We start from the raw sequence: 115,343 nt of genomic DNA, 5'->3' as shown, positions 1-115,343 counted from the left end.
TACACAAATGACCCTGATAACCAAGGTCATTTGTGTACTCTGAAAGTACTATTTCTCTAATGTCTTACTCAGCCTTTGGCGGATTGGGCAAAAATGCAGTCAGTATGCCCAATAAGGGAAGAAAAGCACAAACATTATAGACGTAAGTCAAACTGGTAGCATCGGCCAGTCGTCCTAAAACGGCTGAGCCAATGCCTGCCATTCCAAATGAAAACCCAAAAAATAGCCCTGCTATCATTCCTACTTTTCCGGGAACGAGTTCCTGAGCGTAGACCAGAATTGCCGAAAATGCCGAGGAGAGCGTCAGGCCAATGCACACGGTGATAATACTGGTCCAGAATAGATTCACGTGCGGTAAGAGCAAGGTAAACGGGGCGGCTCCCAGGATGGAAATCCAGATCACATATCGACGTCCGATCCGGTCGCCAATTGGCCCCCCAATGAAGGTGCCGACGGCAACGGAAAACAAAAACACGAAGAGATATAGCTGCGACTCCCGGACAGATAAATGAAATTTTTCGATAAGATAGAACGTATAATAACTGCTCATACTGGCCATGTATACGTATTTGGAAAAGACCAGCACCAGCAGAATAGCAATCGATATAATCACCCGTTTCTGAGACAGGCCAGGTATCAGCTCTACCCCCTGGCCTTTAGCCTGACGTCGAACGCTATGTTTTTTATACCAATTCCCTAATAGCGCCAGAATGCCGATGGCCAGTAAGGGAATAGCAGCAAACCAGCTAACCGATGACTGCCCATGTTTAACAATTACCAGGGCAGCCAGTAAAGGGCCAAGAGCGCTCCCGGCATTACCTCCCACCTGAAATAACGATTGAGCCATACCCCGTTTTCCACCGGATGCCAGATAGGCCAATCGGGAAGCCTCCGGATGAAAAATAGCTGAACCCATACCAATCAGCGCTACTGAAATCAGCAACCACTGAAACGAATCTGCTACTGATAAACTCAGCAAACCAATCAGCGTAATGCTCATGCCCGTTGCCAGTGAATAAGGCATCGGTTTTCGATCGGTAAACAAGCCAACAAACGGCTGAAGAAGTGAAGCTGTTATCTGGAAAACAAGAGTAATCAGACCCACCTGCGTAAAATTAAGACGGAACGATTGCTTTATAACCGGATAGATTGCGGGTATAATTGCCTGAATGGTATCGTTCAAGAGATGCGAAAAACTAATCGCAAACAAGATCGGAAACACCGTTTTTTCAACGGTCAGAGTAGCCTGGGCAGATGCTGTTACTTGTCCCATAATAGATCAGATCATCTGATGTTTGAAAATAAATAAAAATCAATTAATGGCTGACAATCTTATCAGCCCAATACCAGGCAGCTTCGGCGTTCTGTTCAATAATGCTGGTGAGCAGTTGCTCATGCAATAGCTGGGTTGCTTTAAATGGGTCTGTAGTCCTAAACTTTTCCAGAAACGAACTGGTAAGCTGAGTGGCAAAGGCCTGGTACAAATCGGCCAGAATGGAGTTTCCCGATGCCTGAGCGATCCGGGTATGAAATTGAATGTCGGCAGCAATACAGGCCTTAGGTTGATTTTGCTCGGCATATTTCCGTCGTTCACTGAGAAAAAAGGTCATTCTCTCAATATCTTCCTCAGTACGATTGAGGGCGGCTTTACCCGCAATTTTGTGCTCAAGCATCAAGCGTACTTCTTCCAGATCCTGCGTATTGACCCGTTGTAATCGTTGACTTAGCGATTCCTGCTGCGGCTTGTTGGTTTCAACAAATGTTCCTGCGCCCTGCTGTACCCGAATCCAGCCCGTATTGGATAAAATGCGTACGGCTTCCCGAATTGTGGAGCGGCTAACACCAAAATAGCTCATCAGTTCTGGTTCGGTGGGCAATCGTTCGCCTGGCTCCCATTTGCCTAATGAAATCTGTTCCTGGAGTTTACGAGCTACTTCGTCGGGTAAGCTAAGCCGATTTATTTTAGCACTATTCATCGGATCATCTGATGTTTCAGCAAAAGTAAAAATTTTCTATAAAATTCTCCCCCGCTTTTTTATAAATGGGAATTTTTAGTGCTTTTCAGCACCTACATACACGACATCAATGTCTAAAATCTTGAAAAACACCAAGATTTTTTGGGTCAGGAAACCACACCTTTGCCTGACAAATAGCAAACAAGCCTAATGAAAAAGCAAGCAATTTTAAAACGTCTTTCGCAGGGATATATCCTTTTATCAGCAGTAGCCCTTTTATCGGTCAGTATCATGGCCTTTTCCAGTCCACAATCGGTCATGAACCTTGTTCACGTTCAACTGAACAATACGGATGCCTTTAGTTCAATTAGGGGCGTGTATGGCGGTGTGGGCCTAACGTTGTTTATCAGCCTCATTTACCTTATGATCAACGACATCCGAAAAGGGCTAGCCTTTTTGAGCTTACTTTGGGGATTTTATGCTTTATCGCGTATGGTTACCATCTTTACGGAAGGGTCTCTAGGGGATTTCGGTACGCAATGGCTAATCACTGAATCTGTGCTGTTCGTCATTGCACTGATTCTCTACCTGACCAATCCTCAATCGGCAAAGGCAAATGTGAAGCTACAATCGGTATAAAAAAAGTGGTGCAGGAGTTAGAAATCCTGCACCACTTACCAAATAGGCTATTTACTCAAGGTTAGGCTTCGTGATTACGTTCATCGCGACCTTTCCCGTTTGCCGAAACAGGTTGCGTTGCTGGCGTCATTGGCTCACTCGGCTTTTCACCATTTTTTGCGTTTGCTTTTAAGGCCGCCAGACCTTTTTTACCATAAGCCAGCCGCGTTATACCCACGTAAAGCACCGGTACGACGAAGATGGCCAGCGAGGTAGCGGCCAACATCCCACCAAGTACTGTCCGGCCGATCGTAGCCCGCGCAACACCGCCTGCACCACTGGCAATTGCCAGCGGAAATACGCCCAGAATGAATGCCAGCGAGGTCATCAGGATTGGGCGTAACCGCAAACGAACCGCTTCGATTGTCGATTCCAGCAGATCTTCGCCCCTATCCACGCGTTCTTTGGCAAATTCAACGATCAGAATGGCATTCTTGGCAGCCAGACCAATCAGCGTAATCAACCCAATCTGTGCGTACACATTATTGCTTAAATACGGAAACAGAATCAGCGCCAGAATAGCACCGAATGCGCCAATCGGTACCGACAGCAACACCGAGAACGGCACCGACCAGCTCTCATACAAAGCTGCCAGGAACAGAAATACAAATCCCACCGACAACATGAAAATATAAATCGAGCTGCTACCGGCGTTTATTTCTTCACGGCTCAGCCCTCCGAAATCGTAGGCATAACCCGCCGGAAGCACTTTAGCCGACACTTCACGCAGCGCATCATTGACCTGACTACTACTATATCCCTCCTTGGCAGAGCCATTTAGCTCAACCGACCGGAACAGATTGAAGTGCGAAATCAGGGGTGCATTTTCGATGACGGTGGTTTTGATAATGGTACTGATGGGAACGAGCTGCCCAGCCTGGTTTCGGACATAATATTGCCCCAGATTCTTGACATCGGCTCGATACATGGTATCGGCCTGGGCTACCACCCGGAATTTCCGACCGTAAATAATGAAGTCATTGACATACTGACTACCCAGAAACGTCTGCATGGTTCGGTACACATTACTGACCGAAATGCCTAGCTTTTTACATTTATCGCGGTCAACCTCAACCCGATAGGCGGGCGTTTTGGCCGTGAAGTACGTAAAAGCACGGCCAATTTCAGGCCGTTTGTTCAACTCGCCCAGAAAATTCTGCACCACATTATCAAAGGCCCGAACATCATCATTGGTTTCGCGCTGTTGAATTTCAAACGTGAAACCCGATGATTGCCCAAGGCCAGGAATAGCGGGCGGCTGCAAAACCTGAGGCCGGGCATCGTTCAACCCCGCCAATGCTTTCTGCAACTTCACCACCAGCGAGTCGGCCTGCATATTGCGCTCTTTACGCTCGTCCCAGGGTTTCAGTTTCATAAATACTGTTCCACTGTTTGACTTCGACGCGAAGGTAACCGCGTTCAGACCACCCAAAGCCGCAAAGTGATCGACATAAGGCTGGTCTTTAAGGATACCCATGATTTTGTTGAGTACCTCCAGACTGCGTGTCGTAGAAGCCGCTTCAGGTATTTCATAGGTCACAATCAGTCGCCCTTCGTCTTCGGTTGGAATAAACCCGGTCGGCTTCGACCGAAACATCATGCCCGTTCCGATGTATAAGACAATCAAACCCACAATAACGAGCGGTGTCGCTTTGATGAGCCGTTGTACCCCGTTTGAGTACGAATTCGTAACCCGCTCAAACCATTGGTTAAATTTGTAGAAAAACTTGTTTAAGCCGGTTGCCTTTTCGTCGATGTGCATCGGGCGAAGCAGCAGCGTACATAAGGCAGGGGTCAGCGACAGGGCCACAAAGGCCGAAATCAACACCGAAACGGCGATGGTGATCGCGAACTGTTGATACAATCGACCAACAATACCTGGAATAAAACCAACCGGCACGAACACAGCCGCCAGAATGAGGGCAATGGCAATTACCGGGGCCGAAATCTCACGCATCGCTTCTACCGTAGCTTCTTTCGGCGACATTCCCTTGTCAATATTTACCTGAACGGCTTCCACAACCACAATGGCGTCATCGACCACAATACCAATAGCGAGTACGAAGGCGAAGAGGGTCAATGTATTGATTGTGAACCCAAGCGGCACAAACAGGGCAAACGTACCGATAATAGAAACCGGAATAGCCAGCAACGTAATGAGCGTGGCCCGCCAGCTCTGCAAAAACAGAAATACGACCAGAATAACCAGTACCAGGGCTTCGAGCAGGGTCTCGACCACTTCCGAAATTGACACCTGAATGACCGACACAGACTCAAACGGCACCACGTATTCAATATCTTTGGGGAACGTCTTTTTCAGGTTGTCCATGGCTGCGTAGACACCCTCTGCCGTCTCCAGCGCGTTACTGCCTGGCAACTGGTAAACAAGCAGATATGCCGCTCGTTTGCCATCGACAAACGAATTACTGGCATACGAAAATTTACCCAACTGCACCCGTGCTACATCTTTCAGGTAGACTAACGAACCGCGCGATGGATCACTCCGAACAATAATATTGTTGAATTCGCTTTCTTTACTGAGTCGGCTATTTGTAAAAACGGTGTATTCAAAAGCCTGTGAACCGGGTTGTGGTGGAGCACCTACCGAGCCACCCGCCACTTGCAGATTTTGTTCCTGCAAAGCACCAACGACATCGTCAGGAGTCAGGCCAAGCTGTGCCAGCCGGTCGGGTTTGAGCCAGATCCGCATACTGAAATCATCGGCCCGGCTGAAAATATCGCCCACACCCGGCACCCGCAATAGCGCATCGCGGATGTAGATGTTTGTGTAGTTATCCAGAAACGACACATTGTGCGTGCCTTTGGGCGAATAAATCGCCACCAGCATAAACAGCGATGGGTTCCTTTTCCGGACCACCACACCCAGGCGGGTAACTTCTTCGGGCAATTGCGGCTGAGCAATACCAACGCGGTTTTGTACATCCAGCGCGGCAATGTTTACGTCGGTGCCCACGTCGAAGGTCACGTTCATGGTCATCCGGCCGTCGTTGGTGGCATTTGTCTGCACATAGCTCATGCCCGGCGTACCGTTCACCTGTGTCTCGATAGGCGTGGCAACCGTTTGTTCGACTGTCTGCGCATCAGCCCCAGTATAGGTACCCGTTACCTGCACAACGGGGGGCGTGATATCAGGGTACTGGCTGACCGGCAAGCTGAGCAGAGCAAGCACACCCAATGCCACAATAACGACGGATATAACAATGGCAGTTACCGGTCGGTTAATAAAATTTTCTGCAAACATAACTTTCTAAATTGTTGAGTGGACGGTCCCCGTCACGGTAACATTGGGGCTGATTAAAGTCTTTCAATCGGGCACCACGTCGATTACTCCATGCTATTTATTTTGCAGCCTGCTTACTACTCGATTCAGGCTTTGCATCACCCGGTCCAGCCGTTGTCTGCCCCGGAGACGTTATTTTCACAACTGCTCCTTCGCGAACCTTCTGCGTTCCTTCCGTCACAATTGTTTCGCCTTCGTTCAACCCATTTCGAACCACAACTTTATCATTGATACGTGGCCCAAGGGTTACCTTTTTCTGCGTTACTTTGCTGCTATCACCAACTACCCAGACGAAATATTCGCTCATTTGCTCGGTCACGGCCTGATAAGGAATCAGCAGTTGCGGCTTACCCGTGCTGTTTTTAACCCGCACATTGGCAGACAAACCAGCTTTAAGCTGTTTTTTGGGATTCGGGAAGGCAATCCGAATGCGAATGGTGCCCGTTTGCGGATCGATAGCGCGGTCGACAATACGAACCGAACCAGGATATGGGTAACGGCTACCATCGGGAAGCATCAGAATAAAGGTAGAGTCGCGGGCTACCGATTTCTGATTCTGGAGTTGCAGAAAGCGCGAAATCTCTGACTCATCAACCTGCACATCAGCCGCAATCGGATTATCCGACGAAATGGTATTCAAAGGTGTTGAGCCAGGGGCAACGGCCGCTCCTAACCGTACCTGAGAGATACCGATCGTGCCGTCAAGTGGCGCGAAAATCGTCGTGTATTTCAGGTTCGTGGCCACTTGCTGAATACTCGCCTGGGCAGCCTCAACCTGCATTTTAGCCGCTTCCAGGGTTGCGTTTGCATTATCGACCAGTTGCTTGGCAACAGCGTCCTGCTGAGCCAGGGTATTATACCGGTCAGCGTCTTTCTGAGCACGATTCATGTTCGCTTTCTGCACGTTCAGGTTCGCCACCGCCTGATCATAACCAGCCCGGTATTGTTGCGGATCGATCGTGTATAACTTCTGCCCTTTCCGGACAGGCTGCCCGTCCTGAAAGAAAATACCCGTGATGTTACCAGCTACCTGAGGCTGTATGTCAACAAGAACCAAAGCCGTAACCGTAGCCGGGAATTCATCATAATAAGTCGCGCTCCCCTTCGAAACTTCCATGGCCGTGACGGCCGTTGGTGGTGGTGGAGCTTGCTGCTGATTGTTTTTATTGCCCCCACAAGCAGTGAGAAATACAGCTATAACTGGAATAAGAAAGCGTTTGATCATAGTGGATTGTACGTTGTGTGCTGCCGGGCGAAACGGTTCTTACCAGCTCAAACCCAACATGTTATTATATATCAGGATGTCATTGACTAAACCACGACATCTCCTCCAAAAACTTAAAATCGAATGACACCTAACGCCCGCTGAACGTCCAGTTTGGTGATTAACACCTGATACAATGCATTAAACACGTTCAGGCGCGACGTACGTAGATCTGCCTCAGCAATAGTCACATCAAGGTATGTTTTTATACCGGATCGATATTGCAGGTTAATAATTCGGTAGACATCCTCGGCAAGCAATTGATTCTCGCGCAAAGCCAGATAGTTGGCCAGATTGCCTTTATACGTTGCTAACGCCTGGGCGTATTCCGCATCGACAGCACTCGTTAGGGAAGCCAGATCCCAATCCAGTCGCTGAACCTGTAGCTCGGCAATCTTCAGTTGCTGAATACGCCTGCCACCCTGAAAAATGGGTAGTGCAACCGACAAACCAATCAATGAGTTCGGAAATGTCTGCGTATACAACTGCCCAAAAGCGTTGTTCTGATAGAGAAGATTGTAGTTACCAAACGCCGATACAGTTGGCAGATAGGCCCAGCGGTTATACCGCACATTAGCGTTTAATAACCGTCCCTGCGTTTGTAAGAGCTGGTATTCGATGCGGGTTTGCGGATTAACCAGTTGCAGTGTATCCAGCGCCACTTCGTTTGCCAGTTGCAGCGTATCATAGGTAACGGTCAGCTGGGAGTTAGGCGGATAACCCATAAGTTGCTTTAGCGTCTGGTATTTTGACCCAATCAGATCGTTATACTGCTTTCGCTGAGCAATCGAATTGTTGAGCGCTATTTTCGCCCGCTGAGGGTCCGTTTTATCCACAATACCGCCCTGATACTGGTTCGTTGCATCCTGCAAACTCCGTTGCAGGCGTGTAATATCCTCGCTCAGAATATCAACCTGCCGCTGCGTCAGAATCAGATCGTAAAACGCTTTACTCACATTCACGACAACATTGATTTTGTTGTTCACCGTGGTCTGAGCAGCCTGAAGGCGGTAAGCATCAGCCGTTTGGCTGGCTAACAGCAAATCACGGCTAAAAATACTCTGAGACAGCGAAAATGAAACCGTCGAGGTGTTCTGGGCACCCAGCGCTGTTGGAATTCGCTCGCCATTAGCGTTGGGAATGAGCGTAACCGGGAGTTTTAGGTAGTGCTGTAAGTTATAGCCAGCAGCTATCTGCGGATACCAGGCGGCCAGGGAGCTTTGAACGGTTCGTTCGGCAACTTCCTGATCAATAACCGACTGACGAACAACGGGTTGATGGCTTAATGCATATTGTATGCAATCTGGAAGATAAGCCTGTTTTGCTAGAGAATCGTTGCTTTTCTGAGCCTGTATTCTGGCGGACAATAAACATCCAAGTACGAAGAGGAAGCTAATAAAACTATTTTTCATAACATCGTGAAGGGCAATTAAACCGCCCCTGGCAGATAGTCAACGGCGTGTACTATCTACAACTATTTACAAGTATCATTTTGTTCGCTTATACTCTAAAATATAAGATAGCTTTCCTCTATAATGCTGCTTTTCGTTTGCCAAACCCATTTGATCACTGTAATTTCGGGACTTTATCAGTACATATGCGCCATGGCGGAAGCAACGAAAGACTCTTTGGAGAACAGTACAGCTGACCGGTCTCTGAATTTTATTGAACAATTTGTAGAAGAAGATATTGCAGCCGGTAAAAACGGTGGTCGCGTTCATACGCGTTTTCCGCCCGAACCGAACGGCTACCTGCATATTGGCCACGCTAAATCGATTTGCCTCAATTTTGGCCTGGCCGATAAATATGGTGGGCAAACGAATCTCCGTTTCGACGATACAAACCCCGTTACGGAAGATACCGAGTACGTTGACTCGATCAAGAACGACGTACGCTGGCTGGGATTCGACTGGGAAAATGAGTTTTATGCGTCCGATTATTTCGATCAGCTTTATGCATTAGCCGAAACGCTGATCAGGAAAGGATTGGCCTACGTCGATGATTCGACAGCGGAAGAGATTGCTGCTCAGAAAGGTACGCCTACCGAGCCGGGACGTATGAGTAAATATCGCGACCGGAGTGTAGACGAAAACCTGGATCTGTTCCGTCGCATGAAAGCCGGTGAATATCCCGATGGTGCCAAAGTGTTGCGGTCCAAGGTTGATATGGCCTCACCGAACATGCAACTCCGCGACCCGATCATTTACCGGATCAAGCACGCGCATCACCACCGTACGGGCGATACGTGGTGCATCTACCCGATGTACGACTTCGCCCATGGTCAGTCAGACGCCATCGAGCACATCACGCATTCGCTCTGTACGCTGGAATTTGAAGTCCACCGGCCCTTATACGACTGGTTTATCGACAAGCTGGAATTATTTCCATCCCGTCAGATCGAGTTTGCGCGGCTCAACCTGACCTATACGGTCATGAGCAAACGGAAACTCAAGCAGTTGGTAGAAGAAGGCCATGTCAACGGCTGGGACGATCCCCGTATGCCAACGATTGCAGGTATCCGTCGTCGCGGCTACACGCCTGCCAGTATTCGTGAGTTTGCCGATCGCATCGGTATTGCCAAGCGCGACAACCTGATCGATGTGGGCCTGCTGGAGTTCTGCATCCGCGAGGAACTGAACAAGACGACTCACCGCGTAATGGCCGTGCTGGACGAGAAACCGCTGAAACTAGTCATTACGAACTACGAGGTTGGCCGGGAAGAGGTCATGCCCATTGAAAACAACCCCGAAGATCCTACAGCTGGCGAACGTAATGTGCCATTCAGCCGCGAGGTGTACATCGAGCGCGATGACTTCATGGAGAATCCTCCCAAGAAGTTCTTCCGGTTGTTTCCGGGTGGTATGGTGCGGTTGAAAGGTGCCTACATCATCAAGTGCGACGAAGTAGTAAAAGATAACGCCGGTGAAATCATCGAACTGCATTGCTCCTACATTCCCGAAAGCCGAAGTGGTTCCGATACATCGGGCATCAGTGTAAAAGGCACAATCCACTGGGTGTCGGTGCCACACGCCGTTGAAGCCGAAGTTCGGCTTTATGACCGCCTGTTCTCGGTTGAGAATCCAGCGGCCGATGAGCGTGAATTCCGGGAGTTACTGAATCCGGCTTCGCTGGAAGTCGTCCGCGCCTTTGTTGAACCGGCTTTGGTAGAAGCGGCCCGCTCTGGCGCACAGAGCAATTTCCAGTTCATGCGCAAAGGTTATTTCATTCTCGATCAGGACACTACTGACGAGCGGCCTGTCTTTAACCGTACCGTCACGCTGAAAGACAGTTGGGCGAAAGAGGTGAAGCGGGGGTAACTTTTTAAGTATCCCTACCAGTATAGATGGTCTTTATTTGCAACGAATGTCATCAGACAGGAATTTGCCAAATAAAGACCATTTTTGTATCCATGTTATAAGAACCTGAACCTAATGGCCAAAACCAAAAAGCATACTAATTTACCAAAGCTCAATGAGTTGTTCATCCCTGTTGTTCAGGCTTTGATTGCTACGTGAAAGTGGTTTTGTTCAGGTAGAGGTTACTGGCAAAACTGGAGATGGAGGTATTGACGGTAAAGGCATCGTTAGAATAAGTGGATTTCTAAGTTTTCATATTATCTTTCAATGCAAGCGTTACAAAGGACTGGTTTGATCAGTTTTAACTAGAGTTCCCCATGCCTCCCATCCGAAAATCCAGTAATCCCGACGACATCCACGCTTACGACAAAGAATATTGGTGGTCTAAAACGCCGGAAGAGCGTTTGGCGGCTGCACTGAAGCTAATTCGTAGAGCCAAAGCCATTTATTATGCAAATCCCAAAAATCCCCCTTTAGGCAATGGAGGACAAGTACTTAAATCTAATAAGCCTATTCAACGAAGAGGGCGTTGAGTACGTAGTTTTAGGGGGTCATGCCGTGATTGCCCATGGATATCTTCGTACGACTGGGGATATTGATATTTTCGTACGACCCAGCGACGCCAATGCACAACGACTCTTAAGAGCTTTATACCGATATGGTTATCAAAATGGCGAATTTGAACATTCAGATTTTACTCAAGTGCCCAATTATCTCTCCTTCAATCGGTATGATGAATGGATCGATTTAATGACATTTACCTTAGGTGTAACTTTTGATGAATGTTACAATAATAGAGTCGTCCTAACGATTGAAAATGTACCAACAAACGTAATTAGCCTTCCTGATCTAATCCGTAACAAGCGGGCAATCGGTCGTCCTCAGGATTTAATCGATCTGGAAAATCTGCCAAATCCTTAGAGCGAGAAGTACCCTTTACTTCCCACAATCTGCGCTCCCTGTACATCCTAAGCTGACAAACAGTTCGGAGCGAATCTTCCAGCCTGCGTCGGTTTTGCGCCACATTGCCAGGTAAACACCCGTCAATATTTGAATTCCATCGGGCCGCTGAAAACGACCCGTCCAGTGTCCGTTCTCAGCGGCCAGCACACGACTGGTACTGACCTGAATGCTGTCGGTATTGCGGAGATATCCCAGAAAGTTAGAATCTTTGAATTGTACCGAAACCGATGCCAGCACCGAATCGCGGCCCGATACATGAGGACCACTACCGCGTGTCACTTCAATATCAGGTAGCATTGTCTGGCCAAAAGCTGCCAGATCACGAGCCTGAATAGCCCGATTCGATTGCGCTCTCAATGCCCGAATGGCCGAAATATCTGGCACTTCGGTACGCTTCGTGGAGCCAGATTGTGCGTATAGCCAAAGCGGCATCAGCATAGAGATAAAAAAAGCAGGCAACGAACGGATCATAGTCAATAACAACTAAACCTATAAGGTCTTTGAGACCTTATAGGTTTTAATGAAGACCTTATAGGTTTGGGTTTTGAATTACTTCAGCCGATAAACAGGATAGCGGTTGTGCGTTTTTTCGTAGTAGGGCGTCTGCCGATAAATGTAGTCCAGTTGAGCATCGGCGCTTTCAGCAAACGCTTTGTCGGAAGCGCGTTTCTCATCTAACTGTTTGCGCAGGGCCGAATTGTTTTTCACTAAATCAGCAGCAGTATCTTCGAAAATATAATCAGAGAAATATTCTTTCTGATCGAGAATACTGTCGAAGAAATTCCAGGCAAAAAACGAATCGATGCCCTGCGGCTCCAGCGTTTCGACTATGAATCGATTCGTTGCCTGATCAGTCTTAACCAGATAATCACCTGTGTAAAATTGAATTTGTTGCTGCTCAGTCCTCAGTTTTACCCCAGAATGGATAAAATGACCCTCATAAGGGCGTTGTGGGCTTTTATAATCGGCAATGTAGTAAGCCGATACAGTAATCACCGTGTCTCTTGATAGCGTTTGCAGTTTTACGCCATTGCGTTTTAAGAGCGTTATTACTTCAGGCCAGGCCTGTGGGATAATGTAGGCACCCGGTTTGTCGACCTGTACGTCAGCGACAAATGTGTTCCGGTATGGAATACGCTTCGTAAATGGTTTTGTCCGGTCATAATAAAGTCGCTTCAGGCCCGACACATCGCTGGGTTTGTAGGCGGCTTCGTACCCTAAAAACGTAATGGAATCTACTTTACTACGGTCCCATTTGTAGCTGAGCGGAAAGGTCGTCTGCTGCTGGACAGCCTTATCGGCTCGCTGCTGATTCGCCAGAATCGTTTGCGCATCGCGTTCGCAGAGTCTCAGCACGGCCTCATCGAAAACATACGATGCCTTTACACGCGCTGGGTACGGCTTCCACATGTGCGTTTCCAGCGTGAAACCGAAACAGTTGAATAAGGCCGCGTAGCCCGTTGAATACCGGGGAGAATCATTGTAGCCCATCAGACCACTTTCGGGCGTATCGCCCATGTGATTCACGTAGGGCGCGGAGGGAAAGCCTTTAGCTGCCAGCATTTTATCTAACTCAGGCTGAAACGTATGCGTCATATAGCCCGACACGGCCTGATGGAGTTTGTCTTTCTGCGTCGAAAAATAGGTCAGTACATGCTGGTAGTCAGCCCCGTCGCTCGTATGATTATCAACCAATACCTGTGGTTTCAACGACTGATACATCAGTTGAAAGGAACGTGTATTTTCGGCTTCGGCTTTGATAAAATCGCGGTTCAGATTCAGGTTTCGGGCATTCCCCCGAAAACCGTAGGATACAGGACCATTCTGATTTACTCTCGATACGCTCCGATTCAGAGAACCATCGACATTGTAGACCGGAACGATTGCCAGTAGCACATTTTTGGGCAGCTTATTAGCCTTCAGCAGATCGCGGGCCAGCATCATACAGGCGTCGATACCCTCAGGTTCGCCGGGGTGTATGCCGTTGTTTATCAGCAGCGTAACACGATCGGGCCGGGCCGTAAACTGCTTGTCGGCCGCCAGCAGAAACAGATGAAGTGGCTTACCAATATCGGTTTTGCCAACTTCAACAAGTTTAGCCTGTTCATACTGCCTGTCTAATTGCTGATACCAACTGATAATCTGAGGATACGTGGCTGTCTGGTTCGTATCGCGCTCATAAGGGGTCAGCATCGAGACGTTAGACTGCGCAAAAAGCGAACCCGACAACAGGTGTATTACGAACCAACTCAGGCTCACTAGTCGAAGAAAATAGGGGTTAGATGACGAAGGGACAGGTTTCATGTAGCAAATTTAACGAAGCGCAATTACGCTCTTATTTTTCTTCTTCGGTAGCGGTGGTGTGCTCTCGGGCGGTCGCCGATGATGCGTAGCCTGTTCGTAGGCATAACACAATTTAATGAGTACTGGCTCACTATAAGGCCGTCCAAAAAACTGTAAACCAGCCGGTAAACCATCGTATGTAAAACCCATTGGTACCGAAAAAGCAGGAAAACCCGTCGGTGGCGACAGGGCATTATTATTCGTTCCTGAGGGTGTATTTAAATCGCCAATGAGCCGGGGTGGATAACTGAACGATGGATAAACCAATACATCGACCTGCGTCGAATCCATAGCCCGGAGTAACAGTTGACGCAGCCGGGCCCGTAAGGCCAGGTTCTTCGTCCAGCCCTTGTGCGCTTCGGGGGCCAGTGTATCGGCATTCGCATCCAGCAGCGTTTTTTCGAGATAGGGGTGAAATTGTTTCGATTTAATGATCGACGTCAGGCTCTTATGCGGTGCGTTAGGCCCCAGATTAGCGAGATACAGGTTAAAATCACGCCGTAGCTGTGGAATGGTATCAAACGATTTGTTGATCGTATCCAGTTCAGGCACTCGTACAGAGTCGATCACGATAGCTCCGGCGGCCCGCAGTTCATCCAGCGCTTTATTGAATAGTGCATAGACTTGCGGATCAGAATTTTTCGGCGTACACAGCTGACGGAACACACCAATCCGTGCTCCTTTCAGTCCATTTTTATCCAGAAACTGCCGATAGCTTGCCGGGATTTTACCCTCACTTTGACGAGTCACGGTATCGGCTTTGTCATAGCCCGCAATAACCTCCAGCACTCGTACGGCATCTTCAACGGTTCGGCAAATGGGACCGCCCGTGTCGTTGGTCATTGCCAGGGGTGCGATGCCGTCCCGGCTAACGAGTCCCAGCGTAGGCCGAAACCCAACCAGACTTTGGTGAGAAGCGGGTCCACGAATCGAGCTACCGGTGTCAGTTCCCAGGCCAATAGCGCCAAAATCAGCAGCTATGGCAGCAGCCGTACCACCACTGGAGCCCGCTGTTGTACGCTTCATATCATACGGATTCCGCGAATAACCGGGCAAGATAGAACTGACAGAAAACTGGCCAGATGAGGCAAATTCGGCCAGATTCGACTTTGCAATGATGATAGCTCCGGCGTCGCGAATCCTTTTTACGACAAATGCATCGTCGGGTGGTATTGACTTTTTCATCGCCAATGTACCGTTGGTGGTCGGCATGTCGAAGGTATCGTAGTTGTCTTTCACAATGACCGGAATACCATGCAAAGGGCCAACCATTTTGCCAGTCACTTTGTAGATCGAATCCAGCCGGTTGGCTTCAGCCAGTGCTTTTGGATTGACCATAATGATCGTGTTCAGGTAGGGCCCCTGTTTGTCATATGCGTCGATCCGATCCAGATACATCTGTACCAGTTGAACCGCCGTTAGTTTGCCATTCTGCATCGCTTCATGCAGGCTGCTTACGGTTGCCTCACGCAGTTGTGCCGGTTTAAATGATTGCCCGCGGGCTATCAGTGTCAGGAATAGAAAACAGGTTAATAGAGGCAGTACAAATTTCTTCATGAAAGAGCGAATCGTATAGGTTAACAGAGCAGTTTGGCAGGAGTCAACAGAATAAGCTATAACTTTACAGTTATTTCAGCAAAATTTTACTATAAATCTAAGCCTTGAAGCAGAACAATCAACAAGCTCCCACAAAAAGTACAAGTTCATATTCTTTTCAACACGTTTTCCATACAACCTCATTTATGTATCGACTACTCGCTCCGGCCGCCTTATCACTATTGCTGATCGGCTCTACTAGCCAGCTTCTCAAGGCCCAGCAGGCACTGGCTATTGACAAACGCTATGTGGACGAAATAAAAAAACTGGCCGATCAGCCCGCTGTGAAAACCGCTTTTCAGACATTCATTGATCTGGAACCGCAAACCAAACAGGACCTGATTAATTTAACAGAAACTCCATCTCCTCCCTTTAAAGAACAGGTAAGATCGAAAAAGTATGCGGCTATGATGAAAGAAGCTGGCGCTGATTCGGTCTGGATCGATGAGGTTAACAACGTGATCGCCAAACGGAAAGGAAAATCTGGCAAAAAAACGGTCATCGTTGAAGCGCATTTGGATACAGTCTTTCCCGAAGGAACCGATGTGAAGGTCAAGCAGAAAGGCGACACCCTCTACGCACCCGGCGTCGGGGATGATACGCGCGGATTGACCGCTGTTCTGGCCGTTCTGAAAGGCATGGAAAAAGCCGGTATTGAAACAGACGCTGACGTATTTTTTGTAGGCGCTGTTGGCGAAGAAGGTCTGGGCGATTTACGGGGAGTTAAGCATTTATTACGAAAAGATGGCGGTTTCAAACCCGATTCATACATTGCCGTCGATGGCGATGGTATTGGCTCCATCACGCACCGTGGCCTGGGTTCGCACCGCTACCGCGTTACATTTAAAGGCCCCGGTGGTCACTCATACGGGTCGTTTGGGATTGTCAACCCACACAGCGCGTTAGGGAAAGCCATTTATTACTTTACAGCCGACGCCGACAAGGCAACACGGCAGGGGGTCAAAACAACCTATAGTGTCAGCGTTATTGGTGGCGGAACGTCGGTAAACGCCATTCCTTACGAATCCTGGGCTGAAATTGATATGCGTTCAGAAAGTCCCGAGAAGCTCAATGAAGTCGATCAATTGTTGCAGGCAGCCGTCCAGAAAGCCCTGAAAGATGAAAATAGCATAAAACGCCAGGGCCCTGATCTAACCGTAGACGTAAAAAAAATCGGGGATCGGCCATCCGGAAAAACAGACGCTACAGCCTCTATTGTACAACGGGCCATGGCGGTTTCAAAATACCTGAACGCGGAGCCCAGTCTCGAAGTATCTTCAACAAACGCCAATACGCCAATCGCATTGGGTATACCCGCTGTGACAATCGGCAGTGGTGGTATAGGCGGTGGTGAACATGCCCTGAACGAGTGGTGGCTCAATGACAAAGGGTACCTGGGTATACAGCGGGTATTGCTCCTGCTGCTGGCCGAAGCGGGCCTGGATAAGGGCTCACCCATCGGGAAGAAATAATCCTATACGTCAACATACCACGACACGAAGCCGGTATAATTCACAATATTGATCCGTGAATTATACTGGCTTCGTGTCGCGGTATGTTATTCAATTACCCATCTCATTATTTTCCACGGCCGCTTCATCGGTCAGGCGCGTCAGTATTGATTCTGAGAGCCAGGTTTCGCTGGCTTTGCCGACGGTGCGTTGCTCACCAATTCCACCCGGTTCAGGCAGCAACGTATTAGCCCAGGCCAGGGTGTCAGTTATCAAACCCGGTGCAAAACCATGAATAGCAGCAGCTAGCCTGGCAGGAAGCGTAATAATCCGCTCTGCTTCTCCTTTACGGCAGGCATCTACAATCTGTCGGGCGCAGGTATCGGCGGCAATGGTGAACAACGGTATTGAGTCGCTAATCTTGAATACAGTATACTCTTTCTCGTTCTGCCCTTTAAAAAGCGCATTGCGCGGACTTCCGGTGCGGATCAGGCCGGGACAGATTGTTGTAACGAGAATATCGTCCTTCAGTAGTTCGGATCGAAGCCCTTCTGAATAGCCAACAAAGGCGAATTTGCTAACCGAATAGGGGGCCAGATGGGGTACAGCTACTTTCCCTCCGAACGAAGTAATATTGACAATTCGCCCTGATTTGCGTTCTCTCATCTTCGGCAACACAGCGTTGATCATGGTAAAAGCCGACCAGAAATTACTTTCCATCGCTTCCCGAAAATCGCCTTCTGTCATGTGCTCAACTGGCCCGACAATGATCGTTCCGGCATTATTGACCAGTATATCTACGGGGCCTAGTACCTGCCCGACAGCTGTAATAAACTGCTCTACCTGGGCTTTGTCGGTAAGATCGCAGGCATAGGTAAATACATCACTCCCGCGCATTCGTAAGTCCGCCTGAGCCCGGTCGAGTTCAGCCTGATCGCGGGCACAAATGGCCACATTAGCGCCTTCCTGAGTAAACTTTCGTGCCAGTTCAAGGCCTAATCCGCGTGAACCGCCAGTAATGACAACCGTTTTATCATGGAAGTCAATTGCTCGTTTTTTATTTAGAAAGGCTTTTGCTGCTACCACCGCTCCAACGCCTGCCAGCATCCACCAAAATCCGTTATTAGTCAAGGTGCTCATCGTCTGTTGTTGTTTTGTACGCACAGCTTATTCAACCATCACAGGAACTGATTGTTGGCAGCGTTGAGTGACTGGGGTCCATTCGACACCTGTTTGTGAAGCTTTCAGAGGAAGTTAAAATTGCTATTTCCCATAACTATACTATCTACACAGAGTTACTTTAAACATACAACAGGGCATTAAGCCAAGTCAACGATTATGGAAAACCAACAAAATCTGCAAGGGAAAAAAGTAGCGGCCATGATGACTGATGGGTTCGAACAGGTAGAAATGACTGAACCTTGGAAGGCGCTTCAGGCCGCTGGCGCAACAGTTCACATCATTGCTCCTAAAGGTGGTAGCGTAAAAGGATGGGACGAAACCGAGTGGGGAGAAACGTTTGATGTTGATTTGCCACTGGCAGGAGCAGATCCGGCTCAATACGATGCTTTGCTTTTGCCAGGGGGCGTTATGAATCCAGACAAACTCCGCCTGGAACCCCAGGCGGTTAAATTCATCAGGCATTTTTTTGATCAGCAAAAACCGGTTTCGGCTATTTGTCATGCACCAACGATGCTGATTGAAGCGGATGTGATTGATGGCCGAACACTAACCTCCTACCCTTCTATCCAGACTGATCTCAAAAATGCAGGCGCTAACTGGGTCGATCAGGAAGTGGTTGTCGATGGCAATCTGGTTACCAGCCGCAAACCTGACGATATACCTGCATTTAACCGGGAAACAATCAAATTGATCAGTGAAGGGGTGAAAGAAAAGCGAACAGCTTAGTCAATGGGCAACAGGCAGCGATCGTAAAATCATCGCTGCCTGTTGTTTTATCGATCATCCAACCAGTATCCGCTGCGCCAGCAACCCCGCAGGATACCCAACATCAACCAGATAAAGTCCATTGGCTGGAGCCGCCCGACCGGCAATGGTACGATCCTGAGCCACAATCAACTGCTCGAATTTTTCCAGACTCATTCGATTTTGTCCTATCTCAAGCATGGTTCCAACAATCGTGCGGACCATTCCCCATAAAAACCGATTGGCTTTAATATGAAACGTCAGCAGGTCGGCTTCACCACGCTCCCAGTAGGCAAAGTCGAGTCGACAGCGAAAATGATCTACATTAGCCCGCGCTTTGCTAAAGCTTTTAAAATCAGTGTATTTGAGTAATACCTGACAGGCTTCGTTCATCCGATCGACCTCCAGTTCCGGCCTGAAATGATACGTCAGATTATTTTCAAAGGCGTTTTTATACCGCGTAATGTGGTATTGATAATAGCGCGAAATGGCCGAGAATCGGGCATGATCATTCGGGCGTACGGGGAAGATCGTACGAATCGCAATGTCTTCCGGCAATATGCAGTTGATCGAATAAATTAATGCGTCTGACAACAGAATCGGCTCTTCGAGATCAAAATGAGCAAACTGTTGTCTGGCATGAACGCCCGCATCGGTACGACCACTCCCAACAACAAACACAGGTTTTCGAAGTCGTTTGGTCAATGCGGCTTCCAGCGTACTCTGTACACTACTGCCATTTGCCTGAGTTTGCCAGCCATGATAGGCTGTTCCCCGATACGATAATTCAATAAAATAACGCATATCGGACAAAAATACGCCCAAACCGCTCAAAACGACGAAGCCGCTTACCAATGGATGTGCGGCTTCGTCGAAAAAGTCAATTTGTATAGCTTAGCGTGGTCCACGACCACCGCCCTGAAATCCACCCCGGCCCTGTTGGCTGGGTTCAGATGAACGTGGCTGAAGTTGTGGCTGGGCTCCCCGATTTTCGGGCATCCGCTGAAATCCTCCTTCGCGACCATTCGGTGTCGGCTGACTTCCGCCAGAGGGGGTCTGAAAGTTAGGGCGCTCAAACGAACGGTTGGGATGTTGAGGAAAACTTCGCTGCGGAGCACTGTTACCGGTTTCGGCGGGCTGGTAGCCTCCCCGATTCGACTCAAACGACCGATTTGGCGCCGGATTATTGGTAGGGGCAGGTACATTCGGCGTCGGGTTCGCATATGAACCACGTCGATCAGGCGAAAAGTTACCGTTGTACTCCCGACTGCTGGGTGCGCCATTGCCATTATAATCCCGACTCGGTGTTACGTTCCCGTTGTAGGCACCCCGGTTAGGGACATTGTTTCCATTATAATCCCGATTGGGGGAATTATCGCCGTTATAAGACCCTCGACCTGGGGCATTATTTCCATTGTAATCGGGTCGGGGGGCATTATTGAACCGATCATTATGACCGTAATCCTGCCGATAATTGGGCGAATGATCAGGGCGGTAAAAGCCTACCGATCCATTCCCAACAACCGAACGACCGGGCCGATCCATGTTGTCGATTCGATAAACAGGCACGCTACGACGGGTAACACGCTCAATATCGCCACGTGGCGGCCCGTAAACATAAGCCCGGTTGTTGGTCCGGTAATAGTTATTGATAATTGTCGTATTCTGATAGATGTTGATCACCGTAGGTCGTGGCACACAATAACTGTATACGCGCGGGCTGGTGATATAAATCTGCGGAACGAAGGTCCAGTAAGGAGCCGGGATGTTAATATTTATGTTGATATTCATGCCTGGGCCAAGAGGTGCCCAACCATAATAACCACCGCCTGAACGCCATGAAACCCAGGCGGGTCCCCAGTCGGTACCCGGAACCCAGATCCAGCCACCATAGGCAGAATCGAAAATCCAGCGGCCGTAGTGGAAAGGTGCCCACCCCCAGGCATAATCAGAAACCCAGGTATTGCCATATTCCGTAACAACCCAATGGCCAGCACTGGCGTAGGGCTGAAAATCCGGACCTGCATTTGGAACCCACACGTTTCCGTAGCCTGGATACTGTATCCATTGCCCATAAGGAGCCAGTTCATCATAGAAAGACTCGACCGGAACGCTGACACCCGGCTGCGCCATCGTTTCCGGAGAGAAAGACGGACTTAAGGCCAGCATTGTTACCAGACCAAGCAGCTTTATCGTTTTCAGGATAGTCATGATTTAAATCGTTTGCGTGCTGAGTTTCAAAACTCATCGTTGGTTAGATTGCCCGGACACGTAAACGTTTAATCAGCTTTCCAAAAGATATTGTAATGAAGGTTTCTACGATTTTAGCCGTTTAAAAACAGCACCGGCTACCAGTCCACCGAACAAATACCAGCCAATCGTCATCATTGCAGTAGCGGTGGTACGATTTGTTGGCTTTTCACCCAATCCTATTGGTCCAGGGAGCGTAACGGCGCCTACTCCAGCTAATGTCCCAAGGGCAGCTCCAGTCAGCAGAGACTGTTTTTTATTAATGCCCACCAGACTATAATACAGCGAATTGGAAATCACGTCGCCGAGTATAGCCATGCCATAAAGTTTATTTTCTTTAGGAGGTTGTTCGCCAATGGCCTGAATAACTTTGGCAAGACTTCGCATTCCAAGAATATCAGCGCGAGGTGCATTGGGCACAAACTGACGAATCGTTTCGTGCAGCACGTTTAGAGCAACAGCTCCGGCAAAGCCACTGCCAAGTGATTTCGACAGGGTAGACGTATTATTAGCAGACATAGGCGTTGAGTATTCTGGTATCTAACTCAAGAACCCGTTAATTGGGTAGTTGTTTACTGAATTAGTCAGTATGTCTGTATGAAAATAAAAAAAGCCAGCTACTTAGGCTGGCCATAATCCACTAAATCGGCGGATTAGAATTAACACCAAAGCCGTCATCAGGATCAATCCGCAATCGATCAGAAAGGTTCGAAATCGCGGATTGATTCCTTTTGTAGGCAAAACAGCCAATGGATGTTGCAGTTTTAATAGACTATCCACTATTGTTTCTGCACCATCAATACGGCTAAAACCGGTTCTTTTCATAAAGTATGTACTAAACTGTTTCTTACTAATCCTCTCTTGAGCGAAACCACCCTGCTCTGACCGGCTGGACCATCAATGAGTTTGATTTGATTAGTGGTCGAAATGCCCGTTCAAGCAAATCACTCCAGTTCACAATTTCAATCATTCGAGAGAATCCCTTAGCGACCTGATTAACAACATTTTGCATAACTTGGGTTAGTTTTAAGAAGAATGTATTGCGCTGATATTCAGCAAAAGTCGAGAATCTAATCGGTGTATTAAGTCCTGCTGGACTACTATACAAGGTATACTTATTACAGGTATTGGCTAACAGACAGGAAAAGCGAGGAATCTACGTAGCGTAAATCAATCACGGCCGCTAGAACCGATGAAGGAGGAGCAGGTAGCTAGTTAACCCTTCAGCATCAGTTTATGTTACAGAAATTAATTATTTATTTCCAAACAAAGAAACTAATTCTAAATCAACGCCTTACTACTATTCATCTAGCCAGCCAATCCGGTGATCGAGTATATTCCATCCTGGATCGTTACATCCAGATTTTTACCCACCCATTGCTGAATGTCAACCCCTTCTGAATTGATCGAATTCAGGCGTACACCTTTATTTATTACCTCTTTGTTTAGAATACGCACCGGAACGCGACAAACGAAGCCGTCATCAGACTTTGTAAAGAGATAATTAAAAATAATTGTCATGGTTGACTTGATTTAACGGGTGAACGCCTTATCTGAGGATAGCAGGCCACTCTAGTCGGTATTGTTTATTTTCGTCCCTTTGAATCAGGTTTGGCTGGCGATAACTCAAGGGCCGAAGCCGTTTCACGCTGCTCATATTTAGGTACTTTCGGAGCTCCGTGGACTTTACCTGCTTTGGTAGCTACCTTTTTCATCGATTTCTGATTGTTAGCCATTCTGATAGTTGTTTTTTAACAGTGAACTGAGATAAGCTGACAAATCATTGGGAGTAATACGAAGCTGGAAGGCGTTTTCAACGCTTTTATTTTTCCAGGCTAGCTTTCGCAGCGATCTTACAATACTCCAAATAGGTACAGGTAGCGTAGCGTTTAAGTGGTAGTTCAAACGACGTTTTCCCTTTTGCCATCATTTTAAAAAGAGAGATTAGCCTTGTCGAAAAAAAGCAGACTGAGAGCGAAGAAGATAATGACAACCTGATTGTGGGGAGATCTGCTTACACAGAAGCACTCGCTTCCCTACTGCAACGGGGCAGTCGATCATAATAAACGGCATTTAATTGCCCGTAAGCATGCACACAACAAAGGCGCTACCAGCTAACACTATTTTCGGGGAACGCTTATTCATCGTTTTACTACGAATAAATACTTGTTCGGTTAACCAGACGTAGCCTAGTAAAGGTAGTTGTAACTATTGCTAATAACTAATTAATTAAGACGAACCAGCGTATTGGTATACGTAAGTGTTGTTTCACTCAGACCGGTTGTGCCCGTTAGGGGTGCCGCACTAGCCGGGTTAGAGGTACAGGCCAGTGGAATATGCCCTTCTGTGGCCAGCATGCCCGATGTTGCATCAAGGCCAATCCAGCCAGCACCAGGAATATACACTTCGGCCCAGGCGTGTAAGGCAAGCGAGTTTTCCTCCCGTTCCGAAGCATCAGCAGAGGTCTTTTCATCCGGAAATACCTGGGCCAGATAGCCAGAAACAAAGCGAGCGGCTAAACCAAATTGACGCAGGATCTGCACAAGCAGCCATGCCGAATCGCGACAGGATCCGATTGCCGTTACCAATGTTTCTTCGGGTGTTTGTACACCAGGCTGCAAGCGGATATTATAGGCAACTTTCTCATTAACCTTTTTATTGAGGTTAATGAGAAAGTCAATAGTACCTTGTTTGGTTTGATCGACCTGCTCCGCTATCCATTGTTTTAGATAAGTCTCTTCCTCCGCAATTTCCAGGTAGGGGGCGAGGTCTTTCTGGAGTTGGTCATCGTACCGAAATGGAAAAGATTCCGCATACGTATCCAGAAAGAAATCGAATGGATTAACAGGTACTAGTTCTGCCACGATGTCGACTTTCATCGACATCGTCTGCATCGCTTCTGCAAAATCGATACGGGCTATAAAATTACCGAATGGGTCCTGTTGCCAGTGTATAAGATGATTGGCCGGTTCAATGGTCAGCGAATACGATTCTATCAACGCAGTACAGTGAGCGGCTGGCTTGAGCCGAATCAAATGAGGAGACAGAAAAACCATCCGATCGTATTCGTAATGCGTTTGATGAAGAATAGCGATGCGGATAGACATAGGCAGCAATGAAGATGATTTACGTTTAAGATTACACTTTTTCGAACACTAATCGGTAGTGTTCCATTGTTTCCTGCTGGAAACACACCCGGTTTGGACTAACCCTAAATACGGCGATCAAGTCCTGGAATGCTTTATTTGTCAATAGCTTTGGCAGCAGCGACGCGTAGAGAAAATACTTTTTAAGGTTGAACGCCCGGAATCGCTTACGCCACTCCCCGATGGTTTCGATGTAGTCGAGCCGCCCGGAGCTTTGGGAGATAAGTTTGAAATGGGGCTGTGCATTTCGTATTACCTGCTCCGGCCCATAGGGCAGCCAGGAACCCGGAAACTGCGCAATCATCAGGGCCAGCGCATAGGATGGTGAATCTTTGGGTGCATCCACACTGATTTCCTCAAATGGAATCATGTTTTTGCCAAACACCATTGTCTGCATGTAGAACCGGCCACCCACCGGCAACAAATCGTTAAGCATGGCAAAAAAATCGGAGTAGACCTGATCCTGCTGCCCTGCCTGGTATTGTTCAACCGAACAGAAATGCTCCATACCCCCAATGCAGCTAACGCCATCGAAGGTGCCGTAATCGGCTGGAGTAATGTGTCGGCAATCCTTGATATCTACTTCAAGACCGTTGGCCCGGCACGCTTCTGCCTGCCCCCGCGAGAGGGTTACACCACGTCCAATAGCACCACGCCCTTTAATGTAGGTTAGGAATGGCCCCCAACCACAACCCATATCAAGTACTCGTGAGCCCTTACCCACTCGTAGGCTGTCGGCAATGAATTTGTGTTTCTGTTCCTGCGCCTGTTCAAGAGTTAACGAAAAATCGCCGTTATACATAGCACCGCTGTAGTCGCCGGTTTGCCCCATGCTAAGGCGAAAAATTTTATCAATGGTAGTGTACGTGAAATCGAGGTCCTGTTGTGATGCCATTGCCTAAAAGAGGAATTTATAAACTACCAGTTGAAGTGAACCCATGCACGACCGAACCAGTCTCTACAGCCGTGATGCTTACTTTTTGGGCAGAATCGACCTGCACGGGTCGGCCCAGTCTCTCTAAAAGTCGAAAGTGCGAATAAAGCGCTGAGCCAAAGCTTCTGTTCTCCAGATAAGGCAGGTCAAACTCATGGGCTGTCTGTCTGACAATGTTGGTAATGGCTGGATAATGAATATGGCAGACTTTAGGAAACAGATGATGCTCGATCTGACGATTCAAGCCTCCGCAAAGAAAGGCCGCCATGGCACTCTGGGGAGCAAAATTCGCCGTTGTTTGCATCTGATGAATAGCCCAGGCATTTTGTATATCGCCCTGTTCGTCTGGAAGCGGAAAAGCGGTTCCTTCAACAGCATGTGCCAATTGAAAAACAAGGCCCAGTACCAACCCCTCTGCCAGATGCATCAACACAAACCCAATGATCAGTTGCCACCAGGTAATATCAAGCACCAGAAAGGGCAGGATAAGAAAAAAGATATAATAGAGCCCTTTGGAAACGAATAGCTTGACACACTCCTTCCGTGGATGCGATGAGGTATCATAATGGCCGATCTGGCTCTTGAAAAACTTTACGTAGTCTTTACGAAAAACCCAGGATAGCGAAGCCAGTGAATAGAGCGGAAACGTATACCACTGCTGGAAGCGATGCCAGGGCTGAAGCTTGTCGCCAGAGTCGAGCCGGACCAGACCAGGAGCTAACTCAATATCTTCGTCATGGCCTGGTATATTGGTATAGGTATGGTGAACAATGTTGTGCGATATTTTCCACACATACGGGTTCGCACCAAGCAGATAGAAACTGCTCCCTAATAGTCGATTCACCCAACTGTGTGCCGAAAACGCGCCATGAAGCGCATCATGCGATACGTTGAAGCCAATAAAAGCCGCAAACATACCCAGCACAACAGCCAGCCCCAGCATTGCCCAGAGGCCAAATTGATTTGACATGATCAGGCCATACAATGACGCATAGCCTACCAGAAAAAATAGTGCTTTCGCCCACATAGCACCATTGGCATGGGGAGAAATAGCCTGCTCACTAAAATAAGTGTCGACCCGTTTTCGGACCGTAACAAAGAACTGTGAGCGGTTTGTATTTTTAAATTTCACTTGAGTTAACACCTATAAAATCAGTTAAAGATTTGGCCGATTTCCTGAATTTTCCTTAGAATCGGTAGGGCCAATTGGCCTTTTCTCGTTAAAGAGTATTCCACGCGTGGTGGAATTTCGGCATACGCCGTTCGCTTCATAACCCCTAACGCCACAAGAGATTTTAGCTCACTGGCCAGTACTTTCTCGCTTACACCGGGCAGCATCTCACTGAGTTGACGATACCGAAGCGTTTGATCACCCAAGAGCAGAATAATGTAGAGCCTCCATTTCCCGGAAATCACTCCTAATGCTTTAGTAATCAACAGAAATTCTGGATCAGAAGACAACTCGCTTCGGTTACTTTTACTCATGATAGGTAGTAATAAACTGCACCGAACCAGCGAGATCAACTAAATTAAGACAGTCCTAAAGCCGGGAAATCTGCTCACGCATGAGACTCCCTGTGTCGATAGCTCAAAAAGGCTAATTGACAATCCTGCTTATGGCGTTAAAATCAGAAAAACCTTAAACGTGCTCGATAGAATTAGCGAATTAAAAAAGTGACGTAATACTCAATTGGAAGAGAGAAAGACGGGTTATCCACAGATTCACGAAAAACCCAACCTGATAAATTTGTGTATCTGCAGCTTATGCATCGTTGTGGTGACCAAAGCTGACACAAATGAAGTACTAACTGAGGAAAGCGATTAGAAGGTGAGTGCCACTATATAATTGGTAACTATCTTACGTTGCAGTAAGCTTCTTACCCACAATGAAGCAAAGATAATCAGATAACCATAGTAATGGCTATATAGCCAGATAATTATTTTAATCTAACTCTCAGTTATATACGGTAATCTTTGCGATATAGATTACTTCTGCACCAGCAATTGCTCATACCGGTTGTCATCTTTACGGTCTGCTTTGTTTAGGGCTTTATGGAAATTTGTGAGATTTTTCATTCGTAAATTATCACTGAAGAATGAGAATTTCGGCTATCAACACATCCAGAAACTTAAATACGTCGATAGCGATTAGTCAGATAGGGATTGATGAGCGGAATCAGAACCCAGTGTAATTCCGGCAACTTTTGATAAGTAATGACAAAAGACAACCGGATAGATTGGATGAATGGGGCCCCTTCGACTCCTTCCGAATTTATTCCCAATTGACTTTTTATCGCATTTACACGCTCATGTTTACGCTTAAAATTATTATTGCCAGCACCCGCCCAGGTCGCAAAGGCCCCGCTATGGCTGCCTGGATTCAGGAATTAGCCAGTCAGCGGTCGGAGTTTACGGTTGAACTGCTTGATTTAGCCCAGATAAACCTCCCTTTTATGGATGAGCCCAATCATCCTCGTTTACAGCGATATGAACACCAGCATACGAAGAACTGGAGCACCACAATTAATGCTGCCGATGCCTTCATTTTCGTCACTCCCGAGTACAATCATGGGTTTCCGGCCCCACTAAAGAACGCACTGGATTACCTGGTTAAAGAGTGGGCTTATAAACCCGTGGCCTTTGTCAGCTACGGCGGTATAGCGGGTGGTACGCGGGCCGTACAACTGCTAAAACCCATACTCACCAGTCTGAAAATGACTCCTCTTATAGAAGCGGTCAATATTCCTTTCTTTGCTAAATACCTTGATGACCAGGATGGATTTCAGGCGGACGAAACGCTGACCAAAACGGCTGAAGATATGCTAAACGAGCTAGCCAGGTGGACGGCTACACTGAGAAATATGCGGCCGGCCTAGGCGGAACGTAGCATCCGTTTATTACCTATTCCTCATTTTACCTCTACGATCTCTGTATACTAAGTAAATTCAGTCTACTTTTGCTTTATATCAACTGTTCAACTTTAACACTAAAAATTGACGTATGAAAGTAGGCGTAATTGGTTCAGGAACTGTTGGGCAGTCTCTGGCAAAAGCATTTGTATCAGAAGGTCATGACGTAACTTTAGGTACCCGCAATCCAGAAAAAGAAGATATTCTGGCCCTTAAAAATGAAAACCCTTCACTGACCATTGACACGCCAACTCAGGCGGCTGCTTCCGGCGAATTGATCGTATTGGCCGTTCCGGGATTGGCTGCGCTGGAAAGCATCAAGCAGGCTGGTGTATCCAATTTCGAGGGCAAGATTTTAATCGACGTCACTAATCCTATCGCTGGCGAAGCACCCGTTAATGGTGTTCCTAAATTGTTTACTACCGCCGACGAATCATTACTGGAGAGCATTCAGAAATTGCTGCCATCCACCAAAGTAGTCAAGGCACTGAACAGTGTAGGAGCGTTCCTGATGTACAAACCTGCGCTTCAGGGTGGGAAAGGTACCATATTCATTGCCGGCAATGACGAGGACGCGAAAGCCACGGTTACTGAAATTCTGGAAAGTTTTGGCTGGGATGCCGAAAATGTTGGCAAAGCCGAAGCAGCCCGTGCGATCGAACCTTTGGGCCAGTTGTATGTAGCACGCGGAATGCTGAATAATGACTGGGCTGTAGCATTAAAGCTGGTCAGACTCTAACACTGGATTTCTCGCTTATCCATTTTAGAGAACTCCCAGGCAGAGGTGTAGGAAATTTATGTAAACCCGCTCCATGAACAGAATAAAGAAAGCCCGATACAAGATCTGTACCGGGCTTCTTTTTTTACCATAAGGATTTTCACCCTGATCTATGCCACGACTCTTTTCTACCTATTGGAAAGCATAGCGCATAGCACCTCTTCGGGCGAAAGTGTGTGTCAGGAAGGTTATTCTTCGTTTGTAATAAACATTTTTGGTTTGGGAGCCTCAATGCCATCTTTGGCAAATTGCCGGGCAATGCTTTCCAGCATATAATAATAGGTATCCCAGTAGGTCTCGCTATTTGTCCATACCCGCACATCATAGTCACGCGAGTTGGCATTAAGCTTGGCAATCAGGATATCGTGCGTCCGATCTTTAAGGGCATAGGGACAGCTATCCACAGCCTTCTGAATTGATGCTTTCGTCGCATCCAGATCATTCTGGCTACCAACGGTATACACCTGATCGACCCGAATTGTCCCTCTCGTGCTGATATTGGTAATGGATGCTGTCGATAACGGACCATTTGGCAGAATGATGGTTTTGTTATCCAGCGTGATAAGGATGGTATCAAAAATTCGGATAGCCTCCACATTGCCCGTAAAGCCCTGCGCCGAAATAAGATCACCTACGCGATAAGGTTTGAATGTCAGAATCAGGACACCCCCGGCAAAGTTGGCTAAACTACCCTGCAAAGCCAGCCCAACGGCTAACCCGGCTGCGCCAATAATGGCAACAAACGATGTTGTTTCAACCCCCAGTGTACTAGCTATACTCAATAACAGAAGTACACGCAGCACAGCATTGACCAATGACAGAAGGAACGGCTGAACATCGCGGTCAACATGTCGTTTCGCCATCACTGAAGATAACAATTTGGTTATCCAGCCAATCACCCAGAGGCCAATAATGAGTGTCAGAATTGCCAGCAGGATGCGGCCACCGTAGAGCGTAGCAAAAGTTAGCACCTGGTCGTAGATGCGTTGGGCATTAGTCTGCGCTTGTTCCATGAGCAATAAATGGGGATTAGTTTGAAACTCTGACGTGAATAAACGTAAAAGTAACTGGCCAAAAGGTTAGTTGTATATTACGTTTTCTCGTTCCCTGCTTATTAGAGCCAGTTTTTTCGCCGAAATATCCATACGGTCAGTGCCGACGAGAAAACCATCATTGCCAGCGCAAGGATGTAGCCGTATTTCCAGTGGATTTCGGGCATTTCATCGAAGTTCATACCCCATATACTAGCCAGCAATGTTGGTGGCAGAAATACCAGTGAGACGACCGTAAAGATTTTAACGACCCGGTTTTGCTCCAGGTCAATTAAACCAAGGTAGGTGTTTTGCAGAAACTCAAGTCGCTCAAAAATAAAGTTCGTATGATCGATCAGCGAATTGATGTCTTTAATGAGCGTTCGAAGTCGTTGCTGTTCAAGGTCATTGAACCAGCCGTCAGAACGGATCATGGACGAAATAACGCGCTGTTTATCAACCACATTTTCCCGAATAGACATCGTCAACTCCTGGTAATCGTTGATATTCAGCAGCATTTCCCGGTCAAGATTGGCATCCAGATCAAGCAGCCGGTTGATTGCTTTAATCTCGCCCGATACCAATTCGACCAGATCAGCATCATAATCGATCCGGGATTCAAAAATTGAGATCAGGATCTGGGCCCCATCGCTGAATACCGCCCGGCGCGACTTAATTCGTTTAACTGTATCGGCAAATGACTTCAGGTCGGCGTTACGATAGGTAAACAGTGTGTCATCTTTCAACAGAAAGCTCACGGGCACCGTCACATATCGCTGCTCTTTATCAGGAACTAAAAAATTGGAATTGGCGATCATAAAATCATCTTCCTCAATATACCGGGAGCTGCTTTCGATCTCCAGCTGCTCCTGCTGACTCAGAAAATCCACATCGAATTTTTCCTCTACACTCTTGATTTCGGCAGGCGTTGGGTTTTGCAAATCGACCCAAAGCGTCCGTTCGGTATTCGAAAAAGAATCAATGTCGCGGACTTTGCGAACGGACGTTTCGTCTAGCTGAAAGATACGAATCATGAAGTTGAGTGAAGCAGTTATCAGTTTATCGGCGCGCAAAGTTCAAAAAAAAACGGAGCGGTAAAAAGCCGCTCCGTTTTTTAGCTAAGTAAGATCACCTACGATTGGCTACTTCTGCTCGTATTTATCCTTATAGGTCTTATACAGCCGTTTGTGCCGATCGTCCAGATTCACCTTACGGCCCTGGATAAACACCTGTTCAACTACGTTTGTACGCATGTCGAGCGCATCTCCGGCCGATACAAATAAAGTGGCCTGTTTGCCTTTTTCGAGCGTTCCGGCAACGGCATCGATCCCCAGAATTTTAGCATTGTTCGAGGTAATCAACTTTAAGGCTTCTTCCTTATCGGTGATGCCAAAGCCAGAAGCCGTTCCTGCCAAAAACGCCAGATTGCGTGTTCGCCACCATCCATCAGCGTAGCTCAATCCGACCAGAACTCCTCCTTTATGCAGGATACCGGGCATACGATACGGCAAATCGACATCTTCGTCTTCGCGGTTTGGCAACCGGTGCAGTTCACTCAGAATGACCGGGATATTGTTGTCTTTCAGAAACGTGACAACCCGGTGTGCCTCTTCACCCCCAACAATCACGATCTTCGGAATACCGAGTGACTTGGCAAACATGACCGATTCGATAATGTCTTTGCCATAATCAGCCCGGATATACAGGTTCTGTTTACCCGAAAATAACCCACGCATCGATTCCAGCTTAAGGTTCATCGAAGCCGGGCCCGGCAAAGCAGCATAGGCTTTCGCATCGGCAAAAGTGGCCTGCAACGCACTCATGGCGGCAGTCCGTTTTTCGTTTTTCCGAATGGTTAGCGAGAAATCCTCCAGATTAAAATCGCGGGCGAAATAGCTTGGCCAGTTGAGCCAGATCCCATCGTCTTTTTTCAGAACCGCATCTTCCCAGTTCCAGCCATCGGCCATCATGATACTCGAACTCCCCGATACAGTTCCGCCCTGAGGCATGGCCTGAGTCAGCAAAACGCCGTTATTGCGAATGGTCGGGATAATTTCCGAGTCTGTATTGTAGGCAATCAGTGACCGAATATTCGGGTTCAGGTCGCCTATTTCCTGCTTATCGACGGTTGCCTTTACCGCACCGATTTCCTGCAAACCAACCGTTGATGCCGGAGAAATGAAGCCCGGATAAACGTGTTTTCCCGCAGCGCTGATCACTTCAGCACCAGCCGTGGGCGTACTACCATCGCCAATGGCGGTAATAATACCTTTGTCGAAAACAACCACGCCATTTTGAATCACCTGTCCGTTCCCGACGTGAATAGTAGCTCCGGTCAGGGCGATAGTCCGCTCCTGTGGCTTAGCCGGAGCGGGGTTCTGGGCATAGCCCGTAAGCACCCCCAGCGTTAGTAATGATGTTAGTATTTTTTTCATAATGTTTTTAAGCACGGTTAGGTCGTTGCTATTTCTGCGCTTGTGACTCTTCTTCACCTTCGGCCATTACGCCTTCAATGTCTTCGCAATGCCACATCCGCGACCGCCGGAATGTTGGCCGCTGCGTTGGTGTTCCGGTAGCTTTGGCCGCTAAAGTTTTCTGGATCAACCGGGCACGTTCGGCCTGCATAGCATCCCGTTTGGCGTCCTCATCTTTAAGGCTGAAATAAATAGCCCCTTCGATCATCGTAAACTCGGGCCGGGCATAAATAGACAGCGGATGTGCGTTCCAGAGCACCAGATCGGCATCTTTACCGACTTTAATACTACCCATCCGGTTATCAAGGTGGAGGAGTTTCGCCGGGTTTAGCGTCACCATTTTCCAGGCATCTTCTTCAGAAACGCCACCGTATTCAACTGTTTTGGCTGCTTCCTGATTCAATCGACGGGCCATTTCGGCATCATCTGAGTTGATTGATACCGTAACACCCTGACGGTGCATCAGAGCTGCATTATACGGAATAGCGTCGTGAACTTCCATTTTGTAAGCCCACCAGTCAGCAAAAGAAGAACCACCCACACCATGTTTCGCCATTTTGTCGGCCAGTTTGTACCCTTCCAGAATGTGCGTAAACGTATTGACCTTGAAGCCCAGCGAGTCGGCCACTTTCAACAACATATTAATTTCCGACTGCACGTAAGAGTGGCAGGTGATAAACCGCTTAGCCGACAGAATTTCGGCCAGCGCATCCAGTTCGATGTCCCGGTGGGGTGGTATCGTGGCTGCTTTTTCTTTAGCGCCCAGTTTATTGTAGGCTGCCCATCCTTTGGCATATTCTTTCGCCCGCGTGAAATGATCCATATAGACCTGCTCCACCCCCATCCGCGATTGCGGGAAACGGACGCCCGAACTTGGGTTATTGGATTGTTTAACGTTTTCACCCAGGGCAAATTTGATGAAGCCATCGGCACCTTTTATCAGCATACTTTCCGGCGACTCACCCCACTTTAACTTGACAATTGCCGACTGACCACCAATGGAGTTAGCGGACCCGTGCAGTAATTGGGACGTCGTAACACCACCGGCCAGCTGCCGATAAATGTTTACATCGTCCGGATTGATAACATCGGCCATGCGCACTTCGGCCGAACTCGACTGCCCGCCCTCATTGATTGTTAATAGGGCAATGTGTGAATGTTCGTCAATAATGCCGTTGGTCAGGTGTTTGCCGGTTCCGTCGAACACTTTTATGTCGGCAGGAACGGGCAGGTTTTTACCAACTTTAGAAATTTTACCATCCGTTACAAAAACATCGGCATTGGTCAGCACACCATCTTTTTCGTTGGTCCAGACCGTTGCATTACGAATCATGACCGTCTCCGACTTGGGTTTCTGCAAATTACCCATACCCACAAACGGATAAATCACCGCTGTCGACGACGTGGCCGATGTGGACCGTGCGGCCGTTACTGCACTTGCCGATTGTGGCGTATCGGTCCCTTTCGTTGCCGACCAGGTTATCCGTTTACCGTCGGGAGTTTCGCCATCACCTTTAAGCGTAGTCGGCGACGTGCGATAACCTGTCAGACGGGTTGTGCCTGAGCCGGGACGCCGATCCAACTGGGTCTGAATCGAAATAATATCGCCACTAATGGCTACTTTGGGGGTAATTTTTGTTGTATCGACCTGAATCTGATACTCTGGCTTATCGGCCGATTTCCCGGTAATAGTCAGCTTGATATTGCTTCGCTCACCGACGGTCAGTTGCCAGTTTCCGCGCAAATCAGCTGCATCTTTCTGATTAATGATGTATTGTTTCCCACTGATCCAGTTTTCATAGATTACATTATCGGCACTAAACAGGTTACCCGATGTAATAATGAAATTGGCAACCTTACTCTTCTGCAAGCTACCGACCTGATCTTCGGCTTTCATCAGTCGGGCCGGAGCGGTTGTCAGGGCTTCCAGCGCCTTTTGCTCCGATAATCCATTTTCGATGGCCTTACGCAGATTCGCCCAAAATTCGGTTTTGTTTCGCAGTCCGGCCGTTGTCAGCGCAAACGGGATGTTGGCACCAGCGAGACGTCCGGCATTCATTGGGGCCATTTCCCAGTGTTTAAGCTCCGAAAAAGCCACATTGTCCGCATCCCAAGTGTCCTCAACATCGTACGGTTGTGGAAAATTAACCGGTACGATCAGCGAAGCTCCCGTTGCTTTAATTTCATCAAGGCGCTGGTATTCGTCACCCGATCCTTTTATAATATATTGAACACCAAACTCATCCCCAACTTTATCGGCCCGAAGGATGCCTAGTTTGTCGCCAGCATCAAAAATGGCGGGTAACGACTGGTTACGGTTTAGGGCATCGAGCGACAGATTGGACTGTTCTTTACTACCACCGCGTTTATACCAGTCGGCATCATACATCGCCTGCCGCAGCAGTGCTACGACGCCCATCATAGAGTTCGGATAATTCTGCCGTGATGTTCCTTTGCTAAATGAATAATGCGCCGTTGCGTTAGACTTCAGTACGAGTGTATTTTCACGCTCATCGGCCAGTGTCACTAAAGCGCCAGTACCCCGGACAATACCATCATGAGGGTGCGTCAGTACGGCACCGAAGCCCAGTTTCCGGAGTTCATCCGCCTTGGCGGGTGTTGCTTTAAATAATAAACTGGCATTGTTCTCGGGCTGAACTGCCTGGTTCCAGTAATAGGCTCCTTTTTTGTTCGATTCTAATTGAGGAACACCTCCCCGACCAGCCGGACCCGTGGCAGGCGGCAATTCTGGCATTCCATAGTCGGAATCAATCTCAATAAGAGCCGGGTAAATACGCTTGCCTTTCAAATCGGCAACAACCGTTCCGGCAGGTAAGCTAACGTTACTACCAACCGCTTCAACGCGACCATCGCGAATCAGAAGCGTAGCATTTTGCAGTGTCGTTTGTGGATCAACAACGATGGTGGCATTGGTGAACGCATACAGTCCTGGCCGTTCATCGTAGACACCGTTGCGGGGGAAGGTCGTCTGAGCCACAGCAGAATAGGCCAGACCAGCCGCAAGAAGTGCCGTCAGGAAATGTCTTCTCATGAAAGTGATTGATTGGTTGATGATTGGGGTTAACTGCCAAAAATACAGAATTAAACGTGCCTTCGAACAGATTATCCAAAGAAGATTTCGTCAATCCCGTAAAACTTAGATAGCTTATAGTTAAAATAAAAATTGTTATTTTGAGGGCGAAATCATCCCTATTCAGAACTATGCGCTTTTTTGTTTTACTCTCTTTTCTTTGTGCTACAACTACCTCATTCGCCCAGGAGCAGGAGCAGTTCATGACTCAAACCACCCGCGATCGAATCAATTATACGACCGTTACCATTCCAATCACAAACTCCCTGTTCACGATCAAAGGCCCAGCCGGTAAATTACTGGGTGACCCTTACCTCGATACCACCTGGCAGGCAGGTAATGTAAAATTTTATAATCGGCTGGGCGTATCCTTGACGAATGACTCGTTAGCCGGTGTTCCTGTACGGCTCGATCTAAGCACCAATGAGGTAGAGGTACGAGCTGGGGCAAAAGACATTCGGGCCGTCAAAGCCACGGCTGTTCGCTACATTGTTATGAATACGGCAACGGGCACCCCCAGCCGATTCATCAATGTCATGGAGTATAAGGGAGATGCCGAAAGTCTGACGGGTTTTTTCGAGCAGATCACGGCCGGGAAACTACAGCTTCTCCAGCATCCATCTGTTTACGTCCGGCGAGCCAATTATAATGTGGCCATGAATACAGGCACCAAGGATGATGAGCTGGTAAAAAAAATGGACTGGTATATTGCCCAGAATACGAAAGCGACCAAATTCTCTCCCGGCAAAAAAGCGCTTCTTGACGTAATGGCGGATAAAAAAGATCAGGTAGAAGCCTTTCTAAAAAAAGAGAAACCTGATCTGAAAACCCGATCAGGGATGGCGGCCTTAGTAACCTATTATAACAGCCTCTAGCTCACTAACCGTTGCAGCAGCGTCTTAATTTGACGGATGAGCGATTCGCCAAACTACCTGGTGATGCCTTGCAACATTCCGGCAATTTTTCGCGTTTGGATGAACAGGAAGTCGACTCAACGACTCCAAGTTGCTATAAGTCAGTGTCTTTCTTCGCTAATTATCTTGTTCGGCATAGCCTTATTATCCCAGGCTTAGTACTAAGCCTGCTGATCATCGGCGTATCGGGAGCTAATTGTTATGCCTCCCAGGGACGCTTATCGGATACGACAGGCATAGCCGAAATTATGCCATCGAGCAGACCGGCAACTCATCTTCAAGACATTGCCGATGTTTTCAAACATTGGTTCCCGCGTTTACCGATCACTCCCCATGACTCGTCATCGTTGCAGGAGGGGAAGCATTTTGTGCTGATCATTCCACAAATTGGCTATACCCTTCAGACGAGAGGGCTGGTGGCGGTGGTGGTTAACGCAGCTTTCCGAAAGCCCCGTGCCAATATGTCATCCATGACGGTCAATCTATCCTATACGCAAAACAATCAGGTAATTCTGATGGCCAACTCAGCGATATGGAGTGCCGATAATCGTTTCCTGTGGACCAATGACTGGCGATTGATGCACTACCCTCAGGCGACATACGGATTAGGTATGTTCACCTCGACGGATCGGGTAATTAATATGGATTACGCCTACAATAGACTCTATCAGAGTCTATTACGGCGACTTGCCGAAAATTTTTATGCCGGAGTTGGCTACAATCTGGACCTCCACTGGAATATCGACAGCTATAATAGCCGCCGGGAAGTTACGCGCATTTCGCGGTATCCGTTTGGCGTTGTCGGCCGGTCTATATCGTCAGGGCCAACCCTGCATCTCCTATACGACAACCGGCACAACGCCATTAACCCGAGTGGTGGCTTGTATGTCAACGCTGTTTTTCGGGCTAACATGAGTGCATTGGGCAGCGATGAAACCTATCAATCATTATTAGTAGAAGCCCGTAAATACGTTCATCTGCCATCGAGGTCAGATAATATTCTAGCCTTCTGGTCCTATAATGCGCTGACGCTGGATGGTGATCCTCCTTTTCTGGATTTGCCCAGCACGGGTTGGGATAACAGTGGCAATGTTGGCCGGGGATTTATTCAGGGCCGCTTTCGGGGCAAGAAACTGCTTTATGCCGAAAGCGAGTACCGGTTTCACATAACGAACGACCGGCTGCTGGGTGGTGTCGTCTTTGCCAATGCGCAAACCGTAACGGAACAGACCAGCGGACAGTTCGAAAAAATTGTACCGGCTGTAGGTGCTGGTTTACGCCTGAAAATGAACAAGGTGTCCCGGACAAATCTCTCCGTCGACTATGGCTTCGGCTTCGATGGCTCCAGCGGGTTATTTTTCAACTTAGGAGAGGTCTTCTAAGAACTGATTTACGGAGAGACGGAATTTGGTGCGCGTAAATCAATGCGTTGGTGTAAATGCCCAGAAACTCATACCTGACATGGGGACTCATCAATTTCTAAGTACTTCCCTGATCATAAATTCGGAAAAATGACTCCCGTATAGTTACAATTTGACTTTTAGGAGGATAAATTGCGACTTTGTTTACTTCCATCCTTAGGCCCCTCCATAACTTAGTCGTCCTGGTGAATCCTCTACTCCCTTTATTGATCGTTTTTTTTCTGATTGGTCATTCTTCGCTCTATGCCCAGAAGAAAAACGAATCCTACCAACTGCACATCAGCCGGGCTACGTCTTCTATTGTCGTCGATGGAGTGGTTGATGAACCGGCCTGGCAGGCAGCTGAAGTAGCCACCGATTTCTGGATGGTCCTCCCGATGGATACGAGCCGTTGTAAAGTTCGCACGGATGTTCGGATGACTTATGATGCCCAAAATGTTTATCTGAGCGCTGTTTGCTACCACGGTAACATCGAAGGCCCTTACATTGTCGAATCGCTCCGGCGCGACTGGGCCTTTGCCAAAAATGACAATTTCATCTTTTTCATGGATACCTTCGATGATCAGACCAATGGCTTTACATTCGGGACTAACGCAGCCGGAGCCCAGTGGGATGGTTTATTGTATGAAGGCGGTAAAGCGAACCTGAGTTGGGATAACAAATGGACATCAGTCGTACGAAACTACGCCGACCGCTACGTACTCGAACTGGCGATTCCGTTTAAAACGATTCGGTATAAACGGGGAATTTCGCGCTGGGGAATCAACTTCAGTCGACAGGATTTGAAAACAACCGAAAAATCATCCTGGACGCCCATTCAGCGTCAGTTCCCGACGGCATCTCTGGCTTTAACCGGCGTTTTAGTATGGGATCAGCCACCACCACAGCCCGGCCCCAATATTTCAATCATTCCGTATGCCTTAACCGGATTGACACGAAACTATGAGGAAAATACACCGACGCATAGCCGCTTTGATGCGGGTCTCGATGCGAAAGTGGCCGTTACCTCATCGCTGAATCTGGATCTGACCGTTAACCCTGATTTTTCGCAGGTCGATGTTGATCAACAGGTTACGAACCTCGACCGGTACGAACTATTTTTCCCCGAAAAGCGGCAATTCTTTCTGGAAAATGGCGATCAGTTTACCAACTTTGGCTATTCAACAATTCGCCCCTTTTTCAGTCGCCGAATCGGCCTTGGCGGGGTTCCCATCCGGTTTGGTGCCCGACTGAGTGGTAAACTCAATAAAGACTGGCGAATTGGCCTGATGGATATGCAGACGGGCCGGGTCGATGAAACGGGATTACCTGCTCAGAACTTTGCCGTAATTGCCCTCCAGCGACGTGTGTTTGCCCGTTCAAACATAGGGCTTATGTTCGTTAACAAAGAGTCGCTAGCCTATACGCCAATCACCGATAAGCCTACCTACACCCGCTTTAACCGCAATTTAGGACTGGAGTACAATCTGGCTTCTGCGAACAACTTCTGGTCTGGTAAAGCACTGTATGTCAAATCGTTCAGTCCAGAGACCAATGATTCTGAACAATCAGGTAACGATGCCGTTTATGCGGCCAATCTGCAATACAATACGCGCCGTTGGCTCATTGGTGGGCAAGTAGAATCTGTGGGCAAGAACTACACCGCCGAAGCAGGCTATGTGCCGCGTCGGGGTTATGAGCGATTAATGGGAACGATTGGCTACACATTCCTGCCAACGGGTAGTGGCGTACTTAGCCATGGTCCAACGCTAACATCGACTTACTTTTTTGATCCGGCCGGGCGACAAAGCGACAACGAAAATTATTTGAGTTATATCGTAACGTTCCGCAGCAAAAGTGTCTTTACGGGCTGGGTTGCAACCGATTATGTGCGTTTATTACAGCCCTTCGATCCGACAAATTCAGGCCAGCAAACCCTATCGACCGGAACCGAACATTACTGGACTGCCTGGGGAACCCAGTTTGTGTCGAAACCACAGAGCGTATTCACCTACGGGTTTTCGTCACGCTACGGTGGTTATTACGCCGATGGAACCCGCCTGAATCTGACTGCTGATATTGGCTATCGGTTTCAACCGTACGTTAGTCTCGCGGCAAGTGCGAATTACAACGACATTCGCCTGCCTCAGCCCTGGGGTCATACTACGTTCTGGCTTGTTGGACCCCGTTTCGACCTGACACTCACCAACAAGCTCTACTTGACCACGTTTGTACAATACAACGAACAGCAAAAAAACATGAACGTCAATGCACGCGTTCAATGGCGCTACAAGCCCGCATCCGATTTTTTCCTGGTCTACACCGACAATTATTTACCCAATTCGGCGCAGATCGGACAGGATGTACCGGGCTTTCTTTCGGTTAAGAATCGGGCTTTGGTTCTCAAATGGACCTATTGGTGGAACCTCTGATTTACAGGCTTTAAAACAAAGTGTTTAAATGTCGGTTATTTGAGCAATCACCTAAAACAGGGTGATTAGTTTACTACACAAAACCAATCAACGTTTATGAAAACTTTGCTGCGTTTTTTTCCGATTGCCCTGGTGGCTCTGTTCATGACCCTGTTTCTGACTAGTTGCGAAGCGATAGGCGATATTTTTAAAACGGGTGTCTGGACGGGTGTGATATTAGTCATTGCCGGTATTGGTCTCGTTATCTGGCTGGTCTCGAGGTTATTTGGCGGAGGTCGATCCTGATCGCTTCCGTCAACACACATAAAAGCCGTTCCCAGGTCTGGAAACGGCTTTTATGTTTTGATAACTTATCCGATTAGGCAACCAGTTCCAGCAACCGATCCCGTTGAAGTACGGCTTTCTGGCGTTCGCTCAAATCATCGGATGCTTTCATCAAGGGTAGCCGGACTTCGGCTGACATCAAACCCATAATCTCCAGAATATTCTTGACACCAACTGGGTTTCCCTCTTCGTAAAGCAGTGGATCGATTCGCAGAAAATGGCCAAGCTCTTTTTGGGCAAACGCAAAATCGCCCTGTAAAGCCGCGTCGATCATAGTCGTAAATTTGGCCGGAAATGCATTGGCAATAACCGACATGACGCCTACGCCACCAATGCTGATAATGGGAACGGCCTGCACATCATCGCCCGAAATAAGCAGGAAATCATCGGGTTTGTCGCGGGCGATTTCCATACATTGTTCAATGACACACGAGGCTTCTTTAACCCCGATAATGTTAGGATGCTGGGCCAGTTCGCAGATTGTTTCGGCACTCATATTGATGCCCGTCCGGAACGGAATATTATACAGGACAACCGGAACCGGACTAGCATCGGCAACGCGCGTAAAATGCTCAATAACACCGCGTTTTCCGGGCTTATTATAGTACGGGCAAACCGATAGAATCGCATCGACGCCCTCAAAATCAATATCTTTCATTCCCGACACAACATCGGCTGTCACGTTGCCACCTACGCCAAAAACGATCGGAAGATTTTTAGGATTATTTTCCTTGAGATACTGCAACAACTGTTTCTTTTCCTGTTTAGTCACCGTTGGCGATTCGCCGGTAGTGCCCTGCAGGACGATGTAACGGACACCCCCATCGGAAATGTGCCGGATGATGCGGCCGAAGCCGTCGAAATCGACTGAATAGTCAGCGTTGAAGGGTGTCACAATGGCGACGCCGACGCCGTGGAATTTAGTGTCCATTATCGGAAACAGAAGTTTATTACCACAAAGTTACGGGAAATTGTACGGCAGTCCCGCGATTATTCTCCTAAATTGAATCAGAAGTTCGTTGGAATGAAATAAGCGGGACTTTTGAGTTCAAATACTTCATCGTGGATAGACGCAACAAAAAGTCCAGCTTCCATGGCTTTATCTTTCACCTCTTTAGCTCCCTGTACGCAAGCTAAAACACCATATAATTTTTTACGAGCGTATTCGGGGTGAAACCGCCGAATACGATCCAGATTTTTAAGCAACTGCTCAATATCATGTTCTTTCAGATGACTTTTAACCTCCACTAAAACAACAGTATTGACAACTCCATTAGCGATACCCAACACATCAACCTCCAATGAATCAGAACCATATTCCGTTTTGTAATGGGTAGTAATGGTTGTTATTCCGAACTGTTTTCGCAGTACTTTTTCCATTGATGGAAACGCCATGCCTTCCGTAAAGGAGCCAAATTTGTTTCCCAAATCGCCAATCATTTTGGCATTCTGCCTCGTTATTCGATTCGTTTCTTTCTGATTTTCTGCCACTTCGCGTAGAATCTGGCGAATATCATCAAAATTAATTGTTGTTTCCATGGCTTATAGTTCGGTGGGTTTATTGGTTTCAGGGCTTTCAGTACGAGGTTCGATTCTCTGTAAAAGACCTGCATTTACAAAAGTAATAAATTCATTATCAATGGCATTTACACTGTCAGCATCGCCAGAAACTCATCTTCACTAATCATGGGTACGTTGAGTTTCTGTGCCTTTTCCACTTTCGACGGCCCGGCATTCTCGCCTACAATCAGGTAATTGAGTTTCTTGGAAATACCACTAAGCACTTTCCCGCCATTGGCGGCAATCCGGGATTCAAGGTCTTCCCGGCTGAAGTTGGCAAACGTGCCGGTATACAGAAACGTCTTCCCTAATAGCGTGTCGCCTTCACGCTCGACCTCTTTTTTCTCACCGGCCAACTGCAAACCTGCCGCCCGTAATCGAATAACAAAGTCCTGATTCCCAACGTTGGCAAACCACTCGACAACGCTCTCGGCAATCCGTGGACCCATATCCGGAACGGCCAGCAGAGCTTCCTGACTCGCGTTCATAATGGCATCCATCGAGCCGAAATAATCGGCAAGCCTTTCCGCTGTTGTATTACCCACATAGCGAATTCCCAATGCAAACAGCACATTCCTGAAAGGCTGCGCTTTTGAGCGTTCGATAGCTGTCAGAATATTCTCAACTGTCTTTTCCCGGAAACTAACGACCCGGCGCTTACCCGTTTCTTCATCCTCGAACACTTTTTCAATACCCAGTAAATCAGCAGAGGTCAGTGAGTACAGGTCAGCGGGTGTTTGCACCAGGCCACGATCGATAAGCAGTTCGATCTTTCCTTCGCCAAGACTCTCAATATTCATAGCCCGACGCTGGATAAAGTGCTCAAAGCGAGCCTGACGTTGTGGTGGACAACCCTGTTCATTAGGGCAATAAAAATTGGCTTCGCCCTCTTTCCGGATCAACGGTGTGTTGCAGGCCGGACAGGTAGTCGGATAAACAATAGCTTGACTCTGATCGGTACGCCGATTTAGGTCAACTCCTGTGATTTTTGGAATAATTTCGCCCCCCTTTTCTACAAAAACGGTATCGTTCAACATGACACCTAACCGCTCGATTTCGTTGGCGTTATGCAGAGATGCCCGCTTCACAATGGTTCCGGCCAGCAATACAGGAGTTAACAACGCAACTGGCGTAACGGCTCCTGTTCGGCCCACCTGATACCGGATGCCGTTGAGTACTGTACTGGCCGCTAAGGCTTTGTATTTGAAGGCAATAGCCCAGCGCGGACTTTTGGCCGTAAAGCCCAGTTCCTGCTGCTGATCATATCGGTTTACTTTAATAACGATTCCATCGGTGCCAAGTGGCAGATCGAACCGTTTGGTTTCCCATTCATTGATATAGAGCATAACTTCTTTAATATCAGCACACTTTCGCCAGGTCTGGGAAACATTGAAGCCCCAATTTTTCATGGCAATCAGGCTTTCCTCGTGCGTTTTGAATACATCGGAATCCGATAGAAAAGAATATAAATAGCAATCCAGTCGTCGTTTGGCCACGGCCGCCGAATCCTGCTGCTTAAACGTACCTGAAGCTGCATTTCGGGGGTTAGCCAGCAAAGGTTCTCCAATGTCTTCGCGCTCTTTATTGATTCGTTCAAACTCGGCCAGTGGCAAAAAACCTTCTCCCCGAACTTCAAATAAAGCAGGAGGCACTGGATGGTCAGTATCCCCCCCCCCTCTTGGCACGCGCAGGGGTACAGTTCGGATGGTTCGAATGTTATTGGTAATATCATCACCCCGAACCCCATCGCCCCGCGTTGCGCCCTGCACTAAAACTCCATTCTCATAGGTCATACTTAAGGCAACACCGTCAAATTTCAGTTCGCAGACATAGTCGTACTCCCGCCCATTCAGACCTTTCCGAACGCGATTATCGAATTCAACAAGATCTTCTTCCGAATAGGTGTTTCCCAGCGAAAGCATTGGAAACCGATGATAAACCGTCGAAAACTCCTTACTTATGGTTCCACCAACGCGGGCGGTTGGCGAATCGGGCCGACGGTATTCGGGGTACTGGGTTTCCAGAGTAGCTAATTCGGTCAGCAATTGATCGAACGTAAAATCGTCCACTTCAGAAACGCTATTCTGGTAGTATTGATGGGTATAATAGTTCAGACGGTCAGTTAATTCAGCGATACGCTCCTGGGGTGTCATACGATACGTTATAATTGACGATTAATCCAATTTGGCAACTAAGGTAATTTGGCAATAGATGTATCTGGGTTATCCGGATAATTTGTTCTTTGCGACTGTGCAAGCTTAATTAGCCATATTCAATAGGGTTACAACTACTCAACTTCTAAATTATCCTAATAAACGAACACCCAATATTGGGTTTGTTTCCTTGTTCAAGCAAAAAAACTTAGTTTTACAGGATAAAAAAGTAAGCCGTTTACGAAAACCGTTGAATAAGCCTTTCTTTTCAAACGATTGGTTTTCTATTGTTCCCGGACAACTATGAATCAGCCTTTCATTGCACCTTCGCTACTAGCCGCCGACTTTGCTAATTTGCAAAGGGACCTCGAACTAATAAATCGCAGCGAAGCCGATTATTTACATTTCGATGTAATGGACGGTGTGTTTGTTCCGAATATCTCGTTTGGCTTTCCAATTCTGGATGCTGTTCGCAGGCACTGCCAGAAGCCACTGGATGTGCATCTAATGATTACTCAACCCGATCGTTACATTGATGCTTTTGCGGAAGGGGGCGCTTCGGTGATTCATGTACATTACGAAGCCTGCACCCACCTCCACCGAACACTTACGCATATCCGGCAGATGGGGTGTCGGGCGGGAGTAGCGCTCAATCCACACACCCCCGTTGCTGGCCTCGAAGATGTATTGGAACAAATCGACGTTGTGCTGATCATGTCTGTCAACCCAGGTTTCGGGGGGCAATCGTTCATCCCCAATACCATCCGAAAAGTATCGAAACTAAAACAATTACTTGCCGCAAACCGCTCCTCTGCTCTGATTGAAATTGACGGTGGTGTGAGCCAGAAAAATGCGCTGGCTTTACTGGAAGCAGGTGCTGATATACTTGTAGCTGGCAGTTCGGTTTTTGGAGCTCCTGACCCGTTAGAGGCTATCAGGACATTAAAAGGTGGCCATCAACCCATCATAGCCTGATCAACGCAGGCTACCCGTAATACTAACCGACACGTACCGCACGATTGTACTTATGAAGAAATTATATATGGCCTTCTCACTCAGCATTCTGCTGCTGACAATGGCCTGTCGCGACACCAAAAAATCGCAAACTGAAGCTACAAATCCCACTGATTCCACAACTGCAGTCGCTCCACCTGCCCCCGACTGGGCCAGAAATGCTACTATCTACGAAGTCAATCCCCGCCAGTTTTCTGCCGCCGGTACGTTCAAGGCCATTGAATTACAACTTCCCCGCTTAAAAGAATTAGGTGTCGATATCGTCTGGATGATGCCGATATACCCAATCAGTCAAAAAAACAAAAAAGGGACCCTTGGCAGTCCATATGCCGTAGCAGACTATAAAGCCGTGAATTCAGAATACGGCTCACTGGCCGATTTTAAATCATTGGTAAAACGTGCCCATGCACTTGGTCTGCGGGTGATTTTAGACTGGGTGCCTAACCATACGGGCTGGGATCACGTCTGGGTGAAAGAACATCCGGACTGGTACACGCTCATAAAGGGAAAAATGACGACGCCCGTTGACCCAAAAACCGGAAAAGCAACCGACTGGACTGACGTCGTTGACCTGAATTACGATAATCCAGATATGCGCAAAGGGATGATCGATGCGATGCAATACTGGCTCAAGGAATGTGATATCGACGGATACCGCTGCGATGTGGCCGGTTTTGTACCCGATGATTTCTGGGCTCAGCTTCGCCCGGAACTGGATAAAATCAAGACTGTATTCATGCTGGCGGAATGGGAAGACGATCCGGAACAGTTTAAGAACTGCTTCAACATGAATTACGGCTGGGCTATGTTCTCGATGATGAAAAATATTGCCCAGGGGAAACTCCCGGCTAGCAGTCTTGATACGCTGCGGGCCAGTAACCAAAAGCGATTCCCGGCCTGGTATTATCAGATGATATTTACGCAGAATCACGACGAAAATACAAATAATGGCACACTGGCAGAATCATTTGGCCCGTCGACGGATGCCTTTATCGTGCTGAGCAGCACTCTGGAAGGAATGCCACTGGTTTATAATGGAATGGAATCCAATCTAAATAAACGGCTGGCTTTCTTCGAAAAAGACCCCATTTCGTGGGGTACTTATGCCAAGAGTGATTTCTTTAAAACGTTGCTGACCCTTAAACACCGGAATAGAGCTCTCTGGAACGGCACGTCTGGAGGTATGGCCGAGAAAATTGTGACCGATCATGATGAGACCATTTACGCCTTTTCTCGTCAGCATGAGAATGACCGGGTAACTGTTTTGATAAATCTGAGCGGTAAACCGCAAACATTCCGCCTGTCAGGACAAGGGTACGAAGGCGTCTATACCGAGGTATTCAGCCGTCAGCCAATGGAGTTGAAACAGGATATGTCCCTTACGCTCAAACCCTGGGATTATAAGGTTTTAACCAATTAAGTTTTCGTAACTTACCACACACAATCTAAATTAGTAATTTAGAGTTAAAGGGTTGATGTTCGTTAGAAATAGACCCTCCGTACGAACGATGTTCTGCTTACCTTTTCATAGTTTATGCGAGTTTGGAGCATCTTATCAGGCTTATTGATAATGATGGCCGGTGCGGTCAGCCCAGCGCAACCAGCCGGGCCTCGTTCGACCGAGCCACAACGACGTACCAACGACCAGCCCGGACCTCAGGGGCAGAATGCAACTCAGGTTCAGTGGGCTAGCCGTGTTATTGGCTTTTCGTCCGAAAAGAAAGGAGAGACTAGTGGCGAACAATACAGAGCGTCGCAGGCTCTGGGAAAACCCAATAAACTACCCCAGCTTGGTGAAAGCCCCTCCGCTTGGGCGCCCAAGGGCGCCGATGGCACTGCCGATGAGTGGATTCAGGTTGCCTTTGAGAAGCCAAGTACGATTCGGCAAATCGTTATTGGCGAAAATGTGAATCCAGGCGCTATTGTGCAGGTACTGATCATTGACGGCCAAAAGAAAGAACATCAGGTCTATAAAAATAGCAATCCAGCTCCCCGACAGGATCCATTACTCCGGATTATGCTGAAAGATTCGGCAGTTGTGGGCGATCAGATAAAGGTTGTACTCAATGGTTCTTCCGTACCGGGCATAAACCAGATCGATGCCATCGGTATCTCAGAAGATACAAAACCAATTGCGGTTGGCATAAATGTTTCGAAAGACATCCCCAAGGAAATAGTAAAGGAAAATCTGGGCAAAACGGTCAATTCGCCAGGGCAGGAAGTTGCCCCCGTAATTGCACCTGATGGCCGAACGCTCTATTTTACCCGGAATTTCAACAAAGCCAATATGGGCGGTTCCGACCGGCAGGACGTGTGGTTCTCCACGCTGGAATCAGGCGCTTCGGGAAATCCTCCCGGTTGGAGTGAAGCGGTAAATATTGGTGCTCCCATCAATAACACCGGCGATAATGCCATCAGCGGTCTCTCGCCCGATGGTCGTACGGCCTATCTCATCAATGTATACCGCCCTGACGGAGGCTTGTCGTTCGGTATCTCCAGATCGACAAAAACCCGGCAAGGATGGTCGCAGCCCGTCGAATGTAAAATTGCCAACAACTATAATCTGCACGAAAAAAATCAGTTGGAGTTCTGCGTCTCTCCCGACGGGAAAGCGATCATTCTGGCAGTACAGCGAAAAGACACCCGTGGAAACCGCGACTTGTACGTTGCGCTGCAACAGGCTGACAAAAACTGGTCGGAACCGGTCTCGCTGGGTCCCGTTGTGAACACAGCCGACTTCGAAAGTTCGCCTTTTCTGGCGGTCGATGGCCGGACACTCTATTTTACGTCGGCCGGGCATCCGGGCTATGGCAATGGTGATATTTTTGTAACACGCCGACTCGATGATACGTGGAGCAATTGGAGCGAACCCGAAAATCTGGGGTCGGGTATCAACACACCTGAATGGGACGGCTATTTTACCATTCCCGCTTCCGGCGATTTTGCCTATCTGAGTTCACGGGCGGGGTCTCTGGGCGAAGATGATATTTTTCGGCTCAAACTGTATCCTGCCATCAAGCCAGACCCGGTTGCCATCATATCGGGTCAGGTGCTGGACTCAAAGAGCAGAAAACCAGTAGCTTCGGAAGTAATTTCCGGTCTGGCCGACGAAAACAAAGAGACGGCAAAAGCCGATTATGACCCCGAAACGGGCGAATACAAACTGATTCTGCCCACGCAGAAGATCTATACGATTAAAGCCATCAAAGAGGGTTATTTCCCAACTACCGAAACCCTTGATCTTAGTAAAGACAAGCGATTCCGTGATATCAAACGGAACCTGATACTGGTTAAGATTGAAGCTGGTCAGAAAATAACCATGCGCGAGGTGCTGTTTGAACAGAGTCAGTTCAACTTACTACCGGGCGCCAACAGTGAACTGGACCGGATGGCCGATATGCTGACTCAATACCCCAATATGGAAATTCTGATCGAGGGGCATACTGACAATCAGGGAGATTGGGAACCAAATATGAAGCTTTCTGCCGACCGGGTTCGGGTAGTAAAAGAATACTTGATTGGTAAAGGAATTGCGGAGGCCCGCATCCAGACGAAGGCCTGGGGACCCAGCAAACCAATAGCCAGCAACGAAACCGAAGAGAAGCGCAAACAGAACCGGCGAGTAGAATTCACTATTCTCAAGCTGTGAGAACTGAGATTTTGCGCTAGTTTTGCTGCAATGTTCACCCCATCATCGCGTACAACGCTAGTTTTACTGAGTGCCCTGCTTATACTGGCATTGGCACTTCGTTTATACCGTGTCGGTACATACGGTATTTATTTTGACGAAAAATCGACGCTGCTCATTAGCCAGGGCGTTTGCCTTGAAGGATTTAATCAGAAGGACGTTTTCAGCAAAACGTATTTCACTCCGGCCGAATTCTGGAAACCGAAGACTTTCAATGACTTCATCGAAGCCAACATCCGGGGCGATATTGGCAATAGCCCGGCCTATTATGGTGTGCTCTGGCTCTGGATGGAAGTGTTTGGGTTGAGTGATACTTCCCTGCGAATGCCCTCGGTCATTTTCAGCACCCTGATCGTATGGCTTCTCTTTGTCTTTGTTCGACGGCACTTCCGGTCCGACTCAATGGCGCTTATTAGTGCGGGTATTGCGGCCATTGAGCCATTCTTTGTTGCCTACAGCCACATTGCCCGTAATTATTCCATGACGTTTTTCCTGACGTTACTGGGTACTCATCTGTTCCTGCTGATCATGGAGCGGGTGCGTTCGAGCCCTCCGTCTGGCAGCAAAACGCCATCGTTACCCGTCCTCTATCTTGCTTACGGGCTGGTATTCGTAACATCGGTTCTATCCCATTATTTAACCGTGACGGTCTTTCTCTGTCACGGCCTATACGCGCTTCTTTATCTGCGCAATACACGAGCCTGGGTAACATTGGGGCTGACCAGCGCGATTGGACTGGGACTGGTTTCGCTTTGGTTTATTTATGGTGGCGGAAAATACACGTTCTTTACACTGAACTATCAGGCCAGTTTCTATAAGAACATTGCCCTGACGAATCCGTATAAATCCGGCTTCGGAATTATTCTACCCGCCACGATTCCGAATATCGCCGTTCGGGCCGTACCTATTTTTTCCGATCTGTTTATCATTACCAATGGCATGGTTGCCGTTCTGGTCAGCATTCGAAATTCAATGCTGGCGCTAGGGTTAGGGGTTGTTTCAACGGTTATTATTCACCGATACATAACGGTAGCGAAGCCGCCGGTCTGGGTATATGCAGCGGTTGCGTTCCTGTTTCTGGTGGGCCTCCCATTCTATTCGGTCGAACCGCTTCGCCTGCTGGTACTGTCTGCTGTTGTGCCGTTCGTGTACTTAATCGGCCGGTATGTTGTAGATCGTACGAATGCCGACCAGAAACGGCTGGTTGTGATTTTACTGCTGCTGGCTTTTGTACCAACGTTGTTTCTGTTATTTATGGCCTGGCGATCAGGGCATACGTTCGGCATTACGCAGCGTTACTCAGGGTTTTCGTTTCCTTACGTTTGTATTCTGATAGCGATGGGCCTGCGCCAGCTGGTCACGCTCCGTTGGTGGTTTAGCCTGCCAATTGCCATTGCATTGCTCATCCAGACAGGAAATATTGTTCAGCTCCTGGTCGATATTTACGCCGACGAAGCGCCGAAATACACGTATTTTGACAAAGCCCGCATTCCTAATCCCTATTGGTCATCGGCTCAAAAACTGAAAGAGTTGTATACGCCAGGCGATACGATTCTGTATCCGAATAAAAAACGGCAGATTTTTTCCGAGAAAATGGATCGAACGTACTCGCCCGTAGCCTTGTTAGATGCCCAATTGGTAAACGTTTATTTACCTCAGGATGCCGCTTATATCCAGCGCATCGATCCCAACGATCGTGACCGTATAGTATTAGTTAAGGGGCGTTCTGGCGAAAAAATTACTATTTTTGACTTCAAAGGCTCTACCTATCGCTACGGCGAGTAGGCAAATACCTGAATCAACCGACTACGACATTGACAACAGAAGCCACCGACTTTCAAACGCTTCAGGGCCAGCTCCGGCTAAAAATTCTGAGTCTTTACAACCAGGCTCACGCAGGTCATATTGGCTGTTCATTGAGTTGCGTAGACCTGATGATAGCCGCACTGATCATGCGCAAACGCCAGCAGGACTCGTTTCTACTCTCGAAAGGTCATGCAGCAGCCTCGCTTTATGCCTGTCTGAATCACCTCGGCGAGATTTCCGACGATGTACTGGCAACTTATTACAAAAACGGGACAACGCTGCCCGCTCACCCAGCTCCCAATAAACACGATGGAATTCCGTTCGCAACAGGCTCGCTAGGTCACGGTTTGCCCATAGGGTCGGGCATTGCTCAGGCGGGTAAGTTACTCGGTGAAGATTCGCGGGTATATGTGCTGATGTCTGATGGTGAAACCAACGAAGGGACAACCTGGGAAGCCGCCCATTTCGCCGTTCAGCGCGGCCTGGATAATCTGGTGGTGCTGATCGATAAAAACGGTTTGCAGGGATTCGATCAAACGGCCAATGTTCTGGGGGATACTGCCGATATCCGTACCTGGGCTGCCATGGGATTTGACACAGTTGAAGTAGATGGCCATGATGTGCAGGCAATCCTGACAACCCTCGACCAACTGACCGCTGTTTCAAATGGTAAACCCAAAGTTGTGATCGCCAAAACCGTGAAAGGCAAAGGCGTATCTTACATGGAAAACCGGCTCGAATGGCATTACCTACCCATGACGCCTGCTCAGTATGAACAGGCTCATGCAGAAGTTACTGAGCGGTATTTGTCCGTTCAGGTAGCCTAAAGTAGTTGCCGATTCCGTTGCCGTTGGCTATAAAACTGCGTTTCAATACGACACATCCACCCTTTTGCCGTAATATTGCGGCCTGAATGAATCAGTCTGCCCCCATTTTGCTACCAGAAAAAATCGCCCGACTGCAGGGCCCTATCGTTGTTTTCGGAGCCAGTGGCTTCATTGGCGCGAATCTGTTTGAACAGTTATTTCGCGTACGTAAAGATGTTTTCGCTCTTACGCACGACGCAACAAAAGCCTGGAGGCTAAAACTGCTCGATGTCCCGGCCGAAAATATTGTCCACTGCGACATTCTGTCAAATACCTCCGTACAGGACGTCTTTGGGAAAATCAAACCCAAAACGATCTTTAATCTGGCGGCTTATGGTGCTTACAGTAAACAGAAAAATGTAGGGCTGACGTACGAAACCAATGTACTGGGTACAGTAAACATTCTGGAAAACTGCTCGACCGACATGGTTTACATTCATGCCGGAAGCAGTTCAGAGTATGGGTTCAACTGCACAGCCCCCAAAGAAACCGATCCTGTAGAACCTAACAGCCATTATGCCGTTTCGAAAGTATCGGCGGCTTATACGCTCGACTATTACGCCAAAGTACACAACCTTAACACCCTTAACTTACGGCTTTACTCGATTTATGGTGGCTGGGAAGAGCCCGATCGGCTCATTCCGCGACTGATCGAAGAAGCTCGTCAGAGCAAATTACCCCCGCTGGTTTCGCCTGATATTAGCCGCGATTTCGTGTATGTAGATGACTGCGTCGACGCCTTTGTGCAAGCTGCATTACGGGTCAATAAGGCAATAAGCGGCCGGTCGTATAACATCGCTACGGGTCAGAAAACGACCATGCGGGAGCTGGTCGATGAGGCCCGGCAAACCTTTGGCCTTAAGCTGGAACCGGTTTGGGGTAGTATGAACAACCGCAACTGGGACCTTGCCGACTGGTATGGCGATCCAACAGCGGCTGAGGCTGATCTTGGCTGGAAAGCATCCACTACGCTCAGCGACGGTCTGCGTCAAACTGCCGACTGGCAGATTTCACATGACTACGAAAGTCGCGTAATTCCAGCGTTCAACACACCAACGCTCAATCCGGTCATCTCACCAATTATTGCCTGTTATAAAGACGCGCAGGCCATTCCGTTTATGTATGAACGGCTGGTTAAAACCTTCAATGAAATGAAGGTGCGCTACGAAATTATTTTCGTCAACGATAATTCACCCGACAATACCGACGAAGTACTGGACGTAATTTGCGCCAAAGATCCGAACGTAATTGCCATTAAGCACTCGCGTAATTTCGGGTCGCAATCGGCCTTCCTGAGTGGAATGGAAATTGCTACCGGCGACTCGGTGGTGCTCATGGATGGTGATTTACAGGACCCGCCCGAAGTCATTCCGAAGTTTTACGAAAAATGGCAGCAGGGCTTCGACGTGGTTTATGGCGTTCGGGTGCAGCGCGAAATGGCTCCTCACGTTCATTTCTTCTACAAGCAGTTTTACCGGCTGTTTCGGAAAACGGCCTATATCAATATTCCGGTTGATGCGGGCGACTTTTCGATGATCGATCGGAAGGTAGTTCGTGAACTGGTCAATCTGCCCGAAACCGAACAGTTTCTGCGCGGATTGCGGGCCTGGGTAGGCTTCAAACAAACCGGGGTTGATTACGTTCGGCCCGAACGCATGTTTGGCGTATCGACCAACAACTGGACGAAGAACATCTGGTGGGCAAAAAAAGCCATTTTCTCGTTCAGTTTTGCTCCACTTGAGTTAATGACCTACGCGGGATTTGTGCTAACGGGCCTGTCTGTTCTGGGTATTCTGTGGCAGATATTGGCTAAATTCGTATTTTTCCCTGAAACCCCGGCGGGCATATCGACCGTTATCATTCTGGTGATGTTCTTCGGTGGGATCAATCTGCTTGGCATTTCGTTTCTGGGTGAATACATCAGCAAGATTTTTGAGGAAACGAAAAAACGGCCGAAGTTTATTCGCACAATGGTTCGTAAGGGCCAGCGGGTCTACAAAACAGCCGCTGAAATCAGCACGCTGGTTGAGCAACGGAAAAGTAAGTAAAGCGTTTATGAAAACGATTATCTGTGCTTTTCTGGCAATAGTTGTCGGTAGCTGTATTTCGCCAAGCGATTATTCTGGTCGAGACTCTATCGATATATACATTGAAAATCAAACAGGAACCGATCTTATTTCTGTCAAAGTCTTTGTAGTACAGAGCACTCAGATAAATGGTAAATACCAAAATACCCGAATCGATTCCGGTCAAATCGGCACTATTGCTAACATGAAAACAGCAAAAGGGACTTTGTTTGAGAACAAAATTTTGGGTATTGATGGATCATATCAAATGACAGCTTTGGGTAAGAATGGAAAAAGCTATTCTTATCAATTTGGATATTTAACCAATGGCGCTTTTTTAGAAACGGCTCAATATTTAACCGTAAAAAAAGACACCATTTTAACAAGACGCTTGTAATGCGAAACGAATTCTCAGCCGCTGTCGAGCGTATTGCACGTGACGACGAAAAAGTGGTTTTTATTACCGGTGATTTGGGATATAATGCCCTCGAAAACGTTGTAGAAGCCTTAGGCCCCCGTTTCATCAACGCAGGTGTGGCTGAGCAAAATATGATCGGTGTGGCAGCCGGAATGGCTTACAAAGGCTATAAAGTGTTTTGTTATAGTATTGCCCCATTTGCCGTTTATCGGTGTCTGGAGCAATTTCGCAACGATGTTTGCCTGCACAACATGCCCGTTTTTATTGTCGGGAATGGGGGCGGTTATGGCTATGGCATTATGGGCAGCACCCACCACGCGATAGAAGATCTGGCGTGTCTGAGCAGTCTACAGAACGTAAATACATACATTCCAGCCTTCGCTGACGAGGTCGCTCCGATGCTTGACCAGATTATTGCGGAAAGCCGACCGGCCTATCTGCGTCTGGGTGCAGGTCCTAAAACCCCTGACGGAGCCGAAAAACTTGGCACCTTCAAACACATCGTTCATAGCAAAGCATCCATCGGAAATGTGGTTGCGCTGGGCCCGGTTGCTGCCAATGTGCTGACAGCCTTACAGGATGAGTTGCTGGTGGGTCAGTTTGATGTCTATACGGCAACCAACCTACCGCTCGATCTGCCTTCAAGCCTTGCGCATCGCTGGGCCGGGAAACCATTGCTGGTCGTTGAAGAACATGTGTCCATTGGCGGACTGGCCCAACAGCTTTCGGTTAAATTACTGACCGACGGAGCAGCACCAAGCCATTTTGTAAGTCTGTCGGCCCAGGGCTATCCGAACGGACTTTATGGGGATCAAAAATACCATCAGCAATTGTCGGGCCTTGATCCAGCCAATATTGCCCGGCAGTTGGCTTCGTTTACGAATTAAACTAATTTACAGTAGTCTGTTTACAATGCTGCATCTTAGAACGAACCGAATGAAGTACGCCTAAAATCAAAATCCCGTTGCCAACCTTACAATACAACCCTGAAACCCGTCTGACATCGGCCCCACCACGGTCGACCGGCTGGTTATTGGGTAGTATGGGCGTGGCAATTCCGGTTATTTTATTCCTGGCTGTCTGGAGTTATTATGCCGTTAACGTACCCAAATGGGACGACCACGCCCTCCGGGCGTTCCTGTATTATTTCGATCAGGAAACAACGGTTTCGGGTAAGCTATACCAGCTTTTTCGGCAGCATAACGAGCATCGGATTGTCTTTGACCGCTTCGTGGCCCTTCTCGACTTTCAGGTATTCGGGAAGCTGAATTTCCGGCATCTGATGGCCATTGGAAATTTGAGTTTAGTAGGCTTACTGGTCGTATTTATCGGCGTTCTGCGTCGCGAAAGTCGCTCCATTCTGTATGCCATTCCAGTTGCCTTACTGATTTTCAACCTCTCTCACTGGGAAAATATGTTCTGGGGAATGGCTGCCTTGCAGAATTTCTCCGTCGTACTTTGGGTTGTGCTGGCATTTTATGGAATTACATACGGCAACCGTTGGGGATGGGCTATAACCTCGGCCATTCTGGCTACACTCACTAGTGGCAATGGTTTACTGGTCTGGCCCATTGGGTTGATTTTGCTGTTACTACGCACCAGCGATCCAGCGACCTTTAAATCCAGAAATTATACAAAGAAACGAGCATTCTTACCGGTAGCCATCTGGATTTTCAGTGCCTTGCTTGTACTTGGCCTGTATTTCGCCGATTATGAGAAACCGGAAGGCAATCCTCCATTACGCGGCTCAGCCGTCGATTTAATTAAGGGCTGGCTGGCCTTCATCGGTGCTGCTGCCGAAGCATTACCCGTTAAATCTGCCCTGAACGCCAGTATATTGCTGGGAGCTTTAATGGTCATGTCAATAGTCGGAATTATGGGTTGGCAATTGTTGACCCATCGCCTGGCAATCAGCCGGACGATCCGAGGACTGTTCAGTTCCCGACCAGCTATTTCTGGTGCCGGGATACCAGCCAGTGCACTGTTTTTTTGGGGAAGTGCGCTTTTCGTATTAGGAACAGCAGCCGTAGTTGCCTGGACCCGAACCGGCTTTGGACTTGACCTGATCATTACAAGCCGTTATAAAATTTATTCATTAACGTTACTGGCGCTTTTATACGTCTATATCGCCGTTGCCATAAATCAGCGAGCCGAGAGTTGGGTGGTATTGAGTGGCTTAGTAGGGAGTTTTCTGTTTAACTGGTTTGCCTACCTTACGTTTCTGGATGATTCAATCTGGTTTCGGCACTGGCAAACGACGAACCAGTTTAACTGGACTTATACCACGAATCGCCCAGTTCGGGCACTCGACCCGGTTACTCTGCACTATAGCGATCCAGCACCAGCGTTTTATGATTCAGTTCTGAAAACTCTATTTGACTCCGCGCAATCGCCGGTTATACCGTTAACGATCACCAAAGCTCCGTATGGGTACGCTGTTCAGACAAGTACCACCGAAGCAACAGGTTTACCATCAGATCAGACATTCGGACGCGATGCTGGCAGTTATCTGCTGATTCGGTCGCCCAATCGATCGTATTTATTCCCGGCCTGGCAGAATCAACGGTCGCTACTTAAGGCGCGTTTTTTGCCCGGTAATCTCTTTTCGCCCGGATTTAAAGCCGATGTCTGGCAGAGTGCGCTGGAAGCCGGTACTTATCAATTATTTGTCGTAACCATTTCGACCGGCAATCAGTGTAAGGTGTATCCAACCAATCAGCTTATCACATCAGCCGGTCAGCCGAAGGATATTAAGAAGAACTGGTAACTGGACCAATAGAGCACTGCTCTAGCTCCAGTCACCCAATGACCACATTTACCCAATTACCAAAGTCATGCAAACAAATGCGCCAATGACCGCTACTGCTGCCCGACCGGCTCTAAATCACCTTCGACAATTAGATGGTGTGCGGTTTCTGGCTGTCGCACTGGTACTGTTCGACCACTGGATGGCCGGGCGCATCGAGTTGCCGCTCGGCGCTTTGGGCGTCACTATTTTCTTTGTGTTGAGTGGTTTCCTGATTACACGTATTCTACTGTCGAGCAAGGATAAACTGAAAGATAAACCGAACGGCGGTTTAGGTAAATACCTCAAAATCTTTTACATCCGCCGAACAATACGCATTTTCCCAATTTACTACCTGGTCCTGTTCGTGCTCTATGCGGTCAATGAGCCACCCGTTCGCCAGACGTTTGGCTGGTTGGCTCTGTATGCAACGAACCTGTATATGGCCTATTATTCGGTATGGATGGGCACTGTCGATCACCTGTGGTCATTGGCGGTGGAGGAGCAGTTCTATTTGTTTTTCCCCCTGCTGCTTTTTTTCGTCCCGCGCCGATGGGTTCCGTTAACAGCTGCGCTTATGATTGTAGGGGCAGTTGCCATGCGTTACGTGCTCTATCGGGCTCGGCTACCGTGGTTTATTGGCTATGTAACTATGCCTTCCTGTCTGGATTCGTTCGGATTGGGTACAATTATGGCCTTCTGGTGGCTTTATCAGCGTGAGCGATTCCAGCAGGTCTTTCAGAATTCGGCCTGGATCTGGATTAGTATTCTGTTGTTTGCAACGGTGGTCATTTATACGAAAATCTTACCAGCCATTCCTGACCCACAGGGATGGAGCGGACACCATAATATCATGTCCGACGTATGGGAACGACTGGCGGCCTCACTCATTGGCTTTTTCCTGATTGGTCGGGCGGTGCTGGGCTTCGGCGGACCAATGAAGTGGCTGCTCGAAAATCCGGTGAGTCAGTACATGGGTAAAATCAGTTATGGGCTTTATCTATACCATAACTTCGTGTTTAACGTCTATCATACTCGGCCAACTCACTTCACCATGCGAGCCTGGCGACGTATTACGGACATTTTACCGTTTTTAAATAGCTCTTATTTTTTCCCGTTTTGCTTCTACCTATCACTAACGCTCCTGATCGCAACCCTGTCGTGGTATTTGGTTGAGAGACCGATCAATAATTTGAAGGATCGGTTTTCGTATTGATCATTTGCCTGTCCCTATGCACCTCAGGAGCAATTTAATGAAAGCATTGCCAAAGAGTTGGATGCACCCGGCGAATCGGCGAATAACTGCCCGTGTAATCAGTAGTCAACAGACTATCCAATTTATGCTACCGTTAAAATAAATCGATAGCAACCATAGTAGTCCTATCGACTCTGCTGAGCTGCTTTGTGACTGTACTTGTGTTAATAATTATGAATCGATACGAATTAATCCTTCCCGCTCAATAAAGTCCTATTCAGTTTAAAGAACCACCCACAACAATTGCCTATATTTGCGCGGTTTTAGATCTGTACACCATTTGCGTCGCGGCTACCTATTTGCTCGGCGTTTTGGTGGACCGGCCCAAACGGCCCACCTATTACGAACTCCATAGATACGCTGCATGAGCATACTGCTGTCAATTGTAATGCCCGCTTACAACGAAGAAGAAGTGATTGAGGTCGTTGTCAAGCAATGGACTGATTTACTGACCCGTCAGTTTCCAACCGAAAACACCAGGTTAATCGTTATTAACGATGGCTCGCGTGATAATACCGGCGCAATTCTGGATCAGATCAAGAGTAAGTACCCTAAATTAATGGTTGTTCATCAGCCGAATGGAGGCCACGGCAACGCCGTTGTGAATGGCTACCGGCAAGCTGTTGCGCTGGATTCTGAATACATATTTCAGACGGACAGTGATGACCAGTTCGTTACCGACGATTTCGTAAAACTCTGGGCGAAACGCAGTGAATCACCATTTATTCTGGGGTATCGCGAAGAACGGTTCGATGCATTTGCCCGGTTGATTATTACCCGTATTTTGCGGCTAAGTATAGCGTTCATCTACGGAACCTATATCATGGACAGCAATATTCCGTTCCGTCTCATTCGGGGTAATTTCCTGAAAAAACTGCTGGCTCAGCTACCAACACCAACGCCATTTGCCCCGAATATTTTTCTGGCTGTGATGGCAAAAAAAGCAGGATTCAACACGTTTGATATTCCGATCACGCACAAAGAACGCCAAACCGGCACGGTATCCATCCTGAAATGGAAGCTATTGAAGGTCTGTATTCAGAGCTTCAAAGAACTGGCTAAATTCCGCCTTGAACTGGGTGGAAAAGTCAAAGCACTCAAAAAGCCAGAACCAGTTGCCGCCTAGATTGATATAGGATCTATGATGGAGCATAAATGATTCGATACCATACAGTCTGCAACATAGATCACACTTCCGATTCAACTTATGAACTATAAATATGTCATTATTGGCTCAGGGCCAACGGGTCTCGGAGCTGCCTATCGCCTGAAAGAGTTAGGTATTACCGACTTCATCATTTTAGAAAAAGAGAACCGGATTGGCGGGTTGTCGAAAAGTTTTGTCGATGAGAAAGGGTTTACGTGGGACGTAGGTGGTCACGTACAGTTTTCTCACTACAAATACTTCGATGATCTGATGCTGAAGGCACTGGGCGAAGATGGCTGGCTGAGTCATCAGCGGGAATCCTGGGTCTGGATCGAAAATCGCTTCGTTCCGTATCCGTTCCAGAATAATATTAAATACCTTTCTCCCGAAACCATGTGGAAATGCCTCGAAGGCATTATTCACAATTATAAGTTTCCAACCAACCAAAAGCCGGCCAATTTCCGTGAATGGATTCTGGCAACCTTTGGGTCCGGTCTGGCCGAAACATTCATGTTTCCCTATAACTTCAAAGTCTGGGCGTATCCGCCGGAAGACATGAACGCGGTTTGGGTAGGCGAACGGGTAGCTGTAACGGATTTGCAACGCGTCACGAAAAATATCATTTTCAATCAGGATGATTTTTCGTGGGGGCCGAACAGTACGTTCAAATTTCCGAAACACGGTGGAACAGGTGGCATTTGGGAAGCTGTCGGTGATCTCCTGGGCCGTGAATACGTGAAACTGAACACAACGGTCGAAAAAGTTATTGGACCCGAGAAAAAAATCATTCTGGCCAGCGGAGAAGAAATTCAGTACGAATACCTGCTGAATACGATGCCCCTTGATCTCTTTACACAACGGGTTGAAGGGCTGGATTCTGATACCATACAAACGGCCCAGGGTCTCAAGCATTCGTCGACCAACGTAGTGGGCATTGGTTTGAAAGGGAAGCCAAAAGAAAGCCTGAAAACAATGTGCTGGATGTATTTTCCTGAATACAACAGCCCCTACTACCGCGTAACGGTGTTTTCAAATTATAGCCCCAACAACGTTCCAGACATCACCCAGAACTGGTCGTTGATGACTGAAACCAGTGAATCGGCGGCCAAACCCGTTAACCGTGAGACCCTGGTCAACGATACGATTCGGGCCTTACTGGAAGATCAGCTCATTGAATCGGCCGACGATGTGATTTCGACATTCCACATGGCGTTTGATTATGGCTATCCGACACCGTCCGTTGAACGGGATGGCATTCTGAAAGCTGTTTTGCCAAAACTGGAGCCATTCGGGATCTATTCAAGGGGTCGATTCGGCGCCTGGAAATACGAAGTCAGTAATCAGGATCATTCCCTGATGCAGGGTGTTGAATGGGCCAATCGTGTGGCGGCTAATGTGCCTGAAGTAACGATGCCTTTCCCCGAAACAGCAAACGCAATGTGGGGTAAATAGTAACCGGTGAATAAGTTGGTAAGTCAGCCAGTCAGTAAGCAGTCTGCACTTACTAACTTATCGGCTGACTTACCAACTTATTGACTTATTAATGAAACGAAGCGTCTGGATTGGCATTGGAGCACTATTGCTGGCCATCGGCGGGTGGCTGGGTTATCGGCAGATCTACCCATCGAGCCGCACAGTGTGGTCAATGATGCCGTCAGGCCAGTTGCTTGTATTAGCCAGCGACCGCTTGCAGGATACGATATCGGCGCAGGCGTTAAGAAATCAGATTGCCTTACAACAGCTGCCCATTTTTGATGAGGCACGGCAACGCCTTAACCGGTTCCTTTACGCGGCTACCGATTCAGCAACAGCCATTCAGTTTGCGAAAGGAAAAAAAATCCGCTACTCGCTCCACTCGATTTCCAGAACGACGCTCGATTTTATCTTTTACATTCCTACGACGGATGTCGATCAGGCATTTTTAAACCGCCTGACCAATCCTGATCCTCGCCATTACCGCATTCTACGCCACACGTTCGAAGGCGAAAAAATTCTGGATCTGGTCTCACGGGCCAATGAACCCGTTGGTTCTTTTATTCTCACCAATGGATTTCTGGTTGGCAGTTCATCCGGTATTCTGATCGAAAATGTGGCCAAACGGATGCACCAATCCCTCCGATTGCCACGGGCAGAACCGGAGTTTCAGGTAGATGCCGACCATTGGGCGGGCTTATCGATGCGCCCGGAAGTGCTCCAATCGCTGTTTGGTAATGCCCGTTCGCTGGTCCGCCTTTTCTTACCCGAAGAACTGAATTTACAGTTTCGACCCTCGGCCTCGCAATCGCATCTGATAGGTTATGCAGCCGATGAAATTGGCGACCGGCAGGACGTAGCTTCACTATTTTCGGGCCAGACACCTCGCCGTATCCAAAGCTCGGATCTGATTCCACAAACAACAGCCACGCTCTACCACATTGGCATCAGCGACGCCCCTCGTTTTGGTCGGTCGCTAAGCAACCTGCTCAATTCAGCATCCAGCGACTTCCTGCGAGAACGGTTTGATCAGATTGAGCCCGCTACCGAAACGCTTTATCGATCGCTGGGTTCCGATATACTCCTATGCCGGATGGAGTCACCATCCGGTGCCCGCCAGCAGGTAATGGTACTCAATGCGACTAACATCAAGGAACTGTCAAGTGCCTACCAGCAAGCCGCCTACCTCGCAGGGGCCAAATCACCTGCCCCTCTCAAGACCTTTTTAGGCCATAAAACATTGCTGCTCGACGTGCCGGAGTTACCGGCCTCGTTATTTAGTAGTCTATTTACCGGTTTCCAACGGAGCTGGATCACCCAACATGGCTCGTCACTGATTGTTGCTAACGCTGAAGACGCCATGCAGGAATACCTCCAGCAAATTCAACGGAAAGCCGTCTGGTCAACGGATGAGCGTCAGGTCGATCTGGTAAGAAATACACTTCGTCCGGCTAATTTCACGGCATTTGTTCGCCTGAACCGCGTCAACTCTGATCGATCTCAGACTTTGTTAACATCAACCTGGCCGCTTGCCTGGCAAAATCTGCTCGACGATCCAGCAAAGGCAGAACAAAGATCGGGGTTTGCTAACCTCGAGAATATAGCTTATCAGGCCAGCTATGGGAACGAAAAAATACTGTCTACGCTGGTGCTGGGCCGCACAACCCGTCGGGCGAGCAAGGCTGTTCTGAACCGGCTACTGTTGCAGAAAAAAGTAGAATTTAATGCCCCGCTGATTTCGGCACCGGTTGTAACGGGTAGCCTGAGTGATGGTTCGGCCCAGTTTTATGCTCAGAATAATGCCGGACAGTTTGTATTAGTGACTCCTGAAGGCGACAAGATCGTTCAGGATACAACGGATGGACCTATCAGAAGCAATACGCTTGCCGTTGATTTTCTGGACAATGGCAATCTGCAATACCTGTTTATGACGGACCGGACGCTTTATATAGCCGACCCCCGAAAAAGATCAGTTCATTTAAATACGATCCGGCTTCCGGCGGGTATCGACCCTACGTATCTCACCCGGCCACGCGGTAGCATGCAACGGAACTGGGTCGCGCTGGTCGCTCATCAGGACGGTCAAATTTATGCGCTTGATCGCCAGCGAAAAGCGTTCATTCGCATCATGACGGCTCCCAGAAAAGGCCCCCTCCTACTGCCTTTTCAGGTCATTGCTACGAGAGCCGGTATGGAGGTTCTGGCCATGCAACCCGACGGAACGCTTAACCGATGGCACGAAAACGGGACACAGCTCACTCACTATCCGGCCCGGATTGAGCGGTCAACTGAGGATGAGAAGGAAACACGGTTTGCAGGACCGGCCCTGTTACCACTTGGCCAGTCGACCATTCAGACCATTACCGAGGAGGGGCAGCTATTGACGTTAAATGCTAATGGCCTGATTGCCAGCAAAACTCAGCTCTACAGACCAGTACGCAACGGTGATTTCCGGCTTTTCCCCGACGAAGCCCAGACAAACTGGCTCCTTTTACGGACAACTGATACCGAAGTTACTATCCTTGATCAGCAGGGGCAGCGCCGATTTGACGTGCGGGCCTTGCAGTCTGGCCGTAATAATGTCCGATACCATCGACTTGGAGCTGGTATTGAATTGATTAGTGTTAAATCGGGTGGATTTACGGCACTTTACGACCTGAATGGTCGAATTATTGGCGACCGGCCAATTCCGAGTGATTTTCCGATAGCCCTACAATTTGACGAACGAACAAACGAATTATACATTTTAAGCGGGGCCAAACAGGCCGTTCAGTTATTTAGTATTCGACTTCGGTAAAAGCCGGGCGCAAAGCCGGGAGGGTTGAAACTTCCCTTAGCCTTACGTCCGATTCACTGCCAATCATCACTATGCGTTTTCTCCGATATATCGTTCTGGTAATTGCCCTGGTCCTTTGGGCTGGTGGTCTTTCATCTACCGTCTCGCACTGGTTATATAACGTAGGCGTAATCGTTGATGATTACCGCTATGGAGATCTATACAGAATCTCAGCATTGCCGCAATTCAAAGATCACCAACCCGTTTGCCCACCGTCGAACCGGGCGAGCGATACCTCATCTACTCACCTGTATATCATCGGTGACAGTTTCTCGGAAGAGCAGCGAATTAGCCGGGACGATTTCCGGGTAAGCCACTACCAGCGGGTTAAATGGGGGTTTTCGCAACGTGCCCAACTCAACCCGACCAAACGCAATGTGCTGCTTCTGGAAACAGTGGAACGGCACTTCCGCGAACACTTTGCTCAGCCGGTGAATGAACTGGTCGTAGAAAAAGACACCAATCAGGCTCCATCTGCCATGGTATCCTGGCGTCGTCGATTAAAAGAGGATTATCACCGGAGCGATATTGAAGAGCGATTGGCGTCAACGTTATTCAGTCATGACTGGGCATTCTGGCTCAAAGAAGTAAAAGCAGCACTAACCCTTAATTGGTTTAACCGGGCAAGTACGGGCGTAAGCCTGTCACGGGATCACAAGAATATTTTTCTGGATTTCGACACCGATACTACCCGTAAGAAGCTATCATCATTCGCCAAGCTGCCCGATACTGAAGTGAATACCCTGGTGGATAGTCTTAACTCGATAGCTGACCGGTATCGCCGGTTAGGCTTCGACGACGTTTATCTATCAATTATTCCTAATAAAGCCACAATACTGGAGCCTAACCGTGGTGCTTATAACCATCTGATCGAGCGGGTCCAGAACAGTCCGAAACTGCGGGTAAAAACAGTGAACATTTATACACCTTACAAAGAGGCAAGACAGATACCTTATCTGAAAGGTGACACACACTGGAATTGTGAGGGCAGATCGTTATGGCTCAATGCTGTTCGTCAGCAACTCAGTTTATAGCCTTTCAACTCGATTAATTTACCCAATCAGAAGAATCATTTACATATCTTACCGCTCAATAATTAACCTGCGTTCACGATTAGTACTGATCTATCGAGTGCTCGATTTAATTTGGTACTTTCGGGCTGTGTAGCCACAATTGGGCGTGGTGATGGGAAAAACAGAACGGCCAACAGATTTAGTAAGTCCTCTTTGGCAATTATTTCGGGATAAACAGATGAATTTAAGAATATGGGCACTTTTATATAGCATTCAACGTGCCTTCTGGTTCATCATAGCGAAGCTTAATACCCCGATTCATTTAGTAGTAATCTTCCTTATATCTACTACTCCTATATACTTACTTAGTGCGCAACCAAAACTAACTGATAGTTTAAAACATGAACTTGTTTTAGCCAATCAGGATACGAGTCGCGTGTTGGTATTATCTGAATTGTGTTTACAATATCGCCTGTCAAAGCCTGATTCAGCGTTTTGGTATGGCCAGAAAGCACTTCATCTGGCCCGGCAGATCAATTATTTAAAAGGTGAGGCTAACGCTTTAGGAAGTATTGGCTTCGTTATGCGCGAAGTCGGAAATCTGCCCAATGCACTACGAGTAGAATTCAAGGCCATCCAAATCGCTGAAGGTAGTGGTGATGTCTATGAAATTGCCCGCAGCATGAACATCGTTGGGAACATTTACCTGGATCTGAAAGATTTTCCCAACGCGCTCAAGTATTATCATCTCGCCCGTCAAAAACATACGGCTATTCATCACGAACCAGGCCTGGCCATTACCCAATCGAATATTGGCAGTACTTATGAGCAGATGAATAAACTCGATTCAGCCTGGTATTATGAACGGCAAGGCTATCAAAAAATGCTTCGGCTAAATCTGGTCAATAACATGCCCTATGCTCTGCGAATTCTGGGTAATATTCAGGCCAAACGAGGCAATCCAAGCCTGGCGATGCATTATTATCGGCAGAGTCAGGCGATAGCGCAAAAGGAGTATAATCTTCGCAATATCGCGTTCGCGAATACGGCCATTGCCAAGCTGTATCAGAAAATAAATCAGCCCGATTCCTGCGTTTTTTACGCAAAAAAAAGTCTTCTTGAGAGCGAGAAAGGATCATTCATACGAGGAATTTTAATGGCCAGCAGTATCCTCGCAGAGGTCTACGAAACCAGGAATACGACCGAAGCACTCCGGTACTATAAACTGGCAGCGATAACGAGGGATAAGCTTTATGGTGCCGAAAAATTACAGTCTCTTCAAAGTATAACGTTTGATGAGCAGGAGCGACAGCGCGACCTGGAAGCGGCCCAACTGGCTTATCAGCAACAGGTTAGGCAATATATTCTACTAATTAGCCTGCTCATACTGCTGCTTATTGCGCTCATTCTCTGGCGCATCAATCTGCAAAAACAGAAAGCAAATGCATTGCTGTTTCAGCAAAAATTAAAAATCGGTCAGCAGTCAGATCAGTTGACGCTGATGATGCAGGAACTGCATCACCGGGTAAAAAACAACTTTGCCATTGTAACAAGTTTACTCAAACTACAGTCGGTTCGACTGGAAGATGAAAAAGCGATTCAGGCGATGCTAGCTGGTCAGCAACGGGTAGAAGCAATGTCGCTCATTCACCAGCGCCTTTACCAGAGCGATCAGGTTACTACAGTCAATATGGACGAATATATGACTGATCTGGCCAGAGGGCTCATGGGCGCTTATGGCTACAATCTGTCCAATTTCGATCTTTATCTCAACATCGAGTACAAAACGCTGGATGTTGACATAGCCATGCCGCTTGGCCTGATTGCCAATGAGTTGCTAACGAACGCATTCAAGCATGCCTATTCGACCAACAAAGAACCCATGCTCCGCATTAGTCTGTTCAATGGCAATGGGCTTACCCTGGAAGTACAGGACAATGGCCCTGGCCTGGACATGACCTCCTGGAAAAAGCGCAGTAACAAATCCTCCTTTGGCAAGCAGTTAATTGTTTCGCTCTGTGATCAGTTAGAGGCTCATCTGGAAGTGATCCAGGATAATGGTACGTTGTTCCGCATCAACATTCCCAAACTGTATATGAGCAACATGCGTACCGTTCTTTCCCAGCAGGCTTTGCCTTCCTGATCGCATACTCCTAGATTAACTGAAATAGATCCTTCACACCCAGCATTCGCTTACTGATGAAGCCCTCGCCAAATTCGACGCCAATCATGTGCCCATGTTCGCGCGTGCGGGATTCGAGAAATTTCATGAACGCTTCACCCGAAATGTAACTCTGAGGTTCGCTACTGGTTGGGTCAAAAAATTGACTTTTATAAGCCCGAATGGCCGCAAGCTTCCCTTCCCAGTAAGGGCTTACATCGACCACAAAATCGGGCTTAAGCGAACGGTCCTGAATAAAGTGGTAAATAAACGAAGGCCGGTGTGCCTGCTGTGGTTGCCCATCTTTTCCAACGGTTTTAATTTGCCGTAAACCAGCATAAAAACAGGCATCGACCACCAGTTGAGCGGCCCGGCCATGATCAGGATGGCGATCGTCGATGGTATTTGTGAGGATAATATCGGGTTGATAATGACGAATGATTGGAATCAGAGCCATCTGATGCGCTTCATCGTTCCGAAAAAAGGCATCGCGGAAACCCATATTCTCGCGGGCGACTAAATTCATAATTCGAGCTCCCTCCTCCGATTCCTTCAACCGAATTTCGGGCGTTCCTCTGGTGCCAAGTTCGCCACGGGTCAGATCGACACCAGCAACCGTTTTACCTTGTGCCACCAGCGACAGGATAGTACCCCCGCAAGTCATTTCGATATCGTCAGGATGAGCCGCAATGGCCAATACATCTACTTTCATGAACTTGTATTTAATTATTCTGGCTTTTTACTGACAGGATCAATAGCCAGCTACATTGACAATCAAAGTAAGGTAAAATTTGTTCGCGCCAACCCAAAACAGCAGGCAATCATTTTTCCAGTGAAAAAGGCTATTTTTAGCCCAAGAAGGCCCAAAAGCCAACTAACCCCTTTCCGTTCAAACTCATTTATGTCTTACAAAGCCCTCGCCCTTCAGCTAACTTGCCAGACTATTAATGCCTACCAGACCCGCGACGAAGCCGAAGCGGTCATGCTTCAGACCATTGAACGTCTTGAAAAACAACTAGCCGCTTCCATTAATTTCATTGGCCGCGACACACTGCTGGTTGTTGTTCCCGAATATTTTCTGACGGGTTTCCCGATAACCGAAACCACTCATCAGTGGCGCGAAAAAGCGGCACTGGAGATTGATGGACGTATTTACGAAGCCATCAGTGCAATGGTTCAGCGTCAGCAGATTTACTTTTCGGGGAACGCTTACGAACAAGACCCTTTTTTCCCGGAGCTTTATTTCCAAACCAGCTTTATTATCGGTCCCAACGGTGATGTATTGCTACGATATCGTCGACTGAACTCGATGTTGTCGCCCACTCCACATGATGTTTGGGAGTTGTACCTGGATGCCTACGGCTACGATTCGCTGTTTCCTGTAGTTAAAACCAATATTGGAAACCTGGCCTGCCTTGCCTCAGAAGATATTTTATATCCAGAAGTCGCTCGCTGTTTAGCCATCAGAGGGGCTGAAGTTCTGTTGCATTCCACGTCGGAAATTGGAAGCCCATTGCTTACTCAACGAAAAGTGGCCAAGATGGCGCGGGCCATTGAAAATATGTCCTATGTTGTATCCGCCAATTCGGCCGGTATAGCCGACAGTCCGCTTCCAATGGGTACGACAGACGCCGGTTCTAAAATTGTGGACCCCAAAGGACTTGTACTGGCCGAAGCGGGCTATGGTGAGAGCATGGTCGCCAACGCCGACATTGACCTGGCGGCCTTACGGGAATTTCGTCAACGTCCGGCAGCGGCTAACTTACTGGCCCGTCAGCGATTTGAACTTTTCGCAGAAAGCTACGCGAAGCATAACATCTATCCGCCCGATACACTCTTAAGTCAGCCTGCCGAACGACAACATTTTATCCGAACCCAGCAGGAGGTTATAAAAAAACTATACAGCTAAATTCGTTCAGTTTTCGGTAGGCAGTGTGCCAAGACCTGCCTACTAAGAACTGGTTTCGTCAATGGCTACTTTTCGCCTGCGTTTGGGTAACCGGAACAGGTTACTACCCGCTTCTTCCGGCGTCTGATCGCCCAAAAGAACTCCCCAGGCCCGCAAGCTATCGACCCGGTCGAAAATAACTTTCATGATCGCGATTGCCGGAATAGACAGAAACATTCCTGAAACACCCGCCACTGCGCCACCAATCAGTACACCAACGATTGACACGAGTGCATTAACCCGCACTTTAGAGGCCACAATCAACGGCACAAGTACGTTGTTATCAATAAACTGAACAAAGAGAAACACGCCAACCACACCCAACAGAATCGTTAATTCGGGCTGGTTGCTAAACGTTATCAATACCGTCAGGGCGGTTGCTACCAATCCGCCAATATAAGGAACCAGGTTCAGGATGGCGGCCATAATTCCCAGTAAGACAGCGTATTGAACACCCAACAGCAGTAATCCGACCGAATTGAGCACGGCAACGACAACCGTTTCGATCAGCAATCCAACCATATAGCTTTGGATGACTCCCTTAATTTCGCCCAGTACTTCCCGCACACGTAGGGTGTGTTTTTCGGGGAAAAGAACAACCACAAAATGCAGTAGCATTGTTCGGTAATAGAGCAACAGAAAAACGTAGATCGGAACCAGCGTTAATGTACCAAGTGGCCCGGCAATAACGCCCAATGCATCAGGGCTTTGCAAACTATTCAGGGTTTGTGCCTGCGCTTTTTGCATGTAATTATTCTGTTGCCGATAACTGACGTTGTATTCGCGTCGAATCCACCGCTGAACATCGTGATACACATCATTGATATTCTGACGAAACTTAGGAATGTCGTCGGTAAAATCGGCAATCTGCATGGACAATACCACGGTCACTCCTGACATAACAATAACTGCCAGCAAGAGGGCCAGACTAATGGCAATGACTTTATGCATGCCTAACCGGATAAGTCGATCTTCGACAGGACGCAACAAAACGGCCAGAAGTCCTGCCATAGCAAGCGGAACCAGAATATCCTGCCCCAGATAAATACCCGCAGTCAGGATGGCAAGCGACAGTAATGAGTGTGAGAACTGGTGGTAATGAGGACGCGAGAGGTCAGAGCCCATGTATCGTGAATGGTTAACTTTACGAGTAAACTAAAATTAAGCACGATTGGCTTTATATAACTGCGCGCTCCAATAATCGAATGGTACCTTTAGCAGCATCTATTTCTGCATTGATGCCGAGGGGCACCGTAAACTTATCGGTGATATGGCCAATCATCGACCCGGAAAAAGCAGGTACATTCAACGGAATAATATGATCGGTCAACACGTCTTCAAACGTCAGTGAACCATAGCCGCCACTACCCGGCTCGCAGGAAGAACACTTGCCAAAGACAAATCCCGCAAGCTGCGACAAAACACCGGCCAGTTTTAAGTGAGTTAGCATCCGGTCTATACTGTAAATATCTTCGTGCGTATCTTCTACAAACAGAATTTTACCTTTCCAGTCGGGTATATACGCTGACCCGATCAGATGTGATAACACGGTCAGGTTTCCGCCGACGAGTTGCCCCTGAGCGATTCCTGAACGAAGTGTCATGATGCGGTCTTTAGTCTGGGTCAGGTTATCATCCTTTTTTGTCGGATTCTGAAAAGTGACTACTTGCCCATCCATGAGTACCTGCCGCAACCAATCAACGGTGAACGCATTCCACGTAACTGCACCAACAGGGCCATGCATGGTAGCCAGTCCCGTTTTCGTGTATATCGCCAATAAAAGAGCCGTAATGTCACTATAGCCGATCAGAATTTTGGGATTCTGCCGGATTAGCTCATAATCGATCAGTGGCAACAGGCGGGCGCATCCCCAACCACCATGCATGGCCATAATCATTTTCACCGATGGGTCGGCAAACATGGCATTAAGGTCGGCCGCCCGGTCGGCATCCCGACCAGCCAGATAACCGTATCGGTCATAAAAATGAGACGAAACTTTGGTCTGCAACCCCAATGCCTGCAACGATTCGATGGTTATTTGTACCGTCTCGCGACTGTAGGCGGGTGCTGCCGGACAAATCAGCCCGACGGTATCGCCCGGTTTAAGTCGCGCCGGTTTGATCGTGGTTGGTTGAACATCCGTTACGGAAAGAAACGGGGCGAGTACGGTGGTTTTGAGCAGTGAACGGCGGGTTGGCATTGGCAAGTCGTTAATGCGAGAGGTCGGTTTATGTTAATCCAATGAAAGTACAGACGTTTTTGCTACGTTACAGCAGTTTGTTTAATAGCCTTGCCATTCGTGGCACAGCGTTTAAGCGAAACTACTCAGTTAATCGATTATAAAGTAACTTGTAGACTTCTATTGTTTATCGTGTGTTATCTATTTATCCGATCATCTTAATTGCCACCAGTAACCGAATAGCTTTTCTGACAAATAGGTTTTATTACTTAAAAATCACCTACTTTACGGCCAAAATCCCGTTTTTGCTTTATGCAATTGACCATTAATGAACGCTCCAGCATTCCCAAATATCGGCAGATTGTTGATGCTGTCCTGCACGGGATTGAAACGGGAGCCTTACATCGCGATGAACAATTACCGTCCATTAACGAACTGAGCGAGGAGTTCTATCTGGCGCGGGATACTGTCGAAAAAGCGTATAAGGTTCTAAAAAAAGAGGGTGTAATTCAGGCCGTTCGGGGAAAAGGGTATTTTATCCGGCGTGAAGGCCCCGATCAGTTACGGGTGCTGCTGATCATGAATAAGCTCAGCGCCTATAAGAAAATTATTTATTACGCCCTGCTCGACGAATTAGGGGCTGGTGCTGTGGTTGATTTACGATTACACCACCACGATGCTGCCCAGTTTGCCCAGTTGATCCGGGAGAGCCAGGGGGAGTACAATTATTATGTTGTGATGCCCCATTTCTACGAGCAGGCTGCTACAGCATCCACCCAGCCAGCCAATGTGCAGACGTTACTGGCTGAAATTCCATCCGATAAGCTGGTGTTATTAGACAAGGACTTGCCCGATCTGAAAGGCAATCACATCGCAGTCTTTCAGCAGTTTGACCGGGATTTATACGAAGCGCTGGAATCGGGTGCCGACCTGCTCGAAAAATACCGGAAGCTCTTATTGGTATTCCCCAAAGATGTGCGCTACCCACCCGAGATTGTCCGGGGATTCAGAAATTATGCCGTGCATCATCGTAAGGATTTTGCGATTTTAGCCACTACGGTCAATCATATCATTGAGCCTGAAACTGCTTATATCGTACTGGAAGACAGCGATCTTGCTGAGCTAGTCCGGCAGGCAAAACGCCAGAATCTCATGCTAGGCCGCGATGTTGGCATTCTGTCATTTAACGAAACGCCCCTCAAAGAAGTCCTGGCCGATGGTATCACTGTCGTTTCAACCGATCACGAGCAGATGGGTCGAACAGCCGCCCAACTCATGCTTGACCATCGTCCTGAAAAGGTAAAAAATCCCTTTAAACTTATTCGAAGAGGCTCGTTATAAGGATAGCCAACAGAAGGCTGGCGCGGTCTTCGTATCCTTTGCCAACCCACTGTTGTGATTACTTTTTATAATTGAACTTCAGAATATAGCCTTTCTTTCCGTCGCCTTCACTGGCAATAAACAGGTCGCCGTTGGGCGCGAAGCAGATGCCTTCGGGCTGGCGGAATTGTTTAGGGTCAAGAGGCTCGGAGTAAATAATTTTAGCCTGCCGACTGGTAATGATCAGGCGTTTACCCGCCGATGTCAGAATGTACCATTCACCCGTAATCGGGTGCACGGCTATTCCTGAAGGCTTGTAGGTTTTGGGATCAATTCCGGCTCCATTGAGTTGATCATCATTCAAGCTCATGTCTTTAAAAACGGCCTTATTCAGCAAATCGAAGGAATAAACGGTTTTATCGCTCGAAGGGCCGCCATTTTTAACCGCAATCAGCAACCGTTTCGTTTTCGGATCATACCCCAGCCCTTCAACTTCCGTCTTTTTGGGTAGATCGGTTTTAGTACGACCAATCTGAGTCGATTCGGGTTTAAACCGAAATAGATTCCCGTTGCTTTCCAGGACGTAGATCTCTCCGTTTACGTATTCAATGCCTTCGAAATCACCATAACCGCCAAAGCCAAAATCCTTTACGACATCCTTCTTTTTGGTATCATAGACGTATACAACCGCTTCTTCATCCTGTACACAGAGCAACTGGTCATCCTTGTAATAGGTTAGCCCCGATATTTCTTCCAGTTTTTTGGGCATTGTATAGTTCTCATCGGGAGCTGTCAGTTGATAGGGCAGCTTGAAGGTTGGGGCGAGTGTGCCAGCCTGGGTTGTTTCATTTTTTTTCGATGAAGGACCGCAACCGATCAACAACAATATTACTCCCAGAATTAGACGATTCATGAACAAAAGTGTTTTGCGGTAAAAGTAAGTGTTTGACCTGGAAGAGTCCCATCGGGCTTTGATTTTTCCAGCCATCACCAATAAATAATAATCTTCCAATAATAACCAGGTTCTATAGAACTCACCCCGACGGCATTCAGCGCACTGAAAACCAGACTCGTACACAAAATACCGGCACTCCGATAGGTTTAGTTTCAGCAAAAAGCTGGGTGTTACACCTTTGCATTGTTCAAACGAAACAGCAAAAAAATGAAAAATGTATTCATCCTGATACTAGGCCTCCTGGCTGGAACTGTATCATTCGCCCAAACACAACCTGGCAATGCCCCCGAAACAAGCGTGAGCATTACAACTGACCAAAAGCTTAAACTTATTGTCGGTCGCGAGGAAACAACAGCAACGATTACCATGCGTGACGAAAATGGGCATATAATCTATACGGATAAAGTAGGGCTCCAGAATGGGCTTTATCAAAAATTCGACATTGCTCAACTCAATGAAGGCACTTATGAACTGGCCATTTCGGTTGGCAATGACACGGTCGTCAAATCATTCGTCATTGAATCCCAGCCTGCCCATAAATTAGTTGCCTTCCGCTCATAAACTGAATGGCGTCATTCAGATTCCTGAAACTGGCATTCCGCCGGTTTCTTTTTTGTCGGGGAATACCTATCATTAGCTTTGTATAATGACTGAATCCACCATGACCTACCGTCTGACGAATCGACAAAAATGGCAACTCGCAATTAGCGTATTTGTCATTTATTGGCCTATTCGACTGTATATCAATGTATCGACGTTTAGCTGGGCTCTCATTCTACGCAATATTCCATTCTGGATATTGGAAACCATAATGAGCGTTCTATTCTTCTATGCGTGGATCAACGTAACGGAGTGGCTGCAAAAATGGCTCTTTAACCGTTTCGGAGAAGGTTTTCTGATTGAATTCAGAATACCGACTCAATTGGCAACACTGGCCATTGCCAGTGCACTGGCCGTTGTTTTTAACTTTGGTTTTTACATGCTCTGGCATAGTGTCGACGATACGTTACAGCGTGGTTTTGGGATCATTCGCGAACAGGAAGCTCGCCCTCAGCGCACCCAACCTACCCCGGCCGTATCGGAAGAACGCCGTAAACGAAGCGACCAACGCCGGCGAGTCAACAACGGCATGACCGTAATGGCCATGTTATCAGCATTTTACCTGGCAGCAAACCGTAGGGCCTACAGTCGGCTGGAGGATGTGCAGGTCCGGGCCGAACGGCTGGAAAAAGAGAATATTCAGGCACAGTTCGCGGCTCTTAAAAGTCAGGTCAACCCACACTTTCTGTTCAATAGCCTAAGTATTTTATCGTCTTTAGTTCACGCTGATGCCGAATTGTCCGAAAAATTCATCGATCAGTTGTCAAGAGCGTATCGCTATATTCTGGAGCAAAAAGACAACGAACGAGTGCTTCTCAAAACCGAACTGGAGTTCATTCAGGCTTATCGGTTTTTACTGAATATTCGCTTTGAAAACAAGTTCGACGTTGTTATTAACGTGCCCGAATCCGATCAGACCCGTTATAGTATTGCCCCACTAACCCTACAATTGCTGGTTGAAAACGCAGTGAAGCACAACCGTATGTCCACCAGGGAGCCACTACACGTACATATTCAGCTTGAAGGCGATTGCCTGCTTATTCAAAATAATCTTCAACCCCGCCCACAATCTGAAACCTCAACTGGTGTAGGTTTGCAGAATATCATTACCCGATATGCGCTACTCACCGAGCAGCCTGTTTGGGTTGGCGAGAATGAAGGTACTTTCATTGTGAAGATTCCACTTTTAACCTAGCGGTTAGTGAATTAGAAATTTAGCCAATACGATTTATGGCTGGCTATTTATTCACTACGTTGCTTATTACTTATTCATCAAGAAATGAACGTTGTTATCATTGAAGACGAAAACCTGACGGCTAAACGGCTGGAAAGTCTTCTTCACAAATACGATCCGACGATCAATGTATTGACCCGACTACCATCGGTAGCCGAAACTGTGGTATGGCTGGAGCAATCTGACCGGGCCGCCATTGACCTGGTGTTTATGGACATTCACCTGGAAGATGATCTTGGTTTTCGGATTTTTGAGCAGGCGGATCTGACCACGCCGGTCATTTTCACGACCGCCTACGACGAATACATGATTCAGGCTTTCAAGGTAAACAGTATCGATTATCTGCTCAAGCCAATCAATTACGACGAATTGGTAGCCGCCATCGAGAAATTCAAGGCGCTGAAAAAACAGTTTGGTCAGGCCAGTCCCCCCGCTCCGGATATGGATACGCTGCTCAATTTAATTGGCAAATCGAAGCATACCGATTATAAAGATCGGTTTATGATTACGGTTGGGAATAAAATCCGAAGTATTAGCACATCCGACATTGCTTATTTTTATCTCGAAGAGAAAATCGTATTTCTGGTCACCAAAGATGGCCTGAACCTTCCTGTTGATTATAGCCTGGACAGGCTCACCCAGGTCCTCAACCCACGCCAGTTTTTCCGGATCAGTCGCCAGTTTCTGGTGTCACTGCCTGCAATTCAGACGATTCATACATTTTCGGCTGGCAAACTCAAGCTTGACCTTAGTCCGAAATCAAAACACGAAGTGTTTGTCAGTGGTGATCGAATGACGGAATTTAAAGAGTGGCTGGGTAAATAACCCTCAGCCAACCAAGTATGGTCCCTAAAGCCAACCAAGTTCATTATTGAGCAGTAAGTACATCGACCCGATGCCGATTGTGTTTCGGGCGCATTTACTATGTTTCTTTTTTAGATAAAGTAATATAAATCAATACCCTGTATTTCTCTTCACTGATTTTTTCAAATCGTTCAAACCCCACTCCTGCATCACATAAATAACGGGCATCAGTGATTGGCCGTATTCAGTGATCTTATATTCTACCCGCGGTGGGATTTCGGCATAAATAATTCGCTCAATAATTTTATCCTCTTCCAGTTCTCTCAGTTGATTGACCAGCATTTGCTTGCTAATGTCAGGCATGGCCCGCTGTAGCATACTAAAGCGGTTGCATTTTTTACTGATCGCATAGATTATCATAATCTTCCACTTCCCGCCAATTCTATTTAAGCAGTGCGTTACCGGGCAATTATTAGGATTGAAATCCTTATTTTTTCTCGTATTTGCCATTAGTCTAAAATAATGTACTATGATGTTTAAAATTGACTACTGGTACTTAATAGACAAAGATAACAACTTTGCATCCTCTCAAAAAAGGCATCTAAGTTCGTAACGCCACCACCTTATTGCTGGCCTTGGGAATAACGACGAATGTCTCGGCAACAGCAAAAATGTAAAACAATGACAGTAGAGCAGATTAAAGAATCGATTGTGGGCAATTGGGTAAGCATCGCTTCCGAGTTGCGCCCAAGCATTAGCAAAAATGCCGATGGACGCATGAAGCCCTTCTATCTGACACGGGCCTTTACGTACTCGGCAGGCGACAAATTTGAGCTGGACGTGATTAATTCAGCCGATCCTTATGGTAAGGTGCCGCTGGTAAAAATTGTCATTAAAGGCCATATTGCCTGGCTAGGTGAGCATCCGATTGCCGCAGGTGCCCAAAAAGTAGATTTTATTGCCGACGAGGGCTACGAAGTTACGCCCCTGCATCAGGGGTTTGCTGATGCTATGAACCAGGTTGCCAGCCAGGGTTTCAACAAATGGGAAGTTAATAGTTTGCAGAGCGTTATGGGAAAAGCATTTGCTCCTTTTGGCCTTGTGGAGGGACAAACCTACGCCGAATACGACTTGATTTACGTACTGAATGGCATGTTGTTTTGGGGTGCCAAACACGTAGATGGGCGTGGCTTCGACAAACTTGAGAACAGGCCAGACAATTTGCAAATTCCGTTAATTAGACGTCCGTAAATAGCCCGGTCAAAATAGGCTAACGCCGACTTATTCGCCTAGAACCGAGCTCTATTTCATTTTCTGGTTTGTTAAGCGTTACCGAACATCAGTACTAGCAGACAGGATGAATGCTCTGGACAAACCACTCAAGGATGGAGCTATATTTCTATAAGCCTTTCGCACAAAAGCGTAGCACGCAGTAGCCTAAAATTCTGCTAGTTAGACATAGTCCCCCCCGACTGTTGCAGCAACAGCCGGGGGGGATTTTGCTAATTCAGTTTACCTGATTTTGGTAATCACTATAGGCGCACACTTGATTGAGCACTGACAATCAGCTGAGTTCAGCAACACGGTTACATCCGAGAAGCAGGAACCACCCGCCGTATAGAGTCGAATTGTATAAGCCTGAGGACCCGATGGGTTAGGCAAATTAATAAAGCTAACGACTCCGCCACTAACAGGTTTGTTACTACCAGCACCGTAAGCAGGACCTGTATAAGTGCTCCCTGCTGAAATATCAACCCGCTCTGTATTCTGAATCGATGTCAGGTCGATATGTGCATCATTGTTGACGACCGCCCCTAAACACGTAGCGGGAATAACCACTGGAGCCATAGTATAGGTGGGAGCCTCATTCACAGTGACCGTTGTCGACACACTAGACGTACAACCAGTTGGTAGTGTGCATGTTGCCGAATAAGCGGTTGTTACTAATGGGGCTATTGTAAGAGAGGCTGTAGTATCACCAGTGTCCCACGCTAATGATCCCCCAATACAACCGCCAACTGTTAATGCCGTTGTATTCCCGGCACATACGGTTACGGAATTAATTGTTAGTTGGGGCGCCTGATTTATCGTAATGGTCGTACTGTCGACACCTGTACAACCCTGCGCGCTGATGGCGGTTACAGAATAAGCAGCCGTTGCCGTCACCGAAATAATTGCCGTCGTTTCACCAGTTGACCATATATAACTATTGCCTCCGCTGGCAGTAAGCGTAATGCTTTCGCCCTGGCAAACCGAAGCACTACTTGCCGTTATAGTGGCCGTTGCTGATGGGTTGACCGTTACTGTACCACTGGCCACCGCCGAACAACCTTATCCAGAGGTCACCGTCACCGAATACAACCTTGAATCGTTTACGGTCGGAGAAACCACCAGAACACCCGTCGAATTGGCAGTGCCATCACTGAAGGCGTAACTACTACCACCGGTAGCTATCAACGTGGCCGATGTGCCATTACAAATCGTTGCACTGCTTAGCGTAGCCGTCACCGATGGACTGACCGTCACTGTAGTTGAGGTCACGCCGGGGCATGAACCATACGCTGTTGGTGTACAGGTTACCGAGTATACAGTCGTGGTTGCAGGTGCTACGACAACAGTTGCTGTAGTCGCACTCGCAGCATTCTCACTCCAAAGTAATGAACCAGCACTGCAGCCGGATACGGCTAAGCTTGTACTTTGTCCGGCACAAATAACTGGACTATCGGGCGTAATGGTAAGCGATGGTACCATCCCTTCTTCTACAATAATCGGACAGCAGCCATTGGCCGTACAACCGGCACCATCAGTCGATGTAAATGTGTAATTTCCGGCAGCGACAATGGTAAAACTGTTTCCGCTTCCTACAGGCGTTGTTCCTCCGTCTTTATACCACTGAACATCAACATATTGAGCAGGTAGATTAGCTACATACTGACTTTCCGCACAAAGCATGATTGGAACTGTAACACAGGTACTACCCGCATTATTAGCCAGACTATTTTCAGTGTCAGTCGTTGTCGCATAGGTGGTATTGTATAACACCCCTTCTTTCTGTACTGTCGTTGTGACCGTTATAGTAGACACAGCGCCCGGTGTGAGTGTACCCAGGTACCAGGTGAGAATCCGGGTTTCCCCAAAGGCAACCGTTGTTGCAGCAGGCGATGACGAAACATACGCCAATCCCGCATCAAGTGTGTCACTTAGTACTACATTCGTAGCCGCTCCACTTCCGGTATTACTGATCTGAATAGTAAAAGTAGCACTTCCTCCCATCACAACCTGCTGGCTATCAGCCAGCTTACTAACTAATAAATCAGGATTACCAGCAACGAAGCCAATATCATACGAATCGTTGGGTATATCGCCATTATTGGTTGTGACGAAAATTACAGCATGCCCGCCAATAAGCTGAGCATCACTATCCCGTTCCGGGTTACCGCCCTGAACTGGCTTCGTCAATTTTAGATCCGTGGGAAAATCACCCGGTAGTATTCGTACTTCGTAGGCCGTATTGGGCAATAATCCGGTCGATACATTGGCACTGGTAAAATCGTATTGACCATTGGAATCGGTCAGTAGCTGGGCTCGTTCGATGCCCCGCTGATACAACCGGACACGAACATTGGCAACTCCAGGTTCGCCGGTATCCTGAATACCGTTTCGGTTAAAATCCAGAAAAACGAGATTACCGATCCCTAATGCCTTAGGCGCTGGTTCTTTTTCAGGCGCGTATGCCCGGATCGTCTGGCCAATAAATACCAGGCCGATCACTATGAAGTACCTCATCGCCCTTAGGGCCGAGGAATAAGTATGTAGATTATGTTTCATTCGCAAAAAAGATATTTAATACACTCATTTATAAATACTTAATACCCAAAGCCAGCTTTCAAACGTACGCTCAATTAAAAATTTTCTTTCCTCTTTTCATGCGTTTCAATAGTTCATAGATACCTGAGGACAGGCAGTACCCGAACACTGGCAATCAGCCGGATCGAGTGTGGCCAAAACGTCAATAAAGCAAGTCCCCGCTGCGCCGAACAACCTGATCGTATAGGGCTGATGAGTAGTAGGATTGGGTAGATTACTGAAGCTACTTGTTCCGCCAGATACCAATTGATTACTGGCAGCCATGTAGGTTGGTCCTCCGGTATACGTACCACCCGCCACAATGTCAGCCCGTTCGGTATTTTCTAATTTCACCAGGGTTATATGGGCATCACTATTGGCTGCGGCACCTAAGCATGTGGCCGGATTGATGGTTGGCTGTTCGTTATAAGTAGGAGTTGGCCGTACGGTAATAGTCGTAGAGCTTGTAGCGGTACATCCGCTCACGGCAGTACACGTCGCCGAATAAACTGTTGTTACTACCGGAGTGACAAGCAGTGATATCGTATTATCGCCTGATCCCCACTTTATTATCCCTCCGTCACAACCGCCAACAGTTAGTGTAGTTGATGAACCGGCACATATCGTAGCCGAGCTCAACGTTACTGTTGGGGTAGGCGGTTGTGCGTTGACAGTCAGAGAGGTAGCCGGTGAAATACAACCAGCGATATTCTTTACCGTCTCTGAATAAATGCCTGGACTTAAGCCGGTAAAGCCCCCCGTAGTATTGGTATAGGTCGATCCGTCCAGGCTGTAGGTCAGCCCTAAGCCGGTGGGAGCAGTAATGGTAATAGTACCGGTGGCCAGCGTGCAACTTGGTTGAACGGTTACACTGGCTGTAGGAGCCGCCGGTGATAGCAGCGGAGCATTGATCGTAGCGGAGGTTGAGCTTGACGTGCAAAGGCTACTTGTGCCATTTCTGACCCTTACAGCATATGTACCCGAAGCTAATCCTGCAAATATCGGCAGTGAAACGTAGTTGGTTCCATCAATGCTATAGGTAAGGTTGGCACCCAGAGGAGCTGCAACTGTAATGGTTCCTGTTGGCAATAGGCAAACGGGTTGTGTTAGAACAACTGTCGGGGCAGTTGGCACCCCTGTCGGTCCGTTAACCGTTACGGCTGTTGTTCCTCCATAGCAAAGTTTTATAGAATTGTAGAACGCTGCATAATAAGTGCCTGGTCCAACAGCTGTAACGTCGGCAATTTTATTAGCGTTAGTTGCTACAGCACCCGTATGCCAGGTTCGTATTGTACCACCTGGCTGGTTCGTTGCTGTAAAGCTGTTCAGGTTCGTTGTAGTTGTTGGACAGGTAAGCGTTACCGACCGGCTACCCGACAGTGCAGGCGCTAAATCAGCGATGGATATTGCATCCAGAAAGTTACCGAACGATGTGTTTCCTCCGGTTGCAGATACAGACGTGAAGCGGATTGAAAACGCATCACCTGCTACACCAGTTGGCAACGTAAACGATACCGTATAATAACCCCATGCCGTATTTCCGTCGGAGAAATTACCCAGATTAAGGTAGGTTGTTCCCGTTAACGCAGTTCCGCTGGCGATGCTCGTTGGACTTGGCGAACCGATTGACACATTCATCACATCAGTTCCATTCCGTCCGCGGTGAGCGAAATTTAACGTAAACGTAGTGCCACCGGGTGCCGTAAAGTTTTGATAGGTAGTAGCAGCAATATTTGCGTTTAATTCAATAAACTGGTTTCCTGCATAAGAAGGAATACCATTGAAACCACTACGTCGCACTTCCTGTGCACCATCAGAAGCTGTTGTTTTCCAGGGCGATATGATTCCAGTGCTTTGGTTAAATATCTGAAACGTTGAGCCTGCTATCTGTGTATCCTCAAAATCAGTATTTGACAAATAGGTACACTGCCCAACCGCTCTTTGATTTCCAAGTAACAGCACGAGGTACAATCCCATAAACAGGTAGCCCCATATTTTATAAAACAATGAAATACAAGTATTTAGCATACATTAAATGGCCATTTTTATAAATCCATGAAGTGATCGCTAAGCAATAGCCCATACGTTCCAAAGTTAATAAAAGGAGACATTATTGCCTGACGCTAATTTCATGCCAAATAATAATAGTATATAAACTTATATCCATTTTTATAATTTTCGATCACAAAGAATTTCTATAATACTTACTCTTACGCATCGATTACCAATCCGGACAACCAGCTTAAATTATTGATAATGAGATGTATATAAGATTTTTCTCCGAAACTGACAGGCGAAAAGTCATATACTGAGCCAATGACAATATCAGCGACATGCAATAAAGTATCTGCTCTGTTGATGGCATTCCTGATGGAGAAACTACCCCACAAAACTGGAATAACATCAAATTCTTAGTAACGGTAAGGTATATACGCTGACCCACCAAGCAGGCTGGCCCCTCTCGATGGAAAAATACGACCGGTAAATTCTAACGATTGACCATATATCCTCATACCAGAAAGCCGACTGGAGAGCTATTTTCTCCAAAGTCGGCTTTCTGGTCTTGGGAAACAATTGAGGTTTATTTACGGCTACGTGTTAAGTCAGGCAGCTTCAATATCTATACACTAATCTGGCGCTGGCTGTATTTGGCAATTTTAGAAAACAAATCCTTTGGATTAAACGGTTTCGTCACATAATCGACCATACCGACTTCTACAGCCCGGTCTTTATTACTAAACGTAGCCGATGCGGTCAGCGCAATGATTGGTAACTCGCCGTTTATTTTCCTGATTTCCTGGGCTGCGGTATAACCGTCCATAACTGGCATCTGCAAATCCATCAATACCAGATCAAAGCGATTATCATGGCATTTATTAACGGCGAGTAGTCCATTCTCGGCGGTATCAACCTCAATACCCCACATAGTCAGGAACTTAAGGGCAACCTTCACATTGACGGGATAATCTTCAACCAATAAAATCTTTAATCCCCTCAGCGTTTTATTGTCAACGGCATCGGGTGTTGATACCAACGGAGCCGCACTCTGACTAATTGGCAAATTCAGGGTAAACGAAAACGTTGCTCCCTTTCCTTCTTCGCTCTCGATATGAATGGGGCTACCGTGAAGCTCCAGTAGTTTTTTAGTGATGACCAGCCCCAGCCCCGTTCCGCCAAACTTGCGGGTTGTAGCCGAGTTGGCCTGCGTAAACATCGTAAAGATTGCCTCCTGTTTATCCGGAGCAATGCCAATACCCGTATCCTGAACGGAAACATAGATCGAAGCATGTTCTTCGGTTCGGTGCTCCAGCGACAGTTCGATTGTAATCGTACCTTTATGCGTAAACTTGATAGCATTGGATACGAGGTTCGTTAATACCTGCCCGATCCGCAGTGAATCACCAATGAGCGTATCAGGAATATCGTCGTCGATCATTAATCGAATTCGATTGCCATTTTCCTGGGCTTTGGCCTGCTGAGCCCGTTTAATATTCGAAACCAGGTGTTTAAGATCGAAGTTTACTTCTTCCAGCTCAACTTTTCCGGCTTCAATTTTACTAAAATCCAGAATATCGTTGATCAGTGCCTGTAAGTGCTCAATTGAAAACTGGAGCGTTTTAAGATTCTCGGTCAATGCAGGCGGCACTTCTTCCTGCATCATCAGGTAGGTCATGCCAACAATTCCATTGAGAGGTGTCCGAATTTCGTGGCTCATCATCGACAGGAAATCCGACTTGGCCTGCGTGGCATTTTCGGCAACTTCTTTTGCGCTCCGCAACTCGTCTTCAATCGTTTTCCGGTATTCGATCTGGCGTTGCAGAAACCCAACCAGACCAACCAGATTGTTCGTATCGAAATCAGCAATAGGCTCGCCTTCAGGAACTTCGATCAAATGAATCGACTCAATCAATTTGTCAACCGACTGACGACGCTGACTTACCTCTTCTTTTAATTTCTCGTTTATATCTGTATACTCCCGCTCATTCAGTGATGCCGAATGTTCGAGTAATTCTTTGTCCCGATCAAAATTAAGATACGACTCATTGACAGCCTGAATAAATTGCTGAAAACGGTCATGCTCTAAGCAATCTGGCGTTAAGTGCCTGTTAATCTGGCGCTTTAATATCTTGTGCAGCGAATTCACCTCCATAGCTTATTGTTCGGATAGAATCGTTATGGTCATGGTCTGGTTGTGTAATTCACCCGGAGTAGCCGGTCCTGCCGGTGCTATTTCGCCGTAGGAATAAAACCCTGTCATAACAGGTTGATGGCCAAAAATATCACGGGCCACTTCTACTTCCTCTTCAGTACGCTGTCCCAGAACCAGTTTCCGGCCAACACAACTGATCAGCAAGGCCAGTTCGGGGCTTTTGCCCAATTGTTGGAGAGACGCCTGAGCCGCTGTAGCAGAGGCTTCAATCAAGCGATCCAGATTGGCGCGCATAAAACGAACACGAGATCCTTCCGGAATATCACCAGCGAAAATCATGCTTTTTGTTTTTTCGTTAATCGACAGAATTGTCCGCACGAGGGGTTGAGAGTCGGGGGTTATCCGGATCGATAGCGGAAAAAGCAGCGCTGTTCCGGGCAGGCCGTCGGCATATTTCCCCAGATAATCCTTGTATAAATCGAGGGCTATCCGGTCGTCTATCTGGTATAGTTCGTTGTATGAGGACTTCGTTACTTCCCGTTCGGGCCCAAACACATCCCAACCACCCATTGACCCATGCCCTACTTTCAAATCGGCACCATACAGGCCGATTCCTACTACTTTTCCGGAATCCGGGTTCTGGTTCGCCCCTACCAGAGTGCGTTCAAAACGAGCTCCATCGCCAGCAAGGCCACCAATTACGGGTACAGGCCGGTTTAGACTCCGGTTGCAGGCCTCAATCAAATCACTTCCATTAACGACTCCGCCATCGGAAATAAGGATAATAGCCGCTAAATCACCGTCATCCAGCGATTGGGCGATTTGCTCACCTGCCCGATAACTTTCTTTATGATCAGCAATATCGATCTGAACCGTTCGAACGGTTGTTTTTTCTAATTCGATGGCAGTGACGACTACCGTATTATCATGAACTTTATCGGAAATTATTTCTCCTGATGTAGAATTGATAATAATTTGCGCTTTGGGATAGAGCAGACGCAGATACTCATAAGGTTTTACAGCTTCCAGCAATTTGCGATCGCCAAAGGCCAACACTAAGTCAGCCTTTTCGGGCAAAAAATCTGGAGTTTCAGAAATCATTTCCCAATTGCCATCTGCAAATCTAGATTGGCCTATCTTCATGATATAAGGTAAAATATATGTATTAAAATATTAGCTAAGTTTATACACCAAAACGCAGAACGAAATTAATTAAGTTTACCATTAAAACATAATTCCTACTATTATTTTAAAATTTAGTCATTTAATTCACAGAAGATTTTCCTTTGGCTAGCGGCATTGGCCTGTTTGATCGGGTTCTGTTACTAACGTTTCCTAAAGCATTCATTAAGACAAAAACAAGATCAACTGTATGATAAGGCGACGAAGCCGTATCTTTGTCCAATGGATAATACCAACCAACCCCGCCGACAACGCGGCCAGCGTACGAATGTCAACCTCACCGTCGAGCAACCCGCTCTGCTGATGGCATTCCTGATGGAGAAACTGCCCCACAAAAACCGAAATAATATTAAATCCTTACTCAGCAATAAGCAAATCCTGATTGACGGTAAGGTATATACGCAGTTCAACCACCCCTTGCGGGTCGGCCAACTAGTGACCGTAGCCGCCAACCGGGCTTCCCAAACCACTCAATACCGGGGAATCACCATTCTCTATGAAGATCCTCATCTGATTGTGATCAACAAACAGGCCGGCCTTCTCTCGATGGCTACCAACAAGGAACGGGATCGGACGGCTTACAGTATGCTGAGTGATTATATCAAGAAAGAGAATCCTAAAAACCGAATATTCATCATTCACCGGCTCGACCGCGAAACGTCGGGGGTAATGATGTTTGCCAAGAGTGAAAAAATTCAACGGTTAATGCAGGAGTCCTGGAACGCAACAACCAAAGAACGAACATACGTGGCGCTGGTTGAAGGTTTACCAGAACCGCCCAAAGCGACAATTACGTCCTATCTGCGCGAAAGCAAGGCGCTGATCGTTTATTCGAGCCAGAATCCTGAGAATGGCCAGTTGTCGGTCACCAATTATACGGTTGTGAAAGCCAATCAATACTTTGCCTTATTGGAACTTGAATTAGAAACGGGTCGGAAAAATCAGATTCGCGTTCACATGCAGGACATTGGCCACCCAATTGTTGGCGATTCCAAATATGGCGCAACATCTGACCCCATTGGCCGGTTAGGTCTACATGCCGAAGTACTAGCGTTTGAACACCCAATTACAGGCGAAGCCATGCGTTTCGATGCACCTGTGCCGAAGAGTTTTTTGAGTGCCGTAAAGGAACCGAATTGATTGTAATCAGGGGTTAGTGGAGTGGAGTAGTGTTCGAATCTAAGCCTAATTACTCATCGTAAAGCTAATCCCTTCCACCCCTCAATCCCCGGCTTCGGCACTCAAAAATCGGCATTCGGCCAAATTGATTTCATCCCGCAGATTCATCGGCGCACCTTTGAACCGTCAATCCCGAATGTCATGAAAACGATATTACTAGCTATACTTATTATCAGTTCAACTGCCGCTGTTGCCCAGGTATCGACTCCACCTGGAACACCAGCCAGTGGAACGCCCACTTCACCAACAAGCCCTCCCCCTGCCAACACAGTACCAGATCCATTTGCAGCTCCCGCCAGCACAACACCTGGTAGTACGACAGGCACACCCATAAATACACCACCCGACACATTCACCATGCCTGCCAGCCCTACCAAGGAAGATGTGGCAGCCCCTATTGATCAACGGCCAAGACCAGGCATAACCGGTTCCGAATCCGAGCCTCTTCCGCGCGGTAATGGCAAACTTTCTGGTGTTCTGGTCGATTCTTCGAGCAACAAACCGGTCGAATTTGCAACAGTTGCCCTGCTCAACATAGCAACCAACAAACCAATCGATGGAACGACAGCCGACGCATCTGGTAAATTTGTGCTTCCGAAACTTGCTCCAGGAAAATATCGACTCCTGTACACCTTTATTGGCTATAAAGACAAACGCTCTAACGTCATTACCATCGAGCGTGGTAGCGATATCAATCTCGGTACAATAAAAATTTCGGCCGATGTTCGGACACTTAAAGAGGTAAATGTGGTCGGGCAGGCAGCCATGATTGAGGAAAAAGTAGACCGGCTCGTTTACAATGCCGATAAGGACATTACAGCTAAAGGAGGTGATGCTACCGACATTATGCGTAAAGTGCCGATGCTTGCGGTCGACATGGACGGTAACGTCAGTTTACGGGGTAGCAGCAACGTAACGGTGCTGATTAACAATAAGCCTTCTACGATCGTAGCCAGCAGTGTGGCCGATGCACTGAAACAGATTCCGGCCGACATGATCAAAACGGTTGAAGTAATTACCAGTCCCTCAGCCAAATATGATGCTGAAGGTTCGGCGGGTATTATCAATATCGTCACCAAGAAAGACAACCTGCAGGGTGCAACCCTGAACGTTAACGGCGGTGGTGGAAACCGGGGAAGTAACCTGGGCCTGAACGGTAATTTGCGGACGGGTAAAATGGGTTTTAGCCTCAGTGGTTTTGGTCGGGCGGAATACAACATCCGTGGTTCATTTATGAACGATCAAAGCACGATTTCAAGCACGGGTACCACCCGTACGCTGCAATCAGCCAACACATTGTCGAGTCGGTTGTTTGGTAATTTTCAGTTGGGCTGGGATTATGACATTGACAAGAATACATCGCTAACGGCCAGCCTGCGCTATGGAGCCCGGAATGGTTCGGCCAATCAATATAATTTGCTGACTCAGACGTTTCAGCCAACTGGCTACTTCCCGGTTGTCAATGACCGCAACGTCCAAACAACCGACCTCTCGGGTACAGTCGATGCGAATATTACCTATACAAAGACCTACAAGCCGCAGCAGGAATTCAGCATTCTGGCCCTTTATAGCCGTAATAACCGTACGAACAATTTTGTGGCCGACATTCTGAGCGGTACTGATTTTGAAACGATCTCCGCCCGGCAGAAAAACGATAACAACAGCTACAATCAGGAATCAACGCTCCAGATCGATTATCAAACGCCTATCCAGAAAAATCAGTTACTCGAATTTGGTGCTAAAGGTATTCTCCGTCAGGCCAACAGTCAGTATCAGTACTATCTGGCTAACGGTGCCGAAGGTGATTATCAAATTGATCCCAGCCGTGTAGGCAATACGCTCTTCTACGATCAGAATATTGCTGCCTCTTACCTGTCCTATACTCTGACAACCAAGAGCAAATTCACGATTAAAGCCGGTGCCCGGTACGAGTATACGTTCATCAACGCCAAATTCAGCAATGAAGCCGCGAATCCATCGACCTCAATTCCCAATTACGGAAATATCGTTCCCAGCATCAATATTTCTAAAAGTCTGAGTGGCGGAAAAATCATCAAACTGGCCTATAACCGCCGGATTCAGCGGCCAGGTATCCAGTTCCTGAACCCTAACGTTAATGCGTCAAACCCAACGAACATTACGATTGGGAACCCATACCTGTCGCCAGAATTAACCGATAACGTTGAGTTCAGTACGAGTGCCAATATTAAGGGATTATATCTGAACGCAGCGTTGTTTGCCCGGCGTACCAATAATGAAATCACGGCAGTTCGGGATGTATCGCAGCAATCGTTTGGTGATCCAACCAACCCGGTTCTCCAGCAGGTGATCCGTACGAGTTATCAGAACGTTGGTCATCAGGATGCCTACGGCCTGAACCTCTTTGGTAACGGAACATTGTTTTCAAAACTGCAACTCGGTGGTGGTATCGATCTGTACCACGTAAACCTGACAAACAATAACGTTAACCCAATTTATGCGGCCTCTAACTCAGGCTGGGTAATTTCTGGACGGGTTAACGCCAGTATGTCGCTCGCAAACGGCTGGGCATTCCAGGCTTTTGGCGGAATGCGGGGTAAGCAAATTCAGTTGCAGGGCTATCAAACCAGCATGTACTTCTACAATCTGGGCATTCGTAAAGAGTTCAATGATAAAAAGTCAAGTCTGGGCCTGGCAGCAGAAAACTTCCTGAATCACCCATTCACGATGAGTTCAGAATTGTCGTCGCCCATCCTGACGCAAAATTCTGTAACGAATTTCTACAACGCCGGTGTTCGCTTAACATTCAGCTACAAGCTCGGCAAAATGAGCTTTGATGCACCCCGCAAAAGCCGGAAGTCGATCAATAATGATGACATAAAAAATGGCGAAGGCGGTGACGATAACAACAACAATGGCGGAAACCAGCCGCAACAGTCTACTCCAGCGAGTGGTAGTGGTGGTGGTCGCGGTGGCCGTCCCCGGTCATAGATCAGTCTTCAACTGGCAGTTCTTAGCATAGAGCTACCAGCCACCGACAGAAAATTTCTTTCCGGTCGCTGGCGACCACGGTCTACTCACGTTTAGTTTTTAGCTCTTAATTAGAATAGGTTGGTGGTAATCCCCCTGGCATTGCTGGAGGGATTCCTTGTTTTGGTCAGCTCAGTTTCGGTAGCTTACTACATGCTGAGGGCTGCCCACTTAGTATTACCTTTACCAGTCAAGCATTCCCCTCACTATGAAATCCAAGAACTTAGTTAGCCTGTCGGTAGCTGTCGTATTCTTTGTTTTAGCGACAACGGGTCTTTTAATTTATTTTGGTCAGGGCACCCATCCAGTAGAACATACACATGCCTGGTTCGGGATTTTATTCGTTACGGCAGCGGTATTTCATATTGTCAATAACTGGTCATCTATCACCGGATATACGAAAGATCGTCGGACGGGTGGTATCCGACGCGAGTTTGTCATCCCCGCCGTTATTGCATCTGTTTTTGCGGTAGGTATCAGTGCCGATTTCCCCGTCTTCGATAAATTAGCGAATGCCGGTAAAAATTTGTTCCGGGGCGACAAACCGAAGTCGGGAGGACCATTGTCCCAGGCCGCAATCGACTCAATTGCCCGTAGTACCGAAGTCGCTTTTACTCAGGCTTATAGTACTGGAGATACAGCTGCATTGGCCAAAGTTCTCGCCAAAAAGGCCCCCACTCGGACAGAAGCAGGCGAAATTGTCAGTGGATTGGATCAAAGCAGTAAGCCGAAACCGACCGATTCCTTACAAACTACTGTTGATAGGGCCGAGTCAATTGACGATAACATAATTGTGGTTTATGGCACACTGACCAATTCTGTAAAACCCGAAAAACTCTTCTATACGCACGTCCTGAAGCGGAACGATACTGGCTGGCAGATTGCAGCTATTCAAACCAGCTATTCGGCAAACGTCAGGACTGAAAAAGTAACACTGGCTAACTAAGCTAAGCCATCAACTAGTGCTTAGCCTCAGGATTACCTGTCCATAACACACCAATTCATACCGCTTCACGACATTCTATCGTCTACAAACCGATAAAGTGCAACGAAGCCCCACGAATTGGCGTACCAACTAGTAAGCGTATTTCTTGGCTGTTTTAGGGCACTTTCTGGCGAGTCGTTTACCGTTTATTGTCTGATTTTACAATTTCATATAAAATTTTTCTACTTAGTAAACCCTGTTGACTAATTTTCGGTTAAGAGAATATGATCGATCCCTACACCACTGTTCAATGACTTCTTTATTACGGACTTTCGTTGCATTTAGCCTTCTGCTTGTCGGATGGCCGTTGCTGACGACGGCCCAAACTATCTATACAATCAGTGGTCGTGTGACTGATGCAGCCACTGGCGAGGGGATTCCATTTGCCAGTATTGCCGTAAAGGGATTAACCAATGGCACAACCTCCGATGCCGAAGGCCGCTATAAACTGCAAACCAAACAACTTGCCGATTCTATCCAGGTCCTTAGCCTTGGCTATCAGACCCGGTCTTATCGCCTGATATCCATTGCCAGCCAGACGATTGATGCTCAATTAGTTTCCAGCGCCACAAAATTGCAGGAGGTACGGGTTTATGCCAAGGGGGGCGACCCAGCCTACCGGGTCATTCGCGAGACGGTGCGCCGACGGGACCAATTCAATCCGGCACAATTATCGGCCTATCAGTACGATAGTTATACGAAAATTGAGGGGTATATCAACAATTTTGGCCAGAAGCGTAAAAAGAATAAAAAGCCGGGGCCAATCAGTCGGCTTCTCGGCAAACTTCCCGCCATCACGGATGAAAATGGCCAGCCTGCCGTTCCGGTCTTTATATCCGAAACATTCTCCAACTTTTTTGCGCGTACTAACCCCGAGAAAGTCAAAGAAAAGGTTCTCAAATCACACGTCACGGGCGTGGGCGTTAGCGATGGTGGCCTGATTGCCCAGCTGACTGGTGCTTCGTTTCAGCAATATAATTTCTACCGCAATTCGCTCTATGTGCTCCGAAAAGATATTCCATCACCCGTTGGTGCACAGTGGGAAACGGTCTATACGTTTCGATTAAAAGACACAGTAGCACTCAATGACGGCGTGTGTTACGAAATCGAATTTACGCCCAAGCGTGTCAGCGATCTGGCCTTTACGGGAACCGTCTGGATCGACACACTCAAGCTGGCTCTGGTTCAGATCGATGCACGGGTCGATAAGCGGGCTAACATCAACTTTGTCGATGAACTCCATATCGAGCAAAATTGGGAATCGATCTCATCAGGCATTCGGTTTCCCACCCAAACCCAGGTTACGATCGATACTGAACAACCCACTCCACGGGCTCCTGGTGCCTTGATCCGCTTCTTTGCAACGGCCCGTAATGTTATCGAAAACGACCCTAAAGAGGTTAGCTTTTATGATCCATCGATCGAACTGGCCGACGATTATAAAGAAGCCGATGCGTTATTCTGGAAGAGCGTTCGACCTGATTCGCTTTCGCCCAACGAGTGGCGGGCCATGCGCGTTGTTGATTCAGTGCGTAATGTGCCGTTTATAAAAGTAGCCGGTGAAATTATTAAGCTCGGCGTTCTGGGCTATAAACCGATCGATAAACTACATATTGATCTGGGTCCAATTCTGTATTCCTACGCCAGTAATAACGTTGAAGGCAATCGGATTCGGATCGGTATGCGAACCAATACGGGTTTCAGCCGAAAATGGCTTGTGAGTGGTTATCTGGCCTATGGTACGCTTGATCAGGCTTTTAAATACAGCGCCAATATCGAATATATCATCAGCCGCAAGCCCTGGACCGTCTTTGGTGTTCGGCGAACCTATGATCTGGAACGCGTTGGTGTATCATCCGAAAATATTGGCAATAACTCATTATTTGCCGCCTACTCCCGTTTTGGAACAATCAGGCGGCCTTATTTTCAGGAAGAAAATCTCGTTTATTTCCGGCGTGAAATGGGCCGTGGATTCACGCAGACACTGGCCATGCGTAACCGCACATTCGAACCCCTGTTTCCTTTTGCGTTCCAGCCTCAGGCCAATGATCATGATCAAACGGTTCGGGACAGCTACCGGGTTACCGAGTTGATTTCCGAGACACGTTTTGCCCCCGATGAAGTGATCCTGCAAAACGACAACGTCAGACTTAGCACGGGCGCTGTCCGCAAGCCCATTTTCACCTTGCGGTATACGCTCGGTATCCGCGACGTACTGGGGGGAGATTTCACCTATCACAGGCTTGCGCTTACCATGAAACATTCGTTCCGCATGGGCATTCTGGGACGGACCTATTATACCATTGGCGCAGGAATAATTCCCTCAACCGTGCCTTATCCCCTGCTCTACACGCCACTGGGCAATGAGTCTTCGTTTTATGTCGGGAACGCCTATAACCTGATGAATTACTTTGAATTTGTGTCTGACCGTTGGGCCACGGCCCAGTTTGAACACAACTTCGGTGGCCTGCTCTTTAATCGATTGCCGCTCCTGCGACGGCTTAAATGGCGTGAACTTGTAACGGCTAAAGTATTGGTGGGCAGCGTTTCGTCGGCTAATCTGGCCATGATACCCAGCACCGATGCCCAGGGACGCACCGTTGAGGGGTTCAGTTCACTAACGCGTACGCCGTATGTTGAGGTTGGCTATGGCATCGACAATATTTTTAAAGTGCTTCGCGTCGATGCGATTCACCGGCTCACTTATCGAGATAATCTTACCCGTACAGGCATTCCAGTGACTCCATTTGCGATCAAGGTATCTGGCTGGCTGGCGTTTTAGCAGCTTACCGCATTCAGAATTCCTTATTTCGAAAACCGTTCCAATACCTCGTCTACCGTCAATGCATTTAGTGAAGGAGCGACGAAATCGGCCTGTGTCAGAACCTCCGGAGAGCCAAGGCCAACCACAAACATTCCGCCCCGCTTACCGGCCTCAACACCCGCAACGGCGTCTTCGAATACAACACACTCGGCAGGAGCGACCTCAAGTTCGGCGGCACCTTTCGTAAATACTTCCGGATCAGGTTTGCCTTTCGTGATTTTAGTGCCGTCGATGATGGCATAAAAAGCCTCGGTCATGCCAATGCGTTCGAGAATCAGCGGAGCATTTTTACTGACTGACCCAAGGGCCGTTAGCAGATTAGCCTTTCTAACCTGCGAAAAGAAATTAGCTACGCCCGGCAGAATATCCTCGGATGTCATACGACTGACCAGTTCGAGATACCATTGGTTTTTCTGCGCGGCAAGTTCTGCCTTTTTTTCGTCTGGCAACGTTAGCCCTCCGTGAGCCAGAATGATATCCAGGGACTCCATCCGGCTTACTCCTTTTAATTGCTCGTTGAATTCTTCGGAAATGTCGAACCCAAGTTCGTTGGCCAGCCGACGCCAGGCCTGGTAATGATAAATGGCAGTGTCGACAATGACGCCGTCGAGATCAAAAATAAACGCCTTAATAGAGCTCATTCGGTTGTAATCAATGGGATGAGCGCAAATGTAGGCAGATTTAACCAGCCGGGGCTGGTCAACTGATCAGTTATCTGAGTTAGAGCCGAGATCAACCAGATTCTCATAGACTTATCTTCTTTTCAGGCTGGCCCGAAAATTTTTCCTAAAAGTTGGAAAATTGATTTTTCTTTAATTTACTTTGTAATACAAAGTACTTTTAACAACCAAACAATGGATCAGTTATCAACGCCCGAACAGCCCCTTTCCTATGTTGACCGAGTCAATCATTGGGTACGAACGTCGACCATGCTCAAGTTGGCCGTTATTGGTTTTCTTGTGTTGGTATTACTCATCCCGACAGGTATGCTACAGTCGCTAATCATTGAACGGGAAATGACGCGCAACGCAGCCGTAGCCGAAGTGAGTAGCAAATGGGGCGGTGAGCAGGTAATTGGCGGACCCATCTTGTCAGTTCCGTACGAAGTCGTTAAAACAACTGACAAAGGGCAGGTTGAAAGGCAGATCGCTTATCTGCATTTTTTGCCCGACGATTTGCAGTTCGATGGGGATATAAAGCCAGAGAAACGGAATCGGGGAATCTTTGTCGTGATGCTTTACAATACGCAGTTAATCATTCGTGGGAGTTTCAGAAAGCCATCGCTGGCTTCTTTAGATTTACAACCGGGTAGTGTTCAATGGGATAAGGCCTTTCTATCACTTGGAATCAGCGACATGAAAGGAATTCGTGATTCGATCAACTTTACGATCAATGGCCAGAGACTGGCGGCTGAACCGGGTATTCCGAGTAGTGATCTATTACCTTCGGGTGTCAGTATTCCGATCAAACTCGATGCAGATGTTTACCGCTTTGAATCAAAACTTAACCTGAACGGAAGCACCCAGTTAAGTTTTCTGCCATTTGGCAAAGAAACACGGGTAAACCTGCGGTCGCCCTGGTCAACACCAAGTTTCACGGGTTCATACCTGCCAGACAAACGAACGATGACTGCACAGGGTTTTCAGGCATCCTGGAAAGTACTGGAGTTTAACCGGAACTTTCCGCAACAAGGTATAGGGAATTTTCTGGAACGCTCTGTTGTCAATCCGGGTGATGCATTGCCGTTGTTTGGGGTCAAGTTGTTAGTACCAGTCGATGAATATCAGAAAACAATGCGCTCTGCCAAATATGGCATTCTGTTTGTCATTCTAACGTTCATTTCCTTTTTCTTTATTGAGATTCTGGATCGTCGGCGTATTCACCCGGTTCAGTATTTATTGGTCGGTTTCGCGATCTGCCTGTTCTATTTGTTGCTGCTATCCATTTCCGAGCATGTTTCGTTCGACTGGGCTTACCTTATTGGCGGATTTATCATTCTGGCTTTAATTACGTTTTACGTACGCTATGTGTTTCAGAACGATCGGCTGACAATCCTGTTTAGTGCCATTCTGACGCTGCTTTATGGTTTTTTTTATTCGTTACTCCAGTTGGAAGACTATTCCCTTTTACTGGGAAGTTCGGGTCTGCTATTGATACTGGGCGTTACCATGTATCTGACCCGGCACATCGACTGGTATCGGGCTTATGAGCCTGCCCAACCCTCGGCAGGCAGCCTTCAGTAGACAGTAAGCAGTAAGCAGTGTGTCTACTGCTTACTGTCTACTCCTTTCTTCATTCTTTTACGCCCATAAACGCCAGATTTTCTGTCTGATCGACATGGTAATGGATCGACAAAACCCACGTTTTTCTACTTCCGTTTATCGTGCGTAACTCCTCAAAAGCATATTGACCAACAAGCTGGTCATCCACGAATAATTCAAACGACGTTGAGCTGGTCTTTTTCGCCACAACGCCTGCAAGTTTATACGATCCAGAACCAAATCGGTCATATTCAAACCGGTAGGTATCGTCACTTACCGGATGAATAGTAACCCGTTGGGTCGTTGGCAGAGCACACCGTACAGGATCAACTTCCAGGCGAAAACTGCCCGCTAATACACCATCGCCAGAAGGATCGGCAGTATCTTTCTGACAGCCAGTCAGAAAAGCAAGAAGCGTACAAAGTAGAATAAATGGTTTCATACAGGAAAGGAGTTTCTGGCAAGACCCCTTTTTGTCCCGGAACGTTGGAAAATGCTGGTCTATTTATGATCGGCCGTTTTCTCTTTGCTCACCATTACAGCTTCAAGTCAGGTTCTATGCCATTTACTTTATCAGTTCCAGTACCAACGCTGTTTTAGCGGATAGTTTGATGGCTTTAAGATCGGCTATCGTCTGATCAGTCAGGATGTTACGCGCCGACGAAAATCCGCTTGTTCGTTCAGCAAATCGGCCCGTATCGAGCGAAATTTCTTTACCACTCGTATTGGTGGCAACCATGACTGTTTTACTCCCATTGTAGCGAAAGTATACATAGATGCCTTCCTGCGGCAGAAACTGCATCAGTTTGCCTGTGTGAAGAACAGGATTATCTCGCCGATATGTGGCCAGTTTACGAACGAACTGATAGGCTTCATTTTCGCGATTACTGCGTCCGGCCGTTTCAAATTTATTCTCTTTATCGCCAGAGAAACCACCCGGAAAATCCCGCCTTACTTCGGCATCTGATGGATCTTTGACGTTTTTCATCAGGATTTCGGTGCCATAGTACATGGACGGAATACCCCGTGTAGTCAGCAACCAGGTCAGGCCAATTTTATACTTCTCAAAATCGTCGCCAATGACCGACAGATAGCGGTCGGTATCGTGATTATCCAAAAACGTTACCAGCTTATTCGGGTCCTGATAGACTGCATCCTGAGCCAGAGCCTGGTAGAATCGGTTGACGCCATCATCCCAGCTAAATTTCTGTTTCAGGGCTTCCAGCATGGATGCATACAGCACAAAGTCGAGGCCCCCGGGCTGGTTCGACTTAAACGGAAAATCAATTTTGTTGCGGGTGTAGTAAGCCTGATCGACGACGTTATTAACCCACGATTCGCCAAAAATGTGAATCGCAGGATATTCATCAAGCAGGGCCTGATTGCACCGATTCATAAATGGCTGATCGTTATACATATAGGTATCAACACGCCAGGCATCAACGCCAAAATTTTCGACCGACCAAAGTGCGTGCTGGATCAGGAAATTGGCAACGAACGGGTTACTTTGATTCAAATCAGGCAGGAATGGAACAAACCAGCCGTCGAGTGTAACCCGACGATCGCTTTCGGCTCCGTGGGGGTCCGTAATCGGCTGGTATTTATACGACGTATTGGTATACGTTGGCCACTGATGAAGCCAGCTTTTCATGGGTAAATCTTTCAAAATCCAGTGGTTAATGCCCACGTGATTATACACGGCATCCTGAACAACTTTCAATCCAGCCGAGTGGGCTTTTTTAACATACGCCTTGTAGGCTTCATTTCCGCCCATGCGCCGATCGATGGCATAATGGTCGGTAAAACCATAGCCGTGATAGGCCGAACGCATGGCTCCCCCTTCGTTCGTGAGCGGCTGATCATTTTCCAGAAGCGGTGTAAACCAGATGGCGGTAACACCCAGATCTTTCAAATAATCGAGGTGCTGTCCGGCTCCGGCCAGATCGCCCCCATGCCGGTAAAACGGATTCCCCCGGTCAACATTTGGGTCAGCCATATCCGCAAACTTATCATTTGAGGGATCACCGTTGGCAAACCGGTCAGGCATGATCAGGTAGATAAAATCGGCGGCCGTTACGCCCTGCCCTTTCGGCGATTTGTCGCGGGCCTTGAGCTCAAAGGGTTGCGTCAGAGTTTGTCCCCCACGTTTGCCCACGAGCTGGAGCGTGCCGGGTTTCGCGGTTGGTGCAATAGTGAGGTCCAGAAAGGCATAATTTGAATTTTCGACGGTATGCGCCTTCACCAGCTTTACGCCAGGGTAAGTAACCGTATAGGTTAGCGTTCCGGCATTGGGTCCATAAACCAACAGTTGCAGATTCGGGTTTTTCATGCCCACCCACCAGTTCGTGGGATTCACGCGTTGAATTTTGGCATTTTGCGCAACGGCCAGACCGCTATTAACCAGCAGAAGTAGCAGGACAGTAAATCTTCTCATAGTTCGGAGATCTGTTTAAAATGCCGTTTCAATCGACATGATCGAAGAATAATGCAACAAGAACGCAAAAATAACCCAAGTTTTTCGCCGAAAAAGGCCATAATTTTGTATTCCAAACTCAGCTACACCCGTAACGTACACGGACCCGGCGCTTATGAATACGACCTCTGTTGTTCCAGTAATGGACAAGTTGATTATTTACCAGATTTTTACGCGCTTATTTGGCAATCAGAATATCACCAACAGACAGAATGGTACCCGCGAGGAAAACGGCGTTGGTACCTTCAATGATATTAATGACGAAGCGCTACGGTCCATCAAACGGTTGAGCGCATCGCATGTCTGGTATACGGGTATCGTTGAGCACGCTACGCAAACCGACTATTCGGCCTATGGTATTCGCCCCGATGACCCAGCCGTAGTAAAAGGTCGTGCCGGTTCTCCATACGCCATTAAAGACTACTATGACGTTGATCCTGACCTTGCCGTTAGCGTTCCTGACCGGATGGCGGAGTTCGAAGCTCTGGTCGAGCGGAGTCACGTTCATGGGTTGAAAGTGATTATCGATTTTGTTCCGAATCATGTAGCCCGTCAGTATCATTCAGATGCCAGACCTGCAGGCGTGGTCGATCTGGGCGAAAAGGACGATACGTCGGAACGATTCGCCCATAATAACAACTTTTACTACCTCCCTGGCGAGACATTCGTCGCTCCGGTCAGTAACCTGAATAGCGATGGTTTAGCGGAAAGCCCCACGTTACATGAGTTTCCAGCCAAAGTAACGGGCAGTGGGTCAATTACAGCCACCCCCGATCGGAACGACTGGTATGAGACGGTTAAACTCAATTATGGGTTCAACATCTTCGATGGTAGTCTGCATTTTAGCCCGGTTCCGGCAACCTGGAGCCAGATGCTGGATGTATTATTATTCTGGGCGAAAAAGGGTATCGATGGGTTTCGTTGCGATATGGCCCATCTGGTACCTGTTGAGTTCTGGAAGTGGGCGATCAGTCGCGTTAAGCAACAGTATCCACGCCTGATTTTCATTGCCGAGATTTACGATCCAGGCCTGTATCGGTCGTTTATTTTCGAAGGTGGTTTCGATTATCTGTACGACAAAGTGGGCTTATACGATGCCGTCCGGGCATTGATGGAAGGTCAAGGTTCCTGCTATGAACTCACCCGCGTCTGGCAGCAACAGTCGGGCGAATATGCCCAACACATGCTTCGGTTTCTGGAAACGCATGATGAGCAGCGCATTGCTTCCCGATTCTTCACGAATGATCCCTGGGCAGCCATACCGGGTATGACCCTGTCTGCAACCATGCACAATGGTCCTTACCTATTGTATTTTGGGCAGGAGGTGGGCGTTCGGGCTGAGGGTGTCGAAGGATTTAGTGGCGACGATGGCCGCACAACTATTTTTGACTACTGGGGATTGGCCGACTGGCAGGGCTGGATCAATCAGGGACGCTATGATGGCGGTGGCTTGTCCGATGAGCAGCAGCGGCTCCGGTCCTTCTATCAGCAATTGAATCACCTGGTCAATGGTTCAGACGCGATCCAAAATGGTTACTTCTATGATTTGCAATATGCCAATGATAACGGCCAGAGTGCAGGCTACGACGCTCATCAGCTCTTTAGCTACCTGCGCTATACGGATCGACAAAAGCTACTGATTGTCTGTAATTTTTCGAATCATACGACCTACGAAACAACCGTTCATATTCCGCATCACGCGTTTGGTGTCATGGGCCTCGACCCAGCCCGTACTTACCAGATGACTGATATTTTTCTGACTAACAACGAGCTTGAAACGGTCGGTCTGGAAGGTGTTCCCTTGCTCCTCCCCCCTCGCAGTGTCAGGATTCTGGAAATTAAGTAATGTCCTCACGATACTTTACGGCCTAAACTTCGTCAATACTATTATCAGGTGAGCCATCAGCATATGCTAAAACTGTTTACAGCATTTTTCCTGCTTTTTACTTCGACAGTTTTGTTGGCGCAGGAGCCCGTCCCCAATGATTTGAAAGCGATAACCATCCTGGGGGGTAAAACACCTTCAGAAACGGCGGTTAACATTGGCAGGCAGTTTCTGGGACGTCCCTACATTCCGCACACGCTCGATATAAGCCCAACGGAACAGTTAGTCGTTAATTTTCGGGAATTCGATTGCACTACCTATCTCGAAACAGTAGTAGCGATGACACTGGCCTGGCACGATCTGGCTGACCGATCGAACCCGGTTTTACTGGATCAATCGTTCCGTAAGTTTCTGACCAAGCTCCGCTATCGCGATGGTCGTATTGATGGGTATGCCAGTCGTTTACACTACTTTTCGGACTGGCTTCAGGATAATGAACGTAAAGGGCTGCTAACGGATGTGACCCGGGAATTACCTGGTAATATATCGGTTGCCAAATCGGTATCTTACATGACAACCGCTACCTATAAATATCCTCGGCTGACCGATCCCGCCATTTTAAAACAAGTCGCCCAGGCTGAGGCTACTATTAGTCAGAAACCTTTTTATTTTATCCCCAAAAAGAATATTCGGCAGGCAGAAGCACAACTTCGCGAAGGTGATATTATTATGCTTACAGCCGCCCGGCCTGGCCTTGACATGAAGCACGTTGGGCTGGCGGTAAAACATCCCGATGGCCGGATTCATCTGTTGCATGCCTCTTCCGACCAGGGAGCCGTGGTCATTACCTCCTACCCACTCAGCGATTATCTGCTGTGGCACAAACAGCTATCGGGCATTCGGGTAGCGCGCCTTCGCACAAGCTCAGGGCTGGTAACAGCAGCGGCCCATAGTGAAGACTAGCACTTAGTTAAACTACCTCTCTTTGATCAGGCAGTTCAGGCGACAGAAAATCCGCCGTAATCACCTATTTATCTGATCGTTACCGTCAATTTTTCCGAAAAATAGTTACCCTTAACTATTGTGTTTGACTATTATGCAAAATCGTCAATACGATTGCTTCTTTCCCCATGGAGGTACTGTTTTTTGCTGTAGATTTACTCTGCCTGATTAGCTGTGTTTCCGTACACCTTACTTTTTTTTGCATTTAACCACTGACTCTTTGCCAGTCATTCGGATAAAGAAATAGGCTGACAGGAATTCAGTGCTGTTCGCTGCGATCTCGTCAAAATTTCTAATCCCATGACTTACGAAGAATTCCGTAAACGCTACCATTACGAACCCAGTAAGCTCAATTCACCCGAGCGCGATGAAGATTTCGGCCGCCTAGGCGAAGGCGGCTTCGGAGCCGTTTTTAAAGGCTGGGACACGGTTGAAAATCAATGGGTGGCAATTAAAGTTTCGCCCGTTCGGGCCGACCAGCGGGACCTTTCCCTTCAGCGGGAAGTGGAAATAGCCAATCAGCTACCACGCCACAGTAACATTGCCCGGTATGAATTCTGCGAACGGTTTACGACTGTATTTGGCGTAGTTGATATGGCGGTTCTGAAATTTTACAAAGAAGGCAATCTGGCCGAATTGCTCCGTAAAACGAGTCTTACGCAGGACGAAAAGGACTCAATTATTGGTGGCATTTTGAGTGGACTGGCGCATCTGCACCATTACCACATGGCCCACCGCGACCTGAAACCCCAGAACATTCTGATTACCCGAACACCTTACGGAAAATATGTGCCGCTGATTACAGATTTTGGCCTGAGCAAAGTGGTCCGGGGTGAAGACCTGGTAGCTACTTCAACCGCTTTCCTGAATTCGACAATTGGTGGCTCTGTTTATTACATGGCACCGGAGCAGTTAGCCAATAACCGAATGCGATTTAACGTCGATTTATGGGCTTTTGGCGTAATTCTATATGAACTGATGACTGGGCAGCGACCGTTCATCGGCGATAGCGGGGCCGGGTCGGAAACCGATCGCTCTCAAATTATTCAGCGGATCAACAACGTTGAACTTCCCTCGCAGTTTAGCGAAATTCCCGATCCGTATCAGACCATGATCCGGCAATGCCTGATCCGCGATGTTGACCAGCGGGTTCACACGGCCACTGCTTTACTACAGATCTTTTCACCATCGGATCATTTACCCGATGAGCCAGTCGACGTGCTTCCGCCCATTGAACCACCAGCCTACGATGAGCAACGATCATTTAGCGAAGGGTATGCCGCTGTCAGGCAAGATCATTTATGGGGGCTGATCAACACCGCGGGAAATTTAATAGTGCCGATCGAATACACCTCGATCACCGATGTTCAGGGACAGCAGGCGCTGATTCGAAAACAGGGTCAGGCATCTAAAATACAGCTTACGGGTAACACCTTTCATTCGCTATCCGAAGCACCCTTCGTTCGTCCGGAACCTCGTCCAACACCTATTCCCCCGACACCTACGCCCATACCACAGCCAGTCCCGAAGCCCAAACCTATTCTGGATGACACTCCTCCGCAACCGCCTTCAACAACCCTGCGTCAGGTCTATATTTTTGTTGCCGTCGGTATCTGGTTAATTCTTTTCGGGATGCTCCTGCTGAGTTTAGTAGCGAACGGGGTATTTGCCCCAAGCTACGACAGTTCGGGCTACACAAGTCAGAATACCATTACGTTCGAAGAGAATAGCTCATCTCCTACTGCCGAAAATTCGGTTTTCAGCCATTTGCTGGCAACCCGATTAGTTAGCGGCAGTGATTTCTATGTCGATGTTCCGCGTTCGATGAATGCGGTTACGAACCTCCGGAATGGAGCTGAACTTCAGTTTTCCAATCCGGTGCAGGAATTGTATATGGTTGCCTTTACTGAAAAAATTTCAGATGTCGAAGCGGCTGGCATCTATAATCTGGATCAGTACAGAAAGGTCACAACGAAAGACAGGAAGGGATTTCAGACTCGCAGTTTATCTGATGTTGATTATACGGAAGATGGATTGCAGCTTATTACGCGCGACGTCGATTATGTCAATAACGGGAACGCGATGACGCTGTTCTGCATAAACGGATTTTATAAGTCACCGGAAAAATATTACCAGATTTTCGCCTGGACACTAAAGTCCAAACAGTCCATGCACGAAGCGGATTTACTGCACATTGTCCGCTCGTTTCGTCTCCAATAAATCCTGTTAGTCAATCATTTTCCGTCAATAATTACGATCATGAATGCGATCATTCTTTTACAATATTACTACGATAATACATCGAGAACTGTAGCCCAAACAGGTACGTTGATGATCGTTGCCGGATGGCTGGTGATCACCGGGGTGCTAATCACGGCGCTCTGGAAAACGTTCGAGAAAGCCGGAGAACCTGGCTGGGCCTCTATCGTCCCCATTTACAACACCTTAACCCTACTTCGCATTGTCGATAAACCCTGGTGGTGGGTGTTTCTGCTGATCATTCCGTTCGTGAACATCGTAGTCCTGATTTGGGTGCTCAATCTATTGGGCAAACGATTTGGCAAAAGCGAAGCCTTTACAATTGGACTGTTGTTTCTACCCTTTATTTTCTACCCCAAACTGGCCTGGGGCGATGCAACCTTCCGGCGGATTTCCTGAATAGCTGTCTAAGTCAATGAACTACTGGCAGCATAACCTAAACGATCGCAAACCCTTTTGGAAGCCATGACACTCGACCAATTTTTAGAGCGCTATCGCTACGATACAACCCGCGACCTGATCGGTCAGGGTGGGTTCGGCACGGTTTATCGCGCCTTCGATACGGAGACCAGCGAACCTGTGGCTATCAAATGTTCGAAAGTGGACCTGAGCCAGCCAAGTCTTTCGCTGGAAGAAGAAGTCAAACGGATCAATCAGTTACCTCCTCATCCGCATTTGATACGTTATCAGAGCAATTACCGGTTTAATCTACCCTCTGCCGGGTGGTTCGACTATGGGATAATGCCCTACTATGAAGCCGGAAATCTGGCTCAGCTTATCCACCAGCGCCCGCTAACCTCTTCTGAAATAAATGACTTATCCACTGGAATTCTAAAAGGTTTACAGCATCTGCATTCGTACCAGACGATTCACCGCGACCTGAAACCAGCGAATGTATTGGTCGATGTAGAAGCGGGAAAACTTGTACCTAAAATTGCAGACTTCGGTCTGGGACGGAATGTGGCGAATGCCGATCTTTCGTTTTCCAATAGTAAGGTTGGCGGTTCATTGAGCTATATGTCGCCAGAGCAACTGACCAATGGCAAAATGCGCACAAACGTCGATTTGTGGGCTTATGGGGTGGTTCTTTATGAGCTGCATACCGGCGAACGACCCTTCAGGCTCGACAGCCAGGAGTCTGATTCGGAGATTGAGCTTATGAAACAGATTGCCAATGCCGAGCTACCGGCCCGTTTGTCGACAGTGGCCGAACCGTATCAAAGCCTGATCCGGCGGTGTCTGGTTAAAGATATTAACCAACGGGTTCAAAAGGCAGAAGATCTGCTCGCGGTTTGGCCTTCCATCCAATATGCCGGGGAGTATGATCTTCCTGGGGAAGAAGACATTGTTGTGTGGGTAGAGGAAGACGAAAAACCGAACGAAGATCAGGTAAAGCAGGAAGAAGCAGCGCCCAAAAAGGTAATTCCGACGAATACAACCCCATCAGTCGATTACCTTGGAGTTATTGGGAGTCTATTTGAAGGTTTAGCTAATGTCTTAAAGGAAGTTATCGTTTTCGCGGCAAAAGGGATCTTTTACCTCTTTTTCGCCTATCATTTTCACATTCTGATGATCATTGATTTGATGCTTCCTGAAGGCTGGAAACTACAACCACTCGTCAAGTCCGGCTTTGACTGGTTTCTGGCACTATTTAGTTGAGTATACAAAGTCAAAACAGCTTACTGAAATTCAACCTTTCTGATTCTGTATTCAGGCTACCCTAAAAAACCAGCCCGCAAACTTAAGTTTGCGGGCTGGTTTTTTAGGGTCTATTTACGTTCTAAACATAATCATCATGGCCGTCAAAATGCGTATGTGGAGGCTCGAAATCGTTCGGATTATTCCATCCATCATGGGTTTCGTCCTGCTCTGGGGACAAATGAGTATCCGCATTTTCATTGACTGCTACGTCAATATGATGGCTGGTGCTCCCCAAATCCGTTTTCGGATCGTCGGCCACAAACACTTCGGGTTCATCATCGTGTGAATGATGAGCTGGATGGTCGGTTGCGGCATCATCCGGCTGATCGGCTTCAACCCAAATATCATCAATTTGTAGCAGGCCCTGTTGGTCAAGCTGACCATGCATTTCCTGAAAATACTCTACGGCAACCGGAACCTGTAGCCCTTCCCAAATGACCCGATGCTCTTCAACGGCCCGTTGCAGGTCACTATCCTGAGCCATTTCGGCTTCCATTTGCTGACGTTCGTCGGGAGGAAGACTTCCATCCAGAAACGCTTCAATTCGGTCGAATTCTGCTTCAGTTAAAGCCATGAGTTCGAAATTTAGTATGTGATTATAGGCATTCGCTTTCATTCGTTGACCGAAAGCGAATGCCTAATGACTGATTTAGCCTTTTCCCCAAAACATTCGCTTCAGCTGTTCGGTACATTCATACCGTTTTGTCCGGGCGGTTTGGGGGGTGTAGTTCATGATCTGAGCAATTTCGGCCAGTGGCTTCCCCTGAAGATAAAACAGGTCAATGACACGCTGGCAATTCTCACCCATCCGTTTCAGCAACTGGTTCACTTTACCGACGTTCTCTGAAAATGTTATCAACTCATCCGATACATCATCCTCTTTCTGATCAACGAAAACCTCTACCACTTGTGTGCGACGATGGTGCGCACTTTGCACTTCGTTAATCCACTTACGCTTACAAAATTCAAACAGCACGTTTTTCAGGCGGGCCGTTGGTGATAATTGATAACGACCCGATTTTACGGCCACATAGAACTCGGCAATTCCCTGCTGAAAAGCATCCTGTGCCTGTTCCATGCTCCCCCGGTTTGTTTGTACATAATGCGCAAAAGAGCGAAATGTCTGTGCATAAAGGCAAGCGTAAGCCCGGTCATCGTTGTTCTTTAAACCAGCATAGAGCAATTCATCGGTCGAAAAAGCAGTGCACGGATTGTGAGGAAGAAGCATATTCGCTGAATAGACTGATTTTCCCTCAATATACATACATCAATTATAAAATTGTGATCGGCAACGTGTTAGAAAATTTGCCCGTTATTATTGGTATCTGCGCGTTATGGGTTACCTGCTGGACCCGATCCCGAACGTACTGATAATGTTCAGCAATGGTGACTATTCCATCATGATTCTGGTCGGCATCGCCCTGGGCTCCCTTCACCAGAAAGTAGGTAAAAGCACCTTGCCCCAAAAAGGGTTGTTCCATTGAATTCTGGCTGGATCGCGACGAAGCCATAACAATGATATTGAGTGACGGGTCGTTGAACTGGCTGTAATTCTTCTGGCTATTTATGGGACGAACACTGGACGATTGTCTTATGCTTCCTGAATGGCAGGCATCGGCCCAGACAATTTTCGTTTTGGCCGCCGAACGCCGGAAAGCTGCTTTCAACTCCTGGTGTAGTAATTCCTGATCGTCTGCGGTAAAAAAAGTACCATCAAGTCCATGGCCGGAAAAATGAAATAGGATGCGATCACTGGGCCTAGCCATCTCAAAAATCCGGAGTGCCTGGAGTACGTTGGCGTGTGTAGCCTGACCGTTGGTTAAGGTAATGATGTGATTGGGTGGAATACTTCCTCCTTTCGGGCTGCGCAAAAATCGGGTTACCAGCCAGGCATCGTCGTCGGCAAAATGCAAATCATTACGGGTACCTACGTAATCTGACACGCCCACAACCACGGCGTAGGTTTGCTGAGCAACTACCTCGATCGTCGCAACCCAAATCAAAGCACTTAAAAGAAACCATTTCATGGCAGTATGGGGCTTGTTCTAAAGATTGGCACAACATCCAACTGAAATTCACTACGTATAACAAGGCTTTACCGACCAGGCTCATCTCCTTTAGTGGCTGGTGGCAGCGCTGGAGTTCCGTCGAACGGTTTGCTATGGTTCTCCGATTCGGCCCGCGATGGCGTTTCCTTAACCGGTTCGCCCTTTTTATCTATATCATATTCTTTGCCATTCCGAACAACGTGCGCTTTCCCATCCTCAAAATCGTCGGCCATATCGAATTTACACGCAATAGCCGTCTGGCCTTTCAGGTTGATATAGCCCCACTTGTTGTTTTGCATGACTGCAATGCGCTCTTCACTCGGCTCACGAATGACTTCGTATACCTTATCGCCTTTCTGCCGCCCTTTTTCATTCACTAATATCCAGCCCGATTCGGTTTGCTTCTTATACAGATTTCTGGTGATCTCAATTTTACCATCTTCTCCGCCAATGGTCTGAGTTATACCCTCCACAGTAGCCGCATCGGGAATAGGGGTTGTTTTCTTTGTTGAATTTGGTGGTAGTTTACCATCCGTTCGAGGTCTGTTATTGACTTTTCCGTGATCGGCAGCCACTTGTTCCGCTTTGCCAGCCTCAGCAGGCTGTTTCCACCAATTGTAAACATAGATTCCGCCTACGGTCAGAACGGCCGCAAAAAGGGCAATCGTCAACAAAAGAACGATCGAATTGATGTCGGGGCGGGGTTTATCGTTTTCGCGATCGTCAAGTAAAGGCTGTTTTTTTATGGGATCGACCTTTGGTATTGGCGTCGTTTGGAACAACACATTCTCCTGGGCTGGTACGGTACGTTTTGAATCGACGGCCACCACTGCGATTGTTTCATCGGGCAGAGCCTGCGGACGAGCATAGATCGGCGCAGATACCCGGTACGCTTCGGGTACATCGCCACGAATGGCGTCAATCTGAACCAGATAGGCCGAGAAATTATCTTTGGTTTTGCCGATACAGCAATCGATCAGGGTTTGCTTCTTTTGCTCGTTCGACTCCTTACTCCCCAAAACGTTTTCCAGAAGCTCATCGCTAACGCGTTCGAGTACACCGTCTGTGCACAGGAAGAAATAATCACCGGGCCGAATATCGTTCAGGATCTGAACATCGGGCTTAACGGCTTTACTACCTCCCTGAATCGCCCGTTCGATGACATTTCGCTGGGGATGTTCACGGGCTTCTTCGCGCGTGATAACACCAGCTTTCATCAATTGATTGACCAGCGAATGGTCTTCCGTCCGCCAGATTACGTTCCCATCCCGCAAATGATAGACTCGGCTGTCGCCAATGTGGGCCACGGTAGCACCGGCTTCGTGAAAAAACAATAACGTAAGCGTCGTTGCCATTCCATGCGCTTCCGGATGACGCGTCAGGTAGTCGTCAAACTGAGCCTGCACCGAGTCGAGAGCCAGCTGAAGATAATCTGAGGTAGCAACCTCTGTCTGATTCTGGACAAAATAGTCGTTAAATCCTTCCACGGCTATGTGGCTTGCTATTTCGCCACGGGCTGCACCGCCTACCCCATCACAGACCATAAACCATCGCTGGCCCACGGTTGCCTCACCAGCAACGGGGAAAATGTTGTCTTCGTTATTACTACGTCCCCCCTGGTATGAATACCCTAAAGGTTGTTGAATGAACACGTTCATAGGAGTGGGCCGATTTTAGGTAAACGATAGAATGGTACGGGTAAAGTCGCTGCCTTCTACCTGACGATGGGCCTTTTGCAGCGATTCAGACATCTGAAAGGTTTTCAGAACAACCTTGGTTTCACCAAGTTGAATGGTGTCACCGTCTTTCAGGTAGATTTGTTCCGAAGGATGAAGAGCAGGCTCCTGACCGTTAAGAAACGTTCCGTTCTGGCTATTTTTCCGGGTACCATCGGTTTTCAGGGAGCCGTCCTGGAGCACATAATCGACCTGCCCCATTTTGTTGATCTTCACTTCTATCGTGCAATGAGGACGGCTCATATAACGGTCTTCGGTCTGAATCATCAGATCTGAAGGTGATTTCTGCGAAATCCGACCCACTGTATTGAGTCCTTTTTTCAGATTAAACGTTTGCGATGCCGTTTTTTCGTCATGAACGATCAGCCACCCCAGGATTTCAGGCAGCGCAGGTTTCCCTCCTTCCTGATTCTGTATCCATGTCTTCTCACTGTCGCCTTCTTTGATCAACGTTCCCTCATCAACACCCTCAGGCTGTTCGGGCACTAACAAATGCATGGGTAAGGGATTGAGATAGCCACATTTCGGACATTTTACCTCTTTGGTCTGGGTAGGGACCTTGACCCGGACAGTAAGCCGGGCTCGGCAGGCTGGATTTCCGCAAGTGAGATTGAGTTCCTGAACGTTCATGACGATTGACTAACGGCAAATTTTATGGAATAGAAAGAGCGAAATCAGTTTAGGCAACCCACTCACTGACGTCGGCATTGTTATCATAATCGTGGGCCACATCGGCATGCTCGCCTGTATTAATGCTATCCATTGTTGGTGCATCATGTACATGTTCCAGCGGAGCAACAGCCACAACCTCGCCAGTATTCATATCGACCCGTACGGCTGTTTCAAACTGATGGTCACCATCTTTATCGACGGCACCGATCCCATTGTCCATAACCATAACATCGACATAACCATCATGATTGGTATCACTCAAAGCGACCTCATGCCCGTCGACCGATGTTTTTATGACCTCCACATCGGGCTTTGTTTCGGTGGCAGTAGCCGTATTTTGATTTTGACGAGCATCGAACGCAGTCATCGAGGGCGCATGATACACTTCAGTCATCGCACTTTTTCCGGTCACCTGATGCGTTGTAGGGTCGAGTTCAACGCGGGTTTCCATGATACCATCATTGTCGGCGTCAACGAATCCATTCGTTTCATCCATGATGAGTACTTCCGCATCACCATCGTGGTTTGTATCACCCAGGATAAGGTCATGACCCTGGTATTCAACCCGATGCACTTCAACCTGACCATTTGCCGTACTGACAGTTGTCGAAGATCCGGAGGCTGACGCATTCAGGTCACTCATTTTCGGCGCTTCGTAGGTAGTTGCCATCGGGCTCTGAGCCGTCACCTGATGCGTTGTGGGGTCAAGTTCAACGCGGGTTTCCAGAATTCCGTCGTTATTCTTATCAACAAATCCAACCGTTCCGTCAATGACAACTGCTTCTGCATCACCGTCATGATCGGCGTCGCCCAATCCAACAATATGGCCGTTGTATTCACCAACTTTTACCTCGGGCTTGTTCGCTTCGTAACTGGCTGTGGAAGAATATGATGCGTGATGATCGGTGTTAGTACCGTCGCCATAAACGGTGGCAACATACTCCTCCCGATCTTTCGCAGACAGGGCGTCCCATTCTTCTTTGTAGTAGGTATTGTAGAGGTTGCCATTCCACTCGAAATAACCACCGGCACCAACTTCCTGGCGAGCGGTTTTAAAAGCGTCATCAAATGACATTTCATCGGTAACGTGTGTAGCAACCATGGGGTCGTTGGTATTAGTAGTTTCGTTTGTTTGGGTAGTTGAATGAGTGGGGTCAGTAGAGGGTTTAGCCGACCCATGCTGATTTGTTACGTGGGTGCTGTCGGCCGGGGTTTCCGTAGTTTTTTTTGGTTCTTCTACGCTGGCATGAGCGTCAGAAGCCGGTTTTGGTTCTGTTTTTGGATGATTCTCGTTGGCTTCGCCATCCTTACTCATGCCCCAGGCAAGTGCACTGCCACCACCTAAAGCAGCAACTCCCCCTAAACCGGCATAAATGAGGGATTTTTGTTTGCGGGTCAGTTTTTTTCCGCCGGTCGTTCCTACTTGCGTAGGCTGATCAAATGATTCAGAAGTCGGGTTCATTGTTGACATGGTTTAGTATGATTGACTAGTTTGGATCGCTTTTGAAGCGGGTTCTATATCTTTATCCAAGAGGGTATGGCGATGTCAGTGGATACTTGAAAAAAAGTTTTATTTTTTTTCAAGTGTCGACCCAGAGGCATTTACAGTACCGGCACTGTCTCTGATGGAGCAAATCGTTGAAAGGGATATACCCTAAAAATTGCTGGCAAGCCGGGTTCGGGCATTTGTAATCGCGTCGGAAGGCTTCATCCAGCACCTGAACTCGTTCGCTGGTATTGAAGACATAAGCATCGATCAGCGATGCAAGTGGAAAACCGGCATAAGGAACCCAGCCAATAGCTACGCGAATCCAGGCTTTTTTCTTCGGATCACCAGTTAGGATTTCCTGTTTAGCAGCAGAATACTGCTCAAAATGCCAATTCAGCCGTTTAAATTCTTCGGCAAACACGGGTGGTCTACCCCCTCCACCGATAGGAATCACAGGTTGAGGATTTGGATTTGGAGTCGGTGGGACTGGGACCGGCGTAATGACTTTATCGAAAATCGATTTCAGATCTAATTGCACAATTGTTCCTAATACAACGGTGCTACTGGGCGTAATCATTTTCTGTACGATCCGACGCCCGTCTACCTCGGTCCCATACGTTGAATCGAGGTCTTCCAGCATAGCTAAAAAATCGGTGTAGAGTGTGAGTCTGGCGTGGTAACGGCTAATGCCCGGCTTTTCGAGAACGAGGTCGTTATCTTTATTTTTTCCGATACGGATAACACGAAGAGCTGGTGGCCTGGAGGCATTGGGAGTCATGGTGTTAGGCAAGATTAAGAGTTGTCGAAGAACTGATTCAGCGGCCCTGGTAATCATCGGAAGTTGACCTGGAATCATGCCATGGTTCCAGGTCAACTTCCGATGATTACCAGCGAATAGAGTATTGATTCAGGCGATTCTGGGCTTTTGCATAACCAAGCCGGGCGGCTCGTTTGTAATAATCGACGGCTACGTTCCAATCCCTGACAACGCCTTCGCCGTAGTCGGACATATAGCCCAGATTATACAGTGAATACATATTATTCTGTCTGGCGGCTTGCTCATACCAGAATCGGGCCGTTGCGTAGTCGATGCCTTTACCGCCGATGTAGCCAAAATAATAAAGAGCACCTAATGCATTCTGAGCCTCCGCATAGCGCTGTTCTGCGGATTTCCGGTACCAATATTCAGCCTGGGAATAATCGCGGTTCACGCCACTTCCATAATGATAAGCCAACCCAAGTTTATACTGTGCACTGGCATCACCTAATTCAGCACCCTCCCGATACCAGCGGGCTGCTTCATATAGGTTTCGATTAACGCCATACCCATTCGTATACAGTTCGCCCAGATTGTATTTTGCTTTAGCGATACCAGCGGCAGCAGCCCGTTCATAATATTCCCGTGCTTTCTGATAATCCCGCTCCACTCCCAGACCGTTCTGGTATAAAGCTCCGATGTTACTTAAACTGAGCATATAGCCCTTGTCGGCGGCCTTCCAGTACCAGCGCAGCGCTTCGCTATAATCCTGCTGCGTTCCCGTACCGGTTCCGTACATATACCCTAAATGATTGATGGCTATGGGCGTCATGAACTGCGAATCACGGTTTTTATAAAGGATGGAGAACGCTTCGGTGTACTCCCCTTTATCGGCCAGTTCGACCCCTTTTGTAATTTCCCCTTTCACAGTCTGAACCCAGAACCAACCAAGTAGGGCGCCTAGGCTCGCGATGGTTACAAATACAAGCAGCAGTTTCCGGAGCGTCTTTGGTTTTTGAACCGCTGTTTTCTTTTTATCATCCGTCTTTATAGCATCGTCGGTCCGTTTTTTCTGGTCATCTATCGAACCGTTAAGGTCATTTTTCTGACCATTATCGATTAGATTCAGTCGGCCATTAGTGTTGTCTTTAATCTGAGTTTTTTCGTCATCGAGCTCAATCACACTGGGTTTCACACCCATCAATGCGTCTTTAAACTCATCGCAACTCTGAAACCGATCGGCAGGGTTCTTTTGCGTGGCTTTCTGGATGGCAGCGTTGACGTGATCAGATACGCCCGGAATTGGCGGTAGTGGCTTTTTAACAATCTCCGCCTGGACGGTATACGACGAGCCGTAGGAATCATCGTAAGGCTTTCTACCCGTTAAGAGCGCATACAGCGTCACACCCAGCGAGTAAATATCGGTCCGGTAATCAATAGCTTTAGGCGTCGTGATTTGTTCCGGACTCATGTACTGCGGAGAGCCGATATTGGTATGCGTTTCGGTCAGTTCCAGGTTGGCATTAACGATCTTGGCAATCCCGAAATCCATCACCTTAATCTGGCCGTTGCGGGTCAGAAATAAGTTAGAAGGCTTGATGTCGCGATGAATGTAATTTTTCTGATGTACATACGTCATCGCATCCAGAATATCGGTAAACCACCGGACGGCTTGCTGTTCAGAGACGGGCCCCTGTTCGATCAGATAGCGCCCCAGGTCCTCTCCATCCAGATACTCCATAATGATCGCCATCGTATTTTCATCTTCATGAAAGTCGAATACCTGACGGATATTGGGGTGTTCTAGACTGACCATCATTTTAGCCTCAAGCCGGAAACGCTCGGCCAGTTTTTCTTTGCCTTCCATGCCGGGTTTGAGCACTTTGATTGCAAAACGTTTTCCGAGAAAGTTCTCAGCATACCAGACGGTTGCCATACCGCCTTCACCTAATTTCTGGCTTAGTGTGTAGGTTAGAAATTGCGTTTGCATAGAACACTGTAGTAAAGGTTATGAAGACTGCGAGGAAGCAGGCAGATTGCTTTGTCAATGATTTTATCAAGCTTATAGGACAGATGTCAGTGATTTTTGAAGAATCAATAAAAAAATATTTTAGCCCCCCTGATTATCAATTATTTCCAGAAGCATTTTCTGGGATTTGCTTTTTTAAATTTAGCAGAATCAGGCATAAAATTATAGCTTACCAGCAAGTATAGATTAAGCGGTTTTGGCCTGCTAGCTGGCACCTGATTAAGCAACTCTGTAGGCAACAGTATAGGTACGAATTTTCACTACTTGAAGAATCTCCGAGGCTATAAAACACGACACCCCACAGCACTTAAATTAAGCGCTGTGGGGTGTCAATTTCTCTTGGTCGAACTTCCTGCCAGTTGATTTTATCCTTTTCAGGAAGACCTAACCATCAATCAGCCGGAGTTACGTATTTACTTTAACGTTCTGGTTCCGGATACGCTTCCGTCGATTCAATACCACATTATGCAGTTCATAGTGAATACCCTGCACTTTTGCCGTTTCCCGATAGTCGTGAAGCATGTTGAAAATATCGTGGTCAATGAAGGGGGCTTTCGTACCATCAATCACGACTTCATCGCCGGGCTGTAAATTTCCCAGGGCTTCCTTAAGCTGTGGTTTACTCAGGAAATAGAGATCTTTCTCAAATTCGATAAGCACCTTGCGTCCATCGCGATCGATCCGGAGCGAGGACTGGAAATTTGTATACAGAACATAAATAATTCCGACGACCGTGCCAAGCGCGATCCCTACCAGCAGATCAGTGAAAACGATACCAATAACCGTCACCATAAACGGCACAAACTGGCTCCAGCCATCCCGGTACGTTTTTCGAAAAATTGCGGGTTTTGCTAATTTATAACCGACCATGATCAGTACGGCGGCCAGACACGACAGCGGTATCAGGTTTAACATGGGCCCACCTAAAAAGACAGCGATGAGCAGAATAATGCCGTGTGAAATCGCAGAAACCCGTGTTTTAGAGCCACTATAAATATTAGCCGACGTTCGCACGACGACCGATGTAACAGGCAACCCGCCAATTAATCCGGATAGCACATTGCCCACACCCTGAGCAATCAGTTCCTGATTGGTTGAAGAAACCCGTTTAGCCGGGTCAAGGCGGTCTGACGCTTCCAGATTGAGGAGTGTTTCCAGACTGGCGACCAGTGCAATCGTAGCGGCAATACCATAAATCTGTGGGTTACCGAGAACGCTGAAATCAGGAAAGTCGAAAATGGAAAATAGGCTTTTGCCCGGCGAAATGGTCGGAATCTGAACCATGTGCTGATGCGCTGTATCACCCAAATACCATTCCGGAACAGACACCCGGAAAAACTCGTTTAGTCCCACGCCAATCAGCACCACTACCAGAGCAGCTGGAAAATTTCGAAAAAACGCTCGTGTGCTCTTCCCGGCTATCCGTTCCCACACGATCAGGAAAACCAGAGAAATCAGACTGATTATAACAGCACCGGTGCTTGCCGTTTCGATAGCACGATAAATTTCCGAGATCGTATTTTCACCATCGGCCAGCTGCTGAAACTCAAACTCCCCCTCATAATCATTGTCGCGCCCCAGTGCATGCGGAATCTGCTTTAAAATAATGACGATTCCGATTGCAACCAGCATTCCTTTAATTACGCTGTCGGGAAAGAAGCTACTGAATCTGCCCGCTTTAATGATTCCCAAAACAAATTGCATGACCCCGGCCAAAACGACCGCCACCAAAAATGCCTCATAAGAACCTACTTTTGCAATGGCATCAGCCACAATAACTGCCAGCCCGGCAGCCGGTCCGCTGACGCTAAGTTCAGAGCCAGACATTAAGCCGATAACTATGCCGCCGATTACACCAGCGACCAAACCCGAAAAAAGGGGTGCACCGGAGGCAAGTGCAATGCCCAGGCAAAGCGGGAGCGCTACCAGAAAAACGGATAGTCCCGCCGGAAGATCCTGCCGAAGCAGACTTAGGTTGTAAGTTGACAGCGTACGGAGTGGATTAACTCGTTGCATGAATAAGGTAGTTTCTGTGGGTTTTGTACAGGATGAACGCAGGACTTATCTAGTGCGTTGCACAAAATTAAAAACAAATTAAAAATAGATTAAAAACTAATTA

The 115,343-nt window shown here is 47.7% G+C and carries 90 protein-coding genes and 1 pseudogene; 43 read left to right on the top strand and 48 right to left on the bottom strand.

The annotated features are described in order from the left end of the window. Positions 1–64 precede the first annotated feature (64 nt). Together GJR95_RS40770 and GJR95_RS40765 are read right to left on the bottom strand one after the other, a co-directional pair. Entirely contained in the window at positions 65–1,273 is a 1,209-nt protein-coding gene (locus tag GJR95_RS40770; protein WP_162391349.1) for an MFS transporter, read from the bottom strand. Between the two features lie 43 nt (positions 1,274–1,316). Then, complete coding sequence (locus tag GJR95_RS40765; RefSeq protein WP_162391348.1) at positions 1,317–1,976, bottom strand: FadR/GntR family transcriptional regulator; 660 nt, start codon at positions 1,974–1,976, stop codon at positions 1,317–1,319. Positions 1,977–2,165: 189 nt separating this feature from the next. Between GJR95_RS40765 and GJR95_RS40760 the strand changes: the two genes are divergently transcribed. Further along, positions 2,166–2,594, top strand: a complete 429-nt coding sequence (locus GJR95_RS40760; RefSeq protein ID WP_162391347.1) for a DUF4345 domain-containing protein — start codon at positions 2,166–2,168, stop codon at positions 2,592–2,594. A gap of 61 nt (positions 2,595–2,655) precedes the next feature. Here GJR95_RS40760 and GJR95_RS40755 read toward each other — a convergent pair whose 3' ends face one another. The 3 genes from GJR95_RS40755 to GJR95_RS40745 form a co-directional block, all read right to left on the bottom strand. Continuing rightward, the gene (locus GJR95_RS40755; protein ID WP_198424780.1) at positions 2,656–5,895 is read right to left on the bottom strand and encodes an efflux RND transporter permease subunit; all 3,240 of its coding nucleotides are present in this window, start codon (positions 5,893–5,895) and stop codon (positions 2,656–2,658) included. A gap of 97 nt (positions 5,896–5,992) precedes the next feature. Then, entirely contained in the window at positions 5,993–7,159 is a 1,167-nt protein-coding gene (locus GJR95_RS40750) for an efflux RND transporter periplasmic adaptor subunit (protein ID WP_162391346.1), read from the bottom strand. Between the two features lie 113 nt (positions 7,160–7,272). After that, positions 7,273–8,610, bottom strand: a complete 1,338-nt coding sequence (locus tag GJR95_RS40745; RefSeq protein WP_162391345.1) for a TolC family protein — start codon at positions 8,608–8,610, stop codon at positions 7,273–7,275. Positions 8,611–8,802: 192 nt separating this feature from the next. Here GJR95_RS40745 and GJR95_RS40740 point away from each other — a divergent pair, with 192 nt between their 5' ends. The 3 genes from GJR95_RS40740 (at position 8,803) to GJR95_RS40730 (ending at position 11,475) form a co-directional block, all read left to right on the top strand. Next, positions 8,803–10,515, top strand: coding sequence for a glutamine--tRNA ligase/YqeY domain fusion protein (locus GJR95_RS40740; RefSeq protein ID WP_162391344.1), 1,713 nt, complete (start codon positions 8,803–8,805; stop codon positions 10,513–10,515). 187 nt (positions 10,516–10,702) lie between these two features. Beyond that, the gene (locus GJR95_RS40735) at positions 10,703–10,849 is read left to right on the top strand and encodes a restriction endonuclease (protein ID WP_232541019.1); all 147 of its coding nucleotides are present in this window, start codon (positions 10,703–10,705) and stop codon (positions 10,847–10,849) included. Between the two features lie 185 nt (positions 10,850–11,034). Continuing rightward, on the top strand, positions 11,035–11,475 hold the full coding sequence (locus GJR95_RS40730) for a DUF6036 family nucleotidyltransferase (RefSeq protein WP_162391343.1): 441 nt from the start codon (positions 11,035–11,037) through the stop codon (positions 11,473–11,475). A gap of 15 nt (positions 11,476–11,490) precedes the next feature. Here GJR95_RS40730 and GJR95_RS40725 read toward each other — a convergent pair whose 3' ends face one another. The 3 genes from GJR95_RS40725 to GJR95_RS40715 form a co-directional block, all read right to left on the bottom strand. Further along, positions 11,491–11,988 carry a YybH family protein gene (locus tag GJR95_RS40725; protein ID WP_162391342.1) on the bottom strand — a complete coding sequence of 166 codons (498 nt, stop codon included), beginning with the start codon at positions 11,986–11,988 and terminating at the stop codon, positions 11,491–11,493. A 78-nt stretch (positions 11,989–12,066) separates the two neighbouring features. Continuing rightward, the gene (locus GJR95_RS40720; protein WP_394370012.1) at positions 12,067–13,710 is read right to left on the bottom strand and encodes a M14 family metallopeptidase; all 1,644 of its coding nucleotides are present in this window, start codon (positions 13,708–13,710) and stop codon (positions 12,067–12,069) included. Between the two features lie 120 nt (positions 13,711–13,830). Then, positions 13,831–15,417 (bottom strand): amidase family protein, encoded by a 1,587-nt coding sequence (locus GJR95_RS40715; RefSeq protein ID WP_162391340.1) that lies wholly within the window; start codon positions 15,415–15,417, stop codon positions 13,831–13,833. Positions 15,418–15,602: 185 nt separating this feature from the next. Here GJR95_RS40715 and GJR95_RS40710 point away from each other — a divergent pair, with 185 nt between their 5' ends. Then, positions 15,603–16,928 carry a M20/M25/M40 family metallo-hydrolase gene (locus GJR95_RS40710; RefSeq protein WP_162391339.1) on the top strand — a complete coding sequence of 442 codons (1,326 nt, stop codon included), beginning with the start codon at positions 15,603–15,605 and terminating at the stop codon, positions 16,926–16,928. A 90-nt stretch (positions 16,929–17,018) separates the two neighbouring features. On the opposite strand, the gene GJR95_RS40705 is transcribed toward GJR95_RS40710, so the two are convergent. Next, a complete protein-coding gene (locus GJR95_RS40705; RefSeq protein WP_162391338.1) occupies positions 17,019–18,047 on the bottom strand; it encodes an SDR family NAD(P)-dependent oxidoreductase in 1,029 nt (342 codons plus the stop codon). A gap of 198 nt (positions 18,048–18,245) precedes the next feature. Here GJR95_RS40705 and GJR95_RS40700 point away from each other — a divergent pair, with 198 nt between their 5' ends. Continuing rightward, positions 18,246–18,815 (top strand): type 1 glutamine amidotransferase domain-containing protein, encoded by a 570-nt coding sequence (locus GJR95_RS40700; RefSeq protein ID WP_162391337.1) that lies wholly within the window; start codon positions 18,246–18,248, stop codon positions 18,813–18,815. A gap of 54 nt (positions 18,816–18,869) precedes the next feature. Here GJR95_RS40700 and truA read toward each other — a convergent pair whose 3' ends face one another. From truA to GJR95_RS40655, 10 genes are all read right to left on the bottom strand, one after another. Beyond that, positions 18,870–19,637: a tRNA pseudouridine(38-40) synthase TruA gene (gene truA, locus GJR95_RS40695; RefSeq protein ID WP_162391336.1), complete on the bottom strand. Its 768-nt coding sequence runs from the start codon at positions 19,635–19,637 to the stop codon at positions 18,870–18,872. Between the two features lie 90 nt (positions 19,638–19,727). Next, on the bottom strand, positions 19,728–21,044 hold the full coding sequence (locus GJR95_RS40690) for a DUF6600 domain-containing protein (RefSeq protein WP_162391335.1): 1,317 nt from the start codon (positions 21,042–21,044) through the stop codon (positions 19,728–19,730). 105 nt (positions 21,045–21,149) lie between these two features. Continuing rightward, the gene (locus GJR95_RS40685; RefSeq protein WP_162391334.1) at positions 21,150–21,602 is read right to left on the bottom strand and encodes a hypothetical protein; all 453 of its coding nucleotides are present in this window, start codon (positions 21,600–21,602) and stop codon (positions 21,150–21,152) included. A 102-nt stretch (positions 21,603–21,704) separates the two neighbouring features. Beyond that, complete coding sequence (locus GJR95_RS40680) at positions 21,705–21,908, bottom strand: hypothetical protein (RefSeq protein ID WP_162391333.1); 204 nt, start codon at positions 21,906–21,908, stop codon at positions 21,705–21,707. A gap of 483 nt (positions 21,909–22,391) precedes the next feature. Continuing rightward, positions 22,392–22,604, bottom strand: a complete 213-nt coding sequence (locus GJR95_RS40675; protein WP_162391332.1) for a hypothetical protein — start codon at positions 22,602–22,604, stop codon at positions 22,392–22,394. 65 nt (positions 22,605–22,669) lie between these two features. Further along, the gene (locus GJR95_RS41745; protein ID WP_174260255.1) at positions 22,670–22,819 is read right to left on the bottom strand and encodes a hypothetical protein; all 150 of its coding nucleotides are present in this window, start codon (positions 22,817–22,819) and stop codon (positions 22,670–22,672) included. A 489-nt stretch (positions 22,820–23,308) separates the two neighbouring features. Then, positions 23,309–24,190, bottom strand: a complete 882-nt coding sequence (locus GJR95_RS40670) for a transglutaminase family protein (protein ID WP_162391331.1) — start codon at positions 24,188–24,190, stop codon at positions 23,309–23,311. A gap of 31 nt (positions 24,191–24,221) precedes the next feature. After that, on the bottom strand, positions 24,222–25,124 hold the full coding sequence (locus tag GJR95_RS40665; protein ID WP_162391330.1) for an SAM-dependent methyltransferase: 903 nt from the start codon (positions 25,122–25,124) through the stop codon (positions 24,222–24,224). Positions 25,125–25,140: 16 nt separating this feature from the next. Then, positions 25,141–26,307 (bottom strand): fatty acid desaturase family protein, encoded by a 1,167-nt coding sequence (locus GJR95_RS40660; RefSeq protein WP_162391329.1) that lies wholly within the window; start codon positions 26,305–26,307, stop codon positions 25,141–25,143. An 8-nt stretch (positions 26,308–26,315) separates the two neighbouring features. Beyond that, the gene (locus tag GJR95_RS40655; protein ID WP_162391328.1) at positions 26,316–26,648 is read right to left on the bottom strand and encodes a winged helix-turn-helix transcriptional regulator; all 333 of its coding nucleotides are present in this window, start codon (positions 26,646–26,648) and stop codon (positions 26,316–26,318) included. An 824-nt stretch (positions 26,649–27,472) separates the two neighbouring features. Here GJR95_RS40655 and GJR95_RS40650 point away from each other — a divergent pair. Together GJR95_RS40650 and GJR95_RS40645 are read left to right on the top strand one after the other, a co-directional pair. Then, a complete protein-coding gene (locus tag GJR95_RS40650; RefSeq protein WP_162391327.1) occupies positions 27,473–28,039 on the top strand; it encodes an NADPH-dependent FMN reductase in 567 nt (188 codons plus the stop codon). Positions 28,040–28,163: 124 nt separating this feature from the next. Continuing rightward, on the top strand, positions 28,164–28,811 hold the full coding sequence (locus GJR95_RS40645; RefSeq protein WP_162391326.1) for an NADPH-dependent F420 reductase: 648 nt from the start codon (positions 28,164–28,166) through the stop codon (positions 28,809–28,811). Positions 28,812–29,038: 227 nt separating this feature from the next. Here GJR95_RS40645 and GJR95_RS40640 read toward each other — a convergent pair whose 3' ends face one another. From GJR95_RS40640 to GJR95_RS40625, 4 genes are all read right to left on the bottom strand, one after another. Then, complete coding sequence (locus GJR95_RS40640) at positions 29,039–29,863, bottom strand: mechanosensitive ion channel family protein (protein ID WP_162391325.1); 825 nt, start codon at positions 29,861–29,863, stop codon at positions 29,039–29,041. Between the two features lie 101 nt (positions 29,864–29,964). Beyond that, entirely contained in the window at positions 29,965–30,915 is a 951-nt protein-coding gene (corA, locus tag GJR95_RS40635; RefSeq protein WP_162391324.1) for a magnesium/cobalt transporter CorA, read from the bottom strand. 108 nt (positions 30,916–31,023) lie between these two features. Then, on the bottom strand, positions 31,024–32,316 hold the full coding sequence (locus GJR95_RS40630) for an amidohydrolase family protein (protein ID WP_162391323.1): 1,293 nt from the start codon (positions 32,314–32,316) through the stop codon (positions 31,024–31,026). Between the two features lie 28 nt (positions 32,317–32,344). Then, positions 32,345–35,407, bottom strand: coding sequence for an amidohydrolase family protein (locus GJR95_RS40625; RefSeq protein ID WP_162391322.1), 3,063 nt, complete (start codon positions 35,405–35,407; stop codon positions 32,345–32,347). A 170-nt stretch (positions 35,408–35,577) separates the two neighbouring features. Here GJR95_RS40625 and GJR95_RS40620 point away from each other — a divergent pair, with 170 nt between their 5' ends. The 4 genes from GJR95_RS40620 to GJR95_RS40605 all read left to right on the top strand — a co-directional run bounded on the left by GJR95_RS40620 (position 35,578) and on the right by GJR95_RS40605 (position 40,477). Next, positions 35,578–36,321: a hypothetical protein gene (locus GJR95_RS40620; RefSeq protein ID WP_162391321.1), complete on the top strand. Its 744-nt coding sequence runs from the start codon at positions 35,578–35,580 to the stop codon at positions 36,319–36,321. An 11-nt stretch (positions 36,322–36,332) separates the two neighbouring features. After that, positions 36,333–37,742, top strand: a complete 1,410-nt coding sequence (locus GJR95_RS40615) for a BamA/TamA family outer membrane protein (protein ID WP_232541018.1) — start codon at positions 36,333–36,335, stop codon at positions 37,740–37,742. Positions 37,743–37,966: 224 nt separating this feature from the next. Further along, positions 37,967–40,192: a carbohydrate binding family 9 domain-containing protein gene (locus GJR95_RS40610; protein WP_162391320.1), complete on the top strand. Its 2,226-nt coding sequence runs from the start codon at positions 37,967–37,969 to the stop codon at positions 40,190–40,192. Between the two features lie 96 nt (positions 40,193–40,288). After that, entirely contained in the window at positions 40,289–40,477 is a 189-nt protein-coding gene (locus tag GJR95_RS40605) for a hypothetical protein (RefSeq protein WP_162391319.1), read from the top strand. Positions 40,478–40,550: 73 nt separating this feature from the next. Here the strand turns inward: GJR95_RS40605 and dapA are convergent, their stop codons facing one another. From dapA to ligA, 3 genes are all read right to left on the bottom strand, one after another. Beyond that, positions 40,551–41,447, bottom strand: coding sequence for a 4-hydroxy-tetrahydrodipicolinate synthase (gene dapA, locus GJR95_RS40600; protein WP_162391318.1), 897 nt, complete (start codon positions 41,445–41,447; stop codon positions 40,551–40,553). Positions 41,448–41,524: 77 nt separating this feature from the next. Next, complete coding sequence (locus GJR95_RS40595; protein ID WP_162391317.1) at positions 41,525–42,055, bottom strand: DUF3782 domain-containing protein; 531 nt, start codon at positions 42,053–42,055, stop codon at positions 41,525–41,527. Positions 42,056–42,162: 107 nt separating this feature from the next. After that, positions 42,163–44,229 carry an NAD-dependent DNA ligase LigA gene (gene ligA, locus GJR95_RS40590; protein ID WP_162391316.1) on the bottom strand — a complete coding sequence of 689 codons (2,067 nt, stop codon included), beginning with the start codon at positions 44,227–44,229 and terminating at the stop codon, positions 42,163–42,165. Between the two features lie 303 nt (positions 44,230–44,532). Here ligA and rpe point away from each other — a divergent pair, with 303 nt between their 5' ends. From rpe to GJR95_RS40515, 15 genes are all read left to right on the top strand, one after another. Further along, positions 44,533–45,204, top strand: a complete 672-nt coding sequence (gene rpe, locus GJR95_RS40585) for a ribulose-phosphate 3-epimerase (protein WP_162391315.1) — start codon at positions 44,533–44,535, stop codon at positions 45,202–45,204. Between the two features lie 52 nt (positions 45,205–45,256). After that, a complete protein-coding gene (locus GJR95_RS40580; protein WP_162391314.1) occupies positions 45,257–46,663 on the top strand; it encodes an alpha-amylase family glycosyl hydrolase in 1,407 nt (468 codons plus the stop codon). A gap of 114 nt (positions 46,664–46,777) precedes the next feature. Further along, positions 46,778–48,892 (top strand): OmpA family protein, encoded by a 2,115-nt coding sequence (locus GJR95_RS40575; protein ID WP_162391313.1) that lies wholly within the window; start codon positions 46,778–46,780, stop codon positions 48,890–48,892. 30 nt (positions 48,893–48,922) lie between these two features. After that, a complete protein-coding gene (locus tag GJR95_RS40570; protein WP_162391312.1) occupies positions 48,923–50,716 on the top strand; it encodes a glycosyltransferase family 39 protein in 1,794 nt (597 codons plus the stop codon). 8 nt (positions 50,717–50,724) lie between these two features. Beyond that, entirely contained in the window at positions 50,725–51,564 is an 840-nt protein-coding gene (locus GJR95_RS40565; RefSeq protein WP_162392042.1) for a transketolase, read from the top strand. Between the two features lie 86 nt (positions 51,565–51,650). Further along, positions 51,651–53,651: an NAD-dependent epimerase/dehydratase family protein gene (locus tag GJR95_RS40560; RefSeq protein WP_162391311.1), complete on the top strand. Its 2,001-nt coding sequence runs from the start codon at positions 51,651–51,653 to the stop codon at positions 53,649–53,651. Positions 53,652–53,658: 7 nt separating this feature from the next. Beyond that, the gene (locus tag GJR95_RS40555; protein ID WP_162391310.1) at positions 53,659–54,066 is read left to right on the top strand and encodes a hypothetical protein; all 408 of its coding nucleotides are present in this window, start codon (positions 53,659–53,661) and stop codon (positions 54,064–54,066) included. Beyond that, positions 54,066–54,974, top strand: a complete 909-nt coding sequence (locus GJR95_RS40550) for a transketolase family protein (RefSeq protein ID WP_162391309.1) — start codon at positions 54,066–54,068, stop codon at positions 54,972–54,974. The genes GJR95_RS40555 and GJR95_RS40550 overlap by 1 nt, the downstream gene beginning before the upstream one ends. A 77-nt stretch (positions 54,975–55,051) precedes the next feature. Continuing rightward, on the top strand, positions 55,052–56,854 hold the full coding sequence (locus GJR95_RS40545; protein ID WP_162391308.1) for a hypothetical protein: 1,803 nt from the start codon (positions 55,052–55,054) through the stop codon (positions 56,852–56,854). A 67-nt stretch (positions 56,855–56,921) separates the two neighbouring features. Continuing rightward, positions 56,922–58,088, top strand: a complete 1,167-nt coding sequence (locus tag GJR95_RS40540; protein ID WP_162391307.1) for an acyltransferase family protein — start codon at positions 56,922–56,924, stop codon at positions 58,086–58,088. A gap of 403 nt (positions 58,089–58,491) precedes the next feature. Next, complete coding sequence (locus tag GJR95_RS40535) at positions 58,492–59,253, top strand: glycosyltransferase family 2 protein (RefSeq protein ID WP_162391306.1); 762 nt, start codon at positions 58,492–58,494, stop codon at positions 59,251–59,253. Positions 59,254–59,334: 81 nt separating this feature from the next. Then, positions 59,335–60,726: a protoporphyrinogen/coproporphyrinogen oxidase gene (locus GJR95_RS40530; RefSeq protein ID WP_162391305.1), complete on the top strand. Its 1,392-nt coding sequence runs from the start codon at positions 59,335–59,337 to the stop codon at positions 60,724–60,726. 91 nt (positions 60,727–60,817) lie between these two features. Then, on the top strand, positions 60,818–63,544 hold the full coding sequence (locus tag GJR95_RS40525; protein ID WP_162391304.1) for a hypothetical protein: 2,727 nt from the start codon (positions 60,818–60,820) through the stop codon (positions 63,542–63,544). Positions 63,545–63,615: 71 nt separating this feature from the next. After that, positions 63,616–64,617, top strand: a complete 1,002-nt coding sequence (locus GJR95_RS40520) for a hypothetical protein (protein WP_162391303.1) — start codon at positions 63,616–63,618, stop codon at positions 64,615–64,617. A 415-nt stretch (positions 64,618–65,032) separates the two neighbouring features. After that, positions 65,033–66,739, top strand: coding sequence for a tetratricopeptide repeat-containing sensor histidine kinase (locus GJR95_RS40515; RefSeq protein ID WP_162391302.1), 1,707 nt, complete (start codon positions 65,033–65,035; stop codon positions 66,737–66,739). A 10-nt stretch (positions 66,740–66,749) separates the two neighbouring features. Here the strand turns inward: GJR95_RS40515 and bshB1 are convergent, their stop codons facing one another. Then, positions 66,750–67,469 carry a bacillithiol biosynthesis deacetylase BshB1 gene (gene bshB1 / locus GJR95_RS40510; protein WP_162391301.1) on the bottom strand — a complete coding sequence of 240 codons (720 nt, stop codon included), beginning with the start codon at positions 67,467–67,469 and terminating at the stop codon, positions 66,750–66,752. A 189-nt stretch (positions 67,470–67,658) separates the two neighbouring features. Between bshB1 and GJR95_RS40505 the strand changes: the two genes are divergently transcribed. Further along, on the top strand, positions 67,659–68,666 hold the full coding sequence (locus GJR95_RS40505) for a nitrilase-related carbon-nitrogen hydrolase (protein WP_162391300.1): 1,008 nt from the start codon (positions 67,659–67,661) through the stop codon (positions 68,664–68,666). Between the two features lie 42 nt (positions 68,667–68,708). Here the strand turns inward: GJR95_RS40505 and GJR95_RS40500 are convergent, their stop codons facing one another. Together GJR95_RS40500 and GJR95_RS40495 are read right to left on the bottom strand one after the other, a co-directional pair. Further along, positions 68,709–69,830, bottom strand: coding sequence for an AI-2E family transporter (locus tag GJR95_RS40500; RefSeq protein ID WP_162391299.1), 1,122 nt, complete (start codon positions 69,828–69,830; stop codon positions 68,709–68,711). Positions 69,831–69,882: 52 nt separating this feature from the next. Then, positions 69,883–70,905, bottom strand: coding sequence for a S66 peptidase family protein (locus tag GJR95_RS40495; RefSeq protein WP_162391298.1), 1,023 nt, complete (start codon positions 70,903–70,905; stop codon positions 69,883–69,885). 291 nt (positions 70,906–71,196) lie between these two features. Between GJR95_RS40495 and GJR95_RS40490 the strand changes: the two genes are divergently transcribed. Next, positions 71,197–72,225, top strand: a complete 1,029-nt coding sequence (locus GJR95_RS40490; protein ID WP_162391297.1) for a GntR family transcriptional regulator — start codon at positions 71,197–71,199, stop codon at positions 72,223–72,225. Positions 72,226–72,283: 58 nt separating this feature from the next. Here GJR95_RS40490 and GJR95_RS40485 read toward each other — a convergent pair whose 3' ends face one another. After that, the gene (locus GJR95_RS40485; protein WP_162391296.1) at positions 72,284–73,117 is read right to left on the bottom strand and encodes an SdiA-regulated domain-containing protein; all 834 of its coding nucleotides are present in this window, start codon (positions 73,115–73,117) and stop codon (positions 72,284–72,286) included. A gap of 249 nt (positions 73,118–73,366) precedes the next feature. Between GJR95_RS40485 and GJR95_RS40480 the strand changes: the two genes are divergently transcribed. From GJR95_RS40480 to GJR95_RS40470, 3 genes are all read left to right on the top strand, one after another. Next, positions 73,367–73,720, top strand: a complete 354-nt coding sequence (locus GJR95_RS40480; RefSeq protein WP_162391295.1) for a DUF3244 domain-containing protein — start codon at positions 73,367–73,369, stop codon at positions 73,718–73,720. 100 nt (positions 73,721–73,820) lie between these two features. Then, positions 73,821–74,954, top strand: a complete 1,134-nt coding sequence (locus GJR95_RS40475) for a sensor histidine kinase (protein ID WP_162392041.1) — start codon at positions 73,821–73,823, stop codon at positions 74,952–74,954. A gap of 84 nt (positions 74,955–75,038) precedes the next feature. Further along, positions 75,039–75,818, top strand: coding sequence for a LytR/AlgR family response regulator transcription factor (locus GJR95_RS40470; protein ID WP_162391294.1), 780 nt, complete (start codon positions 75,039–75,041; stop codon positions 75,816–75,818). A gap of 129 nt (positions 75,819–75,947) precedes the next feature. On the opposite strand, the gene GJR95_RS40465 is transcribed toward GJR95_RS40470, so the two are convergent. Continuing rightward, a complete protein-coding gene (locus GJR95_RS40465; protein WP_162391293.1) occupies positions 75,948–76,307 on the bottom strand; it encodes a winged helix-turn-helix transcriptional regulator in 360 nt (119 codons plus the stop codon). A gap of 171 nt (positions 76,308–76,478) precedes the next feature. Between GJR95_RS40465 and GJR95_RS40460 the strand changes: the two genes are divergently transcribed. After that, entirely contained in the window at positions 76,479–77,048 is a 570-nt protein-coding gene (locus tag GJR95_RS40460) for a hypothetical protein (RefSeq protein WP_162391292.1), read from the top strand. Between the two features lie 261 nt (positions 77,049–77,309). Here the strand turns inward: GJR95_RS40460 and GJR95_RS40455 are convergent, their stop codons facing one another. The 5 genes from GJR95_RS40455 to GJR95_RS40435 all read right to left on the bottom strand — a co-directional run bounded on the left by GJR95_RS40455 (position 77,310) and on the right by GJR95_RS40435 (position 84,894). Continuing rightward, positions 77,310–78,116, bottom strand: coding sequence for a hypothetical protein (locus GJR95_RS40455; RefSeq protein WP_162391291.1), 807 nt, complete (start codon positions 78,114–78,116; stop codon positions 77,310–77,312). Between the two features lie 12 nt (positions 78,117–78,128). After that, complete coding sequence (locus GJR95_RS40450) at positions 78,129–79,583, bottom strand: SdrD B-like domain-containing protein (RefSeq protein WP_162391290.1); 1,455 nt, start codon at positions 79,581–79,583, stop codon at positions 78,129–78,131. Positions 79,584–79,730: 147 nt separating this feature from the next. After that, a complete protein-coding gene (locus GJR95_RS40445) occupies positions 79,731–81,671 on the bottom strand; it encodes a hypothetical protein (RefSeq protein ID WP_162391289.1) in 1,941 nt (646 codons plus the stop codon). 592 nt (positions 81,672–82,263) lie between these two features. After that, on the bottom strand, positions 82,264–83,793 hold the full coding sequence (locus GJR95_RS40440) for an ATP-binding protein (RefSeq protein ID WP_162391288.1): 1,530 nt from the start codon (positions 83,791–83,793) through the stop codon (positions 82,264–82,266). Positions 83,794–83,796: 3 nt separating this feature from the next. Continuing rightward, complete coding sequence (locus GJR95_RS40435) at positions 83,797–84,894, bottom strand: FIST signal transduction protein (RefSeq protein WP_232541016.1); 1,098 nt, start codon at positions 84,892–84,894, stop codon at positions 83,797–83,799. A 303-nt stretch (positions 84,895–85,197) separates the two neighbouring features. Here GJR95_RS40435 and GJR95_RS40430 point away from each other — a divergent pair, with 303 nt between their 5' ends. The 4 genes from GJR95_RS40430 (at position 85,198) to GJR95_RS40415 (ending at position 92,930) form a co-directional block, all read left to right on the top strand. Continuing rightward, positions 85,198–86,115 (top strand): RluA family pseudouridine synthase, encoded by a 918-nt coding sequence (locus tag GJR95_RS40430; protein WP_162391286.1) that lies wholly within the window; start codon positions 85,198–85,200, stop codon positions 86,113–86,115. A gap of 180 nt (positions 86,116–86,295) precedes the next feature. Beyond that, complete coding sequence (locus tag GJR95_RS40425) at positions 86,296–89,124, top strand: TonB-dependent receptor domain-containing protein (protein WP_162391285.1); 2,829 nt, start codon at positions 86,296–86,298, stop codon at positions 89,122–89,124. Positions 89,125–89,371: 247 nt separating this feature from the next. Next, entirely contained in the window at positions 89,372–90,109 is a 738-nt protein-coding gene (locus tag GJR95_RS40420; RefSeq protein WP_162391284.1) for a DUF4405 domain-containing protein, read from the top strand. Between the two features lie 289 nt (positions 90,110–90,398). Next, on the top strand, positions 90,399–92,930 hold the full coding sequence (locus GJR95_RS40415) for a DUF5686 and carboxypeptidase-like regulatory domain-containing protein (protein WP_162391283.1): 2,532 nt from the start codon (positions 90,399–90,401) through the stop codon (positions 92,928–92,930). 23 nt (positions 92,931–92,953) lie between these two features. Here GJR95_RS40415 and pgmB read toward each other — a convergent pair whose 3' ends face one another. Then, complete coding sequence (gene pgmB / locus GJR95_RS40410) at positions 92,954–93,613, bottom strand: beta-phosphoglucomutase (protein ID WP_162391282.1); 660 nt, start codon at positions 93,611–93,613, stop codon at positions 92,954–92,956. Between the two features lie 213 nt (positions 93,614–93,826). On the opposite strand from pgmB, the gene creD reads away from it, so the two are divergent. Beyond that, positions 93,827–95,215 (top strand): cell envelope integrity protein CreD, encoded by a 1,389-nt coding sequence (gene creD / locus GJR95_RS40405; RefSeq protein ID WP_162391281.1) that lies wholly within the window; start codon positions 93,827–93,829, stop codon positions 95,213–95,215. 49 nt (positions 95,216–95,264) lie between these two features. Here the strand turns inward: creD and GJR95_RS40400 are convergent, their stop codons facing one another. Together GJR95_RS40400 and GJR95_RS40395 are read right to left on the bottom strand one after the other, a co-directional pair. After that, positions 95,265–95,675: a hypothetical protein gene (locus GJR95_RS40400; protein WP_162391280.1), complete on the bottom strand. Its 411-nt coding sequence runs from the start codon at positions 95,673–95,675 to the stop codon at positions 95,265–95,267. A gap of 123 nt (positions 95,676–95,798) precedes the next feature. Further along, positions 95,799–97,768: pseudogene (locus GJR95_RS40395) on the bottom strand (glycoside hydrolase family 13 protein). 53 nt (positions 97,769–97,821) lie between these two features. Between GJR95_RS40395 and GJR95_RS40390 the strand changes: the two are divergent. The 5 genes from GJR95_RS40390 (at position 97,822) to GJR95_RS40370 (ending at position 104,451) form a co-directional block, all read left to right on the top strand. Continuing rightward, the gene (locus tag GJR95_RS40390; protein ID WP_162391278.1) at positions 97,822–99,552 is read left to right on the top strand and encodes an alpha-amylase family glycosyl hydrolase; all 1,731 of its coding nucleotides are present in this window, start codon (positions 97,822–97,824) and stop codon (positions 99,550–99,552) included. Positions 99,553–99,615: 63 nt separating this feature from the next. Then, complete coding sequence (locus tag GJR95_RS40385) at positions 99,616–100,494, top strand: N-acetylmuramoyl-L-alanine amidase-like domain-containing protein (RefSeq protein WP_162391277.1); 879 nt, start codon at positions 99,616–99,618, stop codon at positions 100,492–100,494. A 339-nt stretch (positions 100,495–100,833) separates the two neighbouring features. Continuing rightward, the gene (locus tag GJR95_RS40380; protein WP_162391276.1) at positions 100,834–102,753 is read left to right on the top strand and encodes a serine/threonine-protein kinase; all 1,920 of its coding nucleotides are present in this window, start codon (positions 100,834–100,836) and stop codon (positions 102,751–102,753) included. Positions 102,754–102,792: 39 nt separating this feature from the next. Continuing rightward, positions 102,793–103,191 (top strand): DUF5684 domain-containing protein, encoded by a 399-nt coding sequence (locus tag GJR95_RS40375; RefSeq protein ID WP_232541015.1) that lies wholly within the window; start codon positions 102,793–102,795, stop codon positions 103,189–103,191. Positions 103,192–103,257: 66 nt separating this feature from the next. Next, positions 103,258–104,451, top strand: coding sequence for a serine/threonine protein kinase (locus GJR95_RS40370; protein WP_162391275.1), 1,194 nt, complete (start codon positions 103,258–103,260; stop codon positions 104,449–104,451). A 121-nt stretch (positions 104,452–104,572) separates the two neighbouring features. Here the strand turns inward: GJR95_RS40370 and GJR95_RS40365 are convergent, their stop codons facing one another. The 9 genes from GJR95_RS40365 to GJR95_RS40325 form a co-directional block, all read right to left on the bottom strand. Then, entirely contained in the window at positions 104,573–105,067 is a 495-nt protein-coding gene (locus GJR95_RS40365; RefSeq protein ID WP_162391274.1) for an anti-sigma factor family protein, read from the bottom strand. A gap of 75 nt (positions 105,068–105,142) precedes the next feature. After that, positions 105,143–105,721: an RNA polymerase sigma factor gene (locus tag GJR95_RS40360; RefSeq protein ID WP_162391273.1), complete on the bottom strand. Its 579-nt coding sequence runs from the start codon at positions 105,719–105,721 to the stop codon at positions 105,143–105,145. A 43-nt stretch (positions 105,722–105,764) separates the two neighbouring features. Then, the gene (locus tag GJR95_RS40355) at positions 105,765–106,520 is read right to left on the bottom strand and encodes a caspase family protein (RefSeq protein WP_162391272.1); all 756 of its coding nucleotides are present in this window, start codon (positions 106,518–106,520) and stop codon (positions 105,765–105,767) included. A gap of 68 nt (positions 106,521–106,588) precedes the next feature. Continuing rightward, complete coding sequence (locus tag GJR95_RS40350) at positions 106,589–108,199, bottom strand: protein phosphatase 2C domain-containing protein (protein WP_162391271.1); 1,611 nt, start codon at positions 108,197–108,199, stop codon at positions 106,589–106,591. Positions 108,200–108,214: 15 nt separating this feature from the next. Further along, positions 108,215–108,907 carry an FHA domain-containing protein gene (locus GJR95_RS41740; RefSeq protein ID WP_174260254.1) on the bottom strand — a complete coding sequence of 231 codons (693 nt, stop codon included), beginning with the start codon at positions 108,905–108,907 and terminating at the stop codon, positions 108,215–108,217. A 49-nt stretch (positions 108,908–108,956) separates the two neighbouring features. Further along, entirely contained in the window at positions 108,957–110,411 is a 1,455-nt protein-coding gene (locus GJR95_RS40340; protein WP_162391270.1) for a hypothetical protein, read from the bottom strand. A 118-nt stretch (positions 110,412–110,529) separates the two neighbouring features. Next, positions 110,530–111,216 (bottom strand): FHA domain-containing protein, encoded by a 687-nt coding sequence (locus tag GJR95_RS40335; RefSeq protein ID WP_162391269.1) that lies wholly within the window; start codon positions 111,214–111,216, stop codon positions 110,530–110,532. A gap of 106 nt (positions 111,217–111,322) precedes the next feature. After that, positions 111,323–113,185 (bottom strand): serine/threonine-protein kinase, encoded by a 1,863-nt coding sequence (locus GJR95_RS40330; protein WP_162391268.1) that lies wholly within the window; start codon positions 113,183–113,185, stop codon positions 111,323–111,325. A gap of 444 nt (positions 113,186–113,629) precedes the next feature. Then, a complete protein-coding gene (locus tag GJR95_RS40325) occupies positions 113,630–115,240 on the bottom strand; it encodes a SulP family inorganic anion transporter (protein WP_162391267.1) in 1,611 nt (536 codons plus the stop codon). Positions 115,241–115,343 lie beyond the last annotated feature (103 nt).

Source organism: Spirosoma endbachense (genome assembly GCF_010233585.1).
In the GTDB taxonomy this organism is placed as follows: domain Bacteria; phylum Bacteroidota; class Bacteroidia; order Cytophagales; family Spirosomataceae; genus Spirosoma; species Spirosoma endbachense.
This window is presented reverse-complemented; position numbering and strand designations above follow the sequence as displayed.

Excerpts from the sequence above, each read along its gene's own strand:
- GJR95_RS40470 (WP_162391294.1), top strand. The coding sequence starts at position 75,039 with ATGAACGTTGTTATCATTGAAGACGAAAACCTGACGGCTAAACGGCTG.
- GJR95_RS41740 (WP_174260254.1), bottom strand. The coding sequence starts at position 108,907 with ATGAACGTTCAGGAACTCAATCTCACTTGCGGAAATCCAGCCTGCCGA.
- GJR95_RS40710 (WP_162391339.1), top strand. The coding sequence starts at position 15,603 with ATGTATCGACTACTCGCTCCGGCCGCCTTATCACTATTGCTGATCGGC.
- GJR95_RS40625 (WP_162391322.1), bottom strand. The coding sequence starts at position 35,407 with ATGAGAAGACATTTCCTGACGGCACTTCTTGCGGCTGGTCTGGCCTAT.
- GJR95_RS40525 (WP_162391304.1), top strand. The coding sequence starts at position 60,818 with ATGAAACGAAGCGTCTGGATTGGCATTGGAGCACTATTGCTGGCCATC.
- GJR95_RS40430 (WP_162391286.1), top strand. The coding sequence starts at position 85,198 with ATGGATAATACCAACCAACCCCGCCGACAACGCGGCCAGCGTACGAAT.
- GJR95_RS40605 (WP_162391319.1), top strand. The coding sequence starts at position 40,289 with ATGAAAACTTTGCTGCGTTTTTTTCCGATTGCCCTGGTGGCTCTGTTC.
- GJR95_RS40350 (WP_162391271.1), bottom strand. The coding sequence starts at position 108,199 with ATGAACGTGTTCATTCAACAACCTTTAGGGTATTCATACCAGGGGGGA.
- GJR95_RS40450 (WP_162391290.1), bottom strand. The coding sequence starts at position 79,583 with ATGAGGTACTTCATAGTGATCGGCCTGGTATTTATTGGCCAGACGATC.
- GJR95_RS40560 (WP_162391311.1), top strand. The coding sequence starts at position 51,651 with ATGAATCAGTCTGCCCCCATTTTGCTACCAGAAAAAATCGCCCGACTG.
- GJR95_RS40700 (WP_162391337.1), top strand. The coding sequence starts at position 18,246 with ATGGAAAACCAACAAAATCTGCAAGGGAAAAAAGTAGCGGCCATGATG.
- GJR95_RS40740 (WP_162391344.1), top strand. The coding sequence starts at position 8,803 with ATGGCGGAAGCAACGAAAGACTCTTTGGAGAACAGTACAGCTGACCGG.
- GJR95_RS40535 (WP_162391306.1), top strand. The coding sequence starts at position 58,492 with ATGAGCATACTGCTGTCAATTGTAATGCCCGCTTACAACGAAGAAGAA.
- GJR95_RS40595 (WP_162391317.1), bottom strand. The coding sequence starts at position 42,055 with ATGGAAACAACAATTAATTTTGATGATATTCGCCAGATTCTACGCGAA.
- GJR95_RS40475 (WP_162392041.1), top strand. The coding sequence starts at position 73,821 with ATGACCTACCGTCTGACGAATCGACAAAAATGGCAACTCGCAATTAGC.
- ligA (WP_162391316.1), bottom strand. The coding sequence starts at position 44,229 with ATGACACCCCAGGAGCGTATCGCTGAATTAACTGACCGTCTGAACTAT.
- GJR95_RS40555 (WP_162391310.1), top strand. The coding sequence starts at position 53,659 with ATGAAAACGATTATCTGTGCTTTTCTGGCAATAGTTGTCGGTAGCTGT.
- GJR95_RS40655 (WP_162391328.1), bottom strand. The coding sequence starts at position 26,648 with ATGAGTAAAAGTAACCGAAGCGAGTTGTCTTCTGATCCAGAATTTCTG.
- GJR95_RS40770 (WP_162391349.1), bottom strand. The coding sequence starts at position 1,273 with ATGGGACAAGTAACAGCATCTGCCCAGGCTACTCTGACCGTTGAAAAA.
- GJR95_RS40445 (WP_162391289.1), bottom strand. The coding sequence starts at position 81,671 with ATGCTAAATACTTGTATTTCATTGTTTTATAAAATATGGGGCTACCTG.
- bshB1 (WP_162391301.1), bottom strand. The coding sequence starts at position 67,469 with ATGAAAGTAGATGTATTGGCCATTGCGGCTCATCCTGACGATATCGAA.
- GJR95_RS40715 (WP_162391340.1), bottom strand. The coding sequence starts at position 15,417 with ATGAAGAAATTTGTACTGCCTCTATTAACCTGTTTTCTATTCCTGACA.
- truA (WP_162391336.1), bottom strand. The coding sequence starts at position 19,637 with ATGCGTTATTTTATTGAATTATCGTATCGGGGAACAGCCTATCATGGC.
- GJR95_RS40580 (WP_162391314.1), top strand. The coding sequence starts at position 45,257 with ATGAAGAAATTATATATGGCCTTCTCACTCAGCATTCTGCTGCTGACA.
- GJR95_RS40670 (WP_162391331.1), bottom strand. The coding sequence starts at position 24,190 with ATGTCTATCCGCATCGCTATTCTTCATCAAACGCATTACGAATACGAT.
- GJR95_RS40460 (WP_162391292.1), top strand. The coding sequence starts at position 76,479 with ATGACAGTAGAGCAGATTAAAGAATCGATTGTGGGCAATTGGGTAAGC.
- GJR95_RS40685 (WP_162391334.1), bottom strand. The coding sequence starts at position 21,602 with ATGTCTGCTAATAATACGTCTACCCTGTCGAAATCACTTGGCAGTGGC.
- GJR95_RS40385 (WP_162391277.1), top strand. The coding sequence starts at position 99,616 with ATGCTAAAACTGTTTACAGCATTTTTCCTGCTTTTTACTTCGACAGTT.
- GJR95_RS40325 (WP_162391267.1), bottom strand. The coding sequence starts at position 115,240 with ATGCAACGAGTTAATCCACTCCGTACGCTGTCAACTTACAACCTAAGT.
- rpe (WP_162391315.1), top strand. The coding sequence starts at position 44,533 with ATGAATCAGCCTTTCATTGCACCTTCGCTACTAGCCGCCGACTTTGCT.
- GJR95_RS40495 (WP_162391298.1), bottom strand. The coding sequence starts at position 70,905 with ATGCCAACCCGCCGTTCACTGCTCAAAACCACCGTACTCGCCCCGTTT.
- GJR95_RS40755 (WP_198424780.1), bottom strand. The coding sequence starts at position 5,895 with ATGTTTGCAGAAAATTTTATTAACCGACCGGTAACTGCCATTGTTATA.
- pgmB (WP_162391282.1), bottom strand. The coding sequence starts at position 93,613 with ATGAGCTCTATTAAGGCGTTTATTTTTGATCTCGACGGCGTCATTGTC.
- GJR95_RS40705 (WP_162391338.1), bottom strand. The coding sequence starts at position 18,047 with ATGAGCACCTTGACTAATAACGGATTTTGGTGGATGCTGGCAGGCGTT.
- GJR95_RS40530 (WP_162391305.1), top strand. The coding sequence starts at position 59,335 with ATGAACTATAAATATGTCATTATTGGCTCAGGGCCAACGGGTCTCGGA.
- GJR95_RS40650 (WP_162391327.1), top strand. The coding sequence starts at position 27,473 with ATGTTTACGCTTAAAATTATTATTGCCAGCACCCGCCCAGGTCGCAAA.
- GJR95_RS40760 (WP_162391347.1), top strand. The coding sequence starts at position 2,166 with ATGAAAAAGCAAGCAATTTTAAAACGTCTTTCGCAGGGATATATCCTT.
- GJR95_RS40750 (WP_162391346.1), bottom strand. The coding sequence starts at position 7,159 with ATGATCAAACGCTTTCTTATTCCAGTTATAGCTGTATTTCTCACTGCT.
- GJR95_RS40765 (WP_162391348.1), bottom strand. The coding sequence starts at position 1,976 with ATGAATAGTGCTAAAATAAATCGGCTTAGCTTACCCGACGAAGTAGCT.
- GJR95_RS40720 (WP_394370012.1), bottom strand. The coding sequence starts at position 13,710 with ATGCTGACCCCTTATGAGCGCGATACGAACCAGACAGCCACGTATCCT.
- GJR95_RS40340 (WP_162391270.1), bottom strand. The coding sequence starts at position 110,411 with ATGAACCCGACTTCTGAATCATTTGATCAGCCTACGCAAGTAGGAACG.
- GJR95_RS40730 (WP_162391343.1), top strand. The coding sequence starts at position 11,035 with ATGGAGGACAAGTACTTAAATCTAATAAGCCTATTCAACGAAGAGGGC.
- GJR95_RS40520 (WP_162391303.1), top strand. The coding sequence starts at position 63,616 with ATGCGTTTTCTCCGATATATCGTTCTGGTAATTGCCCTGGTCCTTTGG.
- GJR95_RS40570 (WP_162391312.1), top strand. The coding sequence starts at position 48,923 with ATGTTCACCCCATCATCGCGTACAACGCTAGTTTTACTGAGTGCCCTG.
- GJR95_RS40480 (WP_162391295.1), top strand. The coding sequence starts at position 73,367 with ATGAAAAATGTATTCATCCTGATACTAGGCCTCCTGGCTGGAACTGTA.
- GJR95_RS40355 (WP_162391272.1), bottom strand. The coding sequence starts at position 106,520 with ATGAAATGGTTTCTTTTAAGTGCTTTGATTTGGGTTGCGACGATCGAG.
- GJR95_RS40365 (WP_162391274.1), bottom strand. The coding sequence starts at position 105,067 with ATGGCTTTAACTGAAGCAGAATTCGACCGAATTGAAGCGTTTCTGGAT.
- GJR95_RS40440 (WP_162391288.1), bottom strand. The coding sequence starts at position 83,793 with ATGGAGGTGAATTCGCTGCACAAGATATTAAAGCGCCAGATTAACAGG.
- GJR95_RS40640 (WP_162391325.1), bottom strand. The coding sequence starts at position 29,863 with ATGGAACAAGCGCAGACTAATGCCCAACGCATCTACGACCAGGTGCTA.
- GJR95_RS40620 (WP_162391321.1), top strand. The coding sequence starts at position 35,578 with ATGCGCTTTTTTGTTTTACTCTCTTTTCTTTGTGCTACAACTACCTCA.
- GJR95_RS40675 (WP_162391332.1), bottom strand. The coding sequence starts at position 22,604 with ATGACAATTATTTTTAATTATCTCTTTACAAAGTCTGATGACGGCTTC.
- corA (WP_162391324.1), bottom strand. The coding sequence starts at position 30,915 with ATGATTCGTATCTTTCAGCTAGACGAAACGTCCGTTCGCAAAGTCCGC.
- GJR95_RS40645 (WP_162391326.1), top strand. The coding sequence starts at position 28,164 with ATGAAAGTAGGCGTAATTGGTTCAGGAACTGTTGGGCAGTCTCTGGCA.
- GJR95_RS40575 (WP_162391313.1), top strand. The coding sequence starts at position 46,778 with ATGCGAGTTTGGAGCATCTTATCAGGCTTATTGATAATGATGGCCGGT.
- GJR95_RS40630 (WP_162391323.1), bottom strand. The coding sequence starts at position 32,316 with ATGAAAAAAATACTAACATCATTACTAACGCTGGGGGTGCTTACGGGC.
- GJR95_RS40390 (WP_162391278.1), top strand. The coding sequence starts at position 97,822 with ATGAATACGACCTCTGTTGTTCCAGTAATGGACAAGTTGATTATTTAC.
- GJR95_RS40425 (WP_162391285.1), top strand. The coding sequence starts at position 86,296 with ATGAAAACGATATTACTAGCTATACTTATTATCAGTTCAACTGCCGCT.
- GJR95_RS40485 (WP_162391296.1), bottom strand. The coding sequence starts at position 73,117 with ATGAATCGTCTAATTCTGGGAGTAATATTGTTGTTGATCGGTTGCGGT.
- GJR95_RS40725 (WP_162391342.1), bottom strand. The coding sequence starts at position 11,988 with ATGATCCGTTCGTTGCCTGCTTTTTTTATCTCTATGCTGATGCCGCTT.
- GJR95_RS40745 (WP_162391345.1), bottom strand. The coding sequence starts at position 8,610 with ATGAAAAATAGTTTTATTAGCTTCCTCTTCGTACTTGGATGTTTATTG.
- GJR95_RS40550 (WP_162391309.1), top strand. The coding sequence starts at position 54,066 with ATGCGAAACGAATTCTCAGCCGCTGTCGAGCGTATTGCACGTGACGAC.
- GJR95_RS41745 (WP_174260255.1), bottom strand. The coding sequence starts at position 22,819 with ATGGCTAACAATCAGAAATCGATGAAAAAGGTAGCTACCAAAGCAGGT.
- creD (WP_162391281.1), top strand. The coding sequence starts at position 93,827 with ATGGATCAGTTATCAACGCCCGAACAGCCCCTTTCCTATGTTGACCGA.
- GJR95_RS40690 (WP_162391335.1), bottom strand. The coding sequence starts at position 21,044 with ATGACTATCCTGAAAACGATAAAGCTGCTTGGTCTGGTAACAATGCTG.
- GJR95_RS40435 (WP_232541016.1), bottom strand. The coding sequence starts at position 84,894 with ATGATTTCTGAAACTCCAGATTTTTTGCCCGAAAAGGCTGACTTAGTG.
- GJR95_RS40665 (WP_162391330.1), bottom strand. The coding sequence starts at position 25,124 with ATGGCATCACAACAGGACCTCGATTTCACGTACACTACCATTGATAAA.
- GJR95_RS40490 (WP_162391297.1), top strand. The coding sequence starts at position 71,197 with ATGCAATTGACCATTAATGAACGCTCCAGCATTCCCAAATATCGGCAG.
- GJR95_RS40330 (WP_162391268.1), bottom strand. The coding sequence starts at position 113,185 with ATGCAAACGCAATTTCTAACCTACACACTAAGCCAGAAATTAGGTGAA.
- GJR95_RS40465 (WP_162391293.1), bottom strand. The coding sequence starts at position 76,307 with ATGGCAAATACGAGAAAAAATAAGGATTTCAATCCTAATAATTGCCCG.
- GJR95_RS40400 (WP_162391280.1), bottom strand. The coding sequence starts at position 95,675 with ATGAAACCATTTATTCTACTTTGTACGCTTCTTGCTTTTCTGACTGGC.
- GJR95_RS40360 (WP_162391273.1), bottom strand. The coding sequence starts at position 105,721 with ATGCTTCTTCCTCACAATCCGTGCACTGCTTTTTCGACCGATGAATTG.
- GJR95_RS40420 (WP_162391284.1), top strand. The coding sequence starts at position 89,372 with ATGAAATCCAAGAACTTAGTTAGCCTGTCGGTAGCTGTCGTATTCTTT.
- GJR95_RS40500 (WP_162391299.1), bottom strand. The coding sequence starts at position 69,830 with ATGGGCTCTGACCTCTCGCGTCCTCATTACCACCAGTTCTCACACTCA.
- GJR95_RS40380 (WP_162391276.1), top strand. The coding sequence starts at position 100,834 with ATGACTTACGAAGAATTCCGTAAACGCTACCATTACGAACCCAGTAAG.
- GJR95_RS40540 (WP_162391307.1), top strand. The coding sequence starts at position 56,922 with ATGCAAACAAATGCGCCAATGACCGCTACTGCTGCCCGACCGGCTCTA.
- GJR95_RS40505 (WP_162391300.1), top strand. The coding sequence starts at position 67,659 with ATGTCTTACAAAGCCCTCGCCCTTCAGCTAACTTGCCAGACTATTAAT.
- dapA (WP_162391318.1), bottom strand. The coding sequence starts at position 41,447 with ATGGACACTAAATTCCACGGCGTCGGCGTCGCCATTGTGACACCCTTC.
- GJR95_RS40680 (WP_162391333.1), bottom strand. The coding sequence starts at position 21,908 with ATGAAAAGAACCGGTTTTAGCCGTATTGATGGTGCAGAAACAATAGTG.
- GJR95_RS40335 (WP_162391269.1), bottom strand. The coding sequence starts at position 111,216 with ATGACTCCCAATGCCTCCAGGCCACCAGCTCTTCGTGTTATCCGTATC.
- GJR95_RS40375 (WP_232541015.1), top strand. The coding sequence starts at position 102,793 with ATGAATGCGATCATTCTTTTACAATATTACTACGATAATACATCGAGA.
- GJR95_RS40415 (WP_162391283.1), top strand. The coding sequence starts at position 90,399 with ATGACTTCTTTATTACGGACTTTCGTTGCATTTAGCCTTCTGCTTGTC.
- GJR95_RS40370 (WP_162391275.1), top strand. The coding sequence starts at position 103,258 with ATGACACTCGACCAATTTTTAGAGCGCTATCGCTACGATACAACCCGC.